Here is a 115,343-nt window from a genome sequence, read left to right as displayed (position 1 = left end):
CTGCTTCAATAGAGTCAATAGATGAGAGGCGTAATCGGGCTAAGTCAGGGACATGATGCAAAATAGCTGAAGTTAATTTTCCTAGAGTAGCTTTTCCAGGAAGATCGTGGCCATAACTTGTAAGGTCAACACCTGTAAGGACCACTTCTTGGATACCCCCACCTATCAGCTTTTTAATTTGTTCTATGACAGCACCCATGGGAACTGAACGAGATGGTCCTCGTCCATAAGGAATAATGCAAAATGTACAGCGGTGATCGCATCCGTTTTGTACCTGTACAAAAGCGCGGGTGCGCTCTTGCATTGCACTGACCATATGTGGAGCAATTTTTTGTACTTCCATAATGTCATTGATATGCACCTTTTCAGAATGATTAATACCAAAATCAGGAAGTTGACGATAAGAATGAGCGTGAAGTTTATCTTCGTTTCCTAAAACAAGATCTACTTCTGTCATTGAGGCAAAATTTTGTGCTTCTGTTTGGGCTGCACACCCTGTTACAATGATACGCGCATGAGGATTTTCACGTCTTGCTTTGCGGATAGCTTGTTTTGCTTGTCGTACGGCTTCGGCAGTGACAGCACAGGTATTAAAGATAATAGCACCATCTTTAAGTTGATCTAGCCCTGAAGAAGTACTTTCTTTGCGAATGATTTCCGATTCGTAGCTATTAAGTCGACAACCAAAAGTTACAATTTCTATTGCCATCAGGAGTGATCCTTTTTGTAACACCCTGTTAAAGGGCTTAAAAAACCACTAAAGTGATATTTAATTGGTCCTGTCATGATAATATGATCGTCTTCTCGGTAAAAAATATTAAGTTTTCCCTTTGGTAAATTTACATCAACATGGCGCTCTGTAAGTCCACGACGATAAGCAGCCACTGCACTTGCACAAGCAGCACTCCCACATGCTTGTGTTAATCCTGCCCCTCGCTCCCATGTACGTAAATTTAGACTTTTCTTTGACGTTATGCAAGCAATGGAAATATTGCACCGTTCGGGAAACAGGGGATCATGTTCAAGTTTTGGCCCATATTTTTCTAATGGAATATGTTGAATATCATTTTCAACAAAAAAGATAGCATGGAGATTGCCAATGGATATGAGACAAGCGTCTTTTAGGGGACCAGCGATAATTTCTACGTGATTGGTATCAACTATTTCACGTGAAACAGGCATCTCTTTTGCATTGAAATTTGGGCATCCCATATCAACAGAAATGAGATTATCGGTTTGGTATTTTCCTTCAATAATTCCAGCGGGAGTTTCTAAATGAAATTTTTCACCAAAATTGTGATCTTTAAGCCATGCGATGACACAGCGGGTACCATTGCCACAAGCTTTAGCCATTGATCCGTCGGCATTCCATATTTCTATGCGGAAGTCGGTTTTTTTCTGGGTTGGTGTGTGGATAGCCATGATTTGATCAAAATGCATTTCAGGATCTGCCGACAAAGCAAGGATTGCTTGTGGTGTAAGAGCGTATGTGCTTTCACGCATATCAACAACAATAATTTGATTTCCAAGACCGTCCATTTTGCTAAATGGCGTTTTCATGAAACTTCTCTATTTCTAATGATTACTTATAAAAAGATATATGACTGAAAATATTATAAATTTCTAGTGTTTAATAAATATAAAATTGGGCACATAAATTATTTCTTTTAAAATAAGTGATTTTAACCTGTTTTTTTTAATTTGTTAATTTATCTTTGTAACTATAACAAATATTCGCTTAATTTTTTTGTGAACTTATTTATTGTCGTGGGAGAGAGTACAGACATGGCGTTTTCAAAAGTTTCGTTTTTCGTTGCACTATCAACTGTAATGTTTTTAGGGGGATGTTCAACAACACGGTTTGATGGTAATGACGATGGTAACGCATTAGAAGTTTTTTATCCATCTCAACAAATGACAATATTAGAAGCGTCTGATCTGTCGTCTACTTCTTCGTCGATATCTGAAGATGCAAACGCTCCGATGTATGAAAAAGGAGATTCTCAGAGCGATGGACGAATGGCTAGTCTCGAATTGCCAAGTAATGCTACTGATTTATTTCCTGCAAGTGTTGCTGGGGTGTGGAATCTTTCTATGGGAGGAAAAGTTTGCCGGATTGCAACTCCACAAACAAAGTTTGGACAAGGGTACCGTGCTGGTCCTTTACACTGTCCAGGAATTGCTTCCCAAGTGAGATCGTGGGCTGTTAAAGGAAAAAGATTATATTTTTATAATAACTCTGGACGTGTTATCCTCGTTCTTTATTCTTCAAATGTTGATCGTTTTGAGGGACGTACACTTGATGATCATCCCGTTATTTTAAGTCGTTAAATCATTTTTGATCGTTTATGACAAACTAAACTAGACGGACAGATTTTTGAAAAGTATTTGTATTTTTCATTGAGATCGGTTTGAAAAAGGTTTTTTGGATGATTCTCGTTTCAACATGTTATAAGGAGCTTGTCGCTAAAGGAGAGGTTTGTTTTGATCCCGCTCAATTAGCTATAACAGAATATTTTGATCATTTATTAAAAAAAATTGCGGAACAAAATATCTCTCATCCTTTGCCTTGGATATTTTGCTCTTTCTTTAACAGAATATTTAAAAGGAAAAAACAAAATATTTCTTGTGTTGTAAAACAAGGAGATGAAACAGGTTTTTTTCAGGGACTGTATATTTATGGTGAAGTAGGACGGGGCAAAACCATGCTGATGGATTTGTTCTTTTCTTGTTTGCCTAAAGGTCATAAAAAGCGTGCCCATTTTAATGATTTTATGGCTGATGTGCATGAGCGTATTAATTTTTATCGTCAAGCATCTGGGTGTGCAAAATTTAAACAAGATAATCCTATTTTAGCTGTTGCTGAGGATCTTGCACGAGAAGCAAAAGTACTTTGTTTTGATGAGTTTAGTGTAACGGATATTGCTGATGCTATGGTATTGGGGCGGCTTATTTCTGCTCTGTTTGATAAAGGAATTTTCTTTATTGCGACTTCAAATGTGGCGCCAGATAACCTTTATTGTAACGGTTTAAATCGTGAGCTCTTTTTGCCTTTTATTCAAGTTTTGAAAGCATATGTTCGTGTTGTTAATCTTGATGCAAAAACAGATTATCGCCTTGAAAAATCAAATCTACAACAGATGTATGTATCGCCGTTGGGGGTTCAAGCAAATGAATATATGGATCAAGCATGGACACTTGTATTGCAAGGACATAAGGAGATGTCTGATGAGCTTTCTATAAAAGGGCGCTTTATTCCTATTCCGCGCTTTGGTGCAGGATGTGCTCGTTTTGATTATGGGGATTTATGTGCAAAGCCTTTGGCCGCGGCTGAATATTTGTTATTAGGAAAGCATTATCATACGATTTTTATTGATAATGTACCGGTCATGGATGATACATGTCGTAATGAAACAAAACGGTTTATTTTGCTTATTGATATTCTTTATGAGCGCCACATACGGTTGTTTATGTCGGCTGCGGCAGGGATAGGGGCTTTGTATAAAGGGCATGCGCAGATTACGGAAACATTTGAATTTCAAAGAACACAATCACGTCTTTTCGAAATGCAAAGCTACGATTATTTAAAACTTTGGGAAGAACATTTTCTTTTGAAGAAGAAGCATTGATTATACTTTTACCTTTACGTAAACTGTCAAAACAATAACTTTTTGAAATTAAAGAAATATAATAATTCTGTTGTATTTTTTTAAAATTCACTTTATCGATACATCGTGATAATTTTCTAATAGTTGTTTCAGCGGAGGGTTGTTGTTTCTGTAAGGAGATAAATTTGTAAATTTCATTTCTTTACTCCTTTTTATGATATTGTTTGAATATGGTTGAAGTCAAAAATATTCAGTATACGGACGTTGATTGGGTGTGCGCTGAATTATCTAAAAGTTAGGAAAAAATAAAATGGCACGGAAAAAAATAGCTCTCATTGGTTCAGGTATGATTGGTGGTACTTTAGCACATATTATTGGGCTTAAAGAGCTTGCTGATGTGGTCTTATTTGATATTACAGAAGGTGTGCCACAAGGTAAGGCTCTAGATATAGCCGAATCTTCTCCTGTTGATGGTTTTGATATCAGTCTAAAAGGTGCTAATGCTTATGAAGCAATTGAAGGTGCTGATGTTGTTATTGTAACAGCAGGCGTTGCGCGAAAACCTGGTATGAGTCGTGATGAACTTTTGGGCATTAATTTAAAGGTTATGGAACAAGTTGGAGCTGGAATTAAAAAATACGCTTCTTCAGCGTTTGTTATTTGTATTACCAATCCCCTTGATGCGATGGTGTGGGCATTGCAGAAATTTTCAGGTCTCCCTACACATAAAGTGGTTGGTATGGCTGGTGTTCTTGATTCAGCGCGTTTTCGTCATTTCTTATCTGAGGAATTTAAGGTCTCTATTAAAGATGTGACAGCGTTTGTTTTAGGGGGCCACGGTGATACAATGGTTCCTCTCGTGCGTTATTCAACGGTTGGTGGTATTTCTTTGCCTGATCTTATAAAGATGGGCTGGACAACACAGGGAAGAATTGATCAAATTATCCAGCGTACCCGTGATGGCGGTGCAGAAATTGTTGGTTTGTTAAAAACAGGTTCTGCTTATTATGCACCAGCAGCTTCTGCTGTTTCTATGGCTGAGGCCTACCTAAAGGATACTAAGCGTGTTGTGCCTGTTGCAGCTTATCTTTCAGGAGAATATGGGGTTAATGATACCTATGTTGGGGTACCTGTTGTACTTGGTGCAGGTGGTGTTGAACGAGTCATTGAAATTGATCTTGATAAAGAAGAAAGAGGTGCTTTTGATCATTCAGTAAATGCGGTTAAAAAGCTTTGTGAAGCTTGTATTGCTCTTGTACCTAGTCTCAAGTAAATTGAACAAGATTTAATTCATTAAAATAAGTATTTAGAATGTTAAAACTTTAGGATTAATAAGATCCATAAAAGAAAAGGACAAATGCATGAATATCCATGAGTATCAGGCCAAACGTCTGCTTCATGAATATGGAGCACCAATTGCAAATGGTGTCGCTGTTTATTCTGTAGAGCAAGCTGAAAAATGGGCGGAAAAATTGCCCGGACCTCTCTATGTGGTTAAAAGTCAGATACACGCTGGTGGTCGTGGTAAGGGTAAGTTTAAAGAACTTGGTCCTGATGCAAAGGGTGGTGTTCGGCTTGCACAATCTGTTGAAGAAGTTGTTGCAAATGTTCAAGAAATGCTTGGAAAAACTTTGGTAACCAAACAAACTGGTCCAGAGGGTAAGCAGGTCAACCGCCTTTATATTGAAGATGGTGCCGATATTGAACGGGAGCTTTATCTTTCACTTTTGGTTGATCGTAGCGTTGGTCGAATTGCTTTTGTTGTTTCAACAGAAGGTGGAATGGATATTGAAACGGTTGCTGAAGAGACACCAGAAAAAATATTCACGCTTCCCATTGATGCTGTAGAGGGTGTTACTTCTGCTGATTGTGCAAGACTTTGTGATGCGTTGAAACTACAAAGTAGTGCGCGAGAAGATGGTGAAAAGCTTTTTCCGATTCTCTATAAGGCATTTTGTGAAAAAGATATGAGCCTTTTAGAAATCAATCCGCTTATTGTGATGAAAGATGGTCACTTGCGTGTTCTTGATGCGAAAGTTTCTTTTGATAATAATGCTCTGTTTCGTCATCCAGATATTTTAGAATTGCGCGATCTTTCAGAAGAAGATCCAAAGGAAATAGAAGCATCAAAGCATGATCTTGCTTATGTTGCTCTTGAGGGTACGATTGGTTGCATGGTTAATGGTGCTGGGCTTGCTATGGCAACAATGGATATCATTAAGCTTTATGGAGCAGAGCCAGCGAATTTTTTGGATGTTGGTGGTGGAGCATCAAAAGAAAAGGTGACAGCTGCTTTTAAAATTATTACGGCCGATCCAAATGTTAAGGGCATTTTGGTTAACATTTTTGGTGGTATTATGCGTTGTGATGTCATTGCTGAAGGTGTGGTTGCTGCTGTTCGTGAGGTTGGTTTAAAGGTTCCCTTGGTTGTTCGTCTTGAAGGTACTAATGTTGAGCAAGGTAAAGCAATTATCAATGAGAGTGGTTTGAATGTTATTCCTGCTGATGATTTAGATGATGCTGCCCAAAAAATTGTTGCAGCCGTGAAGGGAGCTTAAGCTATGTCAATTCTTGTGAATAAAGAGACAAAAGTTCTAGTTCAAGGGCTTACAGGAAAAACAGGAACGTTTCATACAGAACAGGCGCTTGCTTATCATGGTACGCAAATGGTTGGTGGCGTTAATCCTAAAAAGGGTGGAGAAACATGGGAAGGTTCAGAAGGCGAAACTCTTCCTATTTTCGCTAATGTTGCAGAAGCAAAAGAAAAAACAGGTGCAGATGCTTCCGTTATTTATGTTCCTCCTGCAGGGGCTGCTGCAGCTATTATAGAGGCTATAGAAGCTGAAGTTCGTTTAATTATCTGTATTACGGAAGGTATTCCCGTTATGGATATGGTTAAAGTGAAGGCGCGATTAGAAAACTCAAAGTCTCGTCTTATTGGTCCTAATTGTCCCGGTATTCTTACACCAAATGAATGTAAAATTGGTATTATGCCTGGTTCTATTTTTAGAAAAGGTTCTGTTGGGGTTGTCTCGAGGTCGGGAACTTTAACTTATGAAGCCGTTTTTCAAACGAGTCAGGAAGGTCTCGGACAAACAACTGCTATAGGGATTGGTGGCGATCCTGTTAAGGGCACTGAATTTATTGATGTGTTGGAAATGTTTTTAGCGGATGATGAAACCGAGTCTATTGTTATGATTGGTGAGATTGGTGGTTCTGCTGAAGAAGAAGCAGCACAGTTTTTGCAAGATGAAGCAAGAAAAGGTCGTAAAAAGCCAGTTGTTGGCTTTATTGCTGGCCGTACGGCTCCTCCAGGACGGACAATGGGACATGCTGGTGCTGTTATTTCTGGTGGTAAAGGTGGAGCAGAAGATAAAATTGCGGCAATGGAATCAGCAGGGATTCGTGTATCTTCTTCGCCATCACAGATAGGTAAGACTTTGATGTCAGTTTTGAAAGGCTAAAAGAAAGTTTCACCTGAATAAGAAAAGGTTCTTAGATTCAGGTGAAAAAGCTTGAGTATAAAAAGGTAAAACTTTTTTGAATGTTCGAATCACTGCTTGTTTGTAAGCATTTAAAGGTCAAAAAGAGATATAAGGAGACGGAATAAATGTTCCGGAGAAGTATATGGCAAGGCAGGACGAAATAAATAGCCTTTTTGCACAGACATCATTTCTTTATGGTGGGAATGCGGATTATATAGATCAACTTTATGCTCAATATGAAAAAGATCCTACCAGTGTTGATTCACAGTGGCGTGCTTTTTTTGAAGGACTTCATGATAATAAAGAAGATGTTCTTAAAAATGCTGAAGGAGCAACATGGCAGCGTGATCATTGGCCATTAAAAGCAGAGGGTGAATTGATTTCTGCTCTTGATGGTGATTGGTCTTCTCTTGAAAAATATTTTGGCGATAAATTAAAGGAAAAAGCAATAACAGGTGCTGCACAAAAGGGAAAAACTTCCAGTGAACAAGATATTATTCGTGCAACACGTGATTCCGTTCATGCAATTATGATGATTCGTGCGTTTCGAGAACGGGGACATCTTCATGCGCAACTTGACCCTCTTCAATTGGCCGAAAAACAAGAAGATTATAAGGAACTTTCTCCAGAAGCTTATGGTTTTACTCCAGCTGATTACGAGCGTCCCATTTTTATTGATAATGTTTTAGGGTTGGAATATGCAACTATTCCGCAAATGCTTGAGATTCTCAATCGTACCTATTGTTCAACAATCGGTGTGGAATATATGCATGTTTCTGATCCGGTTCAGAAAGTATGGCTTCAAGAACGCATTGAAGGGCGAGATAAAAAAAATTCTTTCACACAACAAGACAAGAAAGCTATTCTGAATAAGCTTATTCAGGCAGAGGGATTCGAACAGTTTTTAGACACTAAATATAAAGGTACAAAGCGTTTTGGACTCGATGGTGGTGAGGCGCTGATTCCCGCTCTTGAACAGATTATCAAATGTGGTAGTGCTTTGGGGGTTAGGGAAGTTATTTTAGGAATGGCACATCGTGGTCGTTTAAATGTTCTTTCACAAGTTCTTGCCAAACCGCATAGGGCTATTTTTCATGAATTCAAAGGGGGATCTTACAAGCCTGATGATGTGGAGGGATCCGGTGATGTCAAATATCATTTGGGAACTACCGCTGATCTGGACTTTGATGGTAAAAAAGTTCATTTATCGCTGTTAGCCAATCCATCTCATCTTGAGATTGTTGATCCGGTTGTCATGGGAAAAGCACGTGCTAAACAAGATCAACTTATGGGACCTGCGCATACTGATTTACTCCCATTAAGTGAGCGTTCAAAAGTGATGCCATTGCTTATTCATGGTGATGCCGCTTTTGCAGGACAAGGCGTTATCCAAGAAACTTTTGGTCTTTCAGGTCTTAAAGGTTATCGTGTTGCAGGCTCACTTCATGTTATTATCAATAACCAGATTGGTTTTACAACATCTCCACGTTTTTCACGTTCTTCGCCTTATCCATCAGATGTCGCAAAAATGATTGATGCACCAATTTTCCATGTGAATGGTGATGATCCTGAGGCGGTTGTTTTTGTTGCCAAAATAGCAACAGAGTTTCGCCAAATTTTCCATAAACCAGTGGTTATTGATATGTTTTGTTATCGCCGTTATGGGCATAATGAAGGTGATGAACCTTCCTTTACGCAGCCGCTTATGTATAAAGCAATTCGTAATCATAAAACAACACTTCAACTTTATAGTGACCAATTGGTAGCAGAAGGAATGATTTCTTCAGAAGAGATTGAGCAACAAAAAAAATTATGGCGCGATAAGCTTGAAGGTGAACTTGAAGCGAGTGCTTCTTATAAGCCTAATAAGGCTGATTGGCTTGATGGAAGCTGGACGGGACTCAAAGCTTTTAGTAGTTCTGATGAGCAGCATTCTAGAGCAACCGGTGTTGAAGTAAAAACTTTAAAGGAAATTGGTCAGAAAATTGTTGAAATTCCGGCGAATTTTCACGTTCACAAAACCATTCAACGTTTTTTAAATAATCGTGCTAAAATTTTTGAAACCGGTGAGGGTGTTGACTGGGCAACCGCTGAAGCTTTAGCTTTTGGTTCACTTTGTTTGGAAGGTGCACCGGTTCGTCTTTCCGGTGAAGATGTTGAACGGGGAACTTTTTCACAACGTCATTCAGTTCTTTATGACCAAGAAAATGAGGCGCGTTATATTCCTTTGAATCATTTACAAAAGGGGCAAGCGCTTTATGACGTTGTTAATTCTATGCTTTCTGAAGAAGCTGTTCTTGGTTTTGAATATGGATATTCTCTTGCTGAACCACGAGGATTAACACTTTGGGAAGCACAATTTGGTGATTTCTCTAATGGTGCACAGGTCATTTTTGATCAATTTATTTCATCCGCAGAGCGTAAGTGGCTTCGTATGTCTGGTCTTGTGTGTTTATTGCCTCATGGTTTTGAAGGGCAAGGGCCGGAGCATTCTTCTGCACGTTTAGAACGGTTTCTTCAACTTTGTGCGGAAGATAATATGCAGGTTGCTAATTGTACAACCCCTGCAAATTATTTTCATATTTTGCGTCGACAAATTAAGCGTGATTTCCGGAAGCCATTGATTTTGATGACACCGAAATCACTTTTACGTCATAAGAGAGCTGTTTCTTTTCTCAATGAAATGGGGCCAGAAACAAGTTTTTGTCGTGTGTTGCTTGATGATGCAGAATGTCTCAGAGATTCTGTCATTAAGTTGCAAAAAGATAATAAGATTCGCCGTGTCGTTCTTTGTACTGGTAAGGTTTATTACGACCTTTATGAAGAACGTGAAAAAAGGGGTATTGATGATGTTTACCTCCTTCGTGTTGAACAGCTTTATCCTTTCCCTGCAAAAGTTTTGGTGAATGTATTATCGCGCTTTTTGCAGGCGGAAGTTTTTTGGTGCCAAGAGGAACCAAAAAACATGGGGGCTTGGTCATTTATTGAGCCTTATTTGGAATGGGTTTTGACGCATATTAATGCGCAATATTCACGTGCTCGTTATGCAGGACGTCCTGCGAGTGCGTCACCGGCCTCTGGGTTAATGGTGAAACACCTTGAACAACTGGCTGCGTTTCTTAAAGACGCGTTAGGTTCTTAATTTATTACTACTCTGATGTATGGAAAAATATTATGACTACTGAAATTCGTGTTCCTACTTTGGGCGAATCGGTTACCGAAGCAACGGTTGGCAAATGGTTTAAAAAACTTGGCGAAGCTGTCGCTATGGATGAGCCTTTGGTTGAATTAGAAACTGATAAGGTAACCGTTGAAGTTCCTTCTCCTGTTGCTGGGAAATTATCTGAAATCATTGCAAAAGAAGGCGATACGGTTGAAGTAAATGCTCTTTTAGGAGTGGTGAAAGCTGGAGAAGCTGGTATCTCCCAATCACTTTCACCTTCTGCTACACTTGTTCCAGCGGCTTCATCTGAATCGAAGAAGCCTGCTTTGAGCAGTGCAATGCCTCCTTCTCCTTCAGCAGCAAAATTGATGGCTGAAAATAATGTTGCAAAAAGCGATATTTCAGGTTCTGGAAAACGTGGACAAATTCTTAAAGAAGATGTTCTTGGTGGATTAAAACAAAGTACAAATGCTCCTACACCCTCTTCTTCTGCGACGAGTTCTTCGGCACCTCCTGTCCAAGAAACACGTGAAGAGCGGGTTCGTATGACGAAATTGCGTCAAACAATTGCTCGCCGTCTTAAAGATGCACAAAATGTAGCAGCAATGTTAACCACATTTAATGAGGTTGATATGTCAGCGGTGATGGATTTGCGCAAGCGTTATAAGGATCTTTTTGAAAAGAAACATGGTGTTAAGCTTGGTTTTATGGGTTTTTTTACCAAGGCTGTTTGTCATGCATTAAAAGAACTTCCTGCTGTTAATGCAGAGATTGATGGGACAGATATTGTTTACAAAAACTATGTCAATGTTGGAATTGCTGTTGGAACGGATAAAGGGCTTGTTGTTCCAGTGGTGCGAGATGCAGATCAAATGTCATTGGCAGAGATTGAAAAAGAGATTGGTCGTTTGGGGCGTCTTGCGCGTGATGGAAAATTAGCCGTTTCTGATATGCAGGGCGGAACTTTTACCATTACCAATGGTGGTGTGTATGGATCGTTGATGTCAACACCGATTTTGAATGCACCACAATCTGGTATTTTGGGAATGCATGCGATTAAAGAGCGAGCAATGGTTGTTGAGGGTCAAGTTGTGATCCGCCCCATGATGTATTTAGCGCTTTCTTATGATCACCGTATTGTGGATGGGCAAGAAGCTGTGACTTTCCTTGTGCGTGTTAAGGAAAGCTTAGAAGATCCGGAACGCCTTGTTCTTGATTTGTAAAATACAGTTTTCAGGATGAAAGGAGAAACGGATGTCTTATGATGTGGCTGTGATCGGAGCGGGTCCAGGTGGTTATGTAGCAGCAATAAAAGCGGCGCAACTGGGACTTAAAGTAGCAATTATTGAAAAGCGTACAACATTAGGAGGAACATGTCTCAACGTTGGTTGTATTCCTTCTAAAGCGTTGCTGCATGCTTCAGAAGTGTTTTCTGAAACCCAGCATGGTTTTGAAACGCTTGGTATTTCTATTGGTAAATCTAAGCTTAATCTTGAACAAATGATGGTTCATAAGAAAGCTGTGGTGACAGCCAATACGAGTGGTGTTTCTTTTTTGATAAAAAAAAATAAAGTTGATACTTTTTTTGGGACAGCCAAAATTTTGAGTGCGGGTCATGTGGAAGTTGTTGCCAGAGATGGTAATAAACAAACAATTGAGACAAAAAATATTATTATTGCTACCGGTTCAGAGAGTTCAGGCATTCCAGGGGTGAATGTTGAAATTGATGAAAAGACTATTGTTTCTTCTACGGGAGCTCTTTCACTTGAAAAAGTACCAACGCATATGATTGTAGTAGGTGCTGGTGTCATTGGTTCAGAACTTGGATCAGTTTGGAGCCGTTTAGGTGCTAAAGTGACCATTATTGAGTATCTTAATAAAGTTTTGGGCTCAATGGATGGTGAAGTTTCACGGCAATTTCAGAAATTAATGGAAAAACAGGGGATTGAATATAAAACGGGTGCAAAGGTAACAGCTGTTACACAATCTGGCTCAACTGCTCAGGTGAGCTTTGAATCTGTCAAAGGTGGTGAATCTGAAACTTTAGAGGCTGATGTTGTGCTTATTGCTACTGGACGTTCTCCTTATACAGAGGGGCTTGGATTACAAGAGGCTGGTGTTCAGTTAGATGAACGCGGATTTATTGCAATTGATGCTCATTGGCAGACGAATGTTCCAGGAATTTATGCGATTGGTGATGTCGTAAAAGGACCAATGCTAGCACATAAAGCAGAGGAAGAAGGCGTTGCTGTGGCAGAAATTTTGGCAGGTCAAAAAGGGCATGTTAATTTTGATGTTATTCCTAGTGTTGTTTATACACAGCCGGAAATTGCGAGTGTAGGAAGGACAGAAGAAGAGCTAAAAACTGCTGGTATTGAATATAATGTTGGCAAATTTCCTTTTATGGCCAATGGTCGTGCACGTGCAATGCAAAAGAGTGATGGGTTCGTTAAAATCCTTTCTGATAAAAAAACAGATCGGGTATTAGGGGGGCATATTCTTGGATTTGGTGCTGGTGAAATGATCCATGAAATTGCAGTTTTAATGGAATTTGGAGGTTCATCAGAAGATCTGGGACGTTGTTGCCATGCACATCCTACCTTATCAGAAGCCGTGCGTGAGGCAGCTTTGGCAACATTTGCTAAACCACTTCATATTTAAAAAGCTTTTAAAAAGTAAATTTTAAAAGGCACATGAGGCAGAAAATATTAGTGAAGCATGCAACAACATTTTAAAACTTTAAAAAAGAATATAACCAATTGTATTGAAATGTTCCATTTGTTGTATGCTTTTCGATAATTACTGTTTTAGATATCTGTTGTGCAGTTTTGATTGATTATTCTGTTGTGCACTATCGTTTAGAGCGGTGGTGTTTCGTCTATGTAAAGTTTTATATATGGGGTAGTTTTTATACTGTTATAAAATATTTAAGATAGGATTCTGAGCCTATCTGGGTGCTTTGTGTTAAGAAGACATCTCTCAAAATGCTCAAATCTACTTCGCGAGGGTGTTCGTGAATGGTATAGCTGTAAAAGTTCCTCTTGAAATATATGAAATTCATTCAAACTGTTATAAGACCTATTGTGCACCATCATCTTTATGTTTAGTAAAAGTACACGCTGGCATTATAATACACTTTTTCAGTTCTTAATATTGCTAAAGCTCTTTATTATTTGAGAATTTTCATTCTGTTCTTTTATCATTTTACCTCACACGCTCGTTTTGTTTGTGATGTGCAGACAAAAGATTTTAATTACTTCAATGTGAGAGAGTTTGTGATTAAGAGAATTTTACAGTATTCAGCGTTATGAATCAAGTTGAAAATGATGATTTATTGTTATAAATCAAATCGTTATATATGAAGAGGGAAGTCAAAAGGAATTCACTCAAAGAAATTGAATTGTTTAATGATTGGTGTAGGTTAAGGATCTTTGTCATTTAAGATGAAGAGGCGAGGAATTGAATATTCTACAAAATACCGCTCTTCTTTAAAAGAGCGGTATTTTTATATCTTTTGTTTATGACACTATCTTTTTGATGATAGTGACAAGTTATACAGTGTGATTAAATTAGTTTTTTCTTCTCTGTTTTTCTTGATCATTGCTCGCTATGTCTTAAAAAGATGCTATGTCTCTTCTTTAGGGTTGTTAAGAAATCGCAATGTTGCCAAAATATAACGAATAGCTAAAATTTTTTTGAAAACCATAATTACACGAGAATATTAAGTTTGTTTTCATTGGGCAGTTTTGTGATAACTTAAAAAATCAAGCATATGCTTTCTATAGGTATTAAAATTGTAATTTTTTATCCTCTTGTTGTTCTCTTATAAAAGTGGGAAGCCCCATATGATCAAGATATTTAAGGAAAGGGTGGGGTGGTAATTCTTCCACATTGACCATAGTTTTAACATCCCATTCACCTGTGGCAATAAGAAGAGCTGTTGCCGCTGCTGGTACGCCAGCCGTATAGGAAATGCCTTGTGCCCCAGTTTCATGAAAAGCTTGTTTGTGATCGGCTATATTATAGATAAAAATTTCTCGCAGGTGTCCATCTTTTTCGCCTTTAATAAGATCTCCAATACAGGTTTTTCCTGTGTAGTCTGGGGCGAGAGAGGAAGGGTCGGGTAAGACGGCTTTTACGACTTTCAAGGGCACGACTTCTTGTCCTTCTGCTGTCTTAATGGGCTGTTCAGATAAGAGACCAAGATTTTTTAGAACCGTAAAAACAGTGATATAACGATCACCAAATCCCATCCAGAAACGGACATTCTCTACATCAAGATTTTTGGAAAGTGAATGAATTTCATCATGTCCTGTCATATAGGCTTTTTGTTTTCCCACAACGGGAAGATCCCATTCATGGCTGATTTCAAACATTTTATTGGAAGTCCATTTTTTATTTTGCCATGACCATACTTGTCCTGTAAATTCACGGAAGTTAATTTCTGGATCAAAATTTGTAGCAAACCAACGTCCATGATTTCCGGCATTAATATCAATAATATCAATATCTGTGATTTTATCAAAATAATCATCGCGCGCTAATGCTGCATAAGCATTCACTACACCTGGGTCAAAACCTGCTCCTAAAATAGCGGTTATACCAGCTTTTTCACATTCTGGACGCCGAGGCCATTCATAATTGCCATACCAAGGAGGTGTTTCACAAATTTTCAATGGGTCTTCATGAATTGCGGTATCGATATAAGCGCATTTGGTTTCAATACAAGCTGAAAGAACAGACATATTAAGAAAGGCAGAACCAACATTAATGACAATTTCGCATTTGGTCTTTTGGATGAGCTTTATAGTTTCTTCTACATTCATGGCATTGAGCGAATGGCTTTTGAGAACACCTTGCTCTTTCATTGTGTTTTTTTCTTTAATAGAAGCAATGATGGCTTCACATTTTTTGAGTGTTCGTGACGCAATATGAATTTCACCAAGAATATCATTGTTTTGAGCACATTTGTGTGCAACAACTTGTGCAACACCTCCAGCACCAATAATGAGAACATTTTTTTTCATTGTAGGTCCATCTCCTTTTTAATACTGTTGTATGACGTTTTTTATGGTTTATCTTTATGAAAGGCTTTCCTGATAGTCGTTATAGCTGAATTGGCGTTGAAGTGTTAATGTACCATCGCACTCTTTGAGAACAATAGCAGGCATTGTAACGCCATTAAACCAGTTTTTCTTGACCATTGTATAACCTGCTGCATCCTGAAAAGACAGTCTATCGCCTATTTTAAGAGGTTTTTGAAATTGAAATGTTCCAAAAATATCGCCGGCAAGACAAGATTTTCCACAAATCATAATTTCGTGTGGTCCTTGATTAGGTTCTAATTTAGCATTTTCACGATAAATGAGAAGATCAAGCATATGTGCTTCAATTGAGCTATCAACGATGGCTAGATTCTTTTCATTATACAATGTGTCAAGAACACTGACTTCTAATGTGGTGCTTTTGGTAATCGCAGCTTCTCCTGGTTCTAGAAAAAGAGTGACACCATGAGTTTTAGAAAATTGTTTTAAGCGTTTTGCGAAAGCTTCTAGAGGATAATTTTCAGCCGTAAAATGGATTCCACCGCCAAGGCTTATCCAGTCAACAGCAGAAAAAAGTTCTGCAAATTTTTCTTCCATATACCCAAGCATTTGGTTAAAAAGATTAAAGTCAGCATTTTCACAATTGTTATGGATCATCAATCCGTTGATAAGAGGCAGAATTTCTTTGATAGCGCTTTGGTTTGTTTCTCCTAAGCGGCTAAAAGGGCGTGAGGGGTTGGCAAGATCAAAATTTGATGCGCTCATTCCTGGGTTTAACCTTAAACCTCTTTGAATGGTTTTTGTTGCATCAGAAAAGCGTTGAAGCTGTTGGATGGAATTAAAGATGATTTTATCTGCATAACCACAGGCTTCATCAATTTCATCATCTGCCCAAGCCACTGAATAAGCATGGGTTTCTTTGCCAAATTTTTCTCTTCCTAAACGCAGTTCATAAAGGGATGATGATGTGGTTCCATCCATGAACTCAGACATTAAATCAAAAACACTCCATGTGGCAAAACATTTTAAAGCAAGTAAAATTTTAGCTCCGGACATTTCCCGTAAACGAGAAATTGTTTGCATGTTTTTGATGAGTTTCGATTTGTCTATAAGATAGTAGGGGGTTTTTATCATCATTTATTCATTCTTTTTTGTAGGATCTTATTGCCAAGATCAACGTTTAGTACAAAGAGTAACAGAATGTCTCAAGAAAAAAGAATCTTAAGAAAAGAATCTGGTTCTGTCCAGCAAGAGAAAGGCTTTCTGTAATTACTGTTGTTTATTATGTTGAGTTTTTTGTTATGAGTATGAAAAAAAAATTATATTATGCTTTAGCTTTTGTATTTGTTAGCAGTTTTTTCATTATAACAACCACTCTTGTTAATTGGGGGCAAAATAGAAGTGACGCTAAAGCCAAACTGGTTACTCAGACTTCTGTCCAAGATAGTTCGGTGCCTCTGATTTTTACGGGGCGTAGAGAACTTAATGGTTTCAAAGGTTATCGTCATTATCGGCGTGGTTATCGTAAATACAGTGATAATTGGTGGTATCCTGAAGTGGCATTTGTTACATCTCCGCACTTAAGCACAAAAGGCGCATCATTAAAAGTTGTACCAGATGCTAAAAAAGTGTTTTTAACGTCTTCTTCGGAAAAATTAGAAAAAAAAGAGCCATGGATGCTTAAACAACATATTGAATCTTGCCTTGCGCGTTATCGCTCTTATAATAAAAATGATAATAGTTTTCAGCCTTTTCATGGGGGGCGTAGGCAGTGTTTATCACGCTTTTTTAAAGGATAGAAATTAAATAAAATTTTAATTGCTTCTTGTCGTGGGCGTTATTGTTCTTACAATAAAGAGAAGACTTGTGTGGTGCGCAGTATTTTCATGCAAGCATTGTTTTTTTTTTAAATTTAAATGCTTTTAAGTTTTATTAAATCTTATTATCATTAAGTGTGGAATGGGGGGTGAGAATATAAGTTTTTGTTTTGTCGATGACAAAATATTAAGGTAAAATGGAGTTTAAAGAATGACAACACGGGAAGCAATGTTGGTATTGCTCGTTTTGCTTCCTTTTGGTGGAAGTGCTGTCATTGGCTTTTTTCGTTCGACAGCAAAAAATAATGAAGCGTGGTTTGCTGGGGTCGTCGCACTTTTCTGTCTTATTTTTACAATAATGCTTTATCCGGAAGTTCGCGGAAACCACATAGTGCGTTTAGATATTTCTTGGCTTCCAGAATGGGGAAGCGATTTGATTCTCCGCATAGATGGTTTGTCGTGGCTTTTTTGCTTGCTTATTACAGGGATTGGGCTGCTTGTTGTCATTTATTCACGTTATTACATAGATCCAGCGGATTCTGTACCGCGTTTTTTTTCCTTTTTTTTGGCCTTTATGGGATCAATGATAGGAATAGTTTTATCAGGTAATCTCGTCTTTTTGGTTGTTTTCTGGGAACTTACCAGTATTTTTTCTTTTTTGCTGATCGGCTATTGGTACCATAATGCAAGTGCGCGTGAGGGTGCGCGTATGGCTCTAACGATCACAGGTTTTGGCGGCTTTGCTCTTTTTATTGGAGTTTTATTGATTGGGTATACTGTTGGCAGTTTTGATTTGGATAAGGTGCTACAGTCTGGAGATATGATCCGGTCAAGTTCTCTTTATAGTCCTATCCTTATTTGTATTTTATTGGGAGGGTTAACAAAAAGCGCGCAATTTCCCTTTCATTTTTGGCTACCTAACGCGATGGCTGCTCCAACTCCCGTATCGGCTTATTTGCATTCGGCAACAATGGTAAAAGCGGGATTGTTTTTGCTTGTTCGTTTATGGCCTGTGCTCTCTGGAACAGAATCTTGGTTTTGGCTGGTTGGCTTTTCAGGACTCTCAACTCTTCTTCTAGGTGCCTATTTTTCCATGTTTCAGCAAGACTTGAAAGGACTGCTTGCGTACTCGACTATTAGTCATCTTGGATTAATTACAACACTTTTAAGTCTTGGTAGTCCACTTGCATGTGTTGCGGCGATCTTTCATATGGCCAATCATGCTACTTTTAAAGCTTCTTTATTTATGGCTGCTGGCATTATTGATCACGAGACGGGAACACGTGATATGCGTAAACTGTCAGGGCTTTATCGTTCTATGCCTATCACAGCAACTCTTGCTTTAGTTGCGAGTGCAGCGATGGCTGGGGTTCCTTTGTTGAATGGTTTTTTATCGAAAGAGATGTTTTTTGCTGAAGCTGTTGAAACGCATATGGAATCATGGCTCGATTGGATTGCGCCTTATGTGGCAACGCTAGCTAGTCTGTTTAGTGTGACCTATTCTATACGCTTTATTCATGGCGTTTTTTTAGGACCAAAGCCTGACAATTTACCCAAGACTCCCCATGAACCACCGCATTTCATGCGTTTACCAATGGAGCTTTTGGTATTTATTTGTTTAGCGGTTGGTATTTTTCCTAATTTAACAATAGGACCTATTTTAGATAATGCGGTCGTGTCTGTTTTAGGACCAATGACAATTCCTTATAGTTTGGCTGTTTGGCATGGGTTTAACACTCCATTAGTGATGAGCTTTGTTGCATTATTAGGGGGCGGATTGCTCTATGCTGTTGGGCATCGTTATTTTTTATCCTGTGATGACGGGGCTCCTTTTTTCCGTCACTTAAAAGGACCGCGTATTTTTGAACGCATTCTCGTAATTATTTCTTGGAAATGGGCCCGTGCGGTGGAGTCCGCTTTGTCAACACGCCGTTTGCAGATCCAATTGCATTGGATTTTTTGGGTCTGTTTTGCCTTTGTTGGTCTTTTACTTTGGTGCGATGGTTTCATTCCAGTGGGGACATTACCGCTTTTTCCACTTGATATTCCTTTTCTCGCTCTTTGGCTGGTTGGCGGATTATGTGCGCTTTTAGTTGCTTGGCGAGCAAAGTTTCATCGTCTTGCTTCACTTATGCTTTTAGGGGGAGCTGGTTTGATGACTTGTGCAACCTTTTTATGGCTTTCTGCTCCTGATTTAGCAATAACACAATTGGTTGTTGAGGTTGTTACAGTCGTTTTATTATTGCTTGGTTTACGGTGGTTGCCTAAACGTTTGCATGACCCTGGGCCAGTTGCTGTTCATTTTTGGGTTCGTTTGCGTCGTTTCCGTGATTTCATCATATCCCTTGTAGGAGGTGCTGGTGTAGCATGGCTTTCTTTTGCAGTGATGACACGTCCCCAAGGTACAACGATTTCTGATTTTTTTCTAACGCATACTTACTCAGATGCTGGTGGTCGCAATGTTGTGAATGTGTTATTGGTTGATTTCCGTGGTTTTGATACCATGGGAGAAATTGTGGTTTTGGGTGTTGTTTCCCTTACTGTTTTTGCACTCTTACGACGTTTTCGTCCTGCGCCTGAGAGTATTGATGCGCCTTTTCAACAACGTATCCAGAAAGCCTTTGATATAGCACAGCCTAATCGAAATGTGGGAGATACAGTATTGAATTATTTAGCTGTTCCTGCTGTTATTATGGGTTGGCTCTTTCCGATTATTATCGCTTTTGCTATTTATTTATTCATGCGAGGGCATGATCTGCCAGGAGGTGGATTTGTCGGTGGTATTACTTTGGCTATAGGATTTATTTTACAATATCTTGCACGCGATATTCGGTGGGTGGAAACGCATTTGAGAGTTTTACCTTTGCGTTGGATAGGCTTTGGTTTATTATTGTCAGTCGTAACGGGGATGGGCTCTTGGTTTTTTGGATATCCTTTTTTAACATCCTTTTTTCGATATATTCATCTTCCGTTAATTGGGAAAGTTCCCATGGCATCTGCTTTTTTGTTTGATTTTGGTGTGCTTTCTCTTGTGTTAGGAGCAACTGTTCTCATTTTAATTGCACTTGCACACCAGTCAATTAGGAGTTACCGAATCGGTAAGAAACCTATTTTAAAAGAGAAGGAAAATTAATGGAAATTGTTCTTTCTTTGGGTATCGGTGTTTTTGTCGGATCAGGTATTTGGCTTGTTTTGCGTCCACGTACTTTTCAAGTCATTCTTGGTTTGTCCTTGATCTCCTATGGTGTTAATCTTTTTATATTTTCAATGAGTAGACCGCGTAGTAATGCTGCTCCAATTGTTGATCCTACCACTGTTATTAATCCAGCTAATTATGTCGATCCTCTTCCACAAGCCTTGGTTTTAACTGCGATTGTGATTGGTTTTGCAACAACAGCTTTATTTTTAGTTATCTTGTTGGTTTCACGTGGTTTAACGGGTTCTGATCACGTTGATGGACGTGAGGTGCAATAATGGAAATAGGAGTGCATCATCTCCTTATTTTGCCTATTCTTTTGCCGTTAATCACTGGAGCACTTCTTCTTTTTTATGATGAACGTCGTGCAAGACTTAAATCATTCATCAGTCTTTCTTCTGCGGGACTGTTGGTCGTTACTGCCATTTTATTGATTATACGTACTCTTGAAATAGCACCGGCTTGCGATGTTTATCGACTTGGTAATTGGCCGTCTTCTTTTGGAATTGTTTTAGTCCTTGATCGCTTAAGCGCTATGATGCTTTTACTTTCCAGCTTGTTGGTGACTAGCGTGTTGGTTTTTGCGCGGGCTCATTGGTACAAAGCTGGTTCTCATTTTCAGTCACTAATGCAATTTTTTATGGTGGGGATAAATGGTGCTTTTTTGACTGGCGATTTATTTAATTTATTTGTGTTTTTTGAAGTTATGTTAACGGCTTCCTATGGGCTTGCTTTGCATGGTTCTGGTCAGACACGCGTGCGTGCAGGGTTGCATTATGTTGTGGTTAATCTTGTTGCTTCATTATTTTTTTTAGTTGGTATAGCGCTCATTTATGGAGTCGTTGGTACTCTTAATATGGCCGATTTGGCTGTTAAAATAAAATATATATCTTCTACAGATATTGTTTTGTTCGAAATAGGTGTTGCACTTTTAGGTATTGCTTTTTTGCTTAAAGTGGGTATGTGGCCGCTTAATTTTTGGTTGGTGCCAACTTACAGTGCAGCAGCAGCGCCTGTTGGAGCTTCTTTTGCACTTTTGAGCAAGGTTGGTATTTATATTATTTTACGTTTAACGTTGCTATGGTTTGGTTCTGAAAGTGAATATTTTAACCATTTTGGTCATACGGTTTTGTTTTATGGTGGGCTTGCCACTATGATTATTGGTTTTATTGGAGTATTGGCGAGCCAAGTTTTGGTGCGTTTGGCAGCTTATAGCGTTCTTGTCTCTTCTGGCACATTGTTGGCTGCGATCGGGATAGGCAATGCAGCACTGACAGCAGGCGCACTTTTTTATATTGTTTCTTCAACTTTAGCACTGGGAGCTTTTTTTCTTTTGGTAGAGTTGGTAGAACGCTGTCAAGATGTGGCTGCTAATGTTCTTGCTGTCACAATGGAGGTGTATGGTGACGATGAAGAGGAGGAAGAAGATGAAGTTGGCATCTATTTTCCAGTAACCTTGGCAATTCTTGGAGCTTGTTTTGGTATCTGTGCCATTTTGATTATTGGATTGCCGCCTTTTTCTGGTTTTGTTGCTAAATTTATGATGTTCATGGCAATTTTAAACCACAGTAGAGAGGATTTTTCTGCTTCTTTTCCGGTTTACCAAGATTGGCTTTTTGTAGTTTTTGTCACTCTCTCTGGTTTTGCGGCTTTGATTGCATTGACACGAACGGGTATCCGAACTTTTTGGGTTTCTCTTGAAGGGCGTATTCCTCGTGTGCAAGTGATAGAATTTGCGCCTATTGCCGTTCTCCTTGCTTTGTGTTTTCTTATAACAATTGTAGCCAGTCCTGTTAGTCATTATATGTCTGAAACTGCTAAGACTTTGTATGAACCTCAAAACTATATTGGGAGCGTTTTAACGGATTTTTCTCTCGAAAATAGGGAGATAAGTAAATGAATCGTTTTTGTCCTTCCCCTTTTTTCAGTGGTGTCATTGTCCTTATGTGGCTTATTTTAAATGGTTTTAGTTTAGGGCAATTGCTTTTAGGGATTTTAACCGCTTTGTTTTGTGGTTGGATGATACGGCTTCTGGAGCCGGAGAAGGTTGTTATTAAAAGCTGGAGTGCGGTTTTTCGTCTCGTTTTTCGAGTATTTATAGATTCTATATTCTCAAATGTTTCGGTGGCTTGGTTTGTTTTAACAAAAAGGTCTCGAGAGCAGAAATCTGGTTTTATTGTAGTACCTCTTCTGCTTCATAATCGCACTGCTTTGGCTATTTTAGCATGCATCCTTTCGGCAACCCCTGGAACTGCTTGGGTTGCCTATAATAGTAAAAAGGGTGAACTTTTGCTTCATGTCTTAAATTTAAAAAATGGATATGATTACAAACAGTTGATCAAACAACGGTATGAGCAATTGCTTTTGGAGATTTTTTTATGAGTATGGTGATTCTTTATTGGGGGCTTTTCTTTTCACAGTTTTTTTTAAGTTTAGCGGTGATTTTCGCGCTGTTTCGGTTGATTCGTGGTCCACGGGCGCAGGATAGAATTGTTGGTTTGGATGCCCTTTATATAACCACTATTCTTTTGTTTCTTACATTCGATATTCGTTCAGGAACAACCACTTATTTTGTCGCAGCTCTCATTATTGGATTGTTGGGATCTGTCTCAAGCATCGCTTTGGCGAAATTTCTTATGCGGGGGGAGATTATTGAATGAAAGATGATATATCGCTTGTGGTTGCTATTGCTATCACAGTTTTCTTAATATTAGGGTCTGGATTGACATTGATCGCAACGATAGGTTTGGTGCGTTTTTCCAATTTTTATAAGCGTTTGCATATGCTTTCAGTATGTACGAGTTGGGGCGTTGGTAGTATTCTTATTTCTTCATTTCTTTATTCAATATTTGTGGACCATTATTTTGTTTTTCATGAAGTGTTGCTGATGTTTTTTTTGTTTTTAACAGCACCGGTAGCTTCTATGTTGCTTTCACATACAGCAGCTTATCGACATCATTCAGAAAAACAATCAGAAAAACCGCTGGCTCTTTTATTACACCAAACGGAGGAAAAGCTACCCACATCAGAAGGAACATCACGAGATGAGAGCCAGCGCGGTTCTTGAAATGTAAGAATCTTCCTTATTCTGTGCTTTTTTCTTCTACACAGTGGATGGGCTTTTCTTCTTTTGGATCATTAATAAGATCGTAAAATATGGCTTCATTTTTAGTTATCCACCAAATGTATTGTCCACCCACATATTTTCCTCCAGAAGCGGCAATTACATTAGAACCAACGATGCGCTTACCGTTCCATTTTAAATCAACAAGCGCAATATTGCCAGCATTATAATAAGTTGCTTCAACATACTCTTTGCTTGTTCCCATATCGCATTGATAGGAGACGGTCTCTGTTGTTGGTTCTGGATCATCTGGTACTTCAATGACTAAAGAACTTGCTAATGCATTAATTGAACCGAGGAGGAGCACACTTAAAGTAATGAAAAATTGTTTAGTAAAAGAAATTTTTTTCATAATATTTCCCGTGTTATTTAAAATAATAATGTTGACTCATCTTTACAGAGGATAGGTTTTTTTTCTTCTGGATCCTGAGCAAGGTCATAAAGCGTGACTTCTTTGTTCTTCTCCCACCAGATATACTGAGCTCCTGCAAATTTTGCTCCTGTTGCCGCGATGACATTAGCAGCAATGACACGGTCACCATTCCATTTGAAATCAACCAACGAAATATTATCAGCATTAAGATAGACTGCCTCAATGCGCTCTTTACCTGCTCCAGTTTCACACTGATAGGTAATGGTCTCTGTTTTGGGCTCTGGATTGTCTGGTACTTCAATGATTAAAGAACCAGCTAAGCTATTGTTTGAGCTGAAGAGTGATAAACTTAAAGCGGTGAAAAATCCTAAAATGTGCAAAGTTTTTTTCATGATGCTTCCCTATATTCCTAATATTGTGCACAAAGAATAATTTGACTGATACGATGGTGTCTACGGCAGGATTCGAACCTGCGACCCCAGGATTCATACCACTTCGATTTTCACCGCCAGCCTTATCGGCTGTTTGTGGTCTGGACTGTCTCTTCACCTTGAAGCTTTTGCTCTTTAGGTGCTGCCCGTTCAGTCTCTACACCTTTCTCTCATTTGAAAAGAGACTTGGCTCGGGATTGGCATATAGTCGCCCATGAAGCTTTCCCCGAATTTGAGCAGATTCACTTTGAGGATTTCTTCTCAAAGTGCCCAATTTCTTTAGGAATCCTGTGCTCTATCCTACTGAGCTACGCAGACATCATCATGTTAATCTTTAATAGAAGTATAAAAACGAATCAATTATATTCAATATGAATTAACGAATTTCTGTTAATTTTTGTTCCAAAAAGGATAAAACTGCATCTGGTGAAACATTTTTTGCAATAAATGATTGGCCAAGTCCGCGTGTTAAGATGAAAGTCAAATTGTTTTGCGAAACTTTTTTATCTTGGGCAATGAGAGTCATTAAAGTTTCAGCATCTGGTAGACATCCTGGGATATCCTTTAATTGTGTAGGCAATCCTATAGATTTGAAGTGCGCTTCAATGCGTTGTGTAAGCGTGGGGCTTATTAAATTTAATTGAGCAGAGAATTGATGAGCTAGAATCATCCCAATTGCTACACTTTCGCCATGGATTAAACGGTTGGAGTCATAAGCGGTTGCTGTTTCAAGCATGTGTCCAAATGTATGGCCAAGATTTAAGAGTGCGCGCTCTCCCGTTTCGTACTCATCGCGTGCTACAATGGCAGCTTTAAATTGGCATGAGCGAACAATGGCCTCTGTTCGCATAGGGCCATTAGAGAAAATTTTCTGCCCATTTTTTTCAAGCCACTCAAAAAAGTCAGGTTGGTTAATGAGACCGTATTTTACTATTTCTGCGTAGCCAGCGCGAAATTCGCGCGGTGGCAGGGTATCAAGAAGACACGTGTCAGCAATAACGCATTGTGGTTGATAAAAGGCACCAATAAGATTTTTGCCATATTGGCTATTGATTCCCGTTTTTCCACCAACAGAAGAATCAATTTGTGCAAGAAGCGTTGTGGGCATTTGAATGAAGTTCATGCCACGGCGGATTATACTTGCTGCAAATCCTGCTAGATCACCAATGACACCACCGCCAAAAGCAATAACACAGTCGCCTCTTTCTAAACGCGCAGCAAGAATTTGATCGATGACAACTTGCAGGGTTGAAAATGATTTTGATTGTTCTCCTGCTTCTACAATAATAGGGACAGTATGAATTTTATTTTTTGTTAATTCTGCTTGCAATATCTCCAAATGAAGGGAAGCAACATTTGTATCTGTAACAAGTGCCAAGCGCGTTTGATGAGGATCTTTTTTATTAAGAGCATGTTTAATTTGTGAAGTAGCTTGTGTAATCAGACCCGGACCAATGATGATATCGTAACAGTGTTTGTCCAGTTTAACAGTGACGGTTTTGGTTTGCATGCTGGTTATCCCTATTGTTAATTTCTGTGTATAGGTAGTGCTGTACGGATCGTATAACATTTTGTGCTACGGTATGACGGCTTTCTTTATGACTGTTAATTGTTAAGTTTGCCTTTGCATAGATAGGATAACGCTGTTCCATGAGTTTTTGCATGGTTTCTTTAGGATTGGCTGTTTGAAGCAGGGGACGTGTTGGGTGCTTTGAGACACGTTGCATGAGGATATCAAGATCGACTTTTAGCCATATGGATATACCATTTTGGTGAATGGCTTTTCGGATATTTTCATTTATGTAGGCACCACCACCTGTTGCTAAAACAAGGGGACTTTTTTTCATGAGGTTTAGAATAACACGCTGTTCAAGAGCACGAAATTCGGATTCACCATAAATTTCAAAGAGTTCCGTGATTGTCATTTGTGCAGCTTTTTCAATTTCTTGGTCAGAATCATAAAAAGGTAAACGAAGCATGGTGGCGACGCGTTTTCCGATCACTGATTTGCCTGCCCCCATAAGACCAACAAGGACAAGTGCTCTTTTATCAAGGGACGATAAGAGCTGATTCTTTATTTGTGTTATGGGGACGCGTTTTTGTCGATTGCTTTTCATAACTTTATTTCGGCATTTATCCATCTTAAAGTCAATTCCTGTTAATCTTTGTGAGGCATAATACGAGATAGAATATTTTTGGGTAGGTTATTGTCTTATGCCAACATTGACTAGATTTTTGATGATTCTTTTCATTTTGCTTTCTGTTCTTTTCATTATAATGGGTGCTCTTGTGGTTTGGGTTGAACCAGTAACTGTGGATATGTACATTGATGTTCCCTTGAATTCATGGAATCTTTCTACGGAAGCGAATCAATGAAATGAAAAGTGGTGCTGTGATAGATCATTTTCTTGAGATGATGAGTGCGGAGAGAGGGGCTTCGTCTCATACGCTTGCGGCTTATCAGCATGATTTGCAGTGGGCACAAGACGAATTGTCTTCACACTCTGTTTCGCTTTTTTCAGCACAAAAAGAAGATTTAATTACTCTTTTGTCACTTATGCATACTTTTGGTTTTGCGGCATCGTCGCAAGCGCGCCGTTTATCGACTTTGCGTCAGTTTTATCAATTCCTTTATGCTGAAGGGTTGAGAGCAGATGATCCCTCTCATGATATTGATGCACCTCGTCAGGGGCGTCCTTTACCCAAAATCATGAGTGAAGATGCAGTGATAAAATTGCTTGATTTTGCGGAGTTAGAAGTCAATCAAGCAGACTATGGGTCCAAAGGTTATTTCCGTGCACTGCGTCTTCAGCTATTGATTGAAATGCTTTATGCAACAGGGTTACGTATTAGTGAGTTGGTGAGTCTGCCGGTTCAGTCTGTTCGAAGGAAGGAATACAGCGTTTTGGTTCGTGGTAAGGGCAAAAAAGAACGAATGGTGCTGTTATCAAAAAAAGCATGCCAAGTTCTTTCACAGTGGTTAAATTTGCGTGATCAGGGAAAGGACGCTACGAGTTCTTATCTTTTTCCTGCGCATTCCGAGACAGGATATATTGCTCGTCAAGTCGTTGCACGAGAGTTGAAAAATCTCGCTAGAAGAGCAGGGATAGGAAGTGATAGCTTTTCTCCCCATGTGTTGCGTCATGCTTTTGCTAGTCATCTTTTGCAAAATGGTGCTGATTTGCGTGCCGTTCAACATTTGTTAGGTCATTCTGATATTGCTACCACTCAGATTTATACCCATGTGTTGGAAGAGGGACTTTATCGTTTAGTCAATGAGCATCATCCACTTGCCGATGAGCAAAAGGCTCGTTAAAGAAAAGGTGATGTTTTTGAAAAAGACTTTATAAAGCAAATTATAAGTGTATAAGTGACACTGAATGAGTTGACACAAATGTATAATTATCTTGATTTTGAAAAACCAGTTGCTGATCTTGATGGGAAAATTCTTGAATTAAAAAAAATTTCTCAGGAAAAAGGCAGTCTTGATATGAGTGACGAGATTGCTCGTCTTGAAACGCGTTCTCAAACAGCGTTGCGCGATATTTATAAAAAATTATCGCCGTGGCAAAAAACACAAGTTGCTCGTCATCCGGATCGTCCCCATTTTATGGACTATTCTAAACGCCTATTGAGTGACGTTACGCCTTTGGCCGGAGATCGCAAGTTTGCTGAAGATGAGGCTATTCAAGCGGGGTTTGCACGCTTTAAAGGTGAGGCCGTTGCTTATATCGGTCAAGAGAAAGGTCACGATACGCAAACACGTTTGCGCTATAATTTTGGTTCTGCGCGTCCAGAAGGCTATCGTAAAGCTGTACGTATTATGGAAATGGCTGACCGCTTTGGTTTGCCACTCCTCACTTTTATTGATACAGCAGGTGCTTATCCTGGGGTAAGCGCTGAAGAACGTGGGCAAGCGGAAGCAATTGCTCAATCAACAGCTACAACTTTGCGTTTGAAAGTTCCTGTGGTTTCCGTTGTTATTGGAGAAGGCGGTTCTGGAGGGGCGATAGCAATCGCGGCTGCCAACAAAGTTTATATGTTGGAGCACGCAATTTACTCTGTTATTTCACCAGAAGGAGCAGCTTCTATCTTATGGCGTGATCCAGCTCGTGCAAAAGATGCTGCAATGAATATGCGTATTACCGCTCAAGATTTGTATCGCTTAAAGATTATTGATGGCATTATTTCGGAACCTTTAGGGGGAGCGCATCGTGGCAAAGAGATTGTCATTGATGCAACGGGTGATGTTATTTCAGAAGCTTTAAAAGCTATGGCTGGAAAAGATGGTCAAGTGCTTAAACAAGAGCGAAGGGAAAAATACCTTCAAATTGGTCGATCTCTAACATAGGTTATTTTTTGTGAGGGGTGTTGGATTGGAGTTTTATTCGATGACATTTAGCAGATTCCTTGCTGTGTGTGTGTTGTTTGTAATGGGACTATTGACAGCATGTGAAGGAAGATTACCAGCCTCTATTCGCGCTAAAGTTGAGCAGCCGTTGCCGCAAGAAATCAAAAATAGAATGGTTCTGTATGATATAGATCCCTATGCACCGATTATGATGCGGTTTTTTAAGGAAGAAAATCTTGCTGAAGTTTGGAAGCAATCTCGTTCAGGACCTTTTATCTTGGTTGCTCGCTATGGCATTTGCAAATGGTCTGGTAAGCTTGGACCTAAATATAAAGAAGGGGATCTTCAGACACCAGAGGGTTTTTATACTATTAGCGCAAACCAAATGAATCCTTATTCAAAATATTATCTCTCTTTTAATATAGGATTTCCTAACCTTTATGATCAGGAAAATGGTCGCACAGGAAGCAATCTTATGGTGCATGGTTCTTGCTTTTCCGCAGGTTGTTATTCTATGAGTGATAAGAACATGGCTCAGATTTATGCGTTTGCACGGGATGCTTTTAAAGGAGGACAAAGAGAGTTTCAGTTGCAGGCTTTTCCTTTCCGCATGACCAAGGATAATATGTCACGTCATAGCAAGAATCCTCATTATCAATTCTGGGTTATGCTTAAGAAAGGTTATGATTTTTTTGAAAAAAATCGTCAACCTCCAACTGTTGAGGTTTATGGAAAACGTTACGTTTTTAATCGCGATATTGATAAAAATTCAGTTTCTCTAATGCAGTGAGTGTTATTGTATCCTACAGCACCGTAAACACTATCACTTAATAATGGTGATACAGGATATGCAAAAACTTTGCACATAAGGTGTTTAAGTGAGTAGTCAATATTTTAAAGCGCAGAGTTTTTTCATAGAGCTTTATGTAAGTAAATCATATGAAGTGGGAAGCCAAGAGGAATTTTCTCAAAGAAGTTGGATTGTTTGCACATCGTTACTGGTATCAATCTTCGTTTTTAGTGAAGAGTAAGTTAACATGAAATGTACCTCTCTTTTTATTTCTTTCAAAGAGTTTTATTCTTTTATGCTGTAAAATATTGTCTTGTCGTGCTGTTATATAAGATACATTCACATATTTTAAAATGCGATATTGCCTCTGTCTGATTTTGGTTTTTTTCTTAACAGGGATTTTGATTTCAATTAGCTTGAGTAAACATAGAGTTGAGCAGAATATTTTAGAACCAAGAATTTGGCCAATCGGTCTGTGAAATGAATCATATGAAGTGGTTTGCAGATGAAGCGCATTTAGAGAGAAAACAATCTGTTTGCAGATTGATGGGTATTAAATTTTTTATCATAACAATTTGATTTATAATGATAATTTAGTGTTATTCAAGTTAAATTAGAACCCTGAATACCATAAGATTCTCTCATTTCAAAGCCGTTCCATGTTGAATAAATTAAAACCATTTTCTTGCACGTTACAAGCGGGGATAACCGCGTGGGTGAAACTGTGCAAGAAAGACTAAAATGCTTTTTACAAACCGTCTCAAGTACCAAGGGCTTGTTTCAACATTGGGAATTAGCAAAGTGTGTAATGGTGCCGGTTTGCTTCTTTAAAAGCATAAAGATGGTGGTGCCAATGAATTTAATATTATATCATTGAAGGGGAGAAAAAATTAAAATTTTATTCCTGGAATGACCAGAGGATTTTCTAAGAGAGCTGTTTTGTCTGCAGTATCTATTGCTGGTTTATTAAAAAAAGCATTGAGGAGCTTTTGTATTGCGTCTTTTTCAACACCATCGGCAATGATGACAAAACGTGTTTGTTTTATTCCTTTTGGCCATGCCGGCAATCTTATGGGAGGATGAAAAAATGTTTGTACGCCATGTAATACAAGTGGGCGATAAGGGTCATCACGCAATGCGATAATTGCTTTAATACGTAATAATTTTGTACCATAACGCTCTTGTAGGAGATCTAAAAAAGCTTCAATTGTGGCGTAATCAACAGGACCCTCACAGTTTAGTGAAAAGGTACGAATGGTTTTATGGGGGGTATGATCATGTGGGGTAGTCGTAAGATTTTGTTTAAGTTTTGTATTTTCTACTTTTTCATCCCATAATGTGTTATTTATTAATAGATTTGAACAGAAATCTTTAGAATGGGCGTCAATGATTTGTGCTGTAGGATTCATTGTTTTAAGTGTGCTAAGGAGTGCATCTGAAAGCGTTTGTGGGTCTCTAAGATCTGTTTTGGTGAGAATGATTTTATCAGCAAATATTAATTGTTTATATATTTCAGGATAGCGCTTACATATGGAAAGTGGACTTAATGTATCAAATGTTGCAAGAACAGCATTTATGGACAATGTTTGAATAAACAATGGGTGGCTTAAAAGTATTTGTAAAATAGGGGCGGGATCAGCCATCCCTGTGGTTTCAATGATAATATGATGGAGTTGTTTGATCTGTCCTGTCTGAACGCGATTTATTAAATCAATTAATGTGTCGATGAGATCACTGCGTAAATTACAGCATAAGCAACCATTGGCAAGCTCAATAATTCCTTCTGTCGTTTTTTCAACCAGAAGGTGGTCAATACTGATTTCGCCGAATTCATTGATGATAACAGCACATTCTGTTAGAAGAGGGTCTTGTAGCATACGGTTGAGCAAAGTTGTTTTGCCAGAGCCTAAAAAACCCGTAATAAGCGTGAGAGGGATGCGCTTTATTTTCATGTTAATCATCAATCATAGTTTTGTTTTTAAAAAATATATCTCAGTATGTCTAAGCAATTTATAATTATGTCCGTGAGGGATATAATGGTTAATCCCCCATGAAATCCATTGTACCACTATCTTTACGCTTATAAAGGTAGGTGCACGTGGGTATATTATACACTTTTAGCGTCAATGTTATGATAATTTTTGGTTCTTGAAAGGACTTATAGGAAGGATTTTTATTCCTTGTTTTAATTATTTTATCTACATGTTCATCCACCTTGTGGCGCGCAAGAGACTGGTTTTATTGATTCAACAAATACAGATTTGAAATGAGAGAATCTTACAATACTTGTGGTTTTGACATAAGGTACAAAATAATTAATTATCATTATAAATCAAAGTATTATAATTAATTGTAGATTATGATTTATGGCTTTTTATAGAATGGTTTGCGTGCCTTTTATACGGAATATAGGGTTTTCTTAGTGGTTTTACTGTCATTTTAGGTGTTTGTGGCGTACGAATGAGGTGTACTGATAAAGGATGAGAAAAAGAAGGTGGAGCAGTGATAAAAGGTGAGGTGAGAATAATATTTCCTTGATCATCATATGAATTTGCATGCATTTTTATGGCTTCAGGTGTGCATGTTTGTTGTCTCATATTGTTGGCTTGTGTTATGTTGCTCCCATAAGGTTTTAATGTTGCTAGTGTTAATTGGGGGCTTCCTTGGTGCAAAAATCCTATTTCAAGAAGTTGTGCAGCTTTTTCCTCTCTTTCACTTATGTTGTTAGCACCTAGAATGACAGCAATAATTGTACGTTTATTGCGGGTGGCTGAGGCAACAAGATTAAAACCAGAGGCACAAATAAATCCTGTTTTCATACCGTCTATCCCATAAAAACGGCCAATGAGGTTGTTTGAGTTATGTTGGATTTTTCGATTATTACCAAAATCAATGGCTGGAATAGAAAAATAATGAGCATATTGTGGAAATTCTCGACGTATTTGAACGGCTAAAAGAGCAATATCGCGTGCCGTGGAGTAGTTTTGAGGATCTGGTAAACCACTTGCGTTCGCAAAATGGGTGCCAAACATGCCTAAACGTTTAGCTTCGCTATTCATTTTACGTACAAAATCTTTCTGTGAACCCGCAACAGCTTCACTCATGGCAATGGCTAAATCATTGGTAGATTTAACCATGGTGATACTTAAGGCTGTATCAAGTGTGAGTACAGAACCAGCTTTATAGCCTGAACGATATGAGGGAGCTTTTGCGGCGTATTCGCTGATGGTGATATGTTTGTTTGGTGAAACTTCCCCTCGGCTCATGGCACGAAAAATAACATAAGCGGTCATTAATTTTGTCAAGGAAGCAGGATACCAACGCTCAAAAGCTTGATTATGTTTTAAGATACGCCTCGTTGTAACATCAACAGAAATAAAAGGCTGCGCTAGAGCAACAGCGCTGGATAAACTCAAAATCACAGAAAAAAATAAATTATAGAAGAGACGTCGCATTAATTTAAATCTAGTTCCCTCTTATTCGTTATTTAGAATTGTTTTAATGTAGCACACAAAGCATTTAAGTCTAGGATAGGAAGGAAAGATGGTTAATTGCTGTATCCGTTGTGTCTGTGGGATAAAAACCAATTCTCATTTTTATTTTCCCCTTGAATTTGGTTTGATGACTTAAGTATCTCAAGAAATACTTTTTAAATAATGAAGATTGTACAAGATTTCAGGCTCTTGGAGGGATTGAATTTCTCAGAAAGGAATGAATCTGCATAATCATGCATTTTTCTTGCTCTCCTGTTAGGATAGCCCTTGGCACTTGAGACGGTTCGTAAAAAGCATTTTAATCTTTTCTTGTATCGTTTTATTCACACAGATATCCCCGCTTGTAATGTGTAAGAAAATGATTCTAATTGATTCAACCTAGAATAGATTTGAAATGAGAAAATCTTACGGTATTCAGGGTTCTCATTCAAGTTGAATAACGCTAAAACATCCTTATAAATCAATGAGATGTATGTTATTTAAATGATTTTAAAGAGAGGAAGAATTCTTTTTCAAAAAAATTTACACATTGATCATTTCTTATCATGTACAAGTGTTTTACAATTTTAAATTAGAAAGTTTGAAGTATCTTTCTTATATTTTTTTCCCTATACTCCGCTCAATATACAAAGTTATGCATTATTCTTATCAATCAGTGCATTGTTTCATGTTGATTTAGTTTTTGAAGTTTCTGAACAGCGTATGGTGGCATAGGAGGAGGGGTAGGGTCTTGAGCTGCTAAGAGAAGCAGTTCATCACACGCTTTTTCAGTTTTTTGGACAAGTTGATCTAGAAAATCACGTTTGCTTAAACCAGCCTCTATCGGGGGAAGAATACGGACACGAATTGTTCCGGGATAGCGGCGAAAATTATTGCGTGGCCAATATAAACCCGCATTATGTGCAATAGGAACAACTTGAAGTCCTAATTCATTATAGAGCGCGACAATTCCTGACTTATAATCTGGTTCTTGACCGGGTTGTCGGCGTGTTCCTTCGGGAAAAATCAAGATTTGGCGCCCTTGTTTTACTTTCTCTTTTGCTTTTTGTATAATCATTTTTAAGGCTTTGATGGGTGTTGTGCGGTTAATGGGGATAATTTGCGTTTTTGCCATATACCAGCCAAACAATGGAATCCACATCAATTCACGTTTTAAAATGAGAGTGGGATCATCAAAATAAGGAACAAGACTGAAAGTTTCCCAAGCCGATTGATGCTTTGGAGCAATGATATAGGGTCCTTTGGGAAGATTTTCTAAACCTTCAATCTCATAACTTGTGCCTGCGATGTATTTTTGCAAAAAGAGTGTAACGCGCGCCCATGTTTTAGGGACAATCCATGCCTTTTTGCGGGGCATTAAAAAATAAACGGGAGCGTAAAGAATCATTTGTATGAAAGTTGTTGTATAAAAAGCGAACGTAAAAAGAATAGAACGAAGGATAAGCACTACATTTTCCATTTTATATCTATAAGAAGACTTCATATATAATATAATTCACATGAGAAAACATCTTCTTTATGTTTTTTCAAGCATCTATTTTTTCGGTAACTCATTTTCCGATATTTAAAAACAGAAGGAAAGAGGTTAATGGAATTACAAAAAGATAAACTTTTTATTCCACGGATTTTATCTATTGCGGGAACAGATCCTTCTGGTGGCGCTGGAATGCAGGCGGATTTGAAGGTTTTTTCAGCTATGAAAACTTATGGTATGAGTGTGGTTACAGCTGTTGTTGCACAAAATACTCAGGGTGTGCGTTCTTTTCAGGCATTAGATGCTTCTTTTGTTGCAGATCAAATTGATTCTGTTTTTGAGGATATTCATGTTGATGCCGTTAAAATTGGTATGGTTGCAAATGCTCAGATTGCACAGGTTATTGCAGAACGTCTTGCTTATCATAAAGCGCGTTTCATTGTTTTTGATCCGGTTATGGTTGCAAAAAGTGGTGATGTTCTTTTAAAGTCTGATGCAATTGAAATTATGCGTGATGTTCTTGTGCCGATGTCAACTTTGATCACGCCAAATTTGCCTGAAGCTGCATTGTTATTGGGATGTGAAGTGCAATGGTCTTTAGAGACTATGTATCAATATGCTCCACGACTCTTGGCGCTAGGGTGTCATGCAGTTTTGTTAAAAGGGGGACATTTGAATACGCTGACCAAAAATAGTACAGAAAATTACGATTGTTCTAGTCCAGATCTTTATTGTGATTGTGAAAACCTTGTTATACTTGAAGCCTCTCGTCTTTCAACCACTCATGATCATGGGACAGGGTGTACCATTTCTGCTGCCATTGCAGCTCTGTTACCTACCCAACCTTTGGATTGCGCTGTTAAACAAGCAAAAGATTATTTGCATGGCGCTTTAACTGCCTCAGATGCTTTAAAAGTAGGGAAAGGGCGAGGGCCGCTTCATCATTTTTATGCATTATGGAAAGATTAATACAACGGTTGATAGTGAAAAATCTTCACTCTATGAATTTGTTTCGTCATTATATGATGTTTTGGACTTATGACTGATAAATGTTAGCGTATTGTAGCTTAACAGTTATTTTGTATTAAGAAGGATAAGAAAAAATGTTATAATTTGCTTCTTTTATATATTTTTTACGATTAATCTATCCTGTTTTAGAGGCAATTTTGAGTATAAAAAAGAGAGCAAGGAATTGTAAAATCAGGATTTGATAGCAAAAAGAGTAGAGGGAAAGACCTTTTACAAGGCGATATTAAAGCTAGCGGATCCACTATATTCGCTGTTTCTTATATTGGTGGCAAAACAGCCATTCAACCGATTGCACAATTTGCGGGGGCTTCTCCTGTAAATTCATCTGCGAGAGAGCAAAGAGACAAAGACCGTTCCCCCATCACACACAATCAAAATGTCACGGTACATGTTAATGGTGCCCGTGAACCCATGGCCACTGGTCGTGCGGTTGCCCATGCTTTGCAACGGGCACGCGCTAATGCCNACGGTAAAATTATCAGCATCTTCAATGGTATTAAACATCAAATGTTGATAGGCAATTTGTGCTTGTGGCTCAAATGTTAAACTTTCCATTCCGGTTGCAAACTCTTTGCCAACAGTGGTGGAGATACTAAACATTTTGGCATTTTGCAATTTTGCGGTTTTGCCAATGATAGCATTGCCGATATCTCCTTTTAGAATTCCATAGGATAAAAGCGTATCCATATAGAAACCATTGTCATGCTGCACGCTGCCATAAGCTGTTAGTGACCATTTATCCAATGTGCTCTTACTTACATCATCCATATCCTTTGGAGTGAAAGACAGCCGCCCATAGGTGCCTACAAGACCGAAATGTGTTGTGGTATTTTGTCCTTCTAATGCCGCGAATGTGACACCGGCTTGGAGAGCAGCATAGCGGATATCAGCACCATAACCATATTTGAGAGGCCCACGCTTGGAAGATAAGGTTCCTGTGTTTCCGTAAGTATAGAGGAAGAAACCGGTTTGTTTTTCCTCTTCTTTTCCTAAGACAGATGTTCTGATATTGGCTAAGAGTGCGTTTTGTTTAGCCATATCGGTTAATCCACTGTAGAAGAGAGCATTTGGCATGACTAAGTAACTGGCCGTTTGTGCTACAGGGACGATCACACTTGGACCAGAACCAGAATCCGTTTCAAGAATTTCTTTATGTAAGCGGTAATCCCAGAAATTTTCATTCTTTTCATCAAAGAGGCTTTGTGCAACATCGGCTGTACCGTGGCTTGACTCTGGTCCATAGGCCGTTAGCGTATATTTATAAGGCAAACGATTTCTTGTGGTATAGCCATTTACGAGTTTGAAAGAGTCTTCTTGTGCTTTTCCAGATACTTGAATGAGCGAGAGGCCACCTATATTGGAAGGATCAGCAGCATTGACTACACTACTTTCATCTCCTGAATCGCTTTTGATATAAACTGTTGTGGAGCCTGAGACATCACCGTGGATCAGAAGTCTATCGGTTTTTTGATCGGCACTTGCTACGCCATCACTCCAAGCAATGTTGAAGTAAATCTTTGCGTCTCCCGTTGCGTTGTAGACTGTTTGCGTATCTGGTTTACCAGATCCTATATGCAATGTGTGATAATGATCTTCTACCAGTCCATCAAAAACAATAGAGCTGTTATCGAGATTAAGCGTAGAAATATCGGAACGAGATCTTTGAGCAATATCAAGCAGTTTGCCATCAGCATCTTTTTCTTTTGTACTGGTCTTTAGTGTCCATGTTGTCTTGTTTTTTAGATCAAAACGTACAGTTCTATTTTTAGCAATATTCGCTCTGCCCTCTAGAGTAGACTGATCCGCGCTTAAGGTGAAGGTGCCATTGGAGATCGCTTTAATATCTTCCTCTTCCCAAAAGCTTTTTTCTTTCGTAAAGAGACCGTCCCCTAATAACACGTCGGCATGGATTCCCGAATTTGTGAGATTAACTGTACCAATTGACAGATCGGCACTATTTTCAATGTTATTTTTAGTGAAAGCTCCAACAAAAATTCCAGTACCATTTTCAGCATGAAGCTCTGCATTGGTTAAATTAATTTCACTGCTTTTACGTTTTTGTGGATCATCTGGATAATCTAGATCAGGATTAGAGAGAGCTATAAATTGCAAACCAGCAACTCCTGCTATCATAGAAGTATTCACGACATCAATATGTCCATTAAATGCCGCCCATAGTGCAACTTTTTTTGCTTCTATTTTATTTTTTATTGTATTCTCTGCTGCTCCAATATAACCATTCGTCATCTTAATTGTGCTATTATTTGCTGCGGTGAGACCAAAATCAAAGTTTTGAATGATTGTTTTACCATTTAATTCGATTGCACTACCAAGTTCCGCAACGTTTACAGCAACGGTTTGTTGTTTACTTTCACCACCAGTTATTGTTAAATCTCCGCTAATGATTTTACTTCCACCGTCTGCATAAAAACCTTCATCGACATTTTGAATGGTTGTTTTGCCCATTAACCTAACTTCACTACCAGAGTCCGATGTCCATATACCAGTGCGTTCGTTGTCGGAGCCTTCAAGTGCTTCACCACCGATTATCGATAAGTTTTCGCTAATGATTTTACCACCGTTAACTGCTCCAAGGCCGTCCAAAGTATTGTTAATTATTGTATCACCATGCAATTGAATTGTGCTGTCATTGCCACTTACAAATGCACCGCTTCCTTTTCCCTCTGTTGTTAGAGCAACATCTGTGGCATCAATATGCCCTCCGTTGATTGCGAATAACGCTGTTTTGTTCGCGGCTACGGATCCTCCCGTCATTATGATCTTAGATCCTGAACCGTCTGCAAGGAGTCCTTCGCCATTAGATGATATAATGTTAGCATTGTTTTTTAAGATAATCGTACTGCTGGTTTCGGCGCTTCCTCCTACATCACGTCCACTAAATGATCCTCCTGAGACCGTTATTGTTGAGTGGTTATTTGCAACTATACTGGCGGCTGCTTGAGTCACTGTTACATCTTTTAAAGTGACGGTACTTCTATCTGCTTTTATTCCAAAGTTCAGTAACGCATCGTCTTTATTATTCGATATCTTCACACCTTCCAGCTTGTTTTCACCGCTGTTACTGTTTAAAAAGCCGGCACCAACTAGAGAAGTTTTAATGGTCCCTCCAGTCATGTTTATTGCGCCACCATCGTTTGTTGTAAGTCCAATTTCACTATTACTAATCGTTGTTCCTTCAAGCAATTCAACTACACTGCCTTCGCCATTAGAAAATACACCAGACGATATATCTTCGTCACCTAGAGATACATCTGTAACATTTAGAGACACATTTGTGACCGTAATATGTCCACCATTTTCAGCAACCAATGCATTACCTTTCCCCGTGACGGTTCCTCCCGTCATGCTGATGGTGGAGTTTGAACTATTTGCATAGAGTCCAATGTTATCAGATGATGTAATGTTTGCATTGTTGGTTAAAGTGATGGCGCTGCCGTTTTGAGCAGATATTGTTGTATTTTGTGCATGAAATGATCCTCCTGAGGCTGTTATTGTTGAGTGATCATCTGCAACTAAGGCATTGGTTGCTTGCATGACGGTTACATCTTTTAAAGTGACGGTACTTTTATCTGCTTTTATTCCAAAGTTCAGTAACGCATCGTCTTTACTATTCGATATCTTTACACCTTCTAGCTTGTTTTTGCTGTTGTTACTGTTTAAGAAGCCAGCACCAACTAGAGAAGTTTTAATGGCTCCTCCAGTCATCTTGATTGCACCATCGTTTAGTGCTTGAAGCCCGAGTGCACTATTACTAATAGTTGTATTTCCAAGTAATTCAATTACACTGCCTTCACCAACAGAAAATACACCAGACGATATATAGTCGTCACTTGGAGCCACATCTGTGACAGTTAGAGCCACATCTGCAACAGTAATATGTCCACCATTTTCAGCAACCAATGCATTACCTTTCCCCGTGACAGTTCCTCCCGTCATTGTGATGGTGGATTTTGAACCTTCTGCATAGAGTCCAACATTATCAGATGATGTAATGTTTGCATCATTGGTTAAAGTGATAGTGCTGCCGCTTTTAGCAGATATTGTTGTATTTTGTGCATGAAATGATCCTCCCGAGATTGTTATTGTCGAATCATTCTCTGCAAATATACCGGCTGCTGCTTGAGTCACTGTTACATCTTTTAAAGTAACGGTACTTTTATCTGCTTTTATCCCAAAGTTCAGTGGCGTATCGTCTTTATCACTCGATATTGTCACATTTTCTAGTTTGTTTTCATGACTGTTACTGTTTAAGAATCCAGCACCAGCTGCAGAAGCTGTAATGGTTCCTCCAATCATCTTGATTGCGCCATCATTTTGGAATGCAAGCCCGATTGCACTACCACTAATTGTGGTCTTTCCAAGCAATTCAATTACACTATTTGCGCCATTAGAAAATACACCAAATGACTTATCGCTATCATTTGTTTTTAGGGTAACATCTGTAACAGTAATATGACCACCATCTTCAGCAACCAAAGCACTCGCTTTTCCCGTGACGTTTCCTTCTATCATTGTGATGGAGGAGTTTGAATCTTTTGCATATAATCCAACATCATCAGATGATGTAATTTTTGCACCGTTTGTTAAAGTGATGGCGCTGCCGTTTTGAGCAGATATTGTTGCATTTTGTGCATGAAATGATCCTCCCGAGATTGTTATTGTCGAATCATGATCTGCAAATATACCGGCGGCTGCTTGAGTCACTGTTACATCTTTTAAAGTGACGGTACCTTTATCTGCTTTTATTCCAAAGTTCAGTGGCGCATCGTCTTTACCACTCGATATTGTCACATTTTCTAGTTTGTTTTCACGGCTGTTACTGTTTAAGAAGCCAGCACCAGCTGCAGAAGCTGTAATGGTTCCCCCAGTCATCTTGATTACACCACCGTTTTGTGCTTGAAGCCCGATTGCACTATCACTAATCGTTGTCTTTCCAAGTAATTCAATCATGCTACCAAGGTCATCAGAAGCTACACCAAGTCCATCACCATTTGTTTTTAGGGTGACATCTGTGACAATAATATGCCCACCGTATGTTGTCGTTATTGCTTCCTCTTTTGCTGTTACGCTCCCTCCTGTCATTTCGATGATGGACTTTGAACCTTCCGCATAGAGTCCAGCATCGTTATATGATGTAATTTTTGCACCGTTTGTTAAAGTGATGTTGCCGCCGTTTTGAGCAAATATTGCTGCTTTTTCTGCATCAAATGATCCTCCTAAGACTTTTACTGTGGAATCATATGCATCTATGGCAGTTTGTGCTTGCGTCACTGTTACATTATTTAAAGTGACATTACTGTTAGTTGCCTTGATTCCATTGATTAGTGGCGCATCATCTTTCCCACTTGATATCACTACATCTTTCAGTTCGTTTTCTTTGCTTTTGCTATCTAAAAAGAATGCACCAACTTTGGACGCTGTAATGCTTCCCCCAGTCATTGCGATTGCGCCACTTTCTTGTGTTTTTAACCCGATTGTCGCATCATTGATCTTTGTATCAGATAATTCAATCACACTGTTTTCACCTTGAGACAATGCGCCGAATCCACTCTCAATTTTAGTACCCTTATTATATGCAGGGTTATCCCCTTCTGTAGTAGGTGCACTTGTGGTATCTTCCTTAGCTGTTAGAGTACCACCCGTGACTTTAATATGACCACCGTCGTTTGTATACAATGCTGCGTCTTTTCCAGTTACGCTTCCCCCAGTCATTTTTATGGTGGTATTTTCATCATCGGCATGGAGTCCGTTACCATTAGATGAGGTAATGTTAGTACCGCCATCTACAGTAATGGTGGTGCCGCCCATAGCATATACGCCATCCATTTTACCTTCGAATGATCCTCCGGATACTATAACTTGAGAAACGACATCCGCAAGTATACCAGTTTCTGCTTGCTTAACTGTTACATTTTCTAAAGTGATAAAACTTTCGTTGTTTATTTCTATTCCAAAGAGTGATGATGCTTCATTTTTATTATCTGATATCACTACATTTTGCAGTATATTTCTACTATTCTTACTATCATCAATATAAACGCCAGTTTGAGAAGCTGTAATGTTCCCCCCGGTCAGGTTGATGTTAGCGCCGTCTTTTACAGAAATACCGAAACGAACATCAGAATCAGTGCCTTGAATATTTAAGCTATTTAATTCAAGCGCACTGTTAGCACCTTCAACTGTTACAACATATTTATCGCTACCTGTGTCTGTATTTGTGTTTTCATTTCCAGTTACAGTTACAGTACTGCCGGTGATTTTTCCTTTGTTTTTTACATAAATAGTCTCGTACGTTTTTCCGGATATATCTTTTTCTTCGTTGGCAACGTCAAGAGTTTCAGCATGTGCAGTGAACTGGATGTTGAATAGTATGATAGCAGCCGCAGCCGTGCATGATAAAAGGGATGTTTTATACACCAGTATTCTCCTTATGAGAGCCCCCAAATATTCATTTCCCCGCAAACTTCATAAGAAGAAGTGAAAATGGATAGTTGTTATTAATTTCGATAATTGTCTTTATTTGGTAAGACATTTTTGGTTTTTTGTCAAAATTAAAAAATAAATAATATTAAATTTGTATGAATTTACATTTAACACACAGTGTGTTTGTAATTATTTATATTATATAATTAAATTTATTGTAAATCTATATTATAGAAATTATAAATATTATTATAATACTTACATAAGTTATATTATTTTTTTATAAAGTAATAATAGTATTTTCTGTAATAATTCTGCATTTTTATAACTTGTCAAAGTAAGTGATGACGGTAATAATCAAACACTATTGCTAGCACTTTTGATTATTTATACCTTATTTATCATAATATTCTAATATATTTGATCTTGATATCCAAAGGAGTTGGGTGCTCTAGTATAAGAATACATTTTTTCTCCTGTTGGGGATATTTTAATAGTATACGACTAAGTTTTTATAAGCTGTTGATGTATCGATGACATTTGAAAGAGCCAGAGCCCAAGCTTATAAATCTTAATCAATGAAGATGCTTCAAGTTGAAGGCTTGAAATCAACAGTGCTTTTATATCATCAAAGTGCACCTTCATTGAAGGATTATTGCTTTTGTTATTTCGAATTTTTGACATATTTTTGACAATAAAATCTAAAAAATTGTCTCTGAGGAATTTTTTAATATAAAAAATATGTAACGTTTTTATGGTGATAGGTTTATGAGATATAAAGTTGAATTGGTAATCACCGTGATTGCTTTTACTCTCTCTGGTTGTTTTAATCTTGATTCTGAAAAAATAAAAAGAGACAAGAGGCTTCATCATGATGCATTCATGGATTGGTCGATGAAAGAAAAGTCTCTTACAAAAAATTATACTGCTATCATTATGGCTGATCCGCAACCGTGGCGTTTAAACTCTGGTGATGCCAATGGAATATCAAACAGAGAGCCATGGTTAAAGATAAATGAGCAGGTTGCTGGTGTGATAAAAGCGCACAAAGCTGCATTCCATATTGTCAATGGTGATCTGACGGAGTTTGGACAACAAAAAAACTATGATGATTATGAAAATGTTTATAAAACTCTTGGAGCACCTGTCTATGAGGGGCTAGGAAATCACGATTATGCCAATAATGTTGGTAATTGTACAAATCCTCAAGAATTCAGCTTTTACAAAGATGCTTGTGCTATAAGTGCAGTTTCAAGAATGGTATCGGAAATCAAAAAATACCGTAGTCAATTATCGCATTTCAATGCAGATGTTACTGAAAGCTTGGTTCCCATTTCGGGTGGAAATATTCGCTCGATAAGGGGGAGTTTGAGTTATTCTTGGGATTATGGAGATGTTCACTATGTGCAGCTTCACAATTATCCAAGCTATACGGTTGGTTTGAAGGGGCAGTCTACAGAAGTGCAAATCAATAAATCTTTAGATTGGCTTAGGAACGATTTAGCTGCTGCTGATGCAAGAGGTAAAGTGACAATCATTAATTTTCATGATGCGCGTGCTGCTTCCATTGATGGTGAATCCTTTTTTATTCGTAAAAAGAATGCTAAAGATTTGTCGGTCTTTAAGTCAATTATTACCTCTCATAATGTTAAAGCAATCTTCGTGGGTCACACGCATTATCAGTCTTATTGCCGTGCGAAAAATGATAAGGTTTTTGGAAATATCCCTATCTATACAGCTGGTGCGCTTTTTAATGGAGATTATTACCTCATAGATGTGAAAGGCAAGACCATTCACGTTAAAGCCTATAATGGAGAAATAGGAAAACCGCTTTTAATTAAAGATCTTGGTGTTATAGGGAAAGACACCCAATTTTCGGCAAGTTGCAGTAAGTTATAATAGGATTTGTTTCTTTGTCTTAAAGCATGAGGGAAAAAACGTATTATATGTGCGGACTTGAAGAGCAGTAGGAGTGTCTAAATGTTATTTAGGAATAGAGTGAAAAATCAGACATATTTTTTTTCAAAGCTGCTAAGATTTCAGGTTATACGCTATAAGTGCAATGGTTTAATGTGAACTGAGCTTTAATACAAAGCAGAATAATGGTTTGTTATTCTATTTTTCTTTTTAGGCTTTCATCTTTGAAGAAAGGGGAGTTTGTCAAGGGTGTGTTCATAATTTGCTAGCACATGTTGTCCAGAATTATCAAGAAGGCTGTTTCTATTAGTTTGTTGCGGTATAATTATCAAGTTATGCCCTTTGTTAGAGTTTATAATATCTACTCATGGGCAACTCTTTTCTTTTTCATAAGAAAAGCTTTTTATTTTGATCAATTTTTTACTTATAATCTTCAAACAATTGATGTTTTGTGATGCTATATAATTTCTCTTGATTAACCGTATGAACTTTTAGTTGTATTACAATTTTATCTTCTTCTTTTATACGTAAGTAAATCGTTACAATAATATGATACAAATATTGGAGTCTGTTTATAGCTGTTATGGTCTCATGCAATTATCCTTAGATGACTCTCACGTGTTTTGGCAGTTTTATCTTTGCTTTGAGAGAGGTGTAAAAAGGGGATTTTAAGAAGTTCCAGTTTAGAAAGAGCTTTTTTGCCCGTGAAAAGCTCTCGGAGAGTGCCAAGGCTGGTATGGAACAAGCGGGCGAAGATCTGGCTAATTCGATTGTCGATGGCTTTATGTCGTCTATCTCACAATTGATGGATTATTGTAAATCTTTGCCTAGCCGCATTAAGGGGTGGATTGGGTCGATTGATGTAAGAGAGTTTTTGCCAAGTTTTTTGGGGGGTAAAACAGCCATCCAACCCATCGTGCAATTTGCGGGGGCTTCTCCTGTAAATTCATCTGCGAGAGAGCAAAGAGACAAAGACCGTTCCCCCATCACACACAATCAAAATGTCACAGTGCATGTTAATGGGGCGCGTGAACCCATGGCCACTGGTCGTGCGGTTGCCCATGCTTTGCAACGGGCACGTGCCAATGCTCTGCATGGCGGGACAGAATGAGGGGAGGGAGCCTATGAGAGATCCTTTGATGATGTTAGGACCGCATCAATTTTATGTGGACTGGCTGAATTTCCAATCCTTTGAAGAAGAGTTTTCTGCCTCATGGGTTTGTATGGAGCGTTTTGGCAAGGCACCCAGTTTGCAATTTACCGGCTATGGCAATGATGCAAAGACCATTCATGGAGTTTGGTTTCCAGAAGAATTTGGTGATCGGGTAGCCATTGATGCCATCACTACAACTATTCGAAGAGCCAAACCGGTTCAGATGCTTCGTTGGATTAATGATACGACCTATAGTGTCCTTCTCCATGGATCCGTAGTAATCACCACGATCAATAAAGACCATGACTATATCAGTCGCTCTGGTCAATCCCAGCGCATCCGCTATTCCATTACGCTCTTGCCCTTTTTTAATGGCGGAAAACCACAAGGACAATACCAAGAGGGACAATATCAAATGGGGTATTACCAAGAGGGACAAACTCTATGAAGATACCAGAAAAACATGTTGTTGTAGAGCTAGAGGATATGAGCCTCGATCTCCTTTGCTTTCACCATGTCATGGCTGTGTTAGGGGACCGTTCTCAAGTTGGGGGACTAAACGGCTATTTAGAAGCCACACTGGAAGCCAATCCAGAGATTGCCAAATATGGTGTGTTTTTACCGCGGGGCTTAAAGGTCATTCTGCCTGAATTTGTGTTGTCTAATCCTCAAAGCATGGTGAAGCGGTTATGGGATTAATGCGTACACACCCCTTTATTGTGGTCAAGGTGGGAGACAAACCTGTTCATGAGGTTTTTTACCAGCGTCTTTTAACCGCAACTATCACGGATCATGCCGGGAATGAAGCCGATACATTTGAAGCAGAGTTTGACGATAGTGGCAATGATTTAGAGGTTCCCTCAAGCAACAGTGCGCTACAGGTGATCTTTGGTTATGAGAACAGCATCAGTGCCTTTATGGGGTGTTTTGTTGTCGAATCGGTTGTAAGTTGTGGTGGCAGTGATGGAGAAATCTTGCGCCTTTGTGGCAAAAGCGCCTCGATGCGCAAAGAGCTCAAAGAACAGGTGAGTGAGCATTTTGATCACAAAACTGTTGGGGAGATTGTTGAGACACTTGCCAAACGCCATGGCTATCAAGCAAAGGTCAGTCCCNCGATAGTGGCAATGATTTAGAGGTTCCCTCAAGCAACAGTGCGCTACAGGTGATCTTTGGTTATGAGAACAGCATCAGTGCATTTATGGGGTGTTTTGTTGTCGAATCGGTTGTAAGTTGTGGGGGCAGTGATGGAGGGATTTTGCGCCTTTGTGGCAAAAGCGCCTCGATGCGTAAAGAGCTCAAAGAACAGGTGAGTGAACATTTTGATCACAAAACTGTTGGTGAGATTGTGGAGACACTTGCCAAACGCCATGGCTATCAAGCAAAGGTCAGTCCCCAGTTCACTCAACAAACTTTGCCTTATGTGATTCGTACAGATCAATCGGCGGTTGATTTTTTAACCCGCCTTGCCGATCGCATGCGGGCACGTTTTTTGATCAAGGACAATAAGTTTTTATTTTTAAGCGGTGACAATTTACCAGCATTAGCAATCCATAAGCACGACTGTTCCAACTGGGAATTTACGTTAGAGCCACGTACGCAATATGGCACCATTGAAGCTTCTTATTTTGATCGCTCAAAAGGGCAGCAATGCCAAGTCAAACATCAGACAGGGTTTAGCGGTCCCGTGCGGCGTCTTCGCACTTGTTACACTTGTGAGGAGGAAGCACGAGCTGCTGCTGCTTCCGAGTCGGACAGGTTGTGTCGTACTGTGGGCAGTGGTTCTTTGACCCTTGAGGGGCGTCCCGAAATCATGGCGGATCAACCTCTCATCCTTCAAGGGTTTCGTGGGCAAATCAATGGACCATGGAAAGCTGCAACCGTCACCCACCGCTATGAAAAACAAAGCGGATACACAACAGAAATCACACTCGAGGCACCAAACAAGGGAAAAGAAAGCAATGAGAACACTGAACATGCTAAAAACAGAAAATCCAAGAGATAATTTTGCTTCTTCTTTTCGTCAACTTCCCCATAATATTGAAGCTGAACAGGCATTGCTTGGAGCAATCCTGATTAATAATAATGCACTCGATCGCGTTTCAGACTTTCTCAAAGCAGAACATTTTTTTGAAACGCTACACCAAAAGATCTTTGAGATTGTCTTACAAATTATTCAAAAGGGTCATCTTGCAAACCCCATTACAATCAAGCCCTATATCCAAATGGAAGAAAAAGTTGGAGATATTACTGTATACCAGTATGTTGTTCGCTTAGCCACAGAGGCAGTCACTATTATTAACGCTGAAGATTATGGACGCGTCATTTACGATCTTTTTATCCGCCGGTCTTTGATTAATCTTGGCAATGAAGTTGCCAATACAGCTTTTGATGCGCCTCTGGAGTTCACACCTNTTCAAGGGTTTCGTGGGCAAATCAATGGACCATGGAAAGCTGCAACCGTCACCCACCGCTATGAAAAACAAAGCGGATACACCACAGAAATCACACTCGAGGCACCAAACAAGGGAAAAGAGGCAGGAGAAAAGGAAACCTCTGAGTGACAGAAAATCAAAGGGACAACTTGACCCTTTGATCGGTCGTGATGAGGAATAGGTGAAACTTGCACCAATTGCATGAGTACAGCAATAGGGTAATGTTTACCCAATTCCTAAAAGGAGCAATGGTGCAAACATTGCACAATTGCAGACTGAAGAGCAATTTGGTCAAGTTGACCGAATTCCTTAAACGCTTCTCTTTTTAATAATGTCCTGAATAATGTGCTTAGGATACAGAAAAATCATCAGTCAATTTATGCTAAAAGAAGTCATACCATCTTATATACGCTGCTTCTCAAATAATACGATTCCAACTCAATGATTGATCATCTCAAATTGCGATTTTGAGCAGAAAAGAAAAAGAGGCTTTAAATGATCTTTGAAAGGCCTTTGAAGACCCTTTGAGAACCCCTTAAAAACTCTTTGAAAAAAATAAATTGGTACAAAACCTAGTGGCAAAATATACAAAACCTGCTGGCAAGCTACAGTGGCAAAATATACAAAAACCGCTGGCAAGCTACACTATAACTCCATACAAGAACGAATAAATACAAAATTCAATGGAGCGGGCGATGGGATTCGAACCCACGACCCCAACCTTGGCAAGGTTGTGCTCTACCCCTGAGCTACACCCGCTTACCGATTCGATATATGTCTTGCCTGTATGGCGTAGGCTTCTACGAATTGCAACAAAAAAATATCATTTTAGTTTGATTTATTTTGTCCATGTTTCGATAAAATGAAATAAAGATTGATTTTAGAAAATTCTTCAGTAATAAATTATTCCTTTTTTAATTTTTGCATGGAGAGGGGTGGAATATAATGTTGAAGAGAATAAATATATTAGGGATTATCATTGCAACTGTTTTTATGATGAACAGTGTTGCAAAGGCCGATGACCAAGTTAAACACGTTAAAGTTGCAATAACGCAAATTATGGTCCATCCTGCTGCGGATGCTGTTCGTAAAGGTGTGGAAGATGTGCTTGCAGCAAATGGTTATAAGCAAGGTGAAAATTTTCAACTTACCTTTTTATCAGCGCAGGGTAATATTTCAACAGCAACGCAAATTGCACGTAAATTTGTTGGTGATAAACCCGATGTTATTGTAGCAATTACCACGCCTTCAGCACAAACGATGCTTGCGGCAACAAAAACAATTCCTATCGTCTTTGCAGCGATTTCTGATCCTATCGGAGCTAAAATAGTTTCTTCGCTTACCAAACCTGGCGGTAATGTAACAGGGAGTTCGGATCGTATAGATGTTGCAGAAAGTGTTAGACTTTTACAAGAAGTAAAACCAGATTTGAAAAAAATTGGTTATCTTTATAATGCTTCTGAGGCAAATTCTGTTTCGACACTTAAAACGTTAAAGGATGTAGCAAAAAAAGCTGGAATTGAAATTATTCCCTCATCGGCACCAAAGCCTTCAGATGTGCAGGCAGCAGCACGCGCTTTAATCGGTAAGGTCGATATTATTTTTGTTCCTGCTGATAATACGATTTTATCTGTTTTAGAAGGTGCAATAAAGGTCTCAGAGGAAGCCAATATGCCTGTATTTACTGTTGATGCTAATACTATCGGGCGTGGGCCTTTTATGACGCAAGGTGTGAATTTCTATGATGTAGGGGTTGATGCTGGGAAATTGGTTGTGCGTATTCTAAAGGGTGAAAAGCCTGGTGATATTGATGTTGTGCAGGCGGCTAATAATGACATTCGAATTGATTTGAAAGCAGCCCAAAAAGCAGGGATTATTATTCCGCAGGCAGTTATTGACCGTGCAACAAAAGTGATTCAATAACTTTTATTGATAGAGTGTTGATACAATAAAAATACGTTAAGTTTTCATGGGGATTGTCTTTACATGAATATATTTGCGTTTTCTGGTGCTGTGGAATTAGGCCTTATTTATGCGTTTGTTGCTATAGGGGTTTATCTTTCATTTCGGGTTTTAGATTTTCCTGATTTAACGGTTGATGGATCGTTTCTTCTTGGATCCTGTGTCTGTGGTGTTTTGATTCTCTTGGGTTTCAATGCATGGACAGCTATGGCATGCGCTTTTTGTGCAGGTATGGTGGCTGGTTTATTAACAGCTATGTTGAATTTGCGTTTTGGCATTTTGAATCTTTTAGCTTCTATTTTAACAATGTCGGCACTTTATACGGTTAATCTTCGTATTATGGGAATTATGGGAGGGTCTAATGTTAATTTAGCTCTTGCTGATACGGCGTTAACGCCCTTTTATAATCTGTTTGGTTTGTCTGATATTTTTGTGCGTCCTCTTTTCGTTGGTATTGTGTTGCTCGTTATGGCGTTTTTGATTTGGCGCTTTTTGGAAAGTGAAATTGGTCTTGCTATGCGTGCAATGGGCGCTAATCCACGTATGGCGACGGCGCAAGGTGTTCATACATCAGCATTGATATATTTTGGAATGGGGCTTTCCAATGCGTGTGTGGCACTTGGTGGTTCTCTTTATATTCAAACTGCGATTGCAACAGATATTACCGGTGGAATTGGAACAATTGTTTTTGGATTGGCAGCCGTGATTATCGGTGAAACTCTCTTTCGTACGCGCAATATTTTTTGGATTATAATCAGCTGTATTGTAGGGTCTGTGCTTTATCGTGTGGCGGTGCAATTTGCATTTGAAGCAAATGGCATTGGTATTGATACGTCGACAGATCTTCAGTTGATTACTTCACTGTTGGTTATTTTAACCCTTATTGTGCCACGCTATTGGAGGAGGCATAAACGTGATTGAGTTTTTTCATGTTGGGGTCACATTTAAACCGCAAACACCTTTGGAAAAACAGGCTTTAATTGATATTAACCTGAAAATTGATCAGGGTAGTTTTGTTACGGTTATTGGTTCAAATGGTGCTGGTAAATCAACTTTGCTCAGTGTTTTAGCGGGTGCAACGCTTCCTTCAACAGGGAAAGTGGTTATCAATGGACAAAATGTTTCTAGGCAATCAGTCAGTGAACGCGCTGGAAAAATTGCTTGTGTTTTTCAAGATTCGTTAGAGGGAAGTTGTGGTTCTTTAACAATTGAAGAAAATTTGGCTCTTGCTGCTCTTCGAGGAAGTCGTCGTGGTTTGCGTGCGGCGTTAAATTATGAGAAACGGCAATTTTTTCGAGAGAAAATTGCTCAATTAGGCATTGGTCTTGAAGCGTATATTCATAATCCTATGGATAGTTTATCAGGTGGGCAACGCCAAGCAGTTTGTCTTGTGATGGCAACGTTAGCACATGCGGATGTTTTATTGCTTGATGAACATACCTCAGCACTTGATCCTGGAATGGCTGATTTTGTGATGCGGTTGACTGAAAAAATCGTTGAAGAGAAAAAATTAACAACTATCATGGTGACTCATTCTATGCGTCAAGCTCTTGATTATGGCGATCGTACCTTGATGTTGCATGGTGGAAAAGTGATTTTGGATGTCTGTCATGAAGAGCGGAAGGGCTTGGATGTCAATGATTTAATTGGCATGTTTCAGAAAGTTCGCGGGGAAGTTCTTGATGATGATGAACTATTAATGGATTAATAGTGTGGCTCAGAAAAAAGCACATGAAGTTGATCAGTTTCTAATGCGTTTTTCACGTGCTTTTCCTATTGTTCTCATTTATGGGCCAGATCGTGGTCTTATTTGTGAGCGTGCACAACATTTTGCTAAGCTTACACGGGTGGCAATAGAAGATCCATTTTCAACAGTTCGTTTGGATGCAGCTGAAATTGATAAAGATCCTGCACGTTTGGAAAATGAAGCGCGTACGTTATCGCTTTTTGGGGGAGATCGTTTGATATGGATCTCTAATGCGGCTAACCAAAAAGGTTTTCTTGCTGCTTTAAAGCTTTTAATTGAGAAACCACCAGAAGCTTGTTTTATTCTCATTGAGGCAGGGGATTTAAAAAAAGGAACAGGGTTACGCAATGCTATTGAAACAGCATCAAAAGCGATGGCTTTGCCCTGTTTTGCCGATGATATGCGGTCTCTTGACGGTTTGATTGATGAGGTTTTAGGACAGTTTAAGAAGACTCTTTCTTTAGATGCACGTAGATGGTTGCATGAATGTTTAGGGGCGGATCGCCTTGTATCACGAGGTGAATTAGAAAAGCTTTGTCTTTACGCTGCAAATGTTCATATTACTCTTGAAGATGTGAAAGCTGTTGTAAGTGATGTAAGTGTTCTTTCTCAAGATGAAGTCATTGATGCTCTTTTATTGGGCGATATATCAGGCTTTGAAGCGCATTTTAACCGACATGCAGCAGTGCAGGGGGCACTTTTTTTAATTTTGAGTACAGCTCAAAGGCATTTTCAGCAATTACAGCTCTTGCGTTATCAGGTAGAGGTTGAAGGAAAATCGTCTTTTACGGTGGTTTCTGAAGCTCGTCCTCCCATTTTTTTTCAACGGAAAAAGATCGTTGAACAAGCTTTAAAATATTGGAAGTTAGAGCAAATTTCTTATGCGATGGAAAGAATTCAGAGTGCTGTTTTAGACAGCCGTAAAAATCCGCTTTTGGCTGAAGCTATCATTCGTCAAGTTTTGTTAGGGCTTACAATTATTGCACGACGCCAGATGGCCGCTTAGTGTTTTAAAAATATTATGATTTTTTATTTTAAATACAATACAGAAGCATTTTCAGCAATTACAGCTTTTGCGTTATCAGGTAGAGGTTAAAGGAACGCTATTTTTGAGAAGGCGTTTTAAGAGCTTGAAAGTTTGATAAAAACTTTCCTTAAAAAGACAATCTTGATACAGTTTTATTATCTTATTGTGCCGCAAAACACTGTTCTTTAGGTTAGTAATATAAGGCTCAGGTGAAATTTTACGCATTCGGTGTTTTTTGTGTGGGTATTTGGTGAATATTAGGTTGGTTCATAGAGTCTTAATGGAGTAACACCCCCATGTAAAACAGAGTATCTCAAACAACAGAAGACACTTGTATGGTAGATTCATACGCTTTCTTAGAAATATTTTTCAATGCGCGTCATATCTATTTCGCGTCGGTGTTTATGAATGGTGTAGAAGTAAAGTTCCTTGTGAAGAATATAAAACCCATAGAGCAACTTTATCTTTACGCTTAATAAAAGTGCAAGTCGACACTCATTATATACTTTGCTAGCCTCTAATGTTGCTACAGTTTTTAGCATTAGAGAGCGTTTTTCATCATTTTGCTCACATGTCTTCTTGTGACGTGTAGACAAGAGATTTTAATTGATAAGAGGGTTTGTGATGGAAGAATTTTACAGTATTCGAAGTTATGATTTAAATTGAAAAAAATTGTTATTTTTATAAATCAATATATTATAGATTAATTGAATCACATAAAATAGTGAGCTAGAGGAATCTTTTAGACAAGAAAGTGAATAGTGTGCAGATCTGTATGAATTAAGAATCTTCGTGGGATGAGGAGAAGGTCAAAATAGATTATGATGAAAACGACAGCACTTATGGGGAAACTTTTATGTTTGATACAGAGATGATTATCTTAGCAATGAATGTGTCTCATAAACAGAGCTAGCCATTGTTTATTATTAATAATTTATTATTTTTCATATTAAATCAATCAGAACAATGTCTTTTGCACGTCATAAGGGGGGGGCGTGTGGATAAAAGCTGTACAAGAAAGCACTAAAAATGCCTCTTATGAATGCTCTCAAATTCCAAGGTTTTTTGCAACATTGGGGGTAGGAAAATATAATGATAGTGTTTTATTAAGTGTGAAGAGGGTCGTGCTTAATAGATTTATAGTTATAACATTTACGAACACTGTCGTGAGATAGGCTAGGGAGCGAGATGCTTTTTAAAACAAACCCATGAATTTATAATCCAAATTTATTCTGTTGAGGGCGTTCTGTTTTACGTGAGGGGTGTGATTCCATTAAAGGGATATTCGGTGTTTTTGTTATCAAACTTTTTCTTTATTGAGAGGGCGTGTTTTTCTCATATTTATTTGATTTATGGTATCCGGAATCGGGAGAGGAAAATGTTTTTAATGGTATCTGTTGGTATGCGTTGTTTTACGGTGTTTTCAATATTCGCGAAACTTATGTTGATGTTTGTAGGTGGAGGCGCAATACGTTTTTATATAGGTCTAATGTACAAATTAATGAACGTATCGGGATAATTGGAGAAGAGTTAGTGTCTGCTTACGCTTTTGATGTGTTTTTTTGTGAGTAAATTAGTAAGATAAAGTAAACTGATGGGATTTTATGTAGAGTCGTTGTTATCCTAATTGAGAGTGCATTTTATTTTGTTTCGGTGATGCGCTTTGATCAGTAATTAAGAGGGAGTTTTAGAGCGTGATGTTAGATTTCTCGTCATTTATTTTTTATGTGTTTTCTAGGTAAAGTGATCTGTTGTCAGCTTGCGCAGGTGATAATTGGTAAACTGCGTTATTCTTTATTCCCTAGTTGTCATTTTTTAATGTTTTACGCATAACTCTTGAACAAACAAACAAGAAAATTGTGATTTTACAATTGTCTTTATTGCCATTTGCAAAGAATCTTTGAAGGTGAAAGATGCTCCATATTCAGTTTGAAAAAATAGCACTCATTGGGATCGGTCTGATTGGGTCTTCTTTAGCAAGAGTGATTAAAAAGAAAAATCTTGCGACTCAGATTTCTATTGCAACACGTCGTCCAGAAACCCTGAAAAGAGCGCGTGAATTGGAGCTTGGGGATTTTTATACGACAGATAATGCAAAAGCTGTTGAAGGAGCAGATTTAGTTATTCTTTCTGTTCCTGTTGGGGCTAGTGCAGAAGTGGCAAAAACCATTCGTGATCATTTAAAACTTGGAGCGATTGTGAGTGATGTTGGTTCTACGAAAGCGTTGGTTATTGCGGAAATGGCACCTTTATTGCCCAAAACGGTTCATTTTATTCCAGGGCATCCAATTGCTGGAACGGAATATTCAGGACCGGATGCTGGTTTTGCTGATTTATTTATGAATCGTTGGTGTATTTTAACGCCTTTTGCGGATAGCGATGCTGCTGCTGTCGCACAATTAACAGCGTTTTGGGAAGCTTGTGGTGCGCGTGTCGAAAAGATGGAACCTAAGCATCATGATCTTGTTTTGGCTATTGTTTCACATTTACCCCATTTGATTGCGTATAATACTGTTGGGACAGCGAGTGATTTAGAAAAAGTAACAAATTCGGAAGTGATTGCTTATTCCGCTTCTGGTTTTCGTGATTTTACGCGTTTGGCCTCTTCTGATCCCGTTATGTGGCGAGATATTTGTTTGCATAATAAAGATGCTATTTTAGAAATGTTGGGTCGTTTTAGTGAAGGGCTTGCTTTTTTAGAACGGGCAATTCATTTAGGAGATGGTGAGACACTGTTTAACTTTTTTACACGTACGCGTGCTGTACGTCGCAATATTATTGATGCTGGCCAGGAAATTGATGCTCCTGATTTTGGACGTCAGAGTGTTTCTAAAAAAGGGTGAATAAAAGCAAGGGGGTTTTGTTGAATTTCGTTGGTTTTTTCTAGAAATCAATAAGAAGTTTTTTCTTTCTTCAGTCATAGATTGCAATAAAAAGGAGGGGCGATTGCTCCGATACAGATAATCATGACTTTAAAAGGTTTTATGTGTGCACGATCATCTTGCTTAGCTCTCTATAGGGCATATGATGTACAGAAGAGGTTACTGATCTGTAGAAGTAACAAAAAAATGAGGTCGTTGTAGAACTTCATAGAGTGGGTTATTGTTTTTGTTTTCGTATAAAGTCGGGCTTGACCGTATTGATTATTAACCTTTATATTGCAACATTGCAAAATGTTTATTTGCAGAGTTTTGATGATTTTTATAAAACTTGAAATAGACTGAGGAAGAGTTTTACCAGAAAGTATTGAGTTTTGTTAAAAAATATCTTTTGGTATAGCTATCGTATTTTTGGTGACGCAGTAAGTCATTATTGGCGTGATAGTGGGAGTGCTTTTGCAAGCCATGTTGCGCTATCGGGGCTTTTAGCATTTTTCCCTTTTTTTATTTTTGGAACATCGTTTGCTCGTTTTCTAGGTGCTTTTACTTATACACCGCAGAAAATTAAAGCACTGGTGCAGTTATTGCCTGATGTTATTGCAGAGCCTTTATCTCAGGAAATTGTTAATGTTTTAACCATTCATCGAGGAGGTGTGTTGACGCTTTCTGTCATTGGAACGGCTTATTTTGCTTCTAATGGGATAGAGGCTTTGCGTACGGCTTTAAATAAAGCTTACCGAGTTACTGATCGACGGAGCTTGTTGTTTTGTCGTTTTCAAAGTCTGTTTTTTGTAATCCTTGGAGCTGTTGGTCTTGTTGTGATTAGTTTTTTATTGATTCTGGCGCCTTTGTTGATCAAAATTATGCAAAATCATTCTTTTTTTATGACTGAATATATTGCTGTTATTCGTGTATGGCGTTATACAGTTGCAATCGTTATTTTGTTTATCAGTCTTTTGATTGTTCATAAATGGCTTCCAGCAGGGCGGCGGAAAATTATAGATATTTTACCAGGAATAGTGGTGACAATGTTTATATGGTTTATGGCTTCTATCGCTTTTGCGCAATATTTAACGATGTTTGATTATATTTCTACCTATGCAGGGTTGGCATCTATTATGGTTGCTATTATTTTTCTGTACATATTGAGTGCAATTTTTATTTTGGGAGGAGAAATAAACGCGGCGATAATGTTTTATCGCAAGGATTTGCAACATTCAGATAAATGAAAGAGCTTATTATTGCTTGAAAGCCAAGGTATGATTATCCCAATAAAGCCTGCTATCACTTTGTTGATTGATGCAGATGCTTGTCCTGTAAAAGATGAAGTTTATCGTGTGATGAATCGTTATCAGCTTAAGACATTTGTTGTGGCAAATCGTTCTTTGTCCCTTCCAGATGAAGCACTCATTGAAAGAGTGGTCGTTGCTGGTGAATTCAATGGTGCTGATGATTGGATCGTAGAACATGTGCATGAGGCAAGTATCGTTATTACCAGTGATATTCCTTTAGCAGCGCGGGTTGTGCAAGCTGGGGGTTTTTGTCTTTCGCCAACGGGGCGTATTTTTGATGTAAATTCAATTGGTCAGGCTTTGGCGATGCGCAATTTGATGGAAGATTTGCGTGGACAGGGCAGTATAATAGGTGGTCCCCGTCCTTTTTCTCGTAAAGACCGTTCTGCTTTTTTGTCAGCACTGGATCTTGTTATACAACGTTTAAAAAGACGCGGTTATTAAAGTTATAGGGCTTCTTTAATGACTGCTTTTATAAGTGCTTTGGCATCGTCATTGGCCCATGGAGCTGCACCATTGAAGGAAGCAATGAGATATCCCTCTTTATCAATGAGCAATGTAATGGGGAGTCCTAAAGCGAGCCCCTGTTTTCTAACATTGTTGAAAATATCCATTGTTTCATCGCGATAGTAAAGCAAATTATCTGAATGAATATTCTGTAAAAATTGCTGAATTTTTTCAGGAGAAGCAGTTTTATCGATATTTATAGCTATGACATCAAAGTTTTCTCCACCTAATTCACGTTTTAATTGCGCAAGTTCAGGCATTTCTGTGCGGCAAGGTGCACACCAAATAGCCCATAGATTGACCAGCATTGGTTTTCCGATAAATTCGCTGAGTGTGTGCTCTTTTCCTAGAATATCCTTGAAAGAGAGTTTATTCATATCTGAGGGCGTATCAGCAAATCGTATGTGGCTAAAAAAGCCTTTTGCTGCTTTTCGTATCGCCATCATTTTTTCTGCTCGTGCTTTATCAGTATTTATTTCTTGTGCTTGTGCTGCTGAAATGAAATTGAAAAGAAAAAACTCTCTTTTGGTATCGTAGTTTATGGTTGCGTATAAACTCAATGCAATGATAAAGAAAGTAAGGGAGAGTTGCCTTTTTTTATTGTTTTTTTCGCTGATGAAAATTTGAAAAATCATAATTTTGTCCTTTGGATGGGTGTTTTCAGAATATGACAGATGAGAAGTTAAAGAACCAAATATGGGGTGGTCGATTTGCGGCAGGTCCTTCCGCAATTATGGAAGAAATTAATGCCTCAATTGATGTTGATCAAAAACTTTATCGACAAGATATTGAAGGTTCCCTTTCTCATGCTGCGATGTTATCGCAAACGAAAATCATTTCACAGTCTGATTATGAAAAAATTTCTCATGGTTTAAAAATTATTCACCAAGAAATTGAAGAGAATAAATTTGTTTTTTCACGAAAGCTTGAAGATATTCATATGAATATTGAAGCGCGGCTGAGTGCGTTGATTGGTCCTGTTGCTGGGCGTTTGCATACGGCGCGTTCACGCAATGATCAAGTGGCTGTTGATTTTCGCTTGTGGGTACGTGAAGCAACGCAAAAGATAGCACAAGCTTTAAAAGGATTGATAGAGCAATTACTTATTCGCGCAGAACAACATGTTGATACCTTTATGCCAGGCTTTACGCATTTACAATTAGCCCAACCCGTAACATTGGGCCATTATATGATGGCTTATGTTGAAATGTTTGGTCGAGATTTATCGCGGATGCGTGATGCTGTTGAGCGAATGAATGAATCGCCTTTAGGGGCGGCTGCTTTAGCGGGGACAGGCTTTCCAATTGACCGTTTTATGACAGCAAAAGCGCTAGGCTTTCGGGAACCTACACGCAATTCAATTGATAGTGTTTCAGATCGTGACTTTGCATTGGAATTTTTAAGCGCTGGCGCTCTTTGTGCAACACATCTTTCACGTTTAGCAGAAGAAATAATTCTTTGGTCAAGTGAACAGTTTTGTTTTATTCATTTATCAGATGCTTTTTCAACAGGGTCTTCCATTATGCCACAAAAGAGAAATCCTGATGCGGCAGAGTTAGTACGAGCGAAAGCAGGTCGATTGAATGGTGCACTTATGGGATTGTTAACGGTGATGAAAGGATTACCGCTTGCTTATTCAAAGGATATGCAAGAAGATAAGGAATATGTGTTTGATGGGGCTTTGAGTTTGGAATTATCACTAGCAGCAATGACAGGGATGATTGCTGATTTGAAAGTGAATAAAAAAGCCATGAAACAAGCAGCGGATTTAGGGTATGCAACAGCTACAGATTTTGCGGATTGGCTTGTACGCAATTTAGGGATTCCTTTTCGCGAAGCACATCACATCACAGGGTGTGCTGTGGCATTGGCAGAAAAAAAACAGTGTCGCCTTCATGATTTATCATTAGATGAACTTCAAGCAATTTGTCCTGATATCAATGCGACACTTTTTGATGTTTTGACCGTTGAAAAATCTGTTGAAAGTCGTAAAAGCTTTGGGGGAACAGCGCCTTCAGAGGTTCTTCGGCAAATTGCGTATTGGAAAAAGCGTCTCGTGAGCGCTTGAGTGATTGTATTTTAAAGGTAACAAAGAGATCGAGATGAGGAAAGAGGACAGATGAAAATTATATTAAAGGGGTTGATAATTGTCCTTTTTGGGGGCTTGGGTATCGTTGGGTGTGGGCGTAAAGGGTCATTAGAGTTACCTCCTTCAACAGGAGTGAATTCTTCACAAGGAACTTTTGTTTCTCAAGGTAAAACAGATAAACCTTTTATTCTTGATCGGTTAATACAATAGGAATTTTTATGCGTTTTTTTTCTTATCATCAGGGTGTGCTTCACGCTGAAGGTCTTTCTCTTTTGGAACTTGCGCGAGAAGTTGAAACACCTTTTTATTGTTATTCAGCTAGCGCAATCGTTGCACATTTTAAAGATTATCAGAATGCATTTCATGATATGCCGAGTTTAATTGCTTATGCGGTTAAAGCGAATTCCAATCAAGCAGTTTTACAACTTTTAGCTAACAATGGAGCGGGAGCTGATGTGGTCTCAGAAGGGGAATTACGGCGTGCACTTGCTGTTGGTATTCCTGCGCAGAATATTGTTTATTCTGGTGTTGGTAAAACAGTGAGAGAAATAGATTTTGCTCTTGCACAAGATATTTATTGTTTTAACGTTGAATCAGAGCCAGAACTTGAACAATTATCGGCGCGGGCTGCTGCGCTTTCAAAAACGGCTCGTATTTCTTTACGCATTAATCCTGATGTGGATGCTAAGACTCACAAGAAAATTACAACAGGTAAGTCTGAGAATAAATTTGGTATTCCACTGTCTTTGGCGGGTGATGTATATAAAAAAGCAGCTCAATTGCCTGGTCTTCATGTGTGTGGTGTTGATCTCCATATTGGCAGTCAAATTTGTGATTTAAAACCGTTTGAAGATGCATTTGTTATTGTTGCAGATTTTGTGCGTCAATTATGGAATAATGGTTATGCGATAACCCATATCGATATTGGGGGCGGGCTTGGTATTCCTTATGGTTATGAGAAGCATCCAGTACCTTCTCCTTTTGAGTATGCAGCACTGGTAAAGAAACATATTGCGCCTTTAGGGATCAATATTATCCTAGAACCTGGGCGTAGTATTGTTGGTGAAGCCGGTGTGTTGGTGACATCGGTTGTGTATTTTAAAAAGGGGGAAGGACGAAATTTTGTTATTGTTGATGCGGCGATGAATGATTTCATGCGTCCAACGCTTTATGATGCGTGGCAAAATGTAATGCCAGTGAAAAAAACACCAATAGATGCCCCTCTGATTAATGCTGATATTGTCGGTCCTATTTGTGAAACTGGTGATTATTTAGGTTTGGAACGTTCTTTACCAGTGTTAAAAGCGGGTGATGTTTTGATGTTAACAGGAGCAGGGGCTTATGGCGCAGTGATGGCAAGCACTTATAATAGTCGACTTTTGGTGCCGGAAGTTCTGGTTCAGGATACGCGTTATGCAGTCATTCGTCCACGCCTTGATTATGCACAATTGATAGGCTGTGATCATATTCCAGATTGGATTGAGCCCAAATTAGATTGAGCATTATTAAATATTTTGGGTCTTATTTTTACTAAACTTTGATGAAACAATTTATTTTCTAGAAATTGTTTTGTATGGGGTTTATGATCTTAATGCACCACGATAAAAGGGGATAAATGCTTGTTTATGAAAAATAAAAACATCAAAGGTTTTGCAATGAAGCTTTTGTGTGTGCGCATTTTGATGTGGGGGATCCTTTCATTTGAACGGATGTGGGTACGGTTGTTGCCATTTTTCCTCGTTCTTAGTCTCTTTTGTTCGTTTAGCTGGTTGGGACTTTTTGGTATTTTGGGCTATTGGTCACATTTGCTCTTACTTGGGGTTATACTTATTTGTGCTGGGGCGAGTTTATTTTTTCTTATTCGTTTTCGGTTTCCCACAATGCGGGAAGTAAATTGCCGCCTTGAACGCGTCAATGATCTTAGACACCAGCCTTTGAATATTCAGACAGATCGTTTATGTTCTGAAAATGATGAAGATTTTAGTGCTGTTATTTGGCGTGAACATCAACGCCGAATGGCAAAGCAATTATACCATTTAAAAACTGGATTTATCTCTCTTAATAATGCGGATTATGATCCTTTGGCTTTGAGGGCTTTGTGTGCTCTTCTTTTTGTGTGCGCTTTTAGTTTTTCTTTTGGTTCACAAGGGGGGCGTTTGGCTGATGCCTTTGATTTTCGTCCTATCGTTGATGAAAAACTCATGCGGATTGATGCTTGGGTAACACCACCTGCTTATACCGGTGTGGCACCGATTTATTTGACAAAAGATGAGAAAACACAACTAGAAATCCCTGAAGGGAGTAATGTTGTTGTGCGTGTTGTCAATGGGGCTGGCATTACAGTAAAAGCAAAGTCTGTAGAAGATGGGAGGGAAGTTTCGTTTTCAGAGAAAACGGAACAAACAGCTTTGAATGATCCAATTGTTCATTTTGAAACACATTTAAAGCATCCAATAAATTTATTTGTATCATCACGTCGTAAAAAACAGCAATGGCATTTGCAGATAATTAAGGACACGCGTCCAACAATTCATTGGTTGGAAAAACCAGGGAGGATTTTAACGGGATCATTGGAGTTACGATATGTGGTGGATGATGATTATGGTGTGACAAAGGCTTTTGTTGAAATAGAGCCTTTTCTTCCTCAGAATAAAAGTGCTTCTTCTCTTTATAATGCTCCGGAAATAGAACTTCTTCTTCCGCGTGGTGGAAAGGGGAAAATGCGAATGGTGCAGGATATATCAGCGCATCCATGGGCAGGTTCGCAAGTCAAAATTACTTTGGTGGCAGAAGATGGTGCGGGGCAGAAAGGGCGTAGCAAAACTTTTGTTATGATATTACCACAGCGTGTTTTTTCGAATCCTGTTGCACGCGCAGTGGTTGAATTGCGTCGTCTATTAGCTCTTGATGCTTCTGTGAAAGAGCGTGTATTGGATATGCTTTCTGCTTTGCTTGTGCGTCCAGAAAAGGGGTTGCAAAATGCATCGCATTTTATTGTTCTACAAAGTGCGTGGACAAGACTTTCTTTAGCACAAACAGACGAGGATTTGCGCGATGTGGTGGATTATTTATGGCAAATTGCTTTGGGTATTGAAGATAATCAGCTTGAATCCGTGCAAAAAAAGTTAAAACAAGCACAAGCTGCTTTACGTGATGCATTGCGTTACGGTGCTTCAGCGGCAGAAATTGAACGGCTTATGGCAGATTTACGTCAAGCTATGGATGAGTATATTCGTGCTTTGGCTGAAAAAGCACCGGATAGTCAAGTTTCTAAAAATTCTAAAAGCTCAAAAAGTCCTAATCTTTCTGAATCTACATTACAAGAAAAGCTAAATTTAATTGAGGAAATGGCTAAAACGGGCTCTTCTTTAGCAGCTGAACAACTCTTGGCGGAAGTTGAACAGACGCTTGATCATTTGCATGTGCAAAAAGGCAATCAAAATGAGGGAGAAAAAAGCCAATCTGCACAAATGAAAGAAAAGATGGACCAGCTTGGAGATTTAATGCGTCGTCAGCAAGAAATTCTCAATGAAACACATCAGTTAGAGATGGAACAAAAACGCGGAGAAAATGTACCGGAAACACAAAAAAAATCTTTAAAAAAACGTCAAGCTGAATTGCAATCTGAATTATCAACATTAGAAAAAGAATTATCAGAACAAGGATTTGAAACAGGGGGGGCGTTGAAAAGGGCAGAAGAAAAAATGAATTCTGCGGAAAATGCTCTTGATAATGGAAATCATCAGGTATCTATACAAAATCAGTCTGATGCTTTGGAATCTTTGAGGCAAGGTGCACAAAATGTTTTGAAAAAAATGCGCGAAACACTTAAAGAAACGGGAGATGATCAAAATGCTGATTTTGGTCCTAAAGATCCGTTAGGACGTCCACTTTCTTCAACAACAGATGAAGAACAAGAAGGCGAGGCACTACCACAAGAAAGTGATCAAATGCGTACGCGGCAGATTTTGGATGAAATTCGCAAACGTCTTGGTAAAGAGCATCTTTCAGAAGAAGAAAAAAACTATCTTGAAAGATTGCTTCATTTTAATTAACCAGTGTTGGCTTTTTTCTTAATTGATGTCAAAAACAGTATATGAAGAACCTCTATGGGGTTTATCTCCAAAAAAATGATTAAAGTGCTTGTAAGGCAATAATCATCCTATTGTACTGATTTTTTAATCATTTAAGTTTAAAATATGCAATATTGAAATGTTCGCTATTGCGGAAAAAAAGCAGAAGTCCATATAGGTTTGGTATATGAAAATCTGTAATGTTTGAAATTTGTTTCTACATGGTATGTTGAGTTGGATATCGTTACGCTGAAAGATTTTTATGCTTCTGCACTTGGGCTGCGTGTGCAAAAGACGCTGTGTGACCAGTTAAATTTATGGTGGCCTGATCTTACGGATAAACGGATTATGGGGTTGGGTTATGCGATTCCTTATCTTTCTGTATTGCGTGAACGTGCCCAACAATGTTTTGCTTTTATGCCTGCTGCTCAGGGTGTTTCGCCTTGGCCTTGTGCTGAGAAAGTTGCTACAGCGCTTGTTTTTGAAGAAGATTTGCCGCTTCCTGATGCGTCAGTTGATTGTATTTTATTGGTCCATGCATTAGAATATACAGAAAATTCATTTGAAACGTTGAATGAAATATGGCGTGTTTTAGCACCCAATGGTCATTTGATCGTTATTGTTCCTAATCGCTCTGGCTTTTGGGCGCGCAATACGACTACGCCCTTTGGTTATGGCGAACCTTATAGTCAACAACAGCTTATTCGTTTGTTCGAAAAAACAAATTTTATTTCTGGACCAATACAAGAAATTGTACACTATATGCCCTCTACGGGGTATTATTCGCGGTTGTTCTCATTTTTTTACGAGCCATTTGCTCGCTATCTTTTGCCTTATTTTGGTGGACTCTTAATGTGTCAGGCACAAAAACGTGTTTATCAGGGTCTGCTCGTACAGCGTCGTCAGTCGCGACGTATTTTTATTCCTGCTTTATCACCACAGACAAGAAATATTTTAAATTATAAAGATAATTAATCATTTTGTCATTGTCATAAGAACCGCAAGTATAAAAGGATTCTCTTATTTCAATTTTTTGCATTTACAATTAAAAAATATTCTTTTGTACATTAATATGTGGAATTGGTATGTGAATAAAAATCTCAAGTATCTATATATCGAACCATATTTCATGAATAGCGGAAACATTTTAAAAGAAAAAATGCTGGTATCTTCGTAAGCATAAAAATAGCAGAGTCCAAAGGATCTTGCATAATATGGTTTATGGTGGTTAAAAACTGTACAAGGAAGGATTAAAATGCTTCTTATGAACCATCTCAAGTATCAAGGGCTCCTCTGCAACATCGAGATCTAACATAAGTGTGTGATGGTGCTGGCTTGTTCTTTTATAAGCGTAAAGATGGTGGTGCTCAGTGGCTTTATCGTTAGGATAAACATTTAGCGTTATATCATGAATTATATAATCTCTTAAGAGGAGATAAAGTCATAAAGAATGGAGGAAAACTATAAAGATAAAAAACATCTCTCAAGTTAGGTTAGTGAATGTGAGATAAAGCAATGCGTGGAGCGGTTTTTCTGAAAAAAATAATTATAAATAGCACTCATCTAAAGATGATAGTTATGATCAAGAATGTTGCTAAAAGATATCACGATTATTTATATGCGAAACATATTAAAAACTTTAGAAAGAACAAAAGCATGTGAAACAGAAGTTACAAAGTATATCGTGAGGGTTGAAAGCATTTTTGTTTCTGGTTCTCATGTTGGAATATTTCGTTTTTTATTCATAATGTTATATATTTTGTCATAAGAGTAAGTTCTAAGTAATAGCATTCGAATTATATGCGAAGGTTTTTTCATCTCGTTTCTGTTTTCATTTAGGATATTAAAATTATTTTTGAAACAGTAAATCTCGAATTAAAGATTTAAACGGTAACCATTTTGATCTGTTATGAGAATTTGTGCATTGGAGGGATCGTTTTCGATTTTTTGTCGCAAACGATAGATATGGGTTTCTAAAGTATGGGTGATAATATTTTCATTATATCCCCAAACTTGTTCTAACAATATTTCACGGCTGACAATTTTATCATTGGCATAATAGAGACATTTAAGGATCGCTGCTTCTTTTTCTGTGAGACAGATTTTATTGTTGCATTGATCAAGAAGAAGTTTTTGTCTTAGTTTAAAAGTATAGGGACCAATATGAAAGGTTGCGTCTTCATTTTGTTCATATTGGCGCAACTGTGCTCGAATTCTCGCCAATAACACTGCAAAGCGAAAGGGTTTTGTTACATAATCATTGGCGCCTGTTTCAAGATCTAAAATATTATCACAGTCTGTATCATAATTTGTTATCATGATAATGGGGGCACGAAATCCTTGGGTGCGTAATTGTTTAACGGCTTTGTAGCCATCAAGATCAGGAAGTTGAAATCCCAAAATAGTGAGATCAATATTTTCTTTTTGGATTATTCTCATTCCCGCTTCTGCTGTTTTTGCTTGGGAAATTTTAAATTCTTGATGCATTTGCAATTGTTCTACTAAAATGGGGCGTAGATCATCGCCTTCAACGATTAAAAGAGTATATTGGTTCATGTTTTTCCTTATAGGCATGTTGATGCACTGATTGATATAGTTTCATGAAAAATGAGATTTCATGCAAGAAAAATTAAAAGAGGAAAATTAAAAAAAAGTCTTTGAAAAAATAAACTTTTATAATTTCTATGGTTGTTTGCCGAAAAGAAGGTGTTTCCGTCTGCAGAGTATTTTACGTATTGGTTGGAAGCATTTTTTATGCTTTAGAATGTGTTTTAGCCATTGAGTGTCATCATTTTTACGCTTATGGAGAAACAAGCTAGCACTATCATTCACTTTGCCAGCTCGTGGGTGTTGCGGACAGTTCTTGGCACTTGAGACGATTCATAGGAGGAATTTTAAGTCCTTTCTTTCACGTTTTTTATCTATATGGGACTTTCTCCGCTTAGAATGTGCAAGCAAATAGCTTTTGATTGATTCAATATAAAACAGGTTGGGAATGAGAGAATCCTGCGGTATGAGGCGCACTCGTCCAACATGCAAAACAATAAACACGCAATATGATGCGTTTTTTAAGTGTGAAGAGAATTGTGCAACACCTAGCACATATGCACTGTTTAGGAGAATTTCACGATCATTTTTATTGTTTTTTATCCACGTTCAGTTTTGTTTTTTCGTTGCATTTGTGTGCGAAGGGGCTGTGTGTTATGTTCGTGGTGTTGCTTATTATAATCGTTGCTTAAGCTTTACCTTTGGTCGCAATGCCTAAAAAATACCTAATGAAGGAGGGGCAGTTTTGGGGCATTTTATCTTGAGAAGAGTGCAGAATGAAAAATGATAAGGAAGAGTATCCTATTTATGTATTTAGCGTGAAAACACATCAATAGAGAGGGATGCCTTGTGCGATATGAAGTGCTTTTTCATATGAGTCTAACGGTAAATCCATCGAACACTCCCATCTTTACGCTTATGAACAAGTAAGCCGGATCACACACTTTGCCAGCTCATGGGTGTTATCGAGACAGCCCTTAGTACTTAAGACGGTTCATAAGAGCCATTTTCACTCTTTTCTTTAACAATTTTTATTCACACACTCATCCCGCTTTTTATGTGCAAGAAAGTGGTTTTAATTGATTCAACAGGGGACAAATTTGAAATGAGAGAATCTTACGATATTCGGGACTCTTATTCAACATGCAAAACAGTAATTTATCATTATAAATCAATGTATTATTAATGAATAAAATTTATTGTTTTAAGATAAAAGCATTTCCTTCTTAAGGTTGCCCATCAAACAGACTTCTTTCCATTCCTCTTCTGTCACGGGTTGCACTGATAAGCGGCTGGCTTTGACCAGCGCCATATTTGCTAGTTTGGGATTGGCTTTAATTTGTTTTAATGAAACAGGTGTTGGCATGTCACAAAGTGCACGGATATCCACACATTCCCAGCGTGGATCAGAGCTTGTAGAATCAGGGTGTGCTTCAGCACATATTTCTACAATTCCTACAATTTCTAAACCTTTATTTGAATGATAAAAAAAACCTTTATCACCATATTTCATAGCGCGCATATTATTACGAGCTTGATAATTGCGTACACCATCCCATTGTTCGCCATCAGCTCCTTTTTTCTTTTGCATCTCCCATGACCATTTATGGGGTTCAGATTTAAAAAGCCAATAAGCCATGAGTTCTCCTTTTTCATAGACTGTTATGTATTTATCATACGGATTTTTATAAGTATTTTCGTAATATCCTTAACGATAATTTTAAAAATGGGGTAAAGAATTTCTTGTTTCAAAATAACTTGTATATAGAAAAATGCGCTCCATTGATATTTCATGTTGTATAAAGGTATTTTGCTTATCTTGTAGCAGAAAAATATATCAGTGTATCGAAGTTAATAGACTTAAAATTTCTCAGCCATGTGGAAGCTTAATCATCTTTTCAGCTGCTGTTTGAAATGTAGTTACTATAGGATCATTGGAGCATTGCGTTGGAGAGAATTTAGCAAGAAAATTGGTTCTAAAAAGCTTTAAAATTACAATGACAATGAAACGAATAAATGGTCAAAGATGATGAGGTCAACGAATGGCATTCATATCTATGCTTTGTGGGAGAGAGTAGATCTTATTATGCTGTAAAATACCGTCATTTGAAGTGTAATGATATAAGGCAGTTTTTTGAAACATGAAGTTTTTAAGAATGTGTGGTGAATATTTAGGTTTACGTATCGATCTTTGGGTTAAGTGAATTGTGTGAGTGGGAAGCAGGTGGAATCTGCTCGATAGAGAATTCGGACTATCTATAGACCGGATTGAGTAGAAATCTTCGTTCTTTAATATGTGTGTAGGACGTCAATTTTATTATGCTTTTGTTCCACGGCGACCCATCCCAATCAAGGGGGGGGCTTTTTCATCTAATGGCCAGCGTGAGCGAGGGGCAATATCAAGAGGGCTTGTTTCTCCTCGTGCAAGCTTTTGTGCACCGGCAAAAGCAATCATTGCAGCATTATCGGTACACAAGGAAAGAGGAGGGGCTATAAATTCAAAACCATGTTGATGGGCAAGTTCTTGCAACGTAGAGCGAATGGCTTGGTTTGCGGCAACACCGCCCGCAACAACTAAAGCAGGAGAATGTTTTTCTTGATTATCAGAGAGAGGATATTGGTGGGTAAAGTGTTGTAAAGCTAGGTGAATACGATCACGTACCGTATCAGTCACAGCGGCTTGAAAACTTGCGGCAATGTCAGCAATATCATTTTCTGTAAGGGGAGCTATGGCTGTTGCGGCTTGTCGAACAGCAGTTTTGAGTCCTGAAAAAGAAAAGTCTAACCGTTTTTCACCTTTTAAAGGTCGTGGAAGAGGGATGCGATTTTTATCACCAAATAAAGCTGCTTTTTCAAGTGCTGGTCCACCAGGATAAGGAAGACCTAAAAGTTTTGCTGTTTTATCAAAGGCTTCTCCTAATGCATCATCAATAGTGGTTCCTAAACGTTGATAGTTGCCTACTCCATGAACAATAATTGTTTGTGTATGACCTCCTGAAACTAAAAGTAATAAATAAGGAAAGCTGACGTTGTGCGTTAACACAGCTGTTAAAGCATGTCCCTCTAAGTGATTTACCGCAATAAATGGTTTGCCAGTGGCAAGAGAGAGTGCTTTTGCGCTCATAACGCCTACCAATAATCCTCCTATCAAACCAGGCCCACTGGTGGCTGCAATGCCATCAATATCTTTTAATTTTGTGTTTGCTTCTGTTAGTGCTTGCAGAATTAAATGATCAAGAACTTCAACATGGGCACGAGCAGCAATTTCAGGAACAACACCGCCGTAAGGTGCATGGTGATCAATTTGACTCCAAACAACATTGGAAAGAATTCGACTGTTTGATTCATTGTTATATTCAATGACAGCCGCTGCCGTTTCATCACAACTTGTTTCTATTCCCAGCAGACGCATTTTAAACAAAACCTTATATTGAAGCTTCTTTCCTGCGTGCGTACCATGAACAGAAAAAGATGCAAAGTATTTCTCTTAGAATTGTTTTTTCTATGAAAAATATGTGTTTTGGCATTTTTTTTTTGAATTTTATGATATCGTTGATTAAAAAATAAAGCTGTATTTTCGAGTATAAAATGCAAATGTTTTTTAAAAACTTGTCTATTAAAGGCGATAATTGTAAATATTATTGAGAAAAGCTGCATTTTTAAAACTTTTTTCATTTTATTATTTTATCATTAAAAAAAGTGTGCACGAAAAGTGACAGAGATGGTCGATTCTTCAAAACCAAAAGTTAAACCACATTATGCTGGTACGCGCCGTAAGAAACCAGTTATTGAACATGAAGCTGTTCCCCATGATTCAGAGGAAAAAATCCATAATTCTGTAGAATCTCATGCGCGAGAAAAACAGAATATGCAAGGTCAGGATAAAAGTATCTCTAGTACAACTTGGCTTTTCTTGTCCCTTTCTGGGATTCTGGGAGGATTCATTGCTTTGGGAATTTTTATGGGGCTTCAATGGGCTGGTTTTTTTCCTTCTCCTTTTGTGGAAAATTCTGCTGGAGGAGAAAAAGCTTTGCAGATTGCTGAAGCCGCAAAAAGTCAAGGTGAAGACACAAAGGAACAATTGAGGCGGGTCTTTCAAGAAATTGATACGTTAAAAACAGAGTTTTCTTCTTTTTCATCACAACAGTTTAAAACAACGAAAAATGATGAACTATCGAAAGAAGAAAGCAAAAAAGCTTTTGCGATTTTAGAGGAAAAAGTAAAAGCTCTTGAAGAAACTGTACAAACTTTTGTTAGAAAGTCGAAAGATATAGAGACGGCTTTGTCTGTTGGGCAGAGCAATGCAAATGATCTTGCTGCGTTAAAACAACAGTTAGAAGAACTACAGGAAGAAACTGCTGTTAAAAATAGTGAGAAAAAAGAAATAGATACCGCGCTCTTTACTGCAATTAGTTCATTAAAAAATGCTGTAGAGCGTGGTGGATCTTATAATAATGAATTAAAGCTGTTACAGCAATTATCGCCTTCGATTAATGGACTTGATGTGTTGCAAAAAACAGCTACAGTGGGTCTTCCAAGTTCAGCACAACTTTCAGTTGATTTTGCTCATGTTGCCGATGCAATTGTTGGTACGCAAAATCTTGTTGCGTCAGATGCTGGTTTTTTTGACCGAATTTTAGCGTGGATAAAAGGGCTCATTGTTTCGCGACCGATTGGAAATGTTGAAGGGACAACGCTGGGGGCTATTGCGGCACGCATGGAAGTTGCCATTCAAACTGGTGATTACGAAAAGGCTTTGAGCGAATGGCAATCATTGCCTCAAAGTGCAAAAGATGTTTCAATGGATTTTGTTAAGCAGCTTGAAAGACATATTGCTATTCAACAGTTGTTGCAGCAATTGTTATTGTCTGTGCAACAAGGATCTTTTAAAGCAACAAAGATGTAAATAGGCCCAAGATGATACGTGTTTTTATTTATATTTTTGTTGTTTGTATCCTCGGTTTAGCTTTCACGTGGGTAGCTAATCACAATGGTATTTTTGTTCTCACATTTTTGCATTTCAGATTTTCTGCTTCATTTCTTACAGTGTTAAGTGTGCTTATTTTGTTTTTTATAACGCTGGTGCTTTTATGGTGGTTATTGTCTTTCTTTTTTTCCATACCGAATGCTCTTTGCAATTATTTTTATAAACGCCATCAAAAGCGTGGTTACGAAGCTCTTTCAAAGGGGATTCTTGCAACTTTTGCTGGTGATAGTATGGTTGCGCAAAAAATGGAAGCACGGGTTGCTAAATATCTTGCAGGAAAACAAGAGCCATTGGTAAAACTCTTACAAGCGCAAACCTTGTCTTTACAAAATGACTCTGTTCGCGCCATCGGTCTTTATGAAGAGATGAGAAAGGAAGATCCGACAAAACTGGTTGGACTTTATGGTTTGTTTCGTGAAGCAATGAAGAGTAAAGCTTATGAGGCAGCGCAACAATATGCTGAAGAGGCACTGACTTTATCGCCAGCACTTTTATGGGCGCATCAGGCGGTGCTTGATCGGTTAAGTACTGAGGGTAAATGGGATAAGGCACTTACTGTTTTTGAAAGAACGCAAAAAGCTCTCCCGCGTTCTATTCGCGCGATTCCAGAGCGGCAGCATATACAGGTTTTACTACTAAGTGGGCAGGCACTTTCTTTGTTTGATACACATCCTGTACAAGCACGTGAAGCTATTTTGAAAGCCCATAAATTGGCGCCTGATTTTGTTCCAATAATAGTTATTGCTGCTGATATTCTTTATAAATTAAACGAAACGCGTAAAGCGGATAAAATGATTATAGCGGCTTGGCAAAAGGAGCCTCATCCTGACTTGGGAGCGCTTTATCTTGAAAGAGAAGAAGGAGCCATTGGGCGATTGAAAAGGGCTAAGACACTTGCTTCTTATAATAAAGATGCATTTGAGTCGGCTTTCCTTATTGCTAAAGCAGCTTTGGATGCTGGTGAAACAGCATTAGCAAGAGAGAAGGCACAAAAAGCATTACAATGTCATCCACGGGAAAGTGTTTATTTATTGTTGGCAGATATTGAAGAGGCACAGGGAAACAATCAAGGTGCTGTGCGTCAATGGCTTTCTTTAGCACTTCGTGCTGAACGTGATCCAGTGTGGATGTGTGATGGGGCCATTTTTTCTTCTTGGTCAGCGGTTTCTCCAATCAGTGGACGTTTGGGCTGTTTTGAATGGAAGGCGCCTCCTTGTATGCCTTCTCTCACATTAGAGGCGGACAATATTGTGCCGAAAAAGATTGTGCCGAAAAAGCAAGACAAAGAGTATGTTATGGGAAAAAGTGATGATGTTGGAGATAAGAAGCTTGAAAAATTAACACCTATAGATGATTCTCTTTTGCATAATGTGCAGGTGGAGAAACAAGATATAAAAGAAAAAGATGTAAAAATGTTCAGTCAAACTCACTTAAATGTTGATGATCCAGGGGTTAAAACAGAAGAAGAAACATCTTTATCGAGGAAAAAATTTCGTTTATTTTAAATTGCACCAATGTGATAATACGAATGTTTTCTCAGAAGAAACAATTGACCTAGAAGAAAAAATATCGTTAGTCTTGTCCAATAAAATTATTCTCTTATGCTTTAAAAATAAAGTTTTGCTTGATAGCAGAGGTGATTGGTTAAAAAATGTTTTTAAATCAGAGATGTCTTGATAAAAAACAAAAAAATAACAAACCAAGGATTGCTGTCGTTATTCATCGGCGCTCTACCTATACTGGTCGTTTGGGAAAATTTTTACAACAAAATGGTTTTGTTCTTGATATTTATCGTCCTATTTTTGGACAAAAACTCCCTGATACATTAGAGCATTATGCCGGCGTTGTTATTTTAGGGGGACCGATGAGTGTGAATGACAGCGAAGCCTATATTGGTGAGGAAATTGATTGGATTTCGTTATCACTAAAGGAAAATAAGCCTTTTTTGGGTATTTGTCTTGGAGCACAAATGTTAGCGCGAAATCTAGGGGGGCGCGTTGGTACAAGAAGTGATGGGACTGTTGAAGTCGGCTGGTATCCACTAGAAGCAACCCCACAAGGGAAGGAATTGATGAATTGGCCAGAGATGGTCTACCATTTCCATGATGAAGGTATTTATGATTTACCGAAAGAGGCAATGCTTTTGGCAACAGGGAATACATATCCTACACAAGCTTTTCGTTATGGAAACAATGCATGGGGCTTGCAGTTTCATGCTGAATTTACACGCGCTATGATGCGGCGTTTGGTCGTGCGTTCGGCACATAAATTGACTGAAAAAGGTGCTCAACCTGCTTGTGCACATTTGAAAGGTCGTTTAATCTATGATCGAGCTTTGAGCCAATGGTTTGAAAGCGCATTACACCAGATTTTTTGTACACCGCCCGTACTTGTGTGATTGTTGACAACGAATTGATTTATATAGGTAATTCACGGTTTTGTATATTGAATGAGAACCCCGAATATAGTAAGGTTTTTTCATTCCAAACCTGTGTATTTTGACTCAATAAAAACCTCTTGTTTGCATGTCACAAGTAGGGCTGGCGTGTGGGCAAAAACTGTATAAGAAAAGACTAAAAATGCTTCTTATGAACTGTCTTAAGTGCCAAGGGCTGTCGCAACATTTGGGGGCTAGCCAAATATAATGATGGTGCTGGCTTTGGGGTCTCCATAAGCGTAAAGATGGGGGGCTCAATGGCTTTATCGTTAAGAAACACTATTCATTATCATTTTTGTTGTGCTGTAAAACAGTATGGTTTAAGCTAGAGGCAGAAAATCTATGTAAAACTTTACACATGAGGTGTTTTTTGTTAAAGGGTGTAATGGGTTTTTTTTAAGAAAATCTTGTTTATTGAGCTTATGAGATACTGTACTTTAGAACGATGTATAGGGACTTCTTGAAGTGATCAGTAGATAAAATCCGGTCGATTAAGAAGTTGGATTGTGTATAAACTGAACGTGGTTGGGAATCTTTATCCTTTTTAGGGTGGGGAGGAAGTTAAGAGATAAAGAAAGTTTGAATATTGTCTAAATCCTTTCAAATACCATCATCACAAAAAAGTTTTTCTTTGAGTTATTTAATTTGTGGGCTCTTTTGTCTTGCTCTGATATTTATTTATAGCGCACTCTGGTTTTTTTTTCGCGTAAAATAGAAGACTATGTTTCTGATATATTCACAAAAGTATCTTCCCATAATATGGCGGCGGTATGTGAGAATGTGCACAAGGATGGTTATCCTTTACGTGTCGGTGTTGTTTGTGACAAGTTTCAATTTTCTTGGCCTTTACATGGGGTTTCTTTATCGACGGGGCGTTTGACAGCTGGTGCACCAATTTATGCACCTCATTTGGTTGAGTTTAATGTTCATTCTCCTGCATTAATTGTTTTTTCCGGAAAAACTCCCATAGTATCGCATTGGCGCAATTTGGTGATTGAAACAGAGCCTTATTGGAAAACGGGTAAAACATTGAAGTTTATAGCTGAAGGGCTTGAGATTTCATCTTTTTCCTCTTCCCCTGAAGATCAAAAGCTTCAAGAAGCATTAAGAGCACCAACGACAGATAAAAAAACGACACATTTGCAAAATACGCATGACGTGATTATTCAGCCGTTAGAGCCACAAGATATGCTTCAAAAAATAACGGCAGAATTTTTGCGTTTTGATCTAAAACATGAAAAGGATAATTTATCGGGACATATAACTTTTGACGGTTTTGATGCTTCTCCCTTTTTAAAATCTTCTTTTGTTGATATTCCTAAAATTGATGGCAATTTGAAATGGATTTTAAATGACATGTCTTTTCTGTCTGAAGATGAAGAAAAAAATTGGCAACAACGACTGTATGGAAAAAGTGGACTTTTAAAGCAAGGTGAATTGACTTTTCATACAGGTGGTGCAGTGCGTATTAGTGGACCTTTTTCTTTTGATGATGAAGGATATTTGACAGCAAAATTTGAACTTGTCCTTATTCAGTCTATGAAGCTTCTTGACACTCTGCAGCGCTTATTTCCTGGGCAAGCCAATAATCTTCAAGCGTTATTTTTTATTTTGGGTGCTTTGCCTAAAAATGCGGATGGCGCTCCCGTTCTTTCCTTGCTCATTAACAATGGGTGGGTAAAATTAGGCTTTTTAAAACTTGGTCGTCTTGCTCCACTTTAGGTATTGTACCGAAGCCTTTTTTCATCTTTACTACCAAATTTCGACTTTTTCTGATTTTCACACTTTTTTGCAATTTTAGAGTGTTAAAAATTTATTTTAACAAAATGCGTATTTAATGGTAAAAAAATAGCTATAAAAATAAAAAATTACCACCTACTCCTAACCCGTCCAACCTCTTTTCACTTAGTACAAAATCTTATGTCAAACTACATATAGCAACAGTGTTTGTATGGAAAAGTGGTATTTTAAAGTATGCTGAATTGCCTTTTTATACAGGTGGTGTGGTTCTTTTTAGGAACCTTTTTCTTTATATATGGAATGAGCATATTGCATATATCTGTTTGGGTGTAACCTCTTAAAACAAGTAAATAGCCTAGTTGGAGGAAGATATGAAGTTGTAAAGGGGAAAATCAACATCCATCTTTACTGTCATTTTTTATTCGATTTTACGCATTTCAAAAGCAGTTACAGTTATATCTTTTAAATAATGGATTAAGCTTATCCTTTTATTTCTGATATTTTTTAATGAAGCTATATGTCTTCCACGTAAAACAGAATATATTTGTATTGCATATTTACGCATTTGTTAAAAAAATAGTTCTCAGTGCTTCCTATTTCACGATGTCGCCTATGAATGGTATAATGATAAAGCCATTAAGCACCATCATCTTTTCGGTTACGGAGTAACAAGCTAGGGGAAAACATCATCATATTTATATTTGCTTATATTTGCTAATTCTCAATCTTACTGCAGCTTTTGGCACTTGAGGCGGTTTATGAGGGGCATTTTTAGTCCTTTCTTTACTGTTTTTATCTATTTGGCTTTCCCATTTGCAATATGCAAGGGGAAATGGGGTTAATTAATTGAATATAAATAGATTTTAAATGAGACAAATTTAGAATATCAGTTATCATAAAAATGATAAAATTATGATTGTAAATCAATATATTATATTTTTATGATGAAGGATATTTGACAGTAAAATTTGAATTTATTTTTTATTTTGAGTGTTCTGTCTAAAAATGCGGGATAGGGTTTCCGTTCTTCCCTTGCTGATTAGTCATGGATGGATAGAACAGAACAAAAGCTTAGCTGTTTTGTACTGCTTTTAAGTCTGAAAGTTTATGTTTTAGGGTGAAAAATCAATCCTGTTGTTTTTTTGAAATTGTTGCAAACAATTCTATTATGATAGATAGCGAGATTTTTATTTTTGGAACCTTGCCTAAAAATGCAAACTCCCGCTCTCTATTTTTGTTAGTTTGTTGTGGTGGTGGGATAGAACGGGAGATTGAGTGGGTCATTTTGTATTTACTTTAGGTTTGAAAGCCAATATTTTGAAGCTGAGAAATCAATCCTGCTGCAAAAGTAAAACGAGAAATATTGAGATCATTTTCAATAAGGGCGCTAATGCGGTTTGTAATGTTGTGAATATGATCTTCTTCTGTTTTTTTCCAAGTGTCAAAAGGATCTTTTTTCTTTCCATAATTTTTGAGAATTTTCATAACGATTTGCCGAAAGCTTTCAGAAACATTTTCTTTGGCTTGGCTTAAAGCCATACTATCATAATAATCTACTACAGGGATTATACGAATTGCTTCGTTAATACGGTTTATACGAATGATTTGCGCAAGTGAAAAGTAGATCTCTGCGGTTTTAATAAGATCACTGTTGCTTTTTTTTGCAATTAAAGAAATATCACAGATTGTTGAAGCAGCTTCCAAGAGAGCTAATTGTTTCGCTAATGCTTTTGGTGCTCCCTCTTCGCTGTAGTGTAATGCTTTTTCTTCAATCTTTTGCTTAATATCGTTGTCGTGAGAATGCATAAGCTCTTTTTCAATAATGCTACGGGCTTGCTTTATTGTTTTTACAATTTCTTCTAATGGACGTGAGAGATCTATGTTATGCAAACCCCAATTGGTTGTTTCAAAGAGCATTGGGGTCATTGTTGCGTAGAATTTATTTTGGACAAGACCGGGTATTTTATTATCAAGCTTATCAATTTGCTCAGACAATTGAGGAATTTCGAAACCATCGCGGATGGCAATAAAAACGCGAATAATATTTTCAGTCTTTTGTTCTGTTGCATCGTGTAGTCTATTAACAAAAGTGGGGCCTCCACGATTTACAATATCGTTGGCAATCAGCGTTGCGATAATATTACGACGCAATTGATGGTTAATAACTTCCTTCTTAAAATTTTCTTGAATTTGGGTTGGAAAATAGTTCAGCAGGGCTGTATTGAAATAGTGATCATCAACAATGGGGCTATTAGCAATTTCTTCTTTTAAGGTCAATTTAGCATAGGCAAAAATAACGGCGAGTTCTGGACGGAGAAGACCTTTGCCTTGGGTTGTTCTTTGTCGTAAAATTTGCTCATCAGGGAGTATTTCAACTCTACGATCTAGAAGCTTTTTTTGTTCTAAATCGTGCATAAAGCGTATTTGATAGGGCAAATCAGTAGTGCTTTGGTTTTCCGCCAAAGAAAGCGCAAGAGGTTGTAGATAATTGTTGCGCAAGACAAGTTGCTCGACTTGAGGCGTCATTTTTTTCAAGAGCTTATTGCGTTCTTCGCGGGTTAACGTTTTGGCACGTAGTGCTGATGCAAGAACAATTTTGAGATTGACCTCAATATCAGAACAATTCACACCAGCAGAATTGTCAATGGCATCCGTGTTGCATCGACCACCATTTAAGACATATTCAATCCGTCCACGTTGTGTAACACCAAGATTAGCTCCTTCACCAATAATTTTTGCACGCACTTGTTCTCCGGTAATGCGTATTGCATCATTTGCACGATCACCTACTTGGGCATCGTTTTCGGTTGTTGCGCGGATATAAGTACCAATGCCACCGAACCATAAAAGATCAACAGGGGCTTTGAGAAGAGCAGAGATAATTTCAAAGGGTGTTCCTGTTTGTTTTTCGAAACCAATGGCTTGTGCTGCTTCAGGTGAGAGAGTAATGGTTTTTTCTTTTCGTGAGAAGATACCACCGCCCTTTGATAATTTGGTTTTATCGTAATCCTGCCAGCTTGAGCGAGGTAGTCTGAAGAGACGCGTACGCTCTACATAGCTTTCGTCTATGTTCGGATCTGGATCAATAAAGATATCGCGGTGATCAAAAGCGGCAATCAATTTTGTTTGTTTGGAAAGCAGCATTCCATTGCCAAAGACATCACCAGACATATCGCCAACACCGACACAGGTGAAGGGCGTTGTTTGAATATCGTGATTAAATGATTCTCTAAAATGTCTTTTGACGGCTTCCCATGCACCTTTAGCTGTAATACCAATGTCTTTGTGGTCGTAACCTGCTGAACCTCCAGAGGCAAAAGCATCATCAAGCCAAAAGTGGTTTGCTTGGCTGATGGCGTTGGCTGTATCAGAAAAAGTTGCTGTTCCTTTGTCCGCCGCAACAACAAAATAGGGGTCAGGGTCATCATGACAGATGACATTGTGGGGAGAACTTATTTTGCCGTTAATCAGATTGTCTGTAATGGAGAGCAAAGCTGTGATAAAGTCTGTATAAGCTTGTCGTGCTGCTTCTATGATGACAGCACGGTCATTTGTTTGGGGAAGCCGATGGGGATAGAATCCACCTTTTGCACCTGCAGGAACGATAACCGCATTTTTAACTTGTTGGGCTTTGACTAAGCTAAGCACTTCGGTGCGATAATCTAATGCACGGTCAGACCAACGAATTCCGCCACGAGCGATAGGTCCAAAACGCAAATGGACCCCTTCAACTTCTGGTCCATAAACAAAAATTTCTCGGTAAGGGCGCGGTTCAGGCAAACCTTCAATCTGGCGCGGATTTAATTTGGTGGCTAAAATACGCCGTGGACTTCCATCAGGAAGAGGCGTAAAGGCATTCGTTCGTAAACTCGCCTCGATAAGGTTACAATAACGGCGTAAAATGAGATCATCATCTAAACCAGAGACTTTCCGTAATTTTTCTTCAATGCGCTTTTGAATGACTTGTTGGTTTTTTTCTCGTTCTTTTTCTGTATGGCTTTGATGAAATTTTAAATGAAATAAAGCATAAAGATCTTGGGTAATGTTAGGATAAGCATTTAAAGTTTGGGCAACGCGATCTTGCGAATAAGGAATTCCAGCTTGTTGGAGATAGCGCCCATAATGGCGCAAAATAACAATTTCATGCCAATCAAGCTCAGCTGTTTGGGTGAGAGCATTAAAGCCGTCATTATCAGCATTTTGTGCCCAAATGGCTTCAAAGGTTTCGGCGTGTTTTTGACCGTCTTTTTCAAAATCGATACAGCGTTGGAAAGTACTTTCTAGCTGCATATCATGAAGATACACAGAGCGCCCATTGCCATCTGGTAATTCAAGGGTTTGTTCAGCAATAACGCGAAACCCCATATTTTCAAGGAGTGGTACACGTTTGGAAAGGGCAAGTGCTTCATGACGGTGAAAAAGCCGAAGAGAAATGCACTGTTTTTCTTTGTTTTGTGCGTGATAAAAGATCACGAAAAGGGGCTTTTCATCATGAAGACTTAGAATATGTCCGGCATCGTTAATAGCGTCTTCAGCTGAAAATAAATCACGATAGCTGTTGGGGAATTCACTGGCTAGACGTGTTTGTTGCTCTGTTATTTTCTTGTTAAGAGCGATGGCTTGAACCCTGTCTTCCCAACTTCGTGCAATCGAACGTACATGTTGTTCAAGTGTGGAGCGCTCGTGAAGGGGAACAGTTTCGTTTCCTTTGCGATGGATGATATAATAGACACGTATAAGGGTGCTTTCCAAAAATAGCGGATAAGATTCAAAAAAGTCACCTTTATAAAGCTCAACAAAATGTTCGCCAACTTTTTCACGCAGGCTGCTGCTATATTGGTCACGCGGTACGTAGACAAGGATAGAAACAAAGCGTCCAAAAGAATCAGTGTGGGCAAGAACCCGTAAACGTGGGCGCTCATCTAATTGTAGAATAAGCTTAGTGTTTTCTGTCAATGTATCAACATCAGAGCGAAACATTTCATCTCTTGGATAGGTTTCTAAAGCACTGATGAGTGCTTTTCCTGAATAATCGGCGTGATTGTGTCCAAGACGTTGAATAATAGTTCGGGCTTTTTCTTTTAAGAAAGGAATTTGCAAAATAGAACGTGTATAAGCTGAGGAGGTAAAAAGCCCTACAATGCGTAATTCTCCACAGAGTTGGTTTTCTTTATCAAAGATTTTAAGACCAATATAATCGAGCCAAACAGAACGGTGAATTTTGGAGCGGCTGTTCGCTTTTGTCACGATAAACAGATTATCGCTTTCCATGAAGGATAAAACTTCTTGAGGAGGTTCTTTCATACTTTTATCGTCAACAATATGAATAGAAGCATCCGTGAGTATACCAAGTTCAATATTACTCGCTGTAAAGGATTTTAGGGGTTTTTGGTCTTTGATGAAGTTGTAAGTGCGCATACCAAGGAAAATAAAATTATCGTCCATTAGCCAGTGAAGAAACTCAATGGCTTTTTCGCCTTCTTGTTTGTAGTGTGGGGGAAGACTTATTTGGTAGGCATGAATCTGCTTTTCAACTTCTTCAAGCATAGGTTTCCAGTCTTGTACAGCAGCATTAACCTGTTCAAGAACTAAGGTGAGTTCATTTTCAAGTTTTTGTATTTGCTGTTTGTTTAATGACTCGATGTGAATTTGCATCAGACTGATGCGTTTTCCAGAAACACAATCAATAATGGGGTGTGCAATCAAATAGATATGGTTTTTGTGTTGATTAAAAACATTTAAAATAGAATCGAGAAGGAAGGGTTTGTTATCATTGACAAGCGTGATAACGGTTATAGGTCTGTTACTACAGGTTAAATTTTGCTCAAAGCAGATGGTATTTTTTCCCGTCTGATGGAGATTAAAAGCTTTTACCGCGATGGCTGTGGCTTTTTGAAGTTCTTCATTTTCATAATAAGCAATATCTTCTTTATCGGTTTGGGCAAAAAGGATTTGTTCTATTTTATCTTGGGTGTTTTTTGTTTCTGTTTTTTTTTGTTGCAACACATTCACTCTCCCTTTTTGCTCTTAAGGGGTCTTTTCTTCTCTTTTTAAAAGCAGACCATTATATTTTTTATATACTGTAACACCTTCTTTCTGAAGAAAATAGCTCTTTATTTGGAAAGAATGAGTTTGTTTTTGCTATTTTTAGTAATATTTTGTACTTTAAAGAAATATTTTGCTTCAAGGAAAGGGCGCTTTTAGTATTTTTGTATGTTAATAGTTTGTTTTTTAAAATATACAAAATGAAAGTAAAAAAAGAAGCAAAAGTAAAGAGAGAATGGCGCATTTACCAGAAAGACTTTTAAGTGGTTACCAAAACTTTATAAACAATCATTTTTTATATAAAATAGCAGATTATCAGCAATTGGCGATTGAGGGGCAGAAACCTGAAGTTTTGGTCATTGCTTGTTGTGATTCGCGTGCAGTACCAGAAATGATCTTTGATGCTAAGCCAGGGGAAATTTTCACTCTGCGCAACGTGGCGAATGTGGTTCCTCCTTTTTCTCCTGATGACCAATATCACGCAACATCAGCAGCTCTTGAATATGCTGTGCAATTGCTTGAGGTGAGACATATTGTCGTTTTTGGTCATGCCCATTGTGGAGGCATTCGTACTGCTCTTAATGAGACATATAAATCTTTATTATCAAATGATTTTATCGGTCAATGGATCAGTCTTTTAGCACCAGCAGCAGAAATCGTTTTGAATAATAAGTCGCTGTCTTGGCCAGAAAAACAGACGGCATTAGAGCAGCTTTCTATTCGCCATTCGTTGAGAAATTTAGAGACGTTTCCGTGGATAAAGCTTCGCAAAGATCAAGGTTTTTTGACATTGCATGGGGTTTGGTTTGATATCTCTAGCGGAAAATTATGGAGCATGGAACAGGAAACAGGTTGTTTTATGCGTGTTGAAGTTGAAAGTTTTGAAGTATAGTATTTGTTGTTTTTATTTCTTCGTATAAAAAGATATTTTATGATAAAACTTGACAAAGCTGGGGTTTTATTGTTTGAAGGAGCAAGCTTTCAGTGACAAAATTAACTTGGAGCCACCGACTGAGACCCCGGTTTAAGGGTATAAAGAGATCTCAGAGGTCAACATCCGACGGCGCGATGCGTTCTCGGATGCTATTTTGGTTTGTTTGTTATGCAACAATGAGGTAAATGATGTTTGAATCCTTGCAAGAGCGACTTGGTTCTATCCTGTCTCATTTGACGGGACGTGGCGCTTTATCGGATCAGGATGTTGTAGAGGCGCTGCGTGAAATTCGTCGCGCTTTATTGGAAGCTGATGTTGCTCTTGATGTTGTGCGCTCTTTTACCGATAGAGTTCGGGAAAAAGCTGTTGGGGCCGAAATCGTTAAATCAATTAAACCAGGCCAAATGGTGGTTAAAATTGTTCATGATGAATTGGTTCATATTCTTGGAAATGAAAGCGTTCTGAGTGATTTAAATGCACCAGCTCCAGTTGTTATCATGATGACTGGTTTGCAAGGTTCTGGAAAAACAACTACAACAGCAAAGCTTGCAAAACGTTTTACTGATAAGCACAATAAAAAAGTTCTCATGGCGTCATTAGATACACGCCGTCCCGCTGCACAGGAGCAATTGCGCCAATTGGGAGAGCAGGCAAAACTTGCAAGCTTGCCTATTATTGCGGGTCAGCTGCCCGTTGATATTGCATCACGTGCCGTGCAGGCTGCTAAATTAGGTGGTTATGACGTGCTTCTTCTTGACACAGCAGGACGTAATCATATTGATGAAGCTTTGATGCTCGAATTGGCTGAAATTAAAGCATGTTCCCTTCCTCATGAGATTATGTTGGTGGCTGATAGTTTGACGGGGCAAGATGCCGTTCATCTTGCTCGTTCTTTTGATGAGCGTGTAGGGATTACGGGGATTATTTTAACACGTATGGATAGTGATGGGCGTGGTGGCGCTGCTCTTTCTATGCGTGCTGTTACAGGTAAACCAATTAAAGCAATTGGAACTGGTGAAAAAATAGATGCTTTAGAAGAATTCCATCCCAGTCGTATTGCTGATCGTATTCTCGGAATGGGGGATATTGTTTCTTTGGTTGAAAAAGCTGCTGAAACAATGGATCATGAGAAAGCTGCTGCTTTTGCAAAAAAAATGCAAGCCGGAAAATTTGATCTGAATGATCTTGCAGAACAGTTGCAGAAAATGAAAAAACTGGGTGGAATGGGCGGTATTATGGGCATGTTGCCAGGAATGGGGAAGGTCAAAGAGCAGATTGCGGCTGCGGGGTTTGATGATCGTTTGTTTGATCGTCAATTGGCCATTATTTCATCTATGACACCCAAAGAGCGGGCGAATCCAGAGCTTTTAAAACATAGCCGCAAACAACGAATTGCTAAGGGGTCTGGTACGACAGCGGCTGATATTAATAAACTTTTGAAGATGTATCGCCAAATGGCTGATATGATGAAAGCCATGGGTGGTAAAGGAAAAAGTGGTTTTATGGGAAAGATGTTGGGAGGCCTTGGTTCCAAAATGGGTTTTGGTGGTATGGGAAACTTGGGAGGGGATTCTCCAGCTATGCCGGATTTGTCGGGATTGGATCCAAAGCAATTCTCAACGCTTCAAAAGCAAATTGAAAATGGTAATGGAGGGAAGCTCTTGCCCGGACTTCCTAAGCGTGGACCTACATTTCCTGGTCTTTCCAATGGCATTGTCGATGGGGGAAATTTTCCTCAGCATCCTAAGAAAAAATAAGATGTAAAGAGGGAAAGGAATATAATGCAGGAAACAGTATTAAACGAATTGGCACATTTACGAGCATCCATTGATAATTTTGATGCAACTTTGATTCATATCTTAGCAGAGCGGTTTCGTTGTACGAAAGCTGTTGGGCGCTTAAAAGCGCGTTATGATTTACCTAAAGTAGATCCTCTGCGTGAGCAATATCAGGTAGCGCGTTTGCGGCAATTGGCTATGGATAGTGATCTTGATCCTGATTTTGCTGAAAGATTTTTAAAATTTATTATTAAAGAAGTTGTGAGTCATCATGAAGTTATTGCTGAAGAGCAAAAAACAAAAAAAGTCAATTTAAACGAAAGCCAGAGCTGACAATAGGAGATAAAATATGGCATTGAAAATTCGTTTGTCCCGTGGAGGTTCAAAAAAACGTCCTTACTATCATATCGTCGTTGCAGATGTTCGTAGTCCGCGCGATGGGCGGTTTCTTGAACGTGTTGGTGCATGGGATCCAATGTTGCCTAAAGATGGACCGAGGGTGAAACTTAATGAAGAACGTATCCAATATTGGCTTGGGCAAGGGGCTCAACCAACAGATCGCGTTTTACGGTTTTTAGATGCAGCTGGCTTGAAAAAGCGTCCAACTCGTAATAATCCACATAAAGGTGAACCGGGTAAAAAAGCACAAGAACGTATAGCAGCAGCAAAGCAAGCAGCAGAAGAAGCAGCGGCAGCGGCTGAAGCAGAATCTGCTTCAGCATAAGAAGCATGGTTGTTTAATCAATGTGTTTTAAAAGCTTTAGAAAAATAAATATTATCCGTTTTTGTCTATCAAAAACGGATTTTCATTAAAAAGCTGCTTGTTTAAATTGCGCCGTTTTTTTTAATCAATGGTTTTAAAAATCAATGGCGCGGCCTTTAATTTCCCAGTCTCCATAGCGGGAAGGGTCTTTGCCGCCGCGTCCGCCGTTTTCTAAAGGTTGTTCCTTTTTTGCTGCGCGTTTTCGTCTTTCTTCAGCTTCTTTAAGGGCGCGTTGTGCTGCGGGAGAAAGAGATTGCTGTTTAACGACAGTTGCATTTTTTTTGCTTGTTTTCTCATCTTTTTTATTCATTTTACACCTATTCCATTGAAGAAGCAGAAAGAAAACACCATCATATAGTATTGATTGACTTTTATCATGGAGTTTTTTGAGTAATGAATATAATGCGTACAGCTATGCTTTTGGCTTTTTTAACTGCTCTCTTTATGGGAGTTGGTTATCTTGTTGGAGGGGGCGGTGGCATGGTCATTGCTCTTTTGATGGCAAGTGGTTTAAACTTTTTTTCTTATTGGAATTCAGATAAAATCGTTTTACGCATGTACGGGGCGCGTGAAGTTGATCAGCATTCAGCACCAGTTTATTATAAGATTGTAAGCGATTTAGCTAAAAAAGCTTCTCTTCCTCAACCAAAGGTTTATGTTATTGAGAATGCACAGCCAAATGCTTTTGCGACGGGACGTAATCCGCAAAATGCAGCTGTTGCTGCAAGTACTGGGTTGTTAGAGCGGTTAAGCGCTGAGGAAATTGCCGGCGTTATGGCGCATGAGCTCGCACATATTGAGCATCGTGATACGTTAACAATGACTCTAACCGCAACGATTGCAGGGGCAATTTCGATGCTTGGTAATTTTGCTTTCTTTATGGGAGGACAGCGTAATTCTTCAGAAGATTCTCATGGCGCTGGGGCAATTGGAGGATTTATTGCATTGCTCGTGGCGCCTTTTGCAGCGATGCTGGTGCAAATGGCGATTAGCCGTACACGGGAATATGCTGCGGATCGTAGAGGGGCTGAAATATGTGGTAATCCTTTATGGTTGGCTTCGGCATTGCGTAAGATTGCTGATGGGGGACGTGGGGTATATAATGAAGAAGCAGAGCATAATCCAGCAACCGCGCATCTGTTTATTATTAATCCTTTGAGCGGTGAGGGAGCGGATAGTCTTTTTTCGACACATCCAGCAACTGCAAATCGTATCGCTGCTCTTTATCGGCAAGCAGAAGAGATGAAAGGGGCTCTTGCCAAAAGTGTGGGATGGAATAAAGAAGACGCTATACATGAAAAAAGCAGCGGGATGAATTATGGAGATTTTCATAGTGGTCAGGCTCATGCATTAGGTGAGCAAGAAAACAGTTCTTTTCAGCGTGTTACAAAACGTCCTTCTTGGCTTCGTTATGAAAATTCAAAAAGATCTCGTTCATAGAATTATTGAGAGAGCTCTTGAGAAAACTGTGATATAAAGGTGGTGTTTTGAAACACAAAAAAGCGGGGCATGTGTCTGAAAAAAATGTTCCAGGATTAGCTGTTCGACAGGTGTGTGTGCGTCTTTTGGGGGCGGTAGTTGATAAGTACACGCCTCTGTCTGGTTTGACGGATAATGAACACGGACATCCACAATATTTGAAGCTTTCACAACGAGATCGTTTGTTATGTCGGGCTATTTTAACAGCTTCATTGCGTCATCGAGGGCAGATTATGGCGGCTCTCTCACGCTTTTTGGCGCGTCCTTTGCCTTCACAAGCACTTTCACTTCAGCATCTTTTGCATATCAGTGTTGCACAAATTCTTTATCTTGATATTCCCGATCATGCGGCTATTGATTTAGCTGTGCGTGTGGCGAAACTTGATCCTCGAATGCGCCGTTTTTCAGGGGTGGTGAATGCTCTTTTGCGCAATGTTGCACGTGAGGCAGAGCCTTTACGCCAACAAGTTCCTACCATTGAAGGTGTGCCAGCGTGGTTTGGACAGCTTTTAATATCAGCTTATGGAACAGAAAAGGTACATCAGATTATCGCAATTCAAAGTGTGGAACCTCCTTTCGATTTGACAGTGAAATCTGATAGTGGTGGATGGGCTGAAAGGCTTGGCGGTGTGGTATTGCCCAATGGTTCTGTTCGATTGAAGCGTCTGGAGTGTTCTGTTTCTGATTTACCAGGCTATCGTGAAGGGTCTTGGTGGGTCCAAGATTTTGCAGCAGCTTTGCCTGCTTGTTTACTTGGGAGTATTGAGGGTAAACGCGTTGCTGATCTTTGTGCGAGCCCTGGAGGAAAAACAGCACAATTGGCTTTGCAAGGGGCTGAGGTGACTGCAATTGAGCTTTCTGCTAACCGCATAAAGCGTTTAAAAGAAAATATGGAACGGCTTCATTTTTCAGTTCATATTTGGCAGGGCGATGTGAAAAATTTCCATTCAACACAGCTTTTTGATGCGGTTCTTCTTGATGCTCCTTGTTCTTCTACAGGAACAATCCGTCGTCATCCAGATATTTTATGGACGAAATCGAGGGAAGATATCGTCAAGTTAGCGGCGTTGCAATATGATTTGCTTGTCGCAGCAATTTCTTTGGTAAAGGAGGGGGGGCGGATTGTTTTTTCCAATTGTTCATTGGCAAGAGAAGAAGGTGAAGATCTTATTGAGAAAATTTTATCGATACGCAATGACATTGTTTTAGACCCTATTTATCCAGAGGAAATGGGAGCACTGGAACATTTGCTTTGTGGGGGGATGTTACGGACAACGCCTGCGGATTTTTGTCATAAAAATTTTGATGCTGAGAAAACCGTATTTTTAGGAATGGATGGTTTTTTCGCTGCGCGCTTACGAAAAATTGCTTAATTAACGCTTCATTTACAAAAATGGTCGAAATTGTATTTGATTCAGCATAAATGGAGATGAAATTTTGGCGGTTGCGGTAAAAGCTCCTCAGGTAAAAGTGGCAGCCTGTATCGATACGATACAGAATGTTATGCGGCGTTTATGGGTTGGACCATTGTTTCGTTGGCGATTTTCAGGGTTTCGTCCTCATAAAATTTTAGCGCATCCCATGGATTTGCATGTAGCTGATCCGATGATGGCGCATGAATTTTATCATGGTCGTTTTGCTTTTGCTGGTCACATTGTTCACTCTGGTGCTGTTTCGCCGTTTTCATTGGTTCCACCAACGCTAGAATGGGAAGCGGCTCTACATGATTTTCATTGGTTGCGCCATATGGAGGCAGCAGGAAGTGATTTAGCTTCTGCACATGCACGCTCTCTTTTAGAAGATTGGTTTGACCATGCTGGCAAGAAGGTAAAAGGGCTTGCTTGGAGTAGTCCTGTTGTGGCGCGGCGCTTGATTTCATGGATTTGTCATTCGAAAATGTTGTTAGAAGGGGCAAGTGAGCGGTTTGAAAAACGCTTTTTGCGTGCACTTGGTTTGCAATTTCGTTATTTGCGCGTAACAATTTGTAGTATGGAGCACAATGATCAACGTTTACAAGCAGCAGTAGCTTTGACATTCGCATCTCTTGCTTTGCCTGTTTCTGCGGCAGTGAAAAAAAAGGTACAAACCACACTTATAGAGGAGCTTTACCGTCAAATCTTAGTTGATGGTGGGCATATTTCCCGTAGTCCTGTTATTTTGCTGAATTTGTTATCGGATTTATTGTCGTTACGGCATCTTTTTATGCGTAGCAATGAAACAGCACCCCGTATTTTGATTGATTCTGTTGAGCGTATGTTGCCAGCTTTACGATTCTTTATCCATGAGGATCAAACGTTGGCCCATTTTAATGGGGTTGGTCCCCTTGTATCGGAACGATTATCATCACTTTTGGAGCTTGATGAAACAGGAGGACATCCTTTTAGTTATGCCCGTTATTCAGGATTTCAGCGCTTAAAAGCCAATCAAACAACAGTGCTTGCAGATACAGGAAAGTTTCCACCCCGCTCTGTAGCACAGCAGGCTTGTTCGGGGTGTTTGTCTTTTGAAATGTCTTCACAAGGGCACCGTTTTATTATCAATGCCGGTGTTAATCCTGATGGGCGGGAAGAGTATCGACATTTAGGGCGTGTTACTGCAGCACATTCAACAGCTACGCTTAATGATTGTTCAGTGGGTGCTTTTTATCATAAAAACAAAAATGGCGCGCCATTTTTGTTTGATGGACCAACAGACGTTCAAGTGTGCCGTATAGAGGATTCAGAGAAGACGGGTTTTATTGCGAGTCATAATGGTTATATGCGACCCTTTAATCTTATTCATGAGCGTGGTCTTATTTTGGCGACAAATGGAGATACGATTGAAGGTTTTGATCGCTTTTTTATGCCAAATAAAGGGGGAAAGAGACACAAGAGTGTGCAAAATGAACAAAATCATGTTGCTGTTCGGTTTCATCTTCATCCACAAGTTGAAGTTAACTATGATGGCAAACGTGTGTGTTTAGCCGTAAAGAATGAGAACGTGAAGAGTGAACAAATATGGTATTTTATATCGCCTGACGCAGATATTTGTCTTGAAGATTCGATTGATTTTGCAGAATTAACAGGTCCACAACGGACACAACAGATTGTTTTATATTTTCGTCCTGCATTTCAGGAAAAAGTTCGTTGGCGTTTTATCCGTAAAGCGTTTAATAAAAAATTAGAACATTGTTCCAACCCATAGTATATTGCGTTTTATTTTGCGTGTCGCAAAACATTATCGTTTATTGTGGTAATATTCTCAAAATTTGAAGATCATATCAATTTTATACATGAAGAGTTTTGTTAGAGTATGGGTTGGATGTTTTTAGGCAAGGTTTGCTCATAGAATCTCATGAGGTGATGCTAAAGGGATTGGCTTCAGAAAAAAAGGTTTTTGAAAGACCATTGTTGACAGATGAGTACTAGTTAAGGATTTTGATCCTTTAAAGATATGGAGAGAAAATTAAGCCGTTGCTTATCTTCGATAAGTTTTTAAGTGTGCTGTTGGGATCAATATTTCTCTCTGAGAGAGTTGCATTAATAGGATTACGCTCTTCACGAAAAACAGAGCGCTATTGTATTGTATATTCACGGACTTATTTTAAAGAAAAATCCCTTAACGCTTCCAAGCCTATTTTGCGACGATGCCCGTGATGGGTATAACGGTAAATCCATTAAGCACCCCCATCTTTACGCTTATGAAGGAGCAGCTCGGCACTATCACACTATTTATCAGTGCCCAATGTTTGTAATAAGCTCTTGGCACTAGAGATAGTTCATAAGAGGCATTTTTAGCCTTTTCTTAATAGCTTTTATCCATACAGCTCTCCCCACGCTTGTAACGTGCAGGCGAATGGTTTTGGTTGATTCAACATACACAGATTTGAAATGGAAGAATTTTACGGTATTCGGGGTTCTAATTTAATATGAATAACGCTAAATTATTATTACAAATCAAATGTTGTACATCACAGAAGCATTGAAAATTCGAGAAACAATACATAACAATGGCCGAGAAAAATAACTCTTCTGCTCTTTGTTATTATACTAAAAATGAAGTTATAATAACAAACCACAAAATGCGCGCTTTTTTATAGCAAAGCATTCTCTCAAATATCTTAAACAATTTTCATAAAGATTTACGCGAATAACGTCGTGCAATTGAATCAATATCACCTCGACAAATTCCAAGATCGCTGAGTTCATATGTTGAAAGACGACTTAACGCATTAACGGTTCGACGATAACGGCGCCAATTACTATAAAAACGTAGAATATTCATATCCTCTACTCAAACTTTTCATTACACTCTTTAGTTTAAGAATAGAGTATATTACTAAAAAGAGTTGTGTTATAATATCATAGCAGGTATGCATCTAATACAAGATAATGTCCCTTTAACATTTTTCTCATGCGAAAGGGTAACCATTAAAAATATCAACAAGAACATCTTATCCCTAACCAATGGCTAAATTATGTGCATTTTCTGCGGTGATAAACTTCTTCACGTGTAGCTTCTTTGGATTGAATAACTGCTTCCATTTCAACAGTTATCAATAGTCATACGATAATTATGAAAAATTCCTTGAAACATTTGTCTCATACGAAAAGAAAAGCAGCAAAATTATTAATGGCGGAAGTGACGTGTTCCTGTAAAAACCATCGCTAACCCCTGTGCATCAGCAGCGGCGATAACTTCTTCATCACGTATGGAGCCTCCTGGTTGAATAACTGCTGTTGCCCCTGCTTCAGCTGCTGCTAATAAACCATCTGCAAAAGGAAAAAATGCATCTGATGCAACAACAGATCCTTTTGTGAGAGTTTCTGTTAAGCCTGCTCTTTGCGCACTTTCTGCGGCTTTACTTGCAGCAATTTTTGCTGAATCGATGCGGCTCATTTGTCCGGCTCCAATTCCAACTGTTGCGCTATTTTTCGCGTACACAATAGCATTTGATTTAACGTGCTTTGCTACACGAAAAGCAAATTGAAGATCACGCATTTCATCTTGAGTTGGTGCCCGCTTTGTCACTACTTGCAATTTAAGATCATCGACTACCACGTTATCACGTGATTGCACTAAAATACCTCCTGCAAGTGTTTTCGCAAGAAGTCCTCCACAGCGTGGATCAGGAACTCCACCTGTAATGAGCAAACGAAGATTTTTTTTCTTGGCAATAATTTCACGTGCCGCCATTGTGGTATCAGGAGCAATAATCACTTCTGTAAAAATTTTAACAATCTCTTCAGCACATTCCTCATCAAGGGTTTGATTTAAAGCAACTATTCCACCAAATGCCGATACATTATCACACATAAGAGCTTTCAAATAAGCTTCTTTCAAATTTTCTCCTTCCGCAACACCACAAGGATTGGCATGTTTAATAAGAGCGACAGCAGCGGTTTTTTGCGGATCAAATTCTGCCACAAGTTCAAAGGCTGCATCTGTATCATTCAGATTGTTATAAGAAAGCGCTTTGCCTTGTAAAAGTTTTGCTGTTGCAATACCAAAACGTTTTTCATTATTGCGATAAAATGCTGCCTGTTGATGTGGATTTTCTCCATAGCGCATAACACTTTCAAGATGACCGGAAAAACTCTGCCACGATGGAGTTTCAATTTCTAAATCCCTTGCAAACCACGATGCTATTGCCGTATCATAAGCAGCGGTGTGTGCATAAGCGCGCATTGCTAGCTGATGACGCATAGATAAGCTTAAACATCCATTATGCTGCTTTAATTCAGCTAGAATCGAATCATAATCTTTTATCGCTGTTACAACACCGGTATAAGCATAATTTTTTGCCGCAGCGCGAATCATCGCCGGTCCACCGATATCAATATTTTCAAGAATCGTTTGCCCATCGGCTCCCGATAGGATCGTCTCTTCAAAAGGGTAAAGATTCACCACCAAAAGATCAATTCCATGAATGCTGTTCTTTTCCATAGCTTCCCTATGGCTAGGATCTTCTCTTACCCCTAACAAAGCACCATGAATCAAAGGATGGAGTGTTTTTACACGCCCATCCATTATTTCAGGAAATCCGGTAACTTCAGCAACATCTTTTACGGGTAAACCAGCCGCTATGAGGGTTTTTGCTGTTCCTCCTGTTGAAATTAATTCAACATTGTAAGTAGCATGAAGGGCTTGTGCAAAAGCAACCACACCCGTTTTATCAGACACAGAAAAGAGAACACGATGAACCCGATGAAGATCAGGTATGGGAAAATTTTTGGCAACAACACCCATAACAGCAGCCTTAAAAATGAAAGAGTTAAAATTCTAGTAAAACACGCTTATACGTTTATAGCATAAGCCTTTAGCAAAATACACTGAAAGGATAAACTGTCTTTTTAGAATATAGGATGATTCACCTTTTTCTATTATCCTGTAAAAACCTCTCATTTGAGGTGTGGTGATAGGTATAAAAGTCTCATTGAGACATTAAATATTTTTTTGTTGCTTATAACTCAATATCTCATCTTCATAGCAGTTTTGAAACAAAAAATGCATCCGTATGTTCTCTGCTATATTAGCCTTTATACTAGATGAAGGCGAAAGTATTGCGTATATCAATTGGAGTAATCTCTGAAATGGGAAATAATCTAATGAAGCAAGAATATAAAATTATAAAGGTAAAAATGGGTGCCTATCTTTCCTATTATTTTTAAATTTGACTTTATGTTTTTCAAAAGCGTTTATGACAATTCTTTTTAAGAGTGTCGCGTAAATCTTTTGTGGATGGTATAAAGTTCATTGTATGCTTATGCTCTTTAATTTAACAAAGGCGCAAGTTGGTGGCTTTTATTCTCTTTATCAGTTTTCAAGATTCTAAAAATTTTTGTTACTTGAGATGGAAGAGGTATTTTTTTTTAGTTTTTTTGCCGTAGCAGAAAAAGAAAACCTCCTAACACACCAGCAGCTAAAATAAACCACGTGATTGCATAAACGAGATGATTATTTCGAAAATGGATAATCGTAAGACCAACGACGGGAAGTTTTGCTTGTGGAGATGTTTTTCTGGCATCAATGAAATAAGGGGCAACAGTGGACAAACCAAGTTTTTGTGCCATAGCGGGGAGATCGCGCGTATACCATAAATTTTTGTCAGGATTATTTTTACGCGGGAAAAATCCATTTTTTTCACTCATGCGTAATAAACCTATAATCGTTGTTTGTTCTGTGTCCGTGGTAGAATTTTGCTGAGATAAGGCATTTGTATGCGATTGCTCTGTGTTTTGAAAATTGTTACGTTCATCCATAGGGATAAAGCCACGGTTGATAAAGATCAGTATATTATCAGCAGTTTGTAAGGGAGTCAAAACCCAATAGCCTGTAGTATTTTGAGCGGCAGCAGTGACTAAAATATTTTTATCTGTTAAAAATTTTCCTGTGATAATAACAGGTTGATATTCATATTTTTCAAAAGTAACATCTGACCATTGATTTTTTGGAGGGGCTTTTATGGGGGGTAAATGAATGCGCTGATTGGTACTGGTGATAAGATTTGTTTTCCAGTTTAACCGTTGTACTTGCCATATACCTAATGCACTGAAGAGAAGAAAAAAACAAATACATAAAGTTCCAAATAAAAAAGAAGAAAAACGGCAAGAATTTCCCTGAAGCTTTGTCATGGGGGGGGCTTTTTTGCTCATGATTTATGCTTCCTTTCGGGACAATAGGCTTTTATTCTAACATGGTATATATTAAAAGAAACATTTTGTACGCTTTTTGGCAGAATTTGCACGCCTTATTGAGGAAAAAGATGAAAAATGAGCCAACAAGAGATGAAAAAGGTTTTATAAAAGACTTGACCTTTTGTTGTCGACCCCCTATTAGAAAGAAACTTCCCAATGATGCCCGTTCAAGGTTGCATTGCGCGTGTTTTGCGTTCATTGTGTCTTTTGGGTATGGGGATTTGAAAGTTTCTTAGAGTTTAAGGGTGAAGTTTATGTCTCGTGCATGTGAATTGACAGGGAAGACGGTTCTGTATGGTAATAATGTTAGCCATGCGAATAATAAGACTCGGCGTCGTTTTTTACCAAATCTTTGCAATGTGACATTGATTTCAGAGGTGTTACAGCAAAGTTATCGCTTGCGTATTTCAGCAAATGCATTGCGTTCTGTTGAGCACCGCGGTGGTCTTGATGGTTTTTTGATTAAAGCAGACGATAAAGAGTTGTCGCAACGTGCGCGTTTGCTAAAACGCCAAATCATTAAGAAAAAAGCTGAGCAAGAAGGTGAGCAAAAGGCTGAACAGGCAGCATAATTGTTAGCGCCATTCTTTTTGGTTTATTAATGCTTTGATTTCGGTTTTCTGTTCTAGAAGTTAAGTTTTTTGCAGGTTGATCGTTTCATTTTATTGGTTCCATATCCCAGGTTAAAAAAAATGTCTTCAAGCGGTCTTTTATTAGAACAGCAAAAGAAAAGGTATGTTGTTTTTTCTATTTTTGCAATGTGCCTTGCTGTCACGGCTTCTAATATTTTAGTTCAATATCCTGTCTATTGGTTTGATTTGAATGAGCTGTTGACTTACGGGGCTTTTACCTATCCATTTGCTTTTCTAATCAATGATTTGACCAATCGTTTTTATGGTCCATCTGCTGCGCGGCGTGTGGTTTATGCTGGTTTTTTTACGGGTGTCTTTGTTTCTTGGATATTGGCGACACCACGGCTTGCACTTGCTTCTAGTTTTGCATTTTTATTTGGGCAACTCCTTGATATTGTGGTTTTTACTCCTTTGCGACGTAAAACATGGTGGAAAGCACCTTTAGCAGCAGCGTTGGTTGGTTCAGCTTTGGATACAGTGCTGTTTTTTGCTCTTGCTTTTTCTAGCTCGTTTGCTGTTTTTGATAAGATAACAGGGTATGCAGATAGTTCACTGGTGGAGAGTACTGTTTTGGGAGGGATAGGCATGCCAGTTTGGCTATCGCTTGCTTTTGGTGATTTTTCGGTAAAAATTATTATGAGTCTGTTGATGTTGATTCCTTATGGGACAATTCTTAACATCGTAAAGCTTCCTCTTTATCAATGTCATTCAAAAGATGATTCCTCTTTTGTTTGTCACAAATAAGGATTTTTGTCTTTTTGTTTTCCTGAAGCCAAGAAAATTGTACGCTATGCTTGGTGTGACACGTTAGTTATAATGGATACTTTATCATTTACCAACTTAAGTAAGAACTCCAACACAAAACGCTTTTTTATTTCAAAATTCTCTTGTGAGGAAAAGATAAAGTCATTTGTTTGAGAAGGGGCTAAATATGCTTTTTACAAATGATTCAATGTGACAGAAATTGCAACTGATGTTTATTAATAGATTGATTTAAAATGATGACTTATATTTTTCATTTGAGTGAAAGAGCCCAATATCATAAAATTTTACGCGTTTTAAATACTCTTATATTGAGTTAATAAAAATCATTTGCTTGCCTATGTTATAAGAGGAATTGGCGTGCGGACAACGTCATTTGAGAAAGAAATACTTCTTATGAAGAGCTTTAATGCAATAAAAGTGCAATATTAGGCGCTGAAAGTATATTGATTTATCTTGAAAACATTGGAAACTTGAAAGTAGGATTCTGCTTTTGGCTTGTAGCTTGTAAAGTAAAGGATGATTCTGGATTTTGCATTATGCCATATATGGGCGCTGTCGTGAAATAAGCTTGGAAGCAAGGAAGAATGTTTCTTTAAAGTAGGAGTGCGGATAAGATATATAATGGTGTGTTCTTTTTCGTGAATGAAGTAATATTTTTTTTCGTGTTTTTCTTATATTTTATGTGAGTAAAGATTTTTTCTTTTATCCATGAGATGGGAGCTTATGTTGATAGATCACCCGTGGTGAGTACTGTTTTGGGAAGGTTAGGGGACAGGTTGGCTTTCGCTTGCTTTAGCAATTTTTGCCGAAAAATTGCTATGAATCCATTTATGCCGATTCTTTTATAAAGAAATTCTTAGTGTTTAAAATATCCTCTTTTTTTTCGTATAATAAATACAACTTTTATCTTTTTGTATTACTGAAGGTGAAAGTTTAGGTATTATATTTTCTGTGAGAGCAGCATTTTAGAGCTATGTCTAGTGGAGATATTTTTCTATATACGTGTATTTCAATATAATGAAATAACACAAGATCGAGACAAAAATAGGTGATTATTCAGTCTTTGAATTTGAATGGTACTCTGGGATATGGTCGTAAATGGAAAGTTCTAAGCAAAACTTTATCAGTCGCAATATAACCAGAAAGTAAAAACAAACTCATTACAATTTTTGAAGATGGTTGGAGCATTTCTTTTAGAGCTCATAATGCATCCAGTAAAGTAGAAGCTTCTTTAAAATTCGATATTCAATTTGTGGGATTATCTTCTCAGGTTGTTAGCCATCAAATTCCGATGGTTTAATGATAGAGATAATTTTTTAAAATGTAATCGTTGCTAATTCAAGGCAGGTTTATTTCTTATGAATATGAGTTCTTTTATCACTAAAAAGTATTTCTAATTGTTTTGTTATGGCGTCGGCGAGTTCTTCAGCATTCATAATTGTTACAGCACGTTGATAATAACGTGTGACGTCATGACCAATTCCAATGGCAATGAGTTCGATAGGGGAGTGTGTTTGGATTTCTTGAATCACTGCGCGTAAGTGTTTTTCTAAATAATTGCTGGAGTTGACCGATAGTGTCGAATCGTCAACAGGAGCACCATCAGAAATGACCATGAGGATGCGACGTTGTTCACGCCGTGATAAAAGGCGTTGATGAGCCCAAATCAAAGCTTCTCCGTCGATATTTTCTTTTAATAATCCTTCTTGCATCATTAAACCTAAATTGCGTCGTGCGCGACGCCATGGGGTATCAGCACTTTTATAGATGATATGGCATAAATCATTGAGGCGTCCAGGATTATGGAGTTTGTTTTGGGTAAGCCATTGTTCGCGCGATTTTCCCCCTTTCCAAGTTTTGGTGGTAAAACCTAAAATTTCAACTTTGACACCACAACGTTCAAGAGTTTGTGCCAAAATATCAGCACAACTTGCAGCAACGCTAATGGGGCGTCCGCGCATTGAGCCAGAATTATCAATGAGGAGTGAAACAACTGTGTCCCGAAATTGGGTGTTGCTTTCCATTTTAAAAGAAAGGGGTTGCATGGGGTCAATAATTAGACGTGGAAGCCGTGTTGTATCAAGATATCCTTCTTCAAGGTCAAAGTTCCAGTTGCGATTTTGTTGCGCCATCAAGCGGCGCTGGAGACGGTTTGCTAAACGTCCAACGATGTTTTGCAGATGATTGATTTGCTTATCAAGATAACGGCGTAAGTGATCTAACTCGTTTTCAGAACAAAAATCTGTTGCTTCCAAAATTTCATCAAATTGACGGGTGAAGATTTTATAATTGCCAAGTCTTTGCATTTGTTCCGAATCAGAAAAAAGGTGTTTGGGTTTGCTCGGCTTTTCTTGCCAAGGTCCATTTTTTTGCTCGCCGTCAGCTTGATCATTGTTGTTTGATTGTGTCGCTTGTGTTTTTCCATCATCTTGCACATCACTTTCTTGTTCAGTGCTGGTTTGTTCTTCACTTTGAGCGTGTTTTTTGTTTTTACTCTCTTCTTCTCTTTGGTCTTGAGGTTCACACGCATTTTTTAATTTTTTATTGTTTTCACTGTTAGAAGCTTCAGCTTGTTGCACTGTCATTTTGAGTGTAACAAGCATTTGGCGAACAATCTGTGCAAAAGCTTGTTGGTTGTAAATATGATGTGGGAGTTCATTGAGTTGTGATGCTGCTTTTTGTTCGAGTTCTTTACGCCACAATTCTAAGACAGAACCCGCTTCTCTTGGAGCTGCGCGCTTTGTTATTTTTTCACGCAATAAAAGTGCAATCGCTTCTTGGATGGGGGCTTCACTTTGGTTGCTAATTTTATGATAATGGGCTCTTTTGTATTTATCGGCGAGCATGACATCAAGATTTTTTGCAAGTCCCTCCATGGCTAAAGTACCAATTGCTTCAACACGTGTTTGTTCGAGGGCATCAAAGACAGCACGTGCTTCTGATTCTAGTGGAGAAAATTGCATGTGAATGCGGTTGTCATGCCATGCTTTGCGCAGAGCCATGGAATCACCTAGTCCGCGGGTAATAGTGATGTCTTTATTCGTTGCGTATTGAGGTAATTCTGGTAAACGCGCGCAACTTTCGCTTAAAGATGGTCGGTTATGACTAAAGGAAACTTCAAGGTTGTTTGTGCCTGCAATCGCACGCATACAGGTGGAAAGTGCTTTTTTAAAAGCTTCAGCATTAAGAGTGTTGTTGGAAGAATCTTTTGCCGGATTTTTGTTGTCGCCAATATCGGTAGCCATGAGTGACAGATTCCTTAAGGCGAAACACCATGAATGAGTGATTCGGGAAGCTCTTGTCCAAAGGCGCGTTGATAAAATTCTGCAACAGTGGCACGTTCGAGTTCATCACATTTATTGAGAAAGGTTAATCGGAAGGCAAAGCCGACATCTTGAAAAATTGTTGTATTTTCTGCCCAAGTAATGACGGTACGTGGACTCATGACAGTTGAAAGATCTCCATTGATAAAAGATTGGCGTACCATATCAGCAACATGAACCATTTGTGAAATTATCTTTTTTCCTTCAGTCGTTTGAAAGGATTTGACCTTTGAACAAATGATATTAACCTCTTTATCATGGGGTAAATAATTGAGTATCGTAACAATAGACCAGCGGTCCATTTGAGCTTGATTAATTTGTTGGGTACCATGATAAAGACCGGTTGTATCGCCAAGACCAATGGTATTTGCTGTTGCAAAAAGACGAAACGCTGGATGTGGAGAGATGACACGGCTTTGATCAAGTAAGCTTAGTTTTCCAGAAGTTTCAAGAACGCGTTGAATGACAAACATAACATCGGGACGCCCCGCATCATATTCGTCGAAAACAAGAGCAATATTATTTTGATAAGCCCATGGCAAAATGCCCTCTTTAAATTCAGTGATTTGTAAACCATCTTTTAAAACGATAGCATCTTTTCCTACAAGATCGATACGACTTACATGACTATCGAGATTAATGCGAAGACAAGGCCAGTTAAGACGTGCAGCAACTTGTTCAATATGCGTTGATTTCCCTGTACCGTGATAGCCAGAAACCATTACACGGCGGTTAAAGGTAAAACCTGCGAGAATCGCTAAAGTTGTTTGCTGATCAAAAAGATAATCAGGATCGATATCAGGAACATGGGGACTTTTTGTGCTAAAAGCAGGGACTTTCAGATCTGTTTCAATATGAAATAGATCGCGAGCACAAAGTGTAATATCGGGCAAATTTTCAACGGTAAGATTTGTCATTATGTTTCTGGAAGGGAGAGGACGCTATTTATTCATTAGAAACGATACAAGAGTTAAAGTATTTATGCAATGCTCTATAATGAGAGCCTTAGATATTAAAGAAAGATTTTTTTACGTATTCTATAATGTTTTGCAAAAAAAGTAACATTTTGCGCAAATAATGATGGTCTAAATGAAAATAGACTCATATAAGCGCATATTTTCAGCACAAACCAGACTTTTTTAGCAAATTGTAAGCATGTAAAACATCACGAAAGCGCTCTTCTGAAGCACGATTACCACCATTGGAATCAGGATGGTGCTTTTTTACCAACTCTTTATATTTCATTTTGATGTCTTCTGCTGAAGCGTTTGCCTGTAGTCCCAGTGTATCAAAAGCTTTTGCTTCTAAGGGCTTTAATTTTCGTGAAAACTTATTGCTTGAATGCTGCCCAGTAAAAAGCGTGAAGGGATCGCGCATGCGATTTTGATAGGCAGCTGTTCCAGAGCGAATCTTTGCATAATTCGCGGCTGTTTTTTTCGATGTACCATTGCTCAGATCTGTAGGCCATGTCGGACGATGTCCTGTGAGAGCATCCTTTTGAAATTTTGCGATATCTTTATTGCTAAGACCAGAGAAGTAATTAAAATTTTTATTATAGGCGCGTACGTGTTCAATACAAAAATATAAATATTGTCCTTCGTGATTTCGACCTGCTGGTGCTTTATGGGACCCTGTTTTTTCACAACCTTCCCACTGACACTGTTGTGCTTCTGGCTCAGCTTTTTGTTTTTTATTTGAGCTTATGCGAATTGAATCGAATAATTTAGATGTTATTGTCATATTATTGGTTTATGCAAAATTGATTAATTTTACAAGAATTGACTTTTGAAAAATTTGTTTTCACACTTATTCTATTATGAAAAAGGTGTATTTTTGCACGTTCATTTTGTTTGAGGAATGAAAAATGTTTATAGAAACAATAATTCAGAGAAAGCTTCAGGATGCTTTTCATCCGCAAAAGCTTGAAGTGATTAACGAAAGTCATCTTCATGAGGGGCATCCTCATAATGAACATGCTTTTGATGGTAAAGGAGAAACACATTTTCGAGTGAAAATTTTATCTTCTTCTTTTTCTAATATGACACGCGTAGAAATACATCGAGCGATTTATAAAGTTTTACAAGAAGAGTTAGCTACTTGTGTTCATGCTTTGGCACTTGAGGTTGAAACACTCTAATTTTTTGATGAGACGTTTTTAGGAACGGGGATGGGCCTTTTGATAGATTTTTAACAAATGGTCTGTATCGACGTGGGTATAGATTTGTGTGGTGGAAAGGCTAACGTGCCCAAGAAGTTCTTGAATCGTGCGCAAATCTCCCCCCCGTGATAAAAGATGGGTGGCAAAAGAATGGCGCAGTGTATGAGGCGTTGCAGTTTCTGGTAAACCAAGGCTTGCTCGTAAGTTGCGTACAGTTTTCTGAATAATGGCGGGCTGTAGGGGACCGCCTCGTGCCCCGCGAAATATGGGTTGGTTATCCAATAAAGGATATGGGCAACATTTGAGATAATTTTGTACAGCTTCGTAAACAATTTTGATGAGAGGAACAAGGCGTGTTTTGCCGCCTTTTCCTGTTATAAATAAACTTGTTTTTTTAGGATCAGAAAATTGTTCTGGTGTGAGGCTTAAGGCTTCTGATATTCGCATTCCACAGCCATAAAGAAGCATGAGGACAGCAGCATTACGAGCGCTAATCCAAGGTTCATTTTCCAGTTGATTTTCTTGTTTGACTATGTGAAGTGCTGATTTTATCGCTAAAGGTTTTGGGAGCAATTTGGGGTGTTTGGGGCTTCGGATAAGTTGAGCCGCGGGAACATTAACGATTCCTTCACGTGATAAGTATTTGAAAAAAGAACGGATGCCTGCTACTCCGCGGCTTAAAGAGCGCGCACTTACATTGTTTGTACGCCGATAAGCAAGATAAGCACGCAAGTCACTGATGCGTAAATGAGCAAGATCTGTAAGGGTTGGTGTATGATTTAAGTGTTGACAGAGAAAAGACAAAAATTGCCGCGTATCACGTTCATAGGCTTGCACTGTTTGTGCTGACATACGACGTGTTTGGGTAAGACACTCTAACCAATTTTTCCTTGCTTTTAAAATTGCATGGTCTGCTGGAATGAGAGGAATATTTTCATCTTTTCTCTTGTCGTTTTTGATAGGCATTATCTAGTTGAGAGTTTCTTTCTTTTTAGATTTTTCATCGTTAGAATGACCATTCTTGTTTTGGGGTTGCTCTTCACGATTGATAAGTTGCTTTTCACCTTTGAGAGAGAGTATTTTCACAAGATTGTGTGTTGACATCAAATGCGCAAAAATTAATCCTAAAAAGCCATTTTTATGAAGTTTGGCAAGTTGGCTTGCTGATAATTTATTCAATTTTTCTTCATCAACAACCCAAAAATGTTCCAATTGCGCTGAGAGACCTTTATCGTTTTTCACATTGATGGATTTTTGGCTTAGAAGATCCATTTCTACAAGAGCATCAATAAACTCAGAGGTTTTCTCCATAGCGATTTTAAAACTTTCAAGAAAGCGAATACGTTCTTCCATAAAAGGAGAAATAGAGCCATCGGAATTAAAAAGTTCTGTTCCTGCAACTTCATTAAACATACCGGACTGTTGATCAAAGCACACAGAAAGTTCTTTTTCATTGCTAATTTGTGCCAAAACAAAAGGATAGCGACGGACAAAAGCAGGAACATAAGTATTGTTTTTCCAACTTTTATCAGAAGCGATATAGTCATTTTCGTCATTAGAAAGACCGACAAGAGCTGCGGATGTGTAATGCCGTTTTTTTTGTTCATCTTCGGCGCACATAAATAAAATAGGATAGTCTAGCGCTGCTTGAAAATATTCAGTACTTGCTAAAGGAACCCAATGAGTATCCTTGGCAAAAGACATATCAGTTGGAGGAGCAAATTTTAGATTTTTATGGGAAATTTTGTTGATTGGTGTGATATCTTTGTAAAATAGCATAATATTTGCCATAAGACTTTCTCCTTTATTAATTTGTTTTTTGTTACCAAGAAAGGTCTTTTAGAAGATTGTCTCATATGGCAACAAGATTGAATAGAAAACTATAAGATTGAAGGGTTCATTTTTGAGAGATAATATTTTTGCATGAAGTATAATAAAGAAAAGCTTAAAAATAAAGTCTATCTTGCCATTATTGGTATGCCTCATGGTATAAAAGGAGATGTTTTTGTTAAAATTCTAAGTGCTGAGCCACAGCGTTTCAAGTTTTACAGCACTCTTTATGATGATATGGGGCGTTCTTATGAAATTGTAACTCTTCGCATACAAAAAAATAAGGCGATTGTACGTTTTAAAGGGGTAGAAAATCGTAATGCGGCTGAGTCTTTAAAAGGTATTCGCCTTTATGTGACGCGTGATCAATTAATTGATGATTTGATGGAGGATGAGTTTTATCAAGTCGATTTAATAGGCTTGTGTGTCCAAGATTGTGGGGGGAAAATCTTAGGTGAAGTGTGTGGTTTTTTTAATTTCGGGGCTGGTGATTTGCTTGAAATACGTTTGAATACAGGTAAAAGAGTTCTTATTCCCTTTAGTAAGGCGGCGGTACCAGAAATTTGTATGGATTCTGGTTTTCTTGTTGTTGATCCCATGGCTGCTGGTTTAATTGATGGGGGAGACAATGATAAAAAGGAAATAGCTTGAATCTAAAAATAAAGATGAAGGTAAAAAACAACAGATGAATTTCGTCAATAAAAAGTGGAATGTGTGAAAATATTAAAAATGCTCTTTTGAGCAGATATTGTACGCACTTTATCTCGAAATAGTCCTGAATTTTTAGAGTCTTTTTTAGTGCAAGTATTTAGAAGGATCGTATTAAATATGGCGCAAATCAAGAAGACTCAGATTAACGCTATAGCGTTAAAAGTCTTGTTTGTGCTATTTTTGCTATTAAGAGTCTGTTTAAGAAAATAAGGATAAGAAATAAAATGAAATTTCAGGCGCGCGTTTTAACCCTTTATCCTGAAATGTTTCCTGGTTTTTTAGGGTATTCTTTAGCAGGGCAAGCTTTAGAGCGTGGAATTTGGTCACTGGAGACGGTACAGATTAGGGATTTTGCTTTAGACAAACACCATAGCGTTGATGATAAACCTGCTGGTGGGGGAGCTGGTATGGTAATGCGGGCGGATGTATTGGCGGCTGCTCTTGATTGCTGTCCACAGGATTCGCCAAGATTGTTGATGAGTCCACGTGGGCGTCCTTTTGACCAAGCTTACGCGCATAGCTTGGCTCGTGATACGGGTGTAACGTTAGTTTGTGGACGTTTTGAAGGGGTTGATGAGCGAGTCATAGAAGCACGAGAATTAGAAGAAGTTTCTATTGGTGATTATATTCTTTCAGGGGGTGAAACAGCTGCATTGGTTATCTTAGATGCTATTATACGTCTTCTGCCTGGAGTGATGGGGAATGCAGCTTCTGCAAGGTGTGAAAGTTTTGAAAATGACTTGCTGGAACATCCGCAATATACCCGCCCTTCTCTTTTCGAAGGGCGGGGTATTCCGCCTGTATTGCTCTCAGGTCATCACAAAGCGATCGCAGATTGGCGTCAAAGCCAAGCCGAATTGTTAACACGTCAACGTCGCCCTGATCTTTATGCGCGTTATAATAAAAATCATCAGAAAACTTGATTCATATGATAAGGTGGTGTATTGCATGGCTCTCTTTTTAGAGAGTTTTTTATAAAAGGTTTTCTGTAGTTCCAAAATTAAAATGAAGGAATGGTGTATTCGCTCCTGTGTAAGACATAGCCTAAAGAGCTCCTTATTCTTAATAAAGGCTTTTTTGGTAAGAGTTGAGCGCTCTGACTGTTCGATAAAGAACATGAAGGATAAAAGAAATGAATATTATCGCACAGCTTGAAGCTGAACAATGTGCAAAAATTGAAGAAAAGCGCCAATTTCCAGCATTTCAGCCAGGAGATACAGTCCGTGTTATGGTGCGTGTGACAGAAGGTACACGGACGCGTGTTCAGGCTTATGAAGGTGTCTGTATTGCGCGTTCAGGCGGTGGGTTGAATGAGACCTTTACAGTACGCAAGATTTCTTATGGTGAAGGGGTGGAGAGGGTATTTCCTGTTTATTCTCCTTTGATTGAAGGTGTTGAGCTGGTGCGCCGTGGTAAAGTGCGCCGTGCAAAACTCTATTATCTACGTGGCTTGAGAGGTAAAGCTGCACGTATCGCTGAAAAGAGAGATTATCGGAAAAAAGCTGAAAAGGTTGTTGAGAAAGTAGAAGCAGCATCTGTCAGCACAGATGTTGAAAAGCAAGTTTCTGAGTAAAGATTATATCGGCTAAACTTTATGCAAAAGCGGCTTTTATGCCGCTTATTTGTGTCTTTCTTGATTCGTTTTGCCTTTTAAAAGGCTTGGAGTGGACATAAAAATGTTCAATCTATCAATTTTTCCTCTTTTTATTCTTAATTATGGGTGCAGTTTAAGAGACTATTGCATATATCGTGAATACTCAAAAGGATAAGTTTAATCTGAAAAAATGTCTGTTTATATTTGGAAAAGATTTTAGACCTTTGACGTGAAGATAAAAGTGTATTAGATTAAGGCGAGTTTTGCGGATCATATCCAGGGAGTAATCGGTTTTTTTATGCGTGACCTTTAATCCGTTATTTGAGACAACCGACCTATAATATCGGTATCTTGAGATGCCAAACAAGTAAAAACGAGAGAGTATGTTTAGTCGTTTTGCGCGAACTTTCTCGTTCATTGCGGTTGCAAAAACCAGGTCAGGATATTTTATGATAAACCAGGTCAGGATATTTTATGATAGAGACAACTAGGATAAAAGAGCGCCCTCGTTCCCCTCATATAAGTATTTATCGTTGGACAATTACTATGGCCATGTCCATTGCACACCGCATTACGGGTATGGCGCTTTATGTTGGAACGGTTTTTCTTGCTGTTTGGTTAATTGCTATTGCGTGTGGCGAGGAGACATTTAGAACAGTTTACGAAATTTATAGTTCTTGGTTTGGATTGTGTATTTTGTTTCTTTATACTTTGGCAGGGGTTCATCACATGGTTGGTGGTGTTCGCCACATTGTTTGGGATCTGAAGCCTTGCCTTTTGGCAAAAGAAAAGGCAACAGTCACTGCTTGGGCGACAGTGTTTATTTCTCTTATTGTTACTTTTGCGATTTGGATTATTGGATATACCGTTGTTTAGCTGGGGGAGAAAAGAGACATGAAAAAAGATTTTCGAACGGAACTTGGAAAAGTACGGGGGCGTGGCAGTGCTCATGAAGGAACAGAGCATTTTTGGCTAGAACGTTTGACGGGGTTTATCAATCTACCACTTTTGATATTTTTTATTGTTCTTATTCTTTCGCTTGTGGGGAAGGACTATAGTATTGTGCGTGCAAGACTTGCACATCCTATTGTTGCTGTTTTGATGGGATTGATGACTTTTTCGGTCCTTTATCATATGAAACTTGGTATGCAGGTAGTGATTGAAGATTATATTCCACGTGAAGGTTTTCGGATATTCTTTTTGACGTTAAATATTTTATTTTGTTTTCTCATAGGTGGTATCATTATTTTTTCTCTTTTGAAAATTGCATTAGGGGGTTAAACAAGTATGGCGGGTACAGGATCATCTCTGGGTGCTAAAGCAGGTAACGCCCCTTATCGCACTGTAGATCATAAATTTGATGTTGTTGTTGTTGGGGCAGGTGGTGCAGGATTACGTGCGACACTGGGTATGGCAGAACAAGGATTAAAGACAGCTTGTATTACGAAGGTTTTTCCAACGCGCTCACATACGGTTGCAGCACAAGGGGGAATTGCTGCATCGCTTTCAAATATGGGACCTGACAATTGGCAGTGGCATTTATATGATACCGTGAAAGGTTCTGATTGGTTGGGCGATACCGATGCAATGGAATATTTGGTGCGTAATGCTCCTGCTGCTGTGTATGAATTAGAACATTATGGTGTTCCTTTTTCGCGAACGCAAGAAGGCAAAATTTATCAGCGTCCTTTTGGTGGACATACGACACAATTTGGTGAAGGTCCGCCTGTTCAGCGTACTTGCGCAGCAGCTGACCGTACAGGCCATGCCATTTTGCATACGCTTTATGGACAAAGCTTAAAGCATAATGCGCAATTTTTTATTGAATATTTTGCACTCGATCTCATCATGACGGATGGGGTTTGTACGGGGGTTGTGGCATGGAATCTCGATGATGGTACAATACATCGTTTTTCTGCCAAAATGGTTGTTCTTGCAACCGGTGGTTATGGACGCGCTTATTTTTCTGCGACATCGGCGCATACCTGTACGGGTGATGGTGGTGGAATGATCGCACGTGCTGGATTGCCACTTCAGGATATGGAGTTTGTGCAATTCCATCCGACAGGGATTTACGGTTCTGGCTGCTTAATTACAGAAGGAGCTCGTGGTGAAGGAGGCTATTTAATCAATTCTGAAGGTGAACGCTTTATGGAGCGCTATGCACCTTCCTTTAAGGATTTGGCTTCACGTGATTTGGTTTCGCGTTGTATCACACTTGAAATTCGTGAAGGACGTGGCGTTGGACCTAAGAAGGACCATATTCATTTGGTTCTCAATCATATTGATCCTGCAATCTTGCATGAGCGTTTACCAGGGATTTCAGAATCAGCACGGATATTTGCAGGGGTGGATGTAACAAAAGAGCCTATCCCCATCTTGCCAACGGTTCATTATAATATGGGTGGGATTCCTACCAATTACTACGGGGAAGTTCTCAATCCAACGGCTGATTCGCCTGATCGTATTCAACCAGGGCTGATGGCGGTAGGAGAAGCAGGATGTGCTTCTGTTCATGGTGCTAATCGCTTGGGGTCAAATTCATTAATTGATCTTGTGGTGTTTGGTCGTGCTGCTGCCATTCGCGCGGGTGAAGTTATTGATCGGAATGCAGAAATTCCACCCATCAATGAAGAAGCTGTTGACGAAATTATAGCGCGTTTTGATCGTTTACGTTTTGCACAAGGGGCAATACCAACAGCTGTATTGCGTGAAAAAATGCAACGCACGATGCAAGAAGACGCAGCAGTCTTCCGTACAGAAGATTCTTTGAAACAGGGATGTCAACGGATGAATAAAATCTGGGGGGAATTGTCGGATCTCAAAGTCACAGATCGTTCTCTGATATGGAATTCTGATTTGGTTGAAACATTAGAGCTTGAAAATCTTATGGCGAATGCAATCATGACTGTTCATTCTGCCGAAGCACGTTCAGAAAGCCGTGGCGCTCACGCTCGTGAAGATTATCCAGAGCGTGATGATAAAAACTGGCGTAAACATACGATTTCACATTTGTCAAAAGAGGGTAAGGTGACATTATCATATCGACCTGTCCATGTGGATCCGTTAACATCTGAAGCTGATGGTGGGATCGATTTAAAGCGCATTGCACCTAAAAAACGGGTTTATTAAGGGGAGAATGCAATATGGTACAAATTAAGCTTCCCAAAAATTCTCAAGTAAAACCGGGAAAGGTTTGGCCTAAACCTGAAGGTGCTACAAAGCTGACGGAATTTCACGTGTATCGTTGGTCGCCTGATGATGAGGAAAATCCTCATTTAGATACTTATTATGTGGATCGTTCTGCTTGTGGTCCTATGATTCTTGATGGGCTTTTGTTTATTAAAAACCATATTGATCCAACTTTGACACTTCGTCGATCATGCCGTGAAGGCATCTGTGGTTCATGTGCGATGAATATTGATGGAACCAATACATTAGCTTGTACCAAAGGGATGGATGATGTAAAACATCCCATTAAGGTCTATCCGTTGCCTTCCATGCCGGTTGTTAAAGATTTGGTTCCTGATTTAAAGCGTTTTTATGCACAACACCGAGTCATTGAGCCTTGGTTGCAAACAGTTTCTCCTGAACCTGCAAAAGAATGGTTACAAAGTCACTCCGATCGCCAAAAAATCGATGGCCTTTATGAATGTATTTTGTGTGCGTGTTGTCAGACTTCATGTCCAAGTTATTGGTGGAACGGTGATCGTTATTTGGGGCCCGCTGTTTTGCTTCAAGCTTATCGCTGGATTGCGGATTCACGTGATGAGATGTGTGGTGAACGTCTTGATAATTTAGAAGATCCTTTCCGCCTTTATCGTTGCCATACGATTATGAATTGTGCGCAAACTTGTCCAAAGGGATTAAATCCAGCGAAAGCGATTGCTGAAATTAAAAAACTCATGGTTGAACGCCGCCTTTGAAAATTTACTGATTGATCAAAATAAAGCGTAAGGTGGAAAAAATTGTATCTCCTTTTAGCAATTAAATCTCTAAAAGAAGATCGGCTGCTTATGAGGGTGCAGTAGCTATAATCATTCTAAAAGTGAAGTAATCCCTAAAAAATTAAGCAATCCTTGCAATGGCTGAGCAGAAAACTCATAGTTGAATATTATCTTTGAAATTTGACCGATTAACGAACAGTAAAAAGAAAAATAGAAAATTGTGCGTGTTTTTGTGCCTCTTTGAGGCTTAATCTCTAAAAATTTATTGGCTTCTATGAGGTGGTTAGTATAGTTATTATTGCCTTTAAAAAGGCATTAGTCTTTCGAGTAAACTATACTTTAAATAGCGTTCTATGTAAAAACAATAAAATCAATATGCCATGTGTTTTTATTTTTATTAAATTCGCATCATAATTTATACTTTGATGCAGATTCAAGTAATCATTTTTTATAAAAAATGATTACTCTGTATAAATATAGAACAAAAAATAAATGCTGATACAAATATTAAACGCATGTAAATTATCTAAATGAAATACAAAGGAGTGATCATTATGACAATTCGTCATTTTACGACACATTTATTGTAATATCGAAAACATTGCTAATATTCAAGGATTAGGAATTTTTGATAATATCATTATATATATAAAGGTCATATTTTTTGTTTTAAAGATTGGATTGTTAATCGCATTAAAAAGCAAAATTTATAGTTCTTAAAAAATGGAGAACGTAAAATCCCTCTCTATTGTAGAGATAGATCATACAGTTAAGGGGGAAGTAATTTAAAATTATTGTAACGTCATAGATTTAAATTCATTAAAGAGCAAATAAGGCGTTTTTAAAAAATATCAAATTTATAGTTTTTTCCAAAAATTTAGAAAAGGCTAGTGAGAATTCTAAGAACACGTGTTGCGAATGTGGAATAGGGATGTTTATAGGTTCGTTTGAGTTGAATGAATTCAATCATCAAAGAAAACATGTTGTGTTTTTATGAGTTTCATAGGTTTTGATTTTATATGTTTTTATCTATAAAAAATAGAGATTTCTAGGTTTAGGTCTTATTTATTATGTTAGGGTATTTCATTGTTCTTGTATATATGCTGAAGAAAGTTATTTAAGCAGTAAAAGTGTTTTTTATTTTTTAGCATAAAAGATATTTCTTAACATGAAAGAGAGGTGTCCAAGTATTAACGGTATAATCAGCCATTGTTTTGGTATTTATTCTGTTGTGCTGTAAAACACTATCTTATTTAGGATGTGGTAATTAGAGTGGTTAGAAGGTGAAATCTGCTAAGTGAGGGGGCGGATTGTTTGCAGATCAGTGGCGTGTTAAGAGGCTTCGTCCTTTGAGGTGTGATAGGTGGAGTCTGTTAGCCAATTACGTAAATGAGAGCGAAATCTACGTGGACAGGTTTTTAACCTAACCTCTCTTATATATTGTGATAGGAAATTCACCTTAATAAGGACTACGACCGGTTACAGAAAACAGAAATCATTGCGAAAAAACAAGCGTGCTTGTTTTAAAATTTTTAATATTTGTGATCATAGTGACATGCGAAATCTCCTGTAGTATCACGCAGACCGTTCGTATTCTCGAGCCAAGAGTTGTTCATATATCCTCTTCAATCTGATCTTCACGAATTGATGCAAGAGATGGGTACGAACACCTGTAAGAATAAGCAGATGCAAAGCCAGTTGTATCATTATTGTTGCTTTGCAGAGTGTTTGATAAAAATCTGGAACATTTCTCCAATTCATTGCCGGTTTATTAATGACTTTATGGCGTTGTTTTTCTAAAAGAGCTTTTGCTGTTGCAGCTTTTATTTATCAGATGGGAGTTAAGAATATTATGTATCTCTGTTGGCGCAATCTTTGAAAGTCGCTTTACAGCTTCCTAATTTGAGGAGAATATGAAGCTGTAAAGGTGCAAACCAGTTTCCATTTTTAGCATCATTTTTTAATTCTGCTTTACGACTTTCAAAAGCATCTAGAGTAATGTCTTTTAAATAATAGAGATTACGCATTGCTTCACGCTTTTGTTTCTCTCGTTCTTTAATAAGATCAAAACCCTTATGTAAAACAGAACGCCCCGAGCCAAATACACTTTGCTTGTCAATTTACACGCTTGTTTTTAAGAAACCTTTCTTTAAGGTGCCTAAGCTTATTTCACTACAGAGCTCGTGGATGGTATAATGGTAAAGCCCCGGTGAATAATATAAAATTTATAGAGCATCTCCATTTTTACACTTCATAAAAGAGCAAGTTGGGCGCCATTAGATACTTTGCAAACTCCCAATGTTGTGACAATTTTGGGCATTTTGGATGGTTTATAAAAGGCATTTTTAGTGCTTTTTGTACAGTTTCATTCTATACGGCTTTATTTACTTATAATGTGCAAGAGACATGGTTTTGGTTAATAAACAGCTTTGAAATGAGAGAATCCTACGGTACTAAGATCTTTTATCCAACACGCAAAATAATGAACACTCTTTATAAGTCAATGTGACGTGGCTTAAGAAGAGTGATTGTAGATCTGTTCTTTTAGGAATTTTTGCTTTTTGTGGTGCAGAGAAGAGAGCAGGAATATTCAGAGTAGAGCTTACCTTATGGAGTCTATGGATATCGTCTTTAGGAGAGGGACATAAGCCACGTGATATGGTTAGCAAAGCTTGCTTAAGAGAAATTTGGTTGTTTACGAACAACTGGAGGTTAAGAATCTTTCTTCGTCCGAAGAAGACGTCTATATACCACTATACTTTTTATTACCAAATAGAACGTGGTTTATGGATGCTAAATCGAAATGATAATTTATTTCGTATGAGGTTTTCCGTATTTGGAGATTGTTTGGTTAAAAAACATATTTATTAATCACTTGAAAATAGCGCTTAGAATTTTTAAACGATAAGTTTTGGTCTTGATGACGATAATTATTTGTGGTGATCGAAAGTACCTATTTTACAAAGCTTTCATTGATAGGCGAATCAAAATTTATTCTTTTCTTTTGTTTAAATATTTATTTTGCAGCTATTTTTTCTTTTTTGCATCAGAGATACTTTTTCAAAAGGTAAATGGAAAGAATGATCAAAGGCAAGAGAATAAAGAGAGCCTTATGTATAATTTGGTTTTCTCGTAGAGTTGTTGTCTATTAACTTTTTTCTTTTTTTCTTCATGAAGAGTGTAGAAAATCCATTGGAGAAGCAAAGAGAATAGGAAAAGTTAAATAAATAGCCGTAACAATTAGTTACGGCTATTTTTGTTTGCTTCATATTACCGAGAGAGGAAGCTCCCCTTAAGCGATTTTTGATTTAGCAAAAATCGGGTCGTAAAAGACTTCAGAGAGTTTTCTATCTTTAAAGAACAACACTACGTCAACTGTTGTATAGAGAACGATTTTTATCATTTCTAACTCGAGTTGCCGGCCAATTTCTGATCTTTTAATCAAGGTGGCACATCGCTCAAATGTTTGCAAAGCGCTGTTGGCATGCGTTGTTGTAATCGATCCGGGATGACCAGTGTTGAGCGAATTGAGATATTCCCATGCTTCATTGCCTCGCAATTCAGCGAGAAAAATTCTGTCAGGCGACTGACGCATACACGCATCTAGGCATTCTTCAGCTGAAACACGGCCTACATTGTTACCATAAATCATATGTACATGATTGGGATGATTGGGTAGAAAAAGCTCATGAACATCTTCAATTGTGATAATACGCTCCTCTACAGGGACCTTTTCAATTAAAGAGCGCGCAAATGTTGTTTTACCAGATCCTGTTTTGCCTGCAATAATAATGTTGCGTTTGTGAAGGACGCATTCTTCCAAAAATTCAAGAATTTTTCCCTCACGTTTACTTTGTAAGAGTTGAACTTCAAATGGTTCCAACCGTGTGAAGTCCTGCCTCGATAACAAGTTATTGGTTTCTTTTGCTGAAGGCTTATTAAAACTTACATCAGAAAAATCGTCAAATGCCCCTTCTTCTTTGAGTTCTTCTAACGTTTTAACTATGAGAGAATGTTTACGAATTACAAAGGAAAGAGCACCATCAACAACAGCTGGTGTTTGTATAATTGTACCACGTTGTCCACCAGGCAAGAGCACATAATTAATACTTCTGGGAGCCATACCGTTATAAACGATAATAGCTGTAATAAGCGTTTGCAAAAAAGTGGTTGTTAACTCTGGTACGCTATGTACTTGCCAACCCTTAAAGCTTTTCGTCCATACTTCACAGGGGCGGCAAATCGATAATTCAGTGATCGTGGGATCTTCTAAAAAACAATCAAGCGGTTGCAGAAGCTGAAAAACTGCTTGATCTTTTTGTATCGGGTTAACGTGTGACGAGACTGTAGACATCGCTGAAATCCAGATCACGAGCAACAAAAATATTTACTCGTTCGCCTTGGTTTTTGTAAAGTGTTGGTGTGATATTGATGGAATTTTGAAGAACATCGATTGCTATAGATTCAGCATTCTGAGCTCCTTTATTTTGTGAGTTATCTTTATTTTCTTTGCTGCTTTTACCAACTTTTCCTCTTACCCATTCTCCTAAATCACCGATAATGCTTACCATAATTGCACTACCAAATCGTTCCCAAAAATGTCTGTCAACCCAGCCACCAATACCCGCTTCACCCAGAGGACCTGTGCCTGGTGAGTCAAGATTGACAACAACACCAGAAGGCGTTTCAATGCGTAACCATTGCACAAACACGCGCGTTTGTCCTTGTTGTATGCCACTTTGGTAAAAACCAACAACTTTAGAACCACGGTCAAGCAAAACAACACGTCCACTCGTGGAATAAATATCGCGTGTTAAATGACACGTCGTCATTCCGGGTTGTGATGTAATGATTTTTGTTTCTAACGTACAATCTATTTGCGTTCCTTGTGTAATCAAAAAGTCACGGTTACGAAGTTGCATCGCATGTGATTGACCTAAACGCACGGGCTGAAGGTTATCAAATAATACGCCATTACCTCTATCATTATTCGATGCTTTATTATTTGTATCTGTAGATCCTTCGCTACCACCGTTGTTAAGGCTAGAACTGAGCATACGTTTGCGTGCTAATTCTTCAGAATCTTGGAGCATATGTGGAGGAATGGCTGTTTGAAGAAGCTTACTTAAGGCCGGTGGAATATCCAAGTTTGAATCTTCTATTTGTGTTGATTTTTCTGCTTCTTCTACAATCTTTGGTTCTTCTATAATTCGAGGGACATAGTTTGGTATAATTTGCTGTACTATTTGTTGTGGTTTTTCTTCCTCAACCTCCACGGTATTACGCATTTTAAAAGCTTTCCAAGTCAAGGCAATCGGTATCGCTACTATGACAATAAGTCCTACCATTAACAATGCACGGGTACCTGGAATTGTCGGACGACGTTCAGAACCTAGTTCGGACCCTCCATAGGCACCTTCAATATGTTTTTGATCGACGTTGTCCAGTTTTGTACCTTTTCCCTCTCCTTCCTTATTGTCAAACATCATTTTCCTCCTTTATTGATACGATAAACCACCGAAGATACTGTCCCTGTTGTGTTTGGTACGCCATTGGGGTCATAGGCTTCATTAAAAACAGCTAGAGCGCGTTTACCAAGCCGTATGAGCCATTTAGGATTGACCTTATGAACGGCGATAATATCATTAGAACTGCCGATAACGGTGCGTGGTATTAAGCTTTCATTGCCTTCAGCATCTACGACATAAATCGATGGCATATCCATGTTAGCGGGAAATTTGAAGTAAGTAATACGCCCATTGTCCCAAGCATTTATCGGAGCAATATCTTGGTGACCACTCATGGTATAACTGAGATTATAGCCGTTGACGCTTTGGTGAAAACCACGTTCAATCGCAAGGCGTCGATTGTTTTCTTCTGACTTTTCATCGTTTGAATCGGGATAATGGAAAGCCAATTCATATGTTGATCCCGCACGGTCATTCCGAAATTGTAGTCGGAATTTATAACTCCGTTTGTCGGTTACAACGATGAGATTGGTATTAGCAAGTTCTGCTTTTGGTTTAATAAAAATATGCCGCCCTTTATGAGCAAAGGCATAGGCTTCAGAATCGCCAAAGGCATGAGTTATGTACTGTTCACCTTCTTCAAGAATAATATGTGTTGCCACACCAAGAACTGTTTCAATTTGAACCACATCGGCTTCGTTATATGTTATATAGCGAATGCGATGATCATATTGTGAATTTGATGGACTTTTGAGCGCCTGAACAGGTACTGTATAAAGAGAAGAAAACGAAGACAATAGAACAACGAACGCAAGTTTTTTCATAACAATCAATTCCTTAATCATTCAACAGTATTTCTGGGTCAGAACGGTAACTTGTTACTTGAAAACCAAGGGGGTTAAGCAATCGATCAGATGATTTCATGGGTGCACCAACATAGGTGTAACCAATTGTTGCAATTTGGTGCTGTTTTGGTCCAGTAGCAGCACCGTTGCTGTCAAGTTGCTGAGTCGTAAAACGTACAGTTGCTTGACCGAGTCCATTAGGCTGGATTGATCGTACTTTAACTGTGATACGTGCTTTGTTGGAAAGCACTTTGTCCCGTGCATTTTCTCCATCATAGATTTTATAATATTCTTGTTGAACAGATGCCGCACTTAAAAGTGCTGTTGTGTCATAGTTCAGTTGAATAGTATCGTAGTCGTAAGTTTCGCGGTTAAGCACATATTGATTTAGCCAATATCTATCTACAACTTCGCCATAGCTTTCTTCGTGTTCACGCATGATTGAGATAACATCAACTGCACCCGTCGTATTATCAACGCGCAACACTAAGGGAGTTGGAGCTGGTTGAGAAAATCCAACAACTCCACATATCATACCGAATAAGCCAAAAAGACCCACAGTACTCGCAACACGCCATGCCGTTCTGCGCGACCTTATAAATTCATTGATAAGATCACGTTCTAAGCCACGGCTTTCTTCATAATAACTTCTAAGTTGTTCGGCTTTCACTGGTTTTGCTTGTTTTGTTTTCATCTGTCTCCTCGCTTGATTTCGGCAGGGATTGTTTTATTAATAGGCACACGGTTCCTATCATTGGGCTGTTTTAGCTTTGGTGCTAATG

At 38.6% G+C, this 115,343-nt stretch carries 87 protein-coding genes, 1 tRNA gene and 4 pseudogenes (1 of these 92 running past the window's edge); 59 read left to right on the top strand and 33 right to left on the bottom strand.

Annotated elements, in window-relative coordinates; translation table 11 throughout:
* Together mtaB and dapF are read right to left on the bottom strand one after the other, a co-directional pair.
* Positions 1-709, bottom strand: the 5' portion of a protein-coding gene (gene mtaB / locus ACFIKX_RS06405; RefSeq protein WP_375612759.1) for a tRNA (N(6)-L-threonylcarbamoyladenosine(37)-C(2))-methylthiotransferase MtaB. It extends 575 nt beyond the left edge of the window; 709 of the gene's 1,284 nt are visible here — the first part of the coding sequence; the start codon lies at positions 707-709; its stop codon lies off the left edge, out of view.
* Positions 709-1,560, bottom strand: a complete 852-nt coding sequence (dapF, locus tag ACFIKX_RS06400; RefSeq protein ID WP_375628539.1) for a diaminopimelate epimerase — start codon at positions 1,558-1,560, stop codon at positions 709-711. Before dapF ends, mtaB begins: the two co-directional genes overlap by 1 nt.
* 225 nt (positions 1,561-1,785) lie before the next feature.
* On the opposite strand from dapF, the gene ACFIKX_RS06395 reads away from it, so the two are divergent.
* The 8 genes from ACFIKX_RS06395 (at position 1,786) to lpdA (ending at position 12,917) form a co-directional block, all read left to right on the top strand.
* On the top strand, positions 1,786-2,331 hold the full coding sequence (locus tag ACFIKX_RS06395) for an AprI/Inh family metalloprotease inhibitor (RefSeq protein ID WP_375620904.1): 546 nt from the start codon (positions 1,786-1,788) through the stop codon (positions 2,329-2,331).
* Positions 2,332-2,429: 98 nt separating this feature from the next.
* On the top strand, positions 2,430-3,629 hold the full coding sequence (gene zapE / locus ACFIKX_RS06390; protein ID WP_375628540.1) for a cell division protein ZapE: 1,200 nt from the start codon (positions 2,430-2,432) through the stop codon (positions 3,627-3,629).
* Between the two features lie 289 nt (positions 3,630-3,918).
* Complete coding sequence (gene mdh / locus ACFIKX_RS06385; RefSeq protein ID WP_375628541.1) at positions 3,919-4,881, top strand: malate dehydrogenase; 963 nt, start codon at positions 3,919-3,921, stop codon at positions 4,879-4,881.
* Between the two features lie 88 nt (positions 4,882-4,969).
* A complete protein-coding gene (gene sucC / locus ACFIKX_RS06380) occupies positions 4,970-6,166 on the top strand; it encodes an ADP-forming succinate--CoA ligase subunit beta (protein WP_375612755.1) in 1,197 nt (398 codons plus the stop codon).
* Positions 6,167-6,169: 3 nt separating this feature from the next.
* Complete coding sequence (gene sucD / locus ACFIKX_RS06375) at positions 6,170-7,072, top strand: succinate--CoA ligase subunit alpha (protein ID WP_375628543.1); 903 nt, start codon at positions 6,170-6,172, stop codon at positions 7,070-7,072.
* 163 nt (positions 7,073-7,235) lie between these two features.
* The gene (locus ACFIKX_RS06370) at positions 7,236-10,235 is read left to right on the top strand and encodes a 2-oxoglutarate dehydrogenase E1 component (RefSeq protein ID WP_375628545.1); all 3,000 of its coding nucleotides are present in this window, start codon (positions 7,236-7,238) and stop codon (positions 10,233-10,235) included.
* A 32-nt stretch (positions 10,236-10,267) separates the two neighbouring features.
* Entirely contained in the window at positions 10,268-11,479 is a 1,212-nt protein-coding gene (odhB, locus tag ACFIKX_RS06365) for a 2-oxoglutarate dehydrogenase complex dihydrolipoyllysine-residue succinyltransferase (RefSeq protein ID WP_375628547.1), read from the top strand.
* Positions 11,480-11,510: 31 nt separating this feature from the next.
* Positions 11,511-12,917 carry a dihydrolipoyl dehydrogenase gene (gene lpdA / locus ACFIKX_RS06360; protein ID WP_375628549.1) on the top strand — a complete coding sequence of 469 codons (1,407 nt, stop codon included), beginning with the start codon at positions 11,511-11,513 and terminating at the stop codon, positions 12,915-12,917.
* A 1,127-nt stretch (positions 12,918-14,044) separates the two neighbouring features.
* Here lpdA and ACFIKX_RS06355 read toward each other — a convergent pair.
* Positions 14,045-15,283: a saccharopine dehydrogenase NADP-binding domain-containing protein gene (locus ACFIKX_RS06355; protein WP_375628551.1), complete on the bottom strand. Its 1,239-nt coding sequence runs from the start codon at positions 15,281-15,283 to the stop codon at positions 14,045-14,047.
* Positions 15,284-15,337: 54 nt separating this feature from the next.
* Entirely contained in the window at positions 15,338-16,435 is a 1,098-nt protein-coding gene (locus ACFIKX_RS06350) for a carboxynorspermidine decarboxylase (RefSeq protein WP_375628629.1), read from the bottom strand.
* Positions 16,436-16,602: 167 nt separating this feature from the next.
* Between ACFIKX_RS06350 and ACFIKX_RS06345 the strand changes: the two genes are divergently transcribed.
* The 7 genes from ACFIKX_RS06345 (at position 16,603) to mnhG (ending at position 23,381) form a co-directional block, all read left to right on the top strand.
* Positions 16,603-17,100: a BA14K family protein gene (locus tag ACFIKX_RS06345; RefSeq protein ID WP_375628553.1), complete on the top strand. Its 498-nt coding sequence runs from the start codon at positions 16,603-16,605 to the stop codon at positions 17,098-17,100.
* 229 nt (positions 17,101-17,329) lie between these two features.
* A complete protein-coding gene (locus ACFIKX_RS06340; RefSeq protein WP_375628555.1) occupies positions 17,330-20,251 on the top strand; it encodes a monovalent cation/H+ antiporter subunit A in 2,922 nt (973 codons plus the stop codon).
* Positions 20,251-20,592 carry a Na+/H+ antiporter subunit C gene (locus ACFIKX_RS06335; protein WP_273790150.1) on the top strand — a complete coding sequence of 114 codons (342 nt, stop codon included), beginning with the start codon at positions 20,251-20,253 and terminating at the stop codon, positions 20,590-20,592. The genes ACFIKX_RS06340 and ACFIKX_RS06335 overlap by 1 nt, the downstream gene beginning before the upstream one ends.
* A complete protein-coding gene (locus tag ACFIKX_RS06330; protein WP_375628556.1) occupies positions 20,592-22,214 on the top strand; it encodes a monovalent cation/H+ antiporter subunit D in 1,623 nt (540 codons plus the stop codon). Before ACFIKX_RS06335 ends, ACFIKX_RS06330 begins: the two co-directional genes overlap by 1 nt.
* Positions 22,211-22,696 carry a Na+/H+ antiporter subunit E gene (locus tag ACFIKX_RS06325; RefSeq protein ID WP_375612748.1) on the top strand — a complete coding sequence of 162 codons (486 nt, stop codon included), beginning with the start codon at positions 22,211-22,213 and terminating at the stop codon, positions 22,694-22,696. Before ACFIKX_RS06330 ends, ACFIKX_RS06325 begins: the two co-directional genes overlap by 4 nt.
* Positions 22,693-22,974 (top strand): K+/H+ antiporter subunit F, encoded by a 282-nt coding sequence (locus tag ACFIKX_RS06320; protein ID WP_375606068.1) that lies wholly within the window; start codon positions 22,693-22,695, stop codon positions 22,972-22,974. Before ACFIKX_RS06325 ends, ACFIKX_RS06320 begins: the two co-directional genes overlap by 4 nt.
* A complete protein-coding gene (mnhG, locus tag ACFIKX_RS06315; protein ID WP_375611317.1) occupies positions 22,971-23,381 on the top strand; it encodes a monovalent cation/H(+) antiporter subunit G in 411 nt (136 codons plus the stop codon). The genes ACFIKX_RS06320 and mnhG overlap by 4 nt, the downstream gene beginning before the upstream one ends.
* A gap of 16 nt (positions 23,382-23,397) precedes the next feature.
* Here mnhG and ACFIKX_RS06310 read toward each other — a convergent pair whose 3' ends face one another.
* The 4 genes from ACFIKX_RS06310 to ACFIKX_RS06295 all read right to left on the bottom strand — a co-directional run bounded on the left by ACFIKX_RS06310 (position 23,398) and on the right by ACFIKX_RS06295 (position 26,359).
* Positions 23,398-23,790 (bottom strand): MliC family protein, encoded by a 393-nt coding sequence (locus ACFIKX_RS06310; protein WP_375611316.1) that lies wholly within the window; start codon positions 23,788-23,790, stop codon positions 23,398-23,400.
* A gap of 17 nt (positions 23,791-23,807) precedes the next feature.
* Positions 23,808-24,203 (bottom strand): MliC family protein, encoded by a 396-nt coding sequence (locus tag ACFIKX_RS06305; protein WP_375611315.1) that lies wholly within the window; start codon positions 24,201-24,203, stop codon positions 23,808-23,810.
* A gap of 415 nt (positions 24,204-24,618) precedes the next feature.
* Positions 24,619-25,752, bottom strand: a complete 1,134-nt coding sequence (aroB, locus tag ACFIKX_RS06300; RefSeq protein ID WP_375628559.1) for a 3-dehydroquinate synthase — start codon at positions 25,750-25,752, stop codon at positions 24,619-24,621.
* The gene (locus ACFIKX_RS06295) at positions 25,727-26,359 is read right to left on the bottom strand and encodes a shikimate kinase (RefSeq protein WP_375606223.1); all 633 of its coding nucleotides are present in this window, start codon (positions 26,357-26,359) and stop codon (positions 25,727-25,729) included. Before ACFIKX_RS06295 ends, aroB begins: the two co-directional genes overlap by 26 nt.
* Before the next feature lie 260 nt (positions 26,360-26,619).
* On the opposite strand from ACFIKX_RS06295, the gene ACFIKX_RS06290 reads away from it, so the two are divergent.
* The 3 genes from ACFIKX_RS06290 (at position 26,620) to ACFIKX_RS06280 (ending at position 29,383) form a co-directional block, all read left to right on the top strand.
* Positions 26,620-27,558, top strand: a complete 939-nt coding sequence (locus ACFIKX_RS06290; RefSeq protein ID WP_375628561.1) for a site-specific tyrosine recombinase XerD — start codon at positions 26,620-26,622, stop codon at positions 27,556-27,558.
* Between the two features lie 78 nt (positions 27,559-27,636).
* Complete coding sequence (locus ACFIKX_RS06285) at positions 27,637-28,593, top strand: acetyl-CoA carboxylase carboxyltransferase subunit alpha (protein WP_375611312.1); 957 nt, start codon at positions 27,637-27,639, stop codon at positions 28,591-28,593.
* Positions 28,594-28,633: 40 nt separating this feature from the next.
* The gene (locus ACFIKX_RS06280) at positions 28,634-29,383 is read left to right on the top strand and encodes a L,D-transpeptidase family protein (protein ID WP_375628563.1); all 750 of its coding nucleotides are present in this window, start codon (positions 28,634-28,636) and stop codon (positions 29,381-29,383) included.
* 890 nt (positions 29,384-30,273) lie between these two features.
* Here the strand turns inward: ACFIKX_RS06280 and ACFIKX_RS06275 are convergent.
* From ACFIKX_RS06275 to ACFIKX_RS06265, 3 genes are all read right to left on the bottom strand, one after another.
* Complete coding sequence (locus tag ACFIKX_RS06275) at positions 30,274-31,335, bottom strand: CobW family GTP-binding protein (RefSeq protein ID WP_375611310.1); 1,062 nt, start codon at positions 31,333-31,335, stop codon at positions 30,274-30,276.
* A gap of 405 nt (positions 31,336-31,740) precedes the next feature.
* Entirely contained in the window at positions 31,741-32,838 is a 1,098-nt protein-coding gene (locus ACFIKX_RS06270; RefSeq protein ID WP_375611309.1) for a D-alanyl-D-alanine carboxypeptidase family protein, read from the bottom strand.
* Between the two features lie 691 nt (positions 32,839-33,529).
* Complete coding sequence (locus ACFIKX_RS06265; protein ID WP_375628565.1) at positions 33,530-34,336, bottom strand: lysophospholipid acyltransferase family protein; 807 nt, start codon at positions 34,334-34,336, stop codon at positions 33,530-33,532.
* A gap of 129 nt (positions 34,337-34,465) precedes the next feature.
* On the opposite strand from ACFIKX_RS06265, the gene thiD reads away from it, so the two are divergent.
* Positions 34,466-35,320, top strand: coding sequence for a bifunctional hydroxymethylpyrimidine kinase/phosphomethylpyrimidine kinase (gene thiD / locus ACFIKX_RS06260; protein WP_375611307.1), 855 nt, complete (start codon positions 34,466-34,468; stop codon positions 35,318-35,320).
* 381 nt (positions 35,321-35,701) lie between these two features.
* Here thiD and ACFIKX_RS06255 read toward each other — a convergent pair whose 3' ends face one another.
* Entirely contained in the window at positions 35,702-41,818 is a 6,117-nt protein-coding gene (locus tag ACFIKX_RS06255) for a right-handed parallel beta-helix repeat-containing protein (protein ID WP_375661231.1), read from the bottom strand.
* Between the two features lie 774 nt (positions 41,819-42,592).
* Here ACFIKX_RS06255 and ACFIKX_RS06250 point away from each other — a divergent pair.
* The 6 genes and pseudogenes from ACFIKX_RS06250 to ACFIKX_RS06225 all read left to right on the top strand — a co-directional run.
* A complete protein-coding gene (locus ACFIKX_RS06250; RefSeq protein ID WP_375628569.1) occupies positions 42,593-43,723 on the top strand; it encodes a metallophosphoesterase in 1,131 nt (376 codons plus the stop codon).
* A gap of 754 nt (positions 43,724-44,477) precedes the next feature.
* The gene (locus ACFIKX_RS06245; RefSeq protein ID WP_375628571.1) at positions 44,478-44,852 is read left to right on the top strand and encodes a hypothetical protein; all 375 of its coding nucleotides are present in this window, start codon (positions 44,478-44,480) and stop codon (positions 44,850-44,852) included.
* Positions 44,853-44,865: 13 nt separating this feature from the next.
* Positions 44,866-45,342, top strand: coding sequence for a phage tail protein (locus ACFIKX_RS06240; protein WP_375611305.1), 477 nt, complete (start codon positions 44,866-44,868; stop codon positions 45,340-45,342).
* The gene (locus ACFIKX_RS06235) at positions 45,339-45,593 is read left to right on the top strand and encodes a tail protein X (RefSeq protein ID WP_375610995.1); all 255 of its coding nucleotides are present in this window, start codon (positions 45,339-45,341) and stop codon (positions 45,591-45,593) included. The genes ACFIKX_RS06240 and ACFIKX_RS06235 overlap by 4 nt, the downstream gene beginning before the upstream one ends.
* A 415-nt stretch (positions 45,594-46,008) precedes the next feature.
* Positions 46,009-46,896 (top strand): annotated as a pseudogene (locus ACFIKX_RS06230) (phage late control D family protein); the annotation flags it as partial.
* Positions 46,853-47,311 (top strand): annotated as a pseudogene (locus ACFIKX_RS06225) (DnaB-like helicase N-terminal domain-containing protein); the annotation flags it as partial. The pseudogenes ACFIKX_RS06230 and ACFIKX_RS06225, both read left to right, overlap by 44 nt.
* Positions 47,312-48,010: 699 nt before the next feature.
* On the opposite strand, the gene ACFIKX_RS06220 reads toward ACFIKX_RS06225, so the two are convergent.
* Positions 48,011-48,085, bottom strand: a tRNA-Gly gene (locus ACFIKX_RS06220).
* Between the two features lie 186 nt (positions 48,086-48,271).
* Between ACFIKX_RS06220 and ACFIKX_RS06215 the strand changes: the two genes are divergently transcribed.
* The 7 genes from ACFIKX_RS06215 to ACFIKX_RS06185 all read left to right on the top strand — a co-directional run bounded on the left by ACFIKX_RS06215 (position 48,272) and on the right by ACFIKX_RS06185 (position 56,677).
* Positions 48,272-49,249, top strand: a complete 978-nt coding sequence (locus ACFIKX_RS06215; protein ID WP_375628572.1) for an ABC transporter substrate-binding protein — start codon at positions 48,272-48,274, stop codon at positions 49,247-49,249.
* 63 nt (positions 49,250-49,312) lie between these two features.
* Positions 49,313-50,209 (top strand): ABC transporter permease, encoded by an 897-nt coding sequence (locus tag ACFIKX_RS06210; protein ID WP_375612210.1) that lies wholly within the window; start codon positions 49,313-49,315, stop codon positions 50,207-50,209.
* Positions 50,202-50,996: an ABC transporter ATP-binding protein gene (locus ACFIKX_RS06205; protein WP_375628574.1), complete on the top strand. Its 795-nt coding sequence runs from the start codon at positions 50,202-50,204 to the stop codon at positions 50,994-50,996. The genes ACFIKX_RS06210 and ACFIKX_RS06205 overlap by 8 nt, the downstream gene beginning before the upstream one ends.
* Before the next feature lie 4 nt (positions 50,997-51,000).
* Positions 51,001-52,041 (top strand): DNA polymerase III subunit delta, encoded by a 1,041-nt coding sequence (gene holA, locus ACFIKX_RS06200; RefSeq protein ID WP_375628576.1) that lies wholly within the window; start codon positions 51,001-51,003, stop codon positions 52,039-52,041.
* Positions 52,042-53,975: 1,934 nt separating this feature from the next.
* Entirely contained in the window at positions 53,976-54,905 is a 930-nt protein-coding gene (locus ACFIKX_RS06195) for a prephenate/arogenate dehydrogenase family protein (protein WP_375628578.1), read from the top strand.
* Positions 54,906-55,315: 410 nt separating this feature from the next.
* Positions 55,316-56,170, top strand: a complete 855-nt coding sequence (locus ACFIKX_RS06190) for a YihY/virulence factor BrkB family protein (RefSeq protein WP_375628580.1) — start codon at positions 55,316-55,318, stop codon at positions 56,168-56,170.
* A 30-nt stretch (positions 56,171-56,200) separates the two neighbouring features.
* On the top strand, positions 56,201-56,677 hold the full coding sequence (locus tag ACFIKX_RS06185) for a YaiI/YqxD family protein (RefSeq protein WP_375612882.1): 477 nt from the start codon (positions 56,201-56,203) through the stop codon (positions 56,675-56,677).
* A gap of 2 nt (positions 56,678-56,679) precedes the next feature.
* On the opposite strand, the gene ACFIKX_RS06180 is transcribed toward ACFIKX_RS06185, so the two are convergent.
* A complete protein-coding gene (locus tag ACFIKX_RS06180) occupies positions 56,680-57,375 on the bottom strand; it encodes a TlpA disulfide reductase family protein (protein ID WP_375628582.1) in 696 nt (231 codons plus the stop codon).
* A 32-nt stretch (positions 57,376-57,407) separates the two neighbouring features.
* Here ACFIKX_RS06180 and argH point away from each other — a divergent pair, with 32 nt between their 5' ends.
* The 5 genes from argH (at position 57,408) to ACFIKX_RS06155 (ending at position 63,877) form a co-directional block, all read left to right on the top strand.
* A complete protein-coding gene (gene argH, locus ACFIKX_RS06175) occupies positions 57,408-58,808 on the top strand; it encodes an argininosuccinate lyase (protein ID WP_375628583.1) in 1,401 nt (466 codons plus the stop codon).
* A 51-nt stretch (positions 58,809-58,859) separates the two neighbouring features.
* A complete protein-coding gene (locus ACFIKX_RS06170) occupies positions 58,860-59,039 on the top strand; it encodes an LPS translocon maturation chaperone LptM (protein WP_375622099.1) in 180 nt (59 codons plus the stop codon).
* Positions 59,040-59,047: 8 nt separating this feature from the next.
* Positions 59,048-60,328 (top strand): diaminopimelate decarboxylase, encoded by a 1,281-nt coding sequence (gene lysA / locus ACFIKX_RS06165; protein ID WP_375628585.1) that lies wholly within the window; start codon positions 59,048-59,050, stop codon positions 60,326-60,328.
* Positions 60,329-60,454: 126 nt separating this feature from the next.
* Complete coding sequence (locus ACFIKX_RS06160) at positions 60,455-62,884, top strand: TIGR02302 family protein (protein WP_375628587.1); 2,430 nt, start codon at positions 60,455-60,457, stop codon at positions 62,882-62,884.
* 222 nt (positions 62,885-63,106) lie between these two features.
* Positions 63,107-63,877 (top strand): class I SAM-dependent methyltransferase, encoded by a 771-nt coding sequence (locus ACFIKX_RS06155; RefSeq protein ID WP_375628588.1) that lies wholly within the window; start codon positions 63,107-63,109, stop codon positions 63,875-63,877.
* A 900-nt stretch (positions 63,878-64,777) separates the two neighbouring features.
* Here ACFIKX_RS06155 and ACFIKX_RS06150 read toward each other — a convergent pair.
* The 3 genes from ACFIKX_RS06150 to tsaD all read right to left on the bottom strand — a co-directional run bounded on the left by ACFIKX_RS06150 (position 64,778) and on the right by tsaD (position 68,861).
* Entirely contained in the window at positions 64,778-65,458 is a 681-nt protein-coding gene (locus ACFIKX_RS06150; protein WP_375628589.1) for a response regulator transcription factor, read from the bottom strand.
* Between the two features lie 1,195 nt (positions 65,459-66,653).
* On the bottom strand, positions 66,654-67,088 hold the full coding sequence (locus ACFIKX_RS06145; RefSeq protein WP_375628591.1) for an EVE domain-containing protein: 435 nt from the start codon (positions 67,086-67,088) through the stop codon (positions 66,654-66,656).
* 678 nt (positions 67,089-67,766) lie between these two features.
* Positions 67,767-68,861 (bottom strand): tRNA (adenosine(37)-N6)-threonylcarbamoyltransferase complex transferase subunit TsaD, encoded by a 1,095-nt coding sequence (tsaD, locus tag ACFIKX_RS06140; RefSeq protein ID WP_375628592.1) that lies wholly within the window; start codon positions 68,859-68,861, stop codon positions 67,767-67,769.
* Positions 68,862-69,170: 309 nt separating this feature from the next.
* Here tsaD and ACFIKX_RS06135 point away from each other — a divergent pair, with 309 nt between their 5' ends.
* The 4 genes from ACFIKX_RS06135 to ACFIKX_RS06120 all read left to right on the top strand — a co-directional run bounded on the left by ACFIKX_RS06135 (position 69,171) and on the right by ACFIKX_RS06120 (position 74,595).
* On the top strand, positions 69,171-70,355 hold the full coding sequence (locus ACFIKX_RS06135; RefSeq protein ID WP_375628594.1) for a COG4223 family protein: 1,185 nt from the start codon (positions 69,171-69,173) through the stop codon (positions 70,353-70,355).
* An 11-nt stretch (positions 70,356-70,366) separates the two neighbouring features.
* Complete coding sequence (locus ACFIKX_RS06130) at positions 70,367-71,941, top strand: heme biosynthesis protein HemY (RefSeq protein WP_375628596.1); 1,575 nt, start codon at positions 70,367-70,369, stop codon at positions 71,939-71,941.
* Between the two features lie 146 nt (positions 71,942-72,087).
* Positions 72,088-72,834 carry a glutamine amidotransferase gene (locus tag ACFIKX_RS06125; RefSeq protein WP_375606037.1) on the top strand — a complete coding sequence of 249 codons (747 nt, stop codon included), beginning with the start codon at positions 72,088-72,090 and terminating at the stop codon, positions 72,832-72,834.
* A gap of 798 nt (positions 72,835-73,632) precedes the next feature.
* Positions 73,633-74,595, top strand: coding sequence for a DUF2125 domain-containing protein (locus ACFIKX_RS06120; RefSeq protein ID WP_375628598.1), 963 nt, complete (start codon positions 73,633-73,635; stop codon positions 74,593-74,595).
* Between the two features lie 1,314 nt (positions 74,596-75,909).
* On the opposite strand, the gene ACFIKX_RS06115 is transcribed toward ACFIKX_RS06120, so the two are convergent.
* Positions 75,910-80,619, bottom strand: a complete 4,710-nt coding sequence (locus ACFIKX_RS06115) for an NAD-glutamate dehydrogenase (protein ID WP_375628600.1) — start codon at positions 80,617-80,619, stop codon at positions 75,910-75,912.
* 274 nt (positions 80,620-80,893) lie between these two features.
* Here ACFIKX_RS06115 and ACFIKX_RS06110 point away from each other — a divergent pair, with 274 nt between their 5' ends.
* From ACFIKX_RS06110 to rpsP, 4 genes are all read left to right on the top strand, one after another.
* Positions 80,894-81,550, top strand: coding sequence for a carbonic anhydrase (locus tag ACFIKX_RS06110; protein ID WP_375612226.1), 657 nt, complete (start codon positions 80,894-80,896; stop codon positions 81,548-81,550).
* 230 nt (positions 81,551-81,780) lie between these two features.
* Positions 81,781-83,349, top strand: coding sequence for a signal recognition particle protein (gene ffh / locus ACFIKX_RS06105; protein ID WP_273790300.1), 1,569 nt, complete (start codon positions 81,781-81,783; stop codon positions 83,347-83,349).
* Between the two features lie 24 nt (positions 83,350-83,373).
* Complete coding sequence (locus tag ACFIKX_RS06100; RefSeq protein ID WP_273790075.1) at positions 83,374-83,703, top strand: chorismate mutase; 330 nt, start codon at positions 83,374-83,376, stop codon at positions 83,701-83,703.
* A 16-nt stretch (positions 83,704-83,719) separates the two neighbouring features.
* Positions 83,720-84,094 carry a 30S ribosomal protein S16 gene (gene rpsP / locus ACFIKX_RS06095; RefSeq protein ID WP_273787601.1) on the top strand — a complete coding sequence of 125 codons (375 nt, stop codon included), beginning with the start codon at positions 83,720-83,722 and terminating at the stop codon, positions 84,092-84,094.
* Between the two features lie 133 nt (positions 84,095-84,227).
* On the opposite strand, the gene ACFIKX_RS06090 is transcribed toward rpsP, so the two are convergent.
* Entirely contained in the window at positions 84,228-84,443 is a 216-nt protein-coding gene (locus ACFIKX_RS06090) for a DUF1674 domain-containing protein (RefSeq protein WP_273790074.1), read from the bottom strand.
* Positions 84,444-84,526: 83 nt separating this feature from the next.
* Here ACFIKX_RS06090 and htpX point away from each other — a divergent pair, with 83 nt between their 5' ends.
* From htpX to ACFIKX_RS06075, 3 genes are all read left to right on the top strand, one after another.
* Positions 84,527-85,573, top strand: a complete 1,047-nt coding sequence (gene htpX / locus ACFIKX_RS06085; protein ID WP_375628602.1) for a zinc metalloprotease HtpX — start codon at positions 84,527-84,529, stop codon at positions 85,571-85,573.
* A 47-nt stretch (positions 85,574-85,620) separates the two neighbouring features.
* Entirely contained in the window at positions 85,621-86,985 is a 1,365-nt protein-coding gene (locus tag ACFIKX_RS06080; protein WP_375612722.1) for an RsmB/NOP family class I SAM-dependent RNA methyltransferase, read from the top strand.
* 64 nt (positions 86,986-87,049) lie between these two features.
* Positions 87,050-88,795 (top strand): heparinase II/III family protein, encoded by a 1,746-nt coding sequence (locus tag ACFIKX_RS06075; RefSeq protein ID WP_375628604.1) that lies wholly within the window; start codon positions 87,050-87,052, stop codon positions 88,793-88,795.
* 927 nt (positions 88,796-89,722) lie between these two features.
* Here ACFIKX_RS06075 and ACFIKX_RS06070 read toward each other — a convergent pair.
* From ACFIKX_RS06070 to ACFIKX_RS06060, 3 genes are all read right to left on the bottom strand, one after another.
* Positions 89,723-89,875 carry a DUF1127 domain-containing protein gene (locus ACFIKX_RS06070; protein ID WP_273790070.1) on the bottom strand — a complete coding sequence of 51 codons (153 nt, stop codon included), beginning with the start codon at positions 89,873-89,875 and terminating at the stop codon, positions 89,723-89,725.
* A 345-nt stretch (positions 89,876-90,220) separates the two neighbouring features.
* Positions 90,221-91,840, bottom strand: coding sequence for a bifunctional phosphoribosylaminoimidazolecarboxamide formyltransferase/IMP cyclohydrolase (gene purH, locus ACFIKX_RS06065; RefSeq protein WP_375628606.1), 1,620 nt, complete (start codon positions 91,838-91,840; stop codon positions 90,221-90,223).
* 623 nt (positions 91,841-92,463) lie between these two features.
* Complete coding sequence (locus ACFIKX_RS06060; protein WP_375628608.1) at positions 92,464-93,246, bottom strand: SURF1 family protein; 783 nt, start codon at positions 93,244-93,246, stop codon at positions 92,464-92,466.
* A 296-nt stretch (positions 93,247-93,542) separates the two neighbouring features.
* On the opposite strand from ACFIKX_RS06060, the gene rpmB reads away from it, so the two are divergent.
* From rpmB to ACFIKX_RS06045, 3 genes and pseudogenes are all read left to right on the top strand, one after another.
* Positions 93,543-93,860, top strand: a complete 318-nt coding sequence (gene rpmB, locus ACFIKX_RS06055; RefSeq protein WP_375612235.1) for a 50S ribosomal protein L28 — start codon at positions 93,543-93,545, stop codon at positions 93,858-93,860.
* Positions 93,861-93,980: 120 nt separating this feature from the next.
* Positions 93,981-94,664 carry a VUT family protein gene (locus tag ACFIKX_RS06050; protein ID WP_375612236.1) on the top strand — a complete coding sequence of 228 codons (684 nt, stop codon included), beginning with the start codon at positions 93,981-93,983 and terminating at the stop codon, positions 94,662-94,664.
* 1,174 nt (positions 94,665-95,838) lie between these two features.
* Positions 95,839-95,985: pseudogene (locus tag ACFIKX_RS06045) on the top strand (HaeIII family restriction endonuclease); the annotation flags it as partial.
* 49 nt (positions 95,986-96,034) lie between these two features.
* Here the strand turns inward: ACFIKX_RS06045 and cobT are convergent.
* The 3 genes from cobT to ACFIKX_RS06030 all read right to left on the bottom strand — a co-directional run bounded on the left by cobT (position 96,035) and on the right by ACFIKX_RS06030 (position 99,748).
* Positions 96,035-97,930 (bottom strand): cobaltochelatase subunit CobT, encoded by a 1,896-nt coding sequence (gene cobT, locus ACFIKX_RS06040; RefSeq protein ID WP_375628610.1) that lies wholly within the window; start codon positions 97,928-97,930, stop codon positions 96,035-96,037.
* 14 nt (positions 97,931-97,944) lie between these two features.
* Positions 97,945-98,925, bottom strand: coding sequence for a cobaltochelatase subunit CobS (cobS, locus tag ACFIKX_RS06035; RefSeq protein WP_375608469.1), 981 nt, complete (start codon positions 98,923-98,925; stop codon positions 97,945-97,947).
* A 202-nt stretch (positions 98,926-99,127) separates the two neighbouring features.
* Positions 99,128-99,748, bottom strand: a complete 621-nt coding sequence (locus ACFIKX_RS06030) for a J domain-containing protein (RefSeq protein WP_375606021.1) — start codon at positions 99,746-99,748, stop codon at positions 99,128-99,130.
* A 124-nt stretch (positions 99,749-99,872) separates the two neighbouring features.
* Here ACFIKX_RS06030 and ACFIKX_RS06025 point away from each other — a divergent pair, with 124 nt between their 5' ends.
* A complete protein-coding gene (locus tag ACFIKX_RS06025) occupies positions 99,873-100,145 on the top strand; it encodes a BolA family protein (RefSeq protein WP_375612716.1) in 273 nt (90 codons plus the stop codon).
* A gap of 18 nt (positions 100,146-100,163) precedes the next feature.
* On the opposite strand, the gene ACFIKX_RS06020 is transcribed toward ACFIKX_RS06025, so the two are convergent.
* A complete protein-coding gene (locus ACFIKX_RS06020; protein WP_375628613.1) occupies positions 100,164-101,132 on the bottom strand; it encodes a tyrosine recombinase XerC in 969 nt (322 codons plus the stop codon).
* 3 nt (positions 101,133-101,135) lie between these two features.
* Entirely contained in the window at positions 101,136-101,957 is an 822-nt protein-coding gene (locus ACFIKX_RS06015) for a SapC family protein (protein ID WP_375612242.1), read from the bottom strand.
* Between the two features lie 132 nt (positions 101,958-102,089).
* Between ACFIKX_RS06015 and rimM the strand changes: the two genes are divergently transcribed.
* The 7 genes from rimM to ACFIKX_RS05980 all read left to right on the top strand — a co-directional run bounded on the left by rimM (position 102,090) and on the right by ACFIKX_RS05980 (position 108,227).
* Positions 102,090-102,647: a ribosome maturation factor RimM gene (gene rimM / locus ACFIKX_RS06010; RefSeq protein ID WP_375618306.1), complete on the top strand. Its 558-nt coding sequence runs from the start codon at positions 102,090-102,092 to the stop codon at positions 102,645-102,647.
* 284 nt (positions 102,648-102,931) lie between these two features.
* On the top strand, positions 102,932-103,630 hold the full coding sequence (trmD, locus tag ACFIKX_RS06005; RefSeq protein WP_375612244.1) for a tRNA (guanosine(37)-N1)-methyltransferase TrmD: 699 nt from the start codon (positions 102,932-102,934) through the stop codon (positions 103,628-103,630).
* A gap of 209 nt (positions 103,631-103,839) precedes the next feature.
* Entirely contained in the window at positions 103,840-104,280 is a 441-nt protein-coding gene (rplS, locus tag ACFIKX_RS06000) for a 50S ribosomal protein L19 (RefSeq protein ID WP_375612245.1), read from the top strand.
* 495 nt (positions 104,281-104,775) lie between these two features.
* On the top strand, positions 104,776-105,177 hold the full coding sequence (gene sdhC / locus ACFIKX_RS05995; RefSeq protein WP_375606014.1) for a succinate dehydrogenase, cytochrome b556 subunit: 402 nt from the start codon (positions 104,776-104,778) through the stop codon (positions 105,175-105,177).
* Positions 105,178-105,195: 18 nt separating this feature from the next.
* Entirely contained in the window at positions 105,196-105,582 is a 387-nt protein-coding gene (sdhD, locus tag ACFIKX_RS05990; RefSeq protein ID WP_375628616.1) for a succinate dehydrogenase, hydrophobic membrane anchor protein, read from the top strand.
* Between the two features lie 6 nt (positions 105,583-105,588).
* Positions 105,589-107,433, top strand: a complete 1,845-nt coding sequence (sdhA, locus tag ACFIKX_RS05985) for a succinate dehydrogenase flavoprotein subunit (protein WP_375620955.1) — start codon at positions 105,589-105,591, stop codon at positions 107,431-107,433.
* A 14-nt stretch (positions 107,434-107,447) separates the two neighbouring features.
* Entirely contained in the window at positions 107,448-108,227 is a 780-nt protein-coding gene (locus ACFIKX_RS05980) for a succinate dehydrogenase iron-sulfur subunit (RefSeq protein WP_005774220.1), read from the top strand.
* 1,871 nt (positions 108,228-110,098) lie between these two features.
* On the opposite strand, the gene ACFIKX_RS05975 is transcribed toward ACFIKX_RS05980, so the two are convergent.
* From ACFIKX_RS05975 to ACFIKX_RS05950, 6 genes and pseudogenes are all read right to left on the bottom strand, one after another.
* Positions 110,099-110,275, bottom strand: coding sequence for a hypothetical protein (locus tag ACFIKX_RS05975; protein WP_375628619.1), 177 nt, complete (start codon positions 110,273-110,275; stop codon positions 110,099-110,101).
* Between the two features lie 1,265 nt (positions 110,276-111,540).
* Complete coding sequence (virB11, locus tag ACFIKX_RS05970) at positions 111,541-112,602, bottom strand: P-type DNA transfer ATPase VirB11 (protein ID WP_375628621.1); 1,062 nt, start codon at positions 112,600-112,602, stop codon at positions 111,541-111,543.
* The gene (virB10, locus tag ACFIKX_RS05965; protein ID WP_375628623.1) at positions 112,577-113,734 is read right to left on the bottom strand and encodes a type IV secretion system protein VirB10; all 1,158 of its coding nucleotides are present in this window, start codon (positions 113,732-113,734) and stop codon (positions 112,577-112,579) included. Before virB10 ends, virB11 begins: the two co-directional genes overlap by 26 nt.
* Positions 113,734-114,540: a P-type conjugative transfer protein VirB9 gene (gene virB9 / locus ACFIKX_RS05960; RefSeq protein WP_375606008.1), complete on the bottom strand. Its 807-nt coding sequence runs from the start codon at positions 114,538-114,540 to the stop codon at positions 113,734-113,736. The genes virB10 and virB9 overlap by 1 nt, the downstream gene beginning before the upstream one ends.
* Positions 114,541-114,553: 13 nt before the next feature.
* Positions 114,554-115,255 carry a virB8 family protein gene (locus ACFIKX_RS05955; RefSeq protein ID WP_375606007.1) on the bottom strand — a complete coding sequence of 234 codons (702 nt, stop codon included), beginning with the start codon at positions 115,253-115,255 and terminating at the stop codon, positions 114,554-114,556.
* Positions 115,252-115,343: pseudogene (locus ACFIKX_RS05950) on the bottom strand (TrwH protein); the annotation flags it as partial. The pseudogene ACFIKX_RS05950 and the gene ACFIKX_RS05955, both read right to left, overlap by 4 nt.

The sequence above is a fragment of the Bartonella sp. CM86QHHN genome (assembly GCF_042194695.1).
Classification (GTDB): Bacteria; Pseudomonadota; Alphaproteobacteria; order Rhizobiales; family Rhizobiaceae; genus Bartonella.
The sequence above is the reverse complement of the archived record's forward strand: the minus strand, read 5'-3'. Positions and strand labels throughout refer to the sequence as shown.

What these genes read in the sequence shown, in the direction of transcription:
- dapF (WP_375628539.1), bottom strand. Translation starts at nt 1,560, where the DNA reads ATGAAAACGCCATTTAGCAAAATGGACGGTCTTGGAAATCAAATTATT.
- ACFIKX_RS06395 (WP_375620904.1), top strand. Translation starts at nt 1,786, where the DNA reads ATGGCGTTTTCAAAAGTTTCGTTTTTCGTTGCACTATCAACTGTAATG.
- zapE (WP_375628540.1), top strand. Translation starts at nt 2,430, where the DNA reads ATGATTCTCGTTTCAACATGTTATAAGGAGCTTGTCGCTAAAGGAGAG.
- mdh (WP_375628541.1), top strand. Translation starts at nt 3,919, where the DNA reads ATGGCACGGAAAAAAATAGCTCTCATTGGTTCAGGTATGATTGGTGGT.
- sucC (WP_375612755.1), top strand. Translation starts at nt 4,970, where the DNA reads ATGAATATCCATGAGTATCAGGCCAAACGTCTGCTTCATGAATATGGA.
- sucD (WP_375628543.1), top strand. Translation starts at nt 6,170, where the DNA reads ATGTCAATTCTTGTGAATAAAGAGACAAAAGTTCTAGTTCAAGGGCTT.
- ACFIKX_RS06370 (WP_375628545.1), top strand. Translation starts at nt 7,236, where the DNA reads ATGGCAAGGCAGGACGAAATAAATAGCCTTTTTGCACAGACATCATTT.
- odhB (WP_375628547.1), top strand. Translation starts at nt 10,268, where the DNA reads ATGACTACTGAAATTCGTGTTCCTACTTTGGGCGAATCGGTTACCGAA.
- lpdA (WP_375628549.1), top strand. Translation starts at nt 11,511, where the DNA reads ATGTCTTATGATGTGGCTGTGATCGGAGCGGGTCCAGGTGGTTATGTA.
- ACFIKX_RS06355 (WP_375628551.1), bottom strand. Translation starts at nt 15,283, where the DNA reads ATGAAAAAAAATGTTCTCATTATTGGTGCTGGAGGTGTTGCACAAGTT.
- ACFIKX_RS06350 (WP_375628629.1), bottom strand. Translation starts at nt 16,435, where the DNA reads ATGATAAAAACCCCCTACTATCTTATAGACAAATCGAAACTCATCAAA.
- ACFIKX_RS06345 (WP_375628553.1), top strand. Translation starts at nt 16,603, where the DNA reads ATGAGTATGAAAAAAAAATTATATTATGCTTTAGCTTTTGTATTTGTT.
- ACFIKX_RS06340 (WP_375628555.1), top strand. Translation starts at nt 17,330, where the DNA reads ATGACAACACGGGAAGCAATGTTGGTATTGCTCGTTTTGCTTCCTTTT.
- ACFIKX_RS06335 (WP_273790150.1), top strand. Translation starts at nt 20,251, where the DNA reads ATGGAAATTGTTCTTTCTTTGGGTATCGGTGTTTTTGTCGGATCAGGT.
- ACFIKX_RS06330 (WP_375628556.1), top strand. Translation starts at nt 20,592, where the DNA reads ATGGAAATAGGAGTGCATCATCTCCTTATTTTGCCTATTCTTTTGCCG.
- ACFIKX_RS06325 (WP_375612748.1), top strand. Translation starts at nt 22,211, where the DNA reads ATGAATCGTTTTTGTCCTTCCCCTTTTTTCAGTGGTGTCATTGTCCTT.
- ACFIKX_RS06320 (WP_375606068.1), top strand. Translation starts at nt 22,693, where the DNA reads ATGAGTATGGTGATTCTTTATTGGGGGCTTTTCTTTTCACAGTTTTTT.
- mnhG (WP_375611317.1), top strand. Translation starts at nt 22,971, where the DNA reads ATGAAAGATGATATATCGCTTGTGGTTGCTATTGCTATCACAGTTTTC.
- ACFIKX_RS06310 (WP_375611316.1), bottom strand. Translation starts at nt 23,790, where the DNA reads ATGAAAAAAATTTCTTTTACTAAACAATTTTTCATTACTTTAAGTGTG.
- ACFIKX_RS06305 (WP_375611315.1), bottom strand. Translation starts at nt 24,203, where the DNA reads ATGAAAAAAACTTTGCACATTTTAGGATTTTTCACCGCTTTAAGTTTA.
- aroB (WP_375628559.1), bottom strand. Translation starts at nt 25,752, where the DNA reads ATGCAAACCAAAACCGTCACTGTTAAACTGGACAAACACTGTTACGAT.
- ACFIKX_RS06295 (WP_375606223.1), bottom strand. Translation starts at nt 26,359, where the DNA reads ATGAAAAGCAATCGACAAAAACGCGTCCCCATAACACAAATAAAGAAT.
- ACFIKX_RS06290 (WP_375628561.1), top strand. Translation starts at nt 26,620, where the DNA reads ATGAAAAGTGGTGCTGTGATAGATCATTTTCTTGAGATGATGAGTGCG.
- ACFIKX_RS06285 (WP_375611312.1), top strand. Translation starts at nt 27,637, where the DNA reads ATGTATAATTATCTTGATTTTGAAAAACCAGTTGCTGATCTTGATGGG.
- ACFIKX_RS06280 (WP_375628563.1), top strand. Translation starts at nt 28,634, where the DNA reads ATGACATTTAGCAGATTCCTTGCTGTGTGTGTGTTGTTTGTAATGGGA.
- ACFIKX_RS06275 (WP_375611310.1), bottom strand. Translation starts at nt 31,335, where the DNA reads ATGAAAATAAAGCGCATCCCTCTCACGCTTATTACGGGTTTTTTAGGC.
- ACFIKX_RS06270 (WP_375611309.1), bottom strand. Translation starts at nt 32,838, where the DNA reads ATGCGACGTCTCTTCTATAATTTATTTTTTTCTGTGATTTTGAGTTTA.
- ACFIKX_RS06265 (WP_375628565.1), bottom strand. Translation starts at nt 34,336, where the DNA reads ATGGAAAATGTAGTGCTTATCCTTCGTTCTATTCTTTTTACGTTCGCT.
- thiD (WP_375611307.1), top strand. Translation starts at nt 34,466, where the DNA reads ATGGAATTACAAAAAGATAAACTTTTTATTCCACGGATTTTATCTATT.
- ACFIKX_RS06250 (WP_375628569.1), top strand. Translation starts at nt 42,593, where the DNA reads ATGAGATATAAAGTTGAATTGGTAATCACCGTGATTGCTTTTACTCTC.
- ACFIKX_RS06245 (WP_375628571.1), top strand. Translation starts at nt 44,478, where the DNA reads ATGGAACAAGCGGGCGAAGATCTGGCTAATTCGATTGTCGATGGCTTT.
- ACFIKX_RS06240 (WP_375611305.1), top strand. Translation starts at nt 44,866, where the DNA reads ATGAGAGATCCTTTGATGATGTTAGGACCGCATCAATTTTATGTGGAC.
- ACFIKX_RS06235 (WP_375610995.1), top strand. Translation starts at nt 45,339, where the DNA reads ATGAAGATACCAGAAAAACATGTTGTTGTAGAGCTAGAGGATATGAGC.
- ACFIKX_RS06215 (WP_375628572.1), top strand. Translation starts at nt 48,272, where the DNA reads ATGTTGAAGAGAATAAATATATTAGGGATTATCATTGCAACTGTTTTT.
- ACFIKX_RS06210 (WP_375612210.1), top strand. Translation starts at nt 49,313, where the DNA reads ATGAATATATTTGCGTTTTCTGGTGCTGTGGAATTAGGCCTTATTTAT.
- ACFIKX_RS06195 (WP_375628578.1), top strand. Translation starts at nt 53,976, where the DNA reads ATGCTCCATATTCAGTTTGAAAAAATAGCACTCATTGGGATCGGTCTG.
- ACFIKX_RS06185 (WP_375612882.1), top strand. Translation starts at nt 56,201, where the DNA reads ATGATTATCCCAATAAAGCCTGCTATCACTTTGTTGATTGATGCAGAT.
- ACFIKX_RS06180 (WP_375628582.1), bottom strand. Translation starts at nt 57,375, where the DNA reads ATGATTTTTCAAATTTTCATCAGCGAAAAAAACAATAAAAAAAGGCAA.
- argH (WP_375628583.1), top strand. Translation starts at nt 57,408, where the DNA reads ATGACAGATGAGAAGTTAAAGAACCAAATATGGGGTGGTCGATTTGCG.
- ACFIKX_RS06170 (WP_375622099.1), top strand. Translation starts at nt 58,860, where the DNA reads ATGAAAATTATATTAAAGGGGTTGATAATTGTCCTTTTTGGGGGCTTG.
- lysA (WP_375628585.1), top strand. Translation starts at nt 59,048, where the DNA reads ATGCGTTTTTTTTCTTATCATCAGGGTGTGCTTCACGCTGAAGGTCTT.
- ACFIKX_RS06160 (WP_375628587.1), top strand. Translation starts at nt 60,455, where the DNA reads ATGAAAAATAAAAACATCAAAGGTTTTGCAATGAAGCTTTTGTGTGTG.
- ACFIKX_RS06150 (WP_375628589.1), bottom strand. Translation starts at nt 65,458, where the DNA reads ATGAACCAATATACTCTTTTAATCGTTGAAGGCGATGATCTACGCCCC.
- ACFIKX_RS06145 (WP_375628591.1), bottom strand. Translation starts at nt 67,088, where the DNA reads ATGGCTTATTGGCTTTTTAAATCTGAACCCCATAAATGGTCATGGGAG.
- tsaD (WP_375628592.1), bottom strand. Translation starts at nt 68,861, where the DNA reads ATGCGTCTGCTGGGAATAGAAACAAGTTGTGATGAAACGGCAGCGGCT.
- ACFIKX_RS06135 (WP_375628594.1), top strand. Translation starts at nt 69,171, where the DNA reads ATGGTCGATTCTTCAAAACCAAAAGTTAAACCACATTATGCTGGTACG.
- ACFIKX_RS06130 (WP_375628596.1), top strand. Translation starts at nt 70,367, where the DNA reads ATGATACGTGTTTTTATTTATATTTTTGTTGTTTGTATCCTCGGTTTA.
- ACFIKX_RS06125 (WP_375606037.1), top strand. Translation starts at nt 72,088, where the DNA reads ATGTTTTTAAATCAGAGATGTCTTGATAAAAAACAAAAAAATAACAAA.
- ACFIKX_RS06120 (WP_375628598.1), top strand. Translation starts at nt 73,633, where the DNA reads ATGGCGGCGGTATGTGAGAATGTGCACAAGGATGGTTATCCTTTACGT.
- ACFIKX_RS06110 (WP_375612226.1), top strand. Translation starts at nt 80,894, where the DNA reads ATGGCGCATTTACCAGAAAGACTTTTAAGTGGTTACCAAAACTTTATA.
- ffh (WP_273790300.1), top strand. Translation starts at nt 81,781, where the DNA reads ATGTTTGAATCCTTGCAAGAGCGACTTGGTTCTATCCTGTCTCATTTG.
- ACFIKX_RS06100 (WP_273790075.1), top strand. Translation starts at nt 83,374, where the DNA reads ATGCAGGAAACAGTATTAAACGAATTGGCACATTTACGAGCATCCATT.
- rpsP (WP_273787601.1), top strand. Translation starts at nt 83,720, where the DNA reads ATGGCATTGAAAATTCGTTTGTCCCGTGGAGGTTCAAAAAAACGTCCT.
- ACFIKX_RS06090 (WP_273790074.1), bottom strand. Translation starts at nt 84,443, where the DNA reads ATGAATAAAAAAGATGAGAAAACAAGCAAAAAAAATGCAACTGTCGTT.
- htpX (WP_375628602.1), top strand. Translation starts at nt 84,527, where the DNA reads ATGAATATAATGCGTACAGCTATGCTTTTGGCTTTTTTAACTGCTCTC.
- ACFIKX_RS06070 (WP_273790070.1), bottom strand. Translation starts at nt 89,875, where the DNA reads ATGAATATTCTACGTTTTTATAGTAATTGGCGCCGTTATCGTCGAACC.
- purH (WP_375628606.1), bottom strand. Translation starts at nt 91,840, where the DNA reads ATGGGTGTTGTTGCCAAAAATTTTCCCATACCTGATCTTCATCGGGTT.
- ACFIKX_RS06060 (WP_375628608.1), bottom strand. Translation starts at nt 93,246, where the DNA reads ATGAGCAAAAAAGCCCCCCCCATGACAAAGCTTCAGGGAAATTCTTGC.
- rpmB (WP_375612235.1), top strand. Translation starts at nt 93,543, where the DNA reads ATGTCTCGTGCATGTGAATTGACAGGGAAGACGGTTCTGTATGGTAAT.
- ACFIKX_RS06050 (WP_375612236.1), top strand. Translation starts at nt 93,981, where the DNA reads ATGTCTTCAAGCGGTCTTTTATTAGAACAGCAAAAGAAAAGGTATGTT.
- cobT (WP_375628610.1), bottom strand. Translation starts at nt 97,930, where the DNA reads ATGGCTACCGATATTGGCGACAACAAAAATCCGGCAAAAGATTCTTCC.
- cobS (WP_375608469.1), bottom strand. Translation starts at nt 98,925, where the DNA reads ATGACAAATCTTACCGTTGAAAATTTGCCCGATATTACACTTTGTGCT.
- ACFIKX_RS06030 (WP_375606021.1), bottom strand. Translation starts at nt 99,748, where the DNA reads ATGACAATAACATCTAAATTATTCGATTCAATTCGCATAAGCTCAAAT.
- ACFIKX_RS06025 (WP_375612716.1), top strand. Translation starts at nt 99,873, where the DNA reads ATGTTTATAGAAACAATAATTCAGAGAAAGCTTCAGGATGCTTTTCAT.
- ACFIKX_RS06020 (WP_375628613.1), bottom strand. Translation starts at nt 101,132, where the DNA reads ATGCCTATCAAAAACGACAAGAGAAAAGATGAAAATATTCCTCTCATT.
- ACFIKX_RS06015 (WP_375612242.1), bottom strand. Translation starts at nt 101,957, where the DNA reads ATGGCAAATATTATGCTATTTTACAAAGATATCACACCAATCAACAAA.
- rimM (WP_375618306.1), top strand. Translation starts at nt 102,090, where the DNA reads ATGAAGTATAATAAAGAAAAGCTTAAAAATAAAGTCTATCTTGCCATT.
- trmD (WP_375612244.1), top strand. Translation starts at nt 102,932, where the DNA reads ATGAAATTTCAGGCGCGCGTTTTAACCCTTTATCCTGAAATGTTTCCT.
- rplS (WP_375612245.1), top strand. Translation starts at nt 103,840, where the DNA reads ATGAATATTATCGCACAGCTTGAAGCTGAACAATGTGCAAAAATTGAA.
- sdhC (WP_375606014.1), top strand. Translation starts at nt 104,776, where the DNA reads ATGATAGAGACAACTAGGATAAAAGAGCGCCCTCGTTCCCCTCATATA.
- sdhD (WP_375628616.1), top strand. Translation starts at nt 105,196, where the DNA reads ATGAAAAAAGATTTTCGAACGGAACTTGGAAAAGTACGGGGGCGTGGC.
- sdhA (WP_375620955.1), top strand. Translation starts at nt 105,589, where the DNA reads ATGGCGGGTACAGGATCATCTCTGGGTGCTAAAGCAGGTAACGCCCCT.
- ACFIKX_RS05980 (WP_005774220.1), top strand. Translation starts at nt 107,448, where the DNA reads ATGGTACAAATTAAGCTTCCCAAAAATTCTCAAGTAAAACCGGGAAAG.
- ACFIKX_RS05975 (WP_375628619.1), bottom strand. Translation starts at nt 110,275, where the DNA reads ATGCGTAATCTCTATTATTTAAAAGACATTACTCTAGATGCTTTTGAA.
- virB11 (WP_375628621.1), bottom strand. Translation starts at nt 112,602, where the DNA reads ATGTCTACAGTCTCGTCACACGTTAACCCGATACAAAAAGATCAAGCA.
- virB10 (WP_375628623.1), bottom strand. Translation starts at nt 113,734, where the DNA reads ATGTTTGACAATAAGGAAGGAGAGGGAAAAGGTACAAAACTGGACAAC.
- virB9 (WP_375606008.1), bottom strand. Translation starts at nt 114,540, where the DNA reads ATGAAAAAACTTGCGTTCGTTGTTCTATTGTCTTCGTTTTCTTCTCTT.
- ACFIKX_RS05955 (WP_375606007.1), bottom strand. Translation starts at nt 115,255, where the DNA reads ATGAAAACAAAACAAGCAAAACCAGTGAAAGCCGAACAACTTAGAAGT.